84 protein-coding genes, 1 tRNA gene, 2 rRNA genes, 1 other RNA gene, 2 pseudogenes and 2 riboswitches (2 of these 92 running past the window's edge) are annotated in these 90,000 nt (G+C 54.4%); of the genes and pseudogenes, 64 read left to right on the plus strand and 26 right to left on the minus strand.

Features of this window, described 5'->3' with window-relative positions:
* Both NNL35_RS03025 and rrf read left to right on the plus strand, forming a co-directional pair.
* Positions 1-1,427: ribosomal RNA gene (locus tag NNL35_RS03025) — 23S ribosomal RNA — on the plus strand; it begins 1,501 nt to the left of the window's first position.
* Between the two features lie 60 nt (positions 1,428-1,487).
* Positions 1,488-1,604, plus strand: a 5S ribosomal RNA gene (gene rrf / locus NNL35_RS03030).
* Between the two features lie 379 nt (positions 1,605-1,983).
* On the opposite strand, the gene NNL35_RS03035 is transcribed toward rrf, so the two are convergent.
* Complete coding sequence (locus tag NNL35_RS03035; protein ID WP_254552920.1) at positions 1,984-2,178, minus strand: hypothetical protein; 195 nt, start codon at positions 2,176-2,178, stop codon at positions 1,984-1,986.
* Positions 2,179-2,784: 606 nt separating this feature from the next.
* Here NNL35_RS03035 and guaB point away from each other — a divergent pair.
* The 14 genes from guaB (at position 2,785) to NNL35_RS03105 (ending at position 14,341) form a co-directional block, all read left to right on the plus strand.
* Positions 2,785-4,248 carry an IMP dehydrogenase gene (gene guaB, locus NNL35_RS03040; protein ID WP_006677255.1) on the plus strand — a complete coding sequence of 488 codons (1,464 nt, stop codon included), beginning with the start codon at positions 2,785-2,787 and terminating at the stop codon, positions 4,246-4,248.
* Between the two features lie 110 nt (positions 4,249-4,358).
* Positions 4,359-5,768 (plus strand): D-alanyl-D-alanine carboxypeptidase family protein, encoded by a 1,410-nt coding sequence (locus NNL35_RS03045; RefSeq protein ID WP_040731492.1) that lies wholly within the window; start codon positions 4,359-4,361, stop codon positions 5,766-5,768.
* Positions 5,769-5,941: 173 nt separating this feature from the next.
* On the plus strand, positions 5,942-6,826 hold the full coding sequence (gene pdxS, locus NNL35_RS03050; RefSeq protein ID WP_202947081.1) for a pyridoxal 5'-phosphate synthase lyase subunit PdxS: 885 nt from the start codon (positions 5,942-5,944) through the stop codon (positions 6,824-6,826).
* Between the two features lie 17 nt (positions 6,827-6,843).
* Positions 6,844-7,437 (plus strand): pyridoxal 5'-phosphate synthase glutaminase subunit PdxT, encoded by a 594-nt coding sequence (pdxT, locus tag NNL35_RS03055; protein WP_006677252.1) that lies wholly within the window; start codon positions 6,844-6,846, stop codon positions 7,435-7,437.
* 154 nt (positions 7,438-7,591) lie between these two features.
* Complete coding sequence (gene serS / locus NNL35_RS03060) at positions 7,592-8,869, plus strand: serine--tRNA ligase (protein WP_006677251.1); 1,278 nt, start codon at positions 7,592-7,594, stop codon at positions 8,867-8,869.
* A gap of 79 nt (positions 8,870-8,948) precedes the next feature.
* A tRNA-Ser gene (locus NNL35_RS03065) sits at positions 8,949-9,037 on the plus strand.
* A 147-nt stretch (positions 9,038-9,184) separates the two neighbouring features.
* Positions 9,185-9,556, plus strand: a complete 372-nt coding sequence (locus NNL35_RS03070; RefSeq protein WP_006677250.1) for a hypothetical protein — start codon at positions 9,185-9,187, stop codon at positions 9,554-9,556.
* Positions 9,557-9,558: 2 nt separating this feature from the next.
* A complete protein-coding gene (locus NNL35_RS03075; protein ID WP_167539905.1) occupies positions 9,559-9,723 on the plus strand; it encodes a hypothetical protein in 165 nt (54 codons plus the stop codon).
* 27 nt (positions 9,724-9,750) lie between these two features.
* A complete protein-coding gene (locus tag NNL35_RS03080; RefSeq protein ID WP_006677248.1) occupies positions 9,751-9,903 on the plus strand; it encodes a small acid-soluble spore protein P in 153 nt (50 codons plus the stop codon).
* A gap of 180 nt (positions 9,904-10,083) precedes the next feature.
* Positions 10,084-11,100 (plus strand): YitT family protein, encoded by a 1,017-nt coding sequence (locus tag NNL35_RS03085; protein ID WP_006677247.1) that lies wholly within the window; start codon positions 10,084-10,086, stop codon positions 11,098-11,100.
* 148 nt (positions 11,101-11,248) lie between these two features.
* Positions 11,249-12,304: a DUF6612 family protein gene (locus NNL35_RS03090; protein WP_006677246.1), complete on the plus strand. Its 1,056-nt coding sequence runs from the start codon at positions 11,249-11,251 to the stop codon at positions 12,302-12,304.
* Between the two features lie 170 nt (positions 12,305-12,474).
* A complete protein-coding gene (locus NNL35_RS03095; RefSeq protein ID WP_006677245.1) occupies positions 12,475-12,858 on the plus strand; it encodes a GntR family transcriptional regulator in 384 nt (127 codons plus the stop codon).
* Positions 12,855-13,727, plus strand: a complete 873-nt coding sequence (locus tag NNL35_RS03100; RefSeq protein ID WP_006677244.1) for an ABC transporter ATP-binding protein — start codon at positions 12,855-12,857, stop codon at positions 13,725-13,727. The genes NNL35_RS03095 and NNL35_RS03100 overlap by 4 nt, the downstream gene beginning before the upstream one ends.
* A complete protein-coding gene (locus NNL35_RS03105) occupies positions 13,727-14,341 on the plus strand; it encodes an ABC-2 transporter permease (protein WP_276540148.1) in 615 nt (204 codons plus the stop codon). Before NNL35_RS03100 ends, NNL35_RS03105 begins: the two co-directional genes overlap by 1 nt.
* A gap of 122 nt (positions 14,342-14,463) precedes the next feature.
* Here NNL35_RS03105 and tadA read toward each other — a convergent pair whose 3' ends face one another.
* Positions 14,464-14,934, minus strand: a complete 471-nt coding sequence (tadA, locus tag NNL35_RS03110) for a tRNA adenosine(34) deaminase TadA (RefSeq protein WP_006677242.1) — start codon at positions 14,932-14,934, stop codon at positions 14,464-14,466.
* Between the two features lie 330 nt (positions 14,935-15,264).
* On the opposite strand from tadA, the gene NNL35_RS03115 reads away from it, so the two are divergent.
* Positions 15,265-17,619 (plus strand): sensor histidine kinase, encoded by a 2,355-nt coding sequence (locus NNL35_RS03115; protein WP_006677241.1) that lies wholly within the window; start codon positions 15,265-15,267, stop codon positions 17,617-17,619.
* Positions 17,620-17,701: 82 nt separating this feature from the next.
* Here NNL35_RS03115 and NNL35_RS03120 read toward each other — a convergent pair whose 3' ends face one another.
* Positions 17,702-18,535, minus strand: a complete 834-nt coding sequence (locus tag NNL35_RS03120; protein WP_006677240.1) for a flagellar motor protein MotB — start codon at positions 18,533-18,535, stop codon at positions 17,702-17,704.
* A complete protein-coding gene (gene motA / locus NNL35_RS03125; RefSeq protein ID WP_006677239.1) occupies positions 18,532-19,320 on the minus strand; it encodes a flagellar motor stator protein MotA in 789 nt (262 codons plus the stop codon). Before motA ends, NNL35_RS03120 begins: the two co-directional genes overlap by 4 nt.
* A 601-nt stretch (positions 19,321-19,921) precedes the next feature.
* Here motA and NNL35_RS03130 point away from each other — a divergent pair.
* From NNL35_RS03130 to NNL35_RS03150, 5 genes are all read left to right on the plus strand, one after another.
* Positions 19,922-20,518 (plus strand): ECF transporter S component, encoded by a 597-nt coding sequence (locus tag NNL35_RS03130; RefSeq protein ID WP_006677238.1) that lies wholly within the window; start codon positions 19,922-19,924, stop codon positions 20,516-20,518.
* 35 nt (positions 20,519-20,553) lie between these two features.
* Entirely contained in the window at positions 20,554-21,321 is a 768-nt protein-coding gene (locus NNL35_RS03135; protein ID WP_006677237.1) for an energy-coupling factor transporter transmembrane component T family protein, read from the plus strand.
* Positions 21,318-22,217 carry an energy-coupling factor ABC transporter ATP-binding protein gene (locus tag NNL35_RS03140; protein ID WP_006677236.1) on the plus strand — a complete coding sequence of 300 codons (900 nt, stop codon included), beginning with the start codon at positions 21,318-21,320 and terminating at the stop codon, positions 22,215-22,217. The genes NNL35_RS03135 and NNL35_RS03140 overlap by 4 nt, the downstream gene beginning before the upstream one ends.
* Position 22,218: 1 nt before the next feature.
* Positions 22,219-23,016 (plus strand): energy-coupling factor ABC transporter ATP-binding protein, encoded by a 798-nt coding sequence (locus NNL35_RS03145; protein WP_040731503.1) that lies wholly within the window; start codon positions 22,219-22,221, stop codon positions 23,014-23,016.
* A 153-nt stretch (positions 23,017-23,169) separates the two neighbouring features.
* Entirely contained in the window at positions 23,170-23,469 is a 300-nt protein-coding gene (locus NNL35_RS03150; protein ID WP_006677234.1) for a hypothetical protein, read from the plus strand.
* A gap of 33 nt (positions 23,470-23,502) precedes the next feature.
* Here NNL35_RS03150 and NNL35_RS03155 read toward each other — a convergent pair whose 3' ends face one another.
* Positions 23,503-23,952, minus strand: a complete 450-nt coding sequence (locus tag NNL35_RS03155) for a GNAT family N-acetyltransferase (RefSeq protein WP_050979419.1) — start codon at positions 23,950-23,952, stop codon at positions 23,503-23,505.
* A gap of 317 nt (positions 23,953-24,269) precedes the next feature.
* Between NNL35_RS03155 and NNL35_RS03160 the strand changes: the two genes are divergently transcribed.
* The 3 genes from NNL35_RS03160 to NNL35_RS03170 all read left to right on the plus strand — a co-directional run bounded on the left by NNL35_RS03160 (position 24,270) and on the right by NNL35_RS03170 (position 27,605).
* Positions 24,270-25,124, plus strand: coding sequence for a sulfurtransferase (locus NNL35_RS03160; protein WP_006677232.1), 855 nt, complete (start codon positions 24,270-24,272; stop codon positions 25,122-25,124).
* Between the two features lie 366 nt (positions 25,125-25,490).
* Entirely contained in the window at positions 25,491-27,026 is a 1,536-nt protein-coding gene (locus NNL35_RS03165) for an RNA-directed DNA polymerase (RefSeq protein ID WP_006677231.1), read from the plus strand.
* 339 nt (positions 27,027-27,365) lie between these two features.
* Entirely contained in the window at positions 27,366-27,605 is a 240-nt protein-coding gene (locus tag NNL35_RS03170; protein WP_006677230.1) for a hypothetical protein, read from the plus strand.
* 52 nt (positions 27,606-27,657) lie between these two features.
* Here the strand turns inward: NNL35_RS03170 and NNL35_RS30600 are convergent.
* Positions 27,658-27,775 (minus strand): annotated as a pseudogene (locus tag NNL35_RS30600) (MerR family transcriptional regulator); the annotation flags it as partial.
* Positions 27,776-28,054: 279 nt separating this feature from the next.
* On the opposite strand from NNL35_RS30600, the pseudogene NNL35_RS03175 reads away from it, so the two are divergent.
* Positions 28,055-29,108, plus strand: a pseudogene (locus NNL35_RS03175) (alpha/beta fold hydrolase).
* A 130-nt stretch (positions 29,109-29,238) separates the two neighbouring features.
* On the opposite strand, the gene NNL35_RS03180 reads toward NNL35_RS03175, so the two are convergent.
* The 4 genes from NNL35_RS03180 to NNL35_RS03195 form a co-directional block, all read right to left on the minus strand.
* Positions 29,239-30,054 carry a DUF1266 domain-containing protein gene (locus tag NNL35_RS03180; protein WP_083835557.1) on the minus strand — a complete coding sequence of 272 codons (816 nt, stop codon included), beginning with the start codon at positions 30,052-30,054 and terminating at the stop codon, positions 29,239-29,241.
* Positions 30,055-30,190: 136 nt separating this feature from the next.
* Positions 30,191-31,573 (minus strand): ADP-ribosylglycohydrolase family protein, encoded by a 1,383-nt coding sequence (locus tag NNL35_RS03185; RefSeq protein ID WP_006677226.1) that lies wholly within the window; start codon positions 31,571-31,573, stop codon positions 30,191-30,193.
* A gap of 65 nt (positions 31,574-31,638) precedes the next feature.
* Positions 31,639-32,508 (minus strand): AraC family transcriptional regulator, encoded by an 870-nt coding sequence (locus NNL35_RS03190; RefSeq protein WP_006677225.1) that lies wholly within the window; start codon positions 32,506-32,508, stop codon positions 31,639-31,641.
* A 309-nt stretch (positions 32,509-32,817) separates the two neighbouring features.
* Complete coding sequence (locus tag NNL35_RS03195; RefSeq protein WP_006677224.1) at positions 32,818-33,411, minus strand: TetR/AcrR family transcriptional regulator; 594 nt, start codon at positions 33,409-33,411, stop codon at positions 32,818-32,820.
* A 165-nt stretch (positions 33,412-33,576) separates the two neighbouring features.
* On the opposite strand from NNL35_RS03195, the gene NNL35_RS03200 reads away from it, so the two are divergent.
* On the plus strand, positions 33,577-34,233 hold the full coding sequence (locus NNL35_RS03200; RefSeq protein WP_006677223.1) for a DUF2306 domain-containing protein: 657 nt from the start codon (positions 33,577-33,579) through the stop codon (positions 34,231-34,233).
* Between the two features lie 154 nt (positions 34,234-34,387).
* Here NNL35_RS03200 and NNL35_RS03205 read toward each other — a convergent pair whose 3' ends face one another.
* Entirely contained in the window at positions 34,388-35,422 is a 1,035-nt protein-coding gene (locus tag NNL35_RS03205) for an ABC transporter substrate-binding protein (protein ID WP_006677222.1), read from the minus strand.
* Positions 35,423-35,501: 79 nt separating this feature from the next.
* Positions 35,502-37,145 (minus strand): helix-turn-helix domain-containing protein, encoded by a 1,644-nt coding sequence (locus NNL35_RS03210; RefSeq protein ID WP_006677221.1) that lies wholly within the window; start codon positions 37,143-37,145, stop codon positions 35,502-35,504.
* Positions 37,146-37,397: 252 nt separating this feature from the next.
* Between NNL35_RS03210 and ytxJ the strand changes: the two genes are divergently transcribed.
* Complete coding sequence (gene ytxJ / locus NNL35_RS03215; protein ID WP_006677220.1) at positions 37,398-37,736, plus strand: bacillithiol system redox-active protein YtxJ; 339 nt, start codon at positions 37,398-37,400, stop codon at positions 37,734-37,736.
* Positions 37,737-37,822: 86 nt separating this feature from the next.
* Here the strand turns inward: ytxJ and NNL35_RS03220 are convergent, their stop codons facing one another.
* Entirely contained in the window at positions 37,823-38,419 is a 597-nt protein-coding gene (locus NNL35_RS03220) for a hypothetical protein (RefSeq protein WP_006677219.1), read from the minus strand.
* Positions 38,420-38,630: 211 nt separating this feature from the next.
* Here NNL35_RS03220 and NNL35_RS03225 point away from each other — a divergent pair, with 211 nt between their 5' ends.
* The gene (locus NNL35_RS03225) at positions 38,631-39,737 is read left to right on the plus strand and encodes a PsbP-related protein (RefSeq protein ID WP_006677218.1); all 1,107 of its coding nucleotides are present in this window, start codon (positions 38,631-38,633) and stop codon (positions 39,735-39,737) included.
* Positions 39,738-39,942: 205 nt separating this feature from the next.
* Positions 39,943-40,998, plus strand: coding sequence for a PsbP-related protein (locus NNL35_RS03230; RefSeq protein ID WP_006677217.1), 1,056 nt, complete (start codon positions 39,943-39,945; stop codon positions 40,996-40,998).
* Between the two features lie 83 nt (positions 40,999-41,081).
* Here the strand turns inward: NNL35_RS03230 and NNL35_RS03235 are convergent, their stop codons facing one another.
* Positions 41,082-41,879: an alpha/beta fold hydrolase gene (locus NNL35_RS03235; protein ID WP_006677216.1), complete on the minus strand. Its 798-nt coding sequence runs from the start codon at positions 41,877-41,879 to the stop codon at positions 41,082-41,084.
* A 238-nt stretch (positions 41,880-42,117) separates the two neighbouring features.
* Between NNL35_RS03235 and NNL35_RS03240 the strand changes: the two genes are divergently transcribed.
* The 3 genes from NNL35_RS03240 to NNL35_RS03250 all read left to right on the plus strand — a co-directional run bounded on the left by NNL35_RS03240 (position 42,118) and on the right by NNL35_RS03250 (position 44,324).
* Positions 42,118-42,912 (plus strand): exodeoxyribonuclease III, encoded by a 795-nt coding sequence (locus tag NNL35_RS03240; protein ID WP_006677215.1) that lies wholly within the window; start codon positions 42,118-42,120, stop codon positions 42,910-42,912.
* A gap of 10 nt (positions 42,913-42,922) precedes the next feature.
* Positions 42,923-43,237, plus strand: coding sequence for a hypothetical protein (locus NNL35_RS03245; RefSeq protein WP_138985632.1), 315 nt, complete (start codon positions 42,923-42,925; stop codon positions 43,235-43,237).
* 193 nt (positions 43,238-43,430) lie between these two features.
* The gene (locus tag NNL35_RS03250) at positions 43,431-44,324 is read left to right on the plus strand and encodes an effector binding domain-containing protein (protein ID WP_006677214.1); all 894 of its coding nucleotides are present in this window, start codon (positions 43,431-43,433) and stop codon (positions 44,322-44,324) included.
* Positions 44,325-44,520: 196 nt separating this feature from the next.
* Here NNL35_RS03250 and NNL35_RS03255 read toward each other — a convergent pair whose 3' ends face one another.
* Positions 44,521-44,673, minus strand: coding sequence for a hypothetical protein (locus tag NNL35_RS03255; RefSeq protein WP_158000450.1), 153 nt, complete (start codon positions 44,671-44,673; stop codon positions 44,521-44,523).
* Positions 44,674-44,806: 133 nt separating this feature from the next.
* Between NNL35_RS03255 and NNL35_RS03260 the strand changes: the two genes are divergently transcribed.
* The gene (locus NNL35_RS03260; RefSeq protein WP_006677213.1) at positions 44,807-45,853 is read left to right on the plus strand and encodes a DUF4097 family beta strand repeat-containing protein; all 1,047 of its coding nucleotides are present in this window, start codon (positions 44,807-44,809) and stop codon (positions 45,851-45,853) included.
* Between the two features lie 103 nt (positions 45,854-45,956).
* Positions 45,957-46,364, plus strand: a complete 408-nt coding sequence (locus NNL35_RS03265; protein WP_006677212.1) for a hypothetical protein — start codon at positions 45,957-45,959, stop codon at positions 46,362-46,364.
* Positions 46,365-46,689: 325 nt separating this feature from the next.
* Here the strand turns inward: NNL35_RS03265 and NNL35_RS03270 are convergent, their stop codons facing one another.
* The 3 genes from NNL35_RS03270 to NNL35_RS03280 form a co-directional block, all read right to left on the minus strand.
* Positions 46,690-47,163, minus strand: a complete 474-nt coding sequence (locus NNL35_RS03270; protein ID WP_006677211.1) for a C40 family peptidase — start codon at positions 47,161-47,163, stop codon at positions 46,690-46,692.
* A gap of 3 nt (positions 47,164-47,166) precedes the next feature.
* Positions 47,167-47,313, minus strand: a riboswitch (cyclic di-AMP (ydaO/yuaA leader).
* A gap of 238 nt (positions 47,314-47,551) precedes the next feature.
* Entirely contained in the window at positions 47,552-48,373 is an 822-nt protein-coding gene (locus tag NNL35_RS03275; RefSeq protein WP_006677210.1) for a hypothetical protein, read from the minus strand.
* 5 nt (positions 48,374-48,378) lie between these two features.
* On the minus strand, positions 48,379-50,355 hold the full coding sequence (locus NNL35_RS03280; RefSeq protein ID WP_006677209.1) for a M1 family metallopeptidase: 1,977 nt from the start codon (positions 50,353-50,355) through the stop codon (positions 48,379-48,381).
* 138 nt (positions 50,356-50,493) lie between these two features.
* Between NNL35_RS03280 and NNL35_RS03285 the strand changes: the two genes are divergently transcribed.
* The gene (locus NNL35_RS03285) at positions 50,494-50,994 is read left to right on the plus strand and encodes a YwhD family protein (RefSeq protein WP_006677208.1); all 501 of its coding nucleotides are present in this window, start codon (positions 50,494-50,496) and stop codon (positions 50,992-50,994) included.
* A gap of 507 nt (positions 50,995-51,501) precedes the next feature.
* Here NNL35_RS03285 and NNL35_RS03290 read toward each other — a convergent pair.
* The gene (locus NNL35_RS03290) at positions 51,502-52,704 is read right to left on the minus strand and encodes an IS256 family transposase (RefSeq protein WP_111155816.1); all 1,203 of its coding nucleotides are present in this window, start codon (positions 52,702-52,704) and stop codon (positions 51,502-51,504) included.
* Between the two features lie 887 nt (positions 52,705-53,591).
* Between NNL35_RS03290 and NNL35_RS03295 the strand changes: the two genes are divergently transcribed.
* Together NNL35_RS03295 and NNL35_RS03300 are read left to right on the plus strand one after the other, a co-directional pair.
* Positions 53,592-54,269 carry a FadR/GntR family transcriptional regulator gene (locus tag NNL35_RS03295; protein ID WP_006678671.1) on the plus strand — a complete coding sequence of 226 codons (678 nt, stop codon included), beginning with the start codon at positions 53,592-53,594 and terminating at the stop codon, positions 54,267-54,269.
* A 174-nt stretch (positions 54,270-54,443) separates the two neighbouring features.
* Entirely contained in the window at positions 54,444-55,601 is a 1,158-nt protein-coding gene (locus NNL35_RS03300; protein ID WP_006678672.1) for a CynX/NimT family MFS transporter, read from the plus strand.
* Between the two features lie 154 nt (positions 55,602-55,755).
* On the opposite strand, the gene NNL35_RS03305 is transcribed toward NNL35_RS03300, so the two are convergent.
* On the minus strand, positions 55,756-57,810 hold the full coding sequence (locus NNL35_RS03305; protein ID WP_006678673.1) for a transglycosylase domain-containing protein: 2,055 nt from the start codon (positions 57,808-57,810) through the stop codon (positions 55,756-55,758).
* Positions 57,811-58,211: 401 nt separating this feature from the next.
* On the opposite strand from NNL35_RS03305, the gene speE reads away from it, so the two are divergent.
* Complete coding sequence (gene speE / locus NNL35_RS03310; RefSeq protein ID WP_006678674.1) at positions 58,212-59,039, plus strand: polyamine aminopropyltransferase; 828 nt, start codon at positions 58,212-58,214, stop codon at positions 59,037-59,039.
* 36 nt (positions 59,040-59,075) lie between these two features.
* Positions 59,076-59,945, plus strand: a complete 870-nt coding sequence (gene speB, locus NNL35_RS03315; RefSeq protein ID WP_006678675.1) for an agmatinase — start codon at positions 59,076-59,078, stop codon at positions 59,943-59,945.
* 161 nt (positions 59,946-60,106) lie between these two features.
* Here speB and NNL35_RS03320 read toward each other — a convergent pair whose 3' ends face one another.
* From NNL35_RS03320 to NNL35_RS03340, 5 genes are all read right to left on the minus strand, one after another.
* The gene (locus NNL35_RS03320) at positions 60,107-60,970 is read right to left on the minus strand and encodes a LysR family transcriptional regulator (protein ID WP_006678676.1); all 864 of its coding nucleotides are present in this window, start codon (positions 60,968-60,970) and stop codon (positions 60,107-60,109) included.
* A gap of 18 nt (positions 60,971-60,988) precedes the next feature.
* Complete coding sequence (locus NNL35_RS03325) at positions 60,989-61,498, minus strand: nucleoside deaminase (RefSeq protein WP_006678677.1); 510 nt, start codon at positions 61,496-61,498, stop codon at positions 60,989-60,991.
* Positions 61,495-62,715 carry an amidohydrolase gene (locus NNL35_RS03330; RefSeq protein ID WP_006678678.1) on the minus strand — a complete coding sequence of 407 codons (1,221 nt, stop codon included), beginning with the start codon at positions 62,713-62,715 and terminating at the stop codon, positions 61,495-61,497. The genes NNL35_RS03325 and NNL35_RS03330 overlap by 4 nt, the downstream gene beginning before the upstream one ends.
* A 72-nt stretch (positions 62,716-62,787) precedes the next feature.
* The gene (locus NNL35_RS03335) at positions 62,788-63,408 is read right to left on the minus strand and encodes an ankyrin repeat domain-containing protein (RefSeq protein ID WP_006678679.1); all 621 of its coding nucleotides are present in this window, start codon (positions 63,406-63,408) and stop codon (positions 62,788-62,790) included.
* Positions 63,409-63,733: 325 nt separating this feature from the next.
* Positions 63,734-64,093, minus strand: coding sequence for a KGG domain-containing protein (locus NNL35_RS03340; protein ID WP_254552924.1), 360 nt, complete (start codon positions 64,091-64,093; stop codon positions 63,734-63,736).
* Positions 64,094-64,532: 439 nt separating this feature from the next.
* Between NNL35_RS03340 and NNL35_RS03345 the strand changes: the two genes are divergently transcribed.
* The 7 genes from NNL35_RS03345 to NNL35_RS03375 all read left to right on the plus strand — a co-directional run bounded on the left by NNL35_RS03345 (position 64,533) and on the right by NNL35_RS03375 (position 73,072).
* A complete protein-coding gene (locus NNL35_RS03345) occupies positions 64,533-65,024 on the plus strand; it encodes a YwiB family protein (RefSeq protein ID WP_006678681.1) in 492 nt (163 codons plus the stop codon).
* A 22-nt stretch (positions 65,025-65,046) separates the two neighbouring features.
* Positions 65,047-66,726 (plus strand): arginine--tRNA ligase, encoded by a 1,680-nt coding sequence (argS, locus tag NNL35_RS03350; RefSeq protein WP_040733206.1) that lies wholly within the window; start codon positions 65,047-65,049, stop codon positions 66,724-66,726.
* Positions 66,727-66,884: 158 nt separating this feature from the next.
* A complete protein-coding gene (locus tag NNL35_RS03355; protein WP_006678683.1) occupies positions 66,885-68,654 on the plus strand; it encodes a sensor histidine kinase in 1,770 nt (589 codons plus the stop codon).
* Complete coding sequence (locus NNL35_RS03360; protein WP_006678684.1) at positions 68,648-69,403, plus strand: LytR/AlgR family response regulator transcription factor; 756 nt, start codon at positions 68,648-68,650, stop codon at positions 69,401-69,403. Before NNL35_RS03355 ends, NNL35_RS03360 begins: the two co-directional genes overlap by 7 nt.
* A 195-nt stretch (positions 69,404-69,598) precedes the next feature.
* A complete protein-coding gene (gene cstA, locus NNL35_RS03365; protein ID WP_006678685.1) occupies positions 69,599-71,395 on the plus strand; it encodes a carbon starvation protein CstA in 1,797 nt (598 codons plus the stop codon).
* A gap of 117 nt (positions 71,396-71,512) precedes the next feature.
* Positions 71,513-71,617, plus strand: a riboswitch (TPP riboswitch).
* A gap of 128 nt (positions 71,618-71,745) precedes the next feature.
* Positions 71,746-72,444: a thiaminase II gene (tenA, locus tag NNL35_RS03370; RefSeq protein WP_040733231.1), complete on the plus strand. Its 699-nt coding sequence runs from the start codon at positions 71,746-71,748 to the stop codon at positions 72,442-72,444.
* Positions 72,445-72,895: 451 nt separating this feature from the next.
* Positions 72,896-73,072: a hypothetical protein gene (locus NNL35_RS03375; RefSeq protein ID WP_254552926.1), complete on the plus strand. Its 177-nt coding sequence runs from the start codon at positions 72,896-72,898 to the stop codon at positions 73,070-73,072.
* Positions 73,073-73,569: 497 nt separating this feature from the next.
* Here NNL35_RS03375 and NNL35_RS03380 read toward each other — a convergent pair whose 3' ends face one another.
* Positions 73,570-74,700 carry a S8 family peptidase gene (locus tag NNL35_RS03380; protein ID WP_254552928.1) on the minus strand — a complete coding sequence of 377 codons (1,131 nt, stop codon included), beginning with the start codon at positions 74,698-74,700 and terminating at the stop codon, positions 73,570-73,572.
* Between the two features lie 411 nt (positions 74,701-75,111).
* On the opposite strand from NNL35_RS03380, the gene rpoE reads away from it, so the two are divergent.
* From rpoE to NNL35_RS03460, 17 genes are all read left to right on the plus strand, one after another.
* Complete coding sequence (rpoE, locus tag NNL35_RS03385) at positions 75,112-75,657, plus strand: DNA-directed RNA polymerase subunit delta (RefSeq protein WP_006679004.1); 546 nt, start codon at positions 75,112-75,114, stop codon at positions 75,655-75,657.
* 125 nt (positions 75,658-75,782) lie between these two features.
* Complete coding sequence (locus tag NNL35_RS30310; RefSeq protein ID WP_276540118.1) at positions 75,783-75,911, plus strand: hypothetical protein; 129 nt, start codon at positions 75,783-75,785, stop codon at positions 75,909-75,911.
* Between the two features lie 281 nt (positions 75,912-76,192).
* Complete coding sequence (locus NNL35_RS03390; RefSeq protein WP_006679005.1) at positions 76,193-77,794, plus strand: CTP synthase; 1,602 nt, start codon at positions 76,193-76,195, stop codon at positions 77,792-77,794.
* A gap of 216 nt (positions 77,795-78,010) precedes the next feature.
* The gene (locus tag NNL35_RS03395) at positions 78,011-78,412 is read left to right on the plus strand and encodes a response regulator (RefSeq protein ID WP_006679006.1); all 402 of its coding nucleotides are present in this window, start codon (positions 78,011-78,013) and stop codon (positions 78,410-78,412) included.
* 238 nt (positions 78,413-78,650) lie between these two features.
* Entirely contained in the window at positions 78,651-79,505 is an 855-nt protein-coding gene (gene fba, locus NNL35_RS03400; protein WP_006679007.1) for a class II fructose-1,6-bisphosphate aldolase, read from the plus strand.
* A gap of 156 nt (positions 79,506-79,661) precedes the next feature.
* A complete protein-coding gene (locus NNL35_RS03405; RefSeq protein ID WP_006679008.1) occupies positions 79,662-80,915 on the plus strand; it encodes a UDP-N-acetylglucosamine 1-carboxyvinyltransferase in 1,254 nt (417 codons plus the stop codon).
* A 289-nt stretch (positions 80,916-81,204) separates the two neighbouring features.
* A complete protein-coding gene (gene rho, locus NNL35_RS03410) occupies positions 81,205-82,497 on the plus strand; it encodes a transcription termination factor Rho (RefSeq protein WP_006679009.1) in 1,293 nt (430 codons plus the stop codon).
* Positions 82,498-82,664: 167 nt separating this feature from the next.
* Positions 82,665-82,862 (plus strand): 50S ribosomal protein L31, encoded by a 198-nt coding sequence (gene rpmE, locus NNL35_RS03415; RefSeq protein ID WP_006679010.1) that lies wholly within the window; start codon positions 82,665-82,667, stop codon positions 82,860-82,862.
* Between the two features lie 152 nt (positions 82,863-83,014).
* Complete coding sequence (locus tag NNL35_RS03420; protein ID WP_006679011.1) at positions 83,015-83,980, plus strand: helix-turn-helix transcriptional regulator; 966 nt, start codon at positions 83,015-83,017, stop codon at positions 83,978-83,980.
* A 4-nt stretch (positions 83,981-83,984) separates the two neighbouring features.
* The gene (locus NNL35_RS03425) at positions 83,985-84,620 is read left to right on the plus strand and encodes a hypothetical protein (protein WP_006679012.1); all 636 of its coding nucleotides are present in this window, start codon (positions 83,985-83,987) and stop codon (positions 84,618-84,620) included.
* A 43-nt stretch (positions 84,621-84,663) separates the two neighbouring features.
* An RNA gene (ffs, locus tag NNL35_RS03430) (signal recognition particle sRNA large type) lies at positions 84,664-84,931 on the plus strand.
* A 182-nt stretch (positions 84,932-85,113) separates the two neighbouring features.
* Complete coding sequence (locus NNL35_RS03435) at positions 85,114-86,262, plus strand: ATP-binding protein (RefSeq protein ID WP_006679013.1); 1,149 nt, start codon at positions 85,114-85,116, stop codon at positions 86,260-86,262.
* A gap of 126 nt (positions 86,263-86,388) precedes the next feature.
* On the plus strand, positions 86,389-88,158 hold the full coding sequence (gene dnaX / locus NNL35_RS03440; protein ID WP_040733772.1) for a DNA polymerase III subunit gamma/tau: 1,770 nt from the start codon (positions 86,389-86,391) through the stop codon (positions 88,156-88,158).
* A gap of 37 nt (positions 88,159-88,195) precedes the next feature.
* On the plus strand, positions 88,196-88,507 hold the full coding sequence (locus NNL35_RS03445; protein WP_006679015.1) for a YbaB/EbfC family nucleoid-associated protein: 312 nt from the start codon (positions 88,196-88,198) through the stop codon (positions 88,505-88,507).
* 229 nt (positions 88,508-88,736) lie between these two features.
* Positions 88,737-89,336, plus strand: a complete 600-nt coding sequence (gene recR / locus NNL35_RS03450; protein ID WP_006679016.1) for a recombination mediator RecR — start codon at positions 88,737-88,739, stop codon at positions 89,334-89,336.
* A gap of 157 nt (positions 89,337-89,493) precedes the next feature.
* The gene (locus NNL35_RS03455) at positions 89,494-89,766 is read left to right on the plus strand and encodes a DUF2508 family protein (protein ID WP_006679017.1); all 273 of its coding nucleotides are present in this window, start codon (positions 89,494-89,496) and stop codon (positions 89,764-89,766) included.
* Positions 89,767-90,000: the 5' portion of a pro-sigmaK processing inhibitor BofA family protein gene (locus NNL35_RS03460; protein ID WP_006679018.1), read on the plus strand. 30 nt of this gene lie beyond the right edge of the window; only the first 234 of its 264 coding nucleotides appear in the window; its start codon is at positions 89,767-89,769; its stop codon lies beyond the right edge, outside the window.

Here is a 90,000-nt window from a genome sequence, read left to right on the forward strand (position 1 = left end):
TGATGGATGCTCGTCCAAGCAGTGAGGCTGGTCAGTAGGCAAATCCGCTGACCGTAAGGCTGGGCTGTGACGGGGAGGGAAAATTACAGTACCGAAGGTCTTGATTTCATGCTGCCAAGAAAAGCCTCTAGCCAGGTAAAGGTGCCCGTACCGCAAACCGACACAGGTAGGCGAGAAGAGAATTCTAAGGCGCGCGGAAGAACTCTCGTTAAGGAACTCGGCAAAATGACCCCGTAACTTTGGGAGAAGGGGTGCCCCGGTAGGGTTTATAGCCCGAGGGGGCCGCAGTGAATAGGCCCGAGCGACTGTTTAGCAAAAACACAGGTCTGTGCGAAGCCGTAAGGCGAAGTATACGGGCTGACGCCTGCCCGGTGCTGGAAGGTTAAGGGGAGTGGTTAGCCGTAAGGCGAAGCTATGAACCGAAGCCCCAGTAAACGGCGGCCGTAACTATAACGGTCCTAAGGTAGCGAAATTCCTTGTCAGGTAAATTCTGACCCGCACGAATGGCGTAACGACTTGGGCGCTGTCTCAACGAGAGATCCGGTGAAATTTTAATACCTGTGAAGATGCAGGTTACCCGCGACAAGACGGAAAGACCCCATGGAGCTTTACTGCAGCTTGATATTGGACTTTGGTACGGTCTGTACAGGATAGGTGGGAGCCTGGGAAGCCGGAGCGCCAGCTTCGGTGGAGGCGCCGTTGGGATACCACCCTGATCGTATCGGAGTTCTAACCTGGGACCGTGGAACCGGTTCGGGGACAGTGTCAGGCGGGCAGTTTGACTGGGGCGGTCGCCTCCTAAAGAGTAACGGAGGCGCCCCAAGGTTCCCTCAGAATGGTTGGAAATCATTCGAAGAGTGCAAAGGCAGAAGGGAGCTTGACTGCGAGACCTACAAGTCGAGCAGGGACGAAAGTCGGGCTTAGTGATCCGGTGGTACCGCATGGAAGGGCCATCGCTCAACGGATAAAAGCTACCCTGGGGATAACAGGCTTATCTCCCCCAAGAGTCCACATCGACGGGGAGGTTTGGCACCTCGATGTCGGCTCATCGCATCCTGGGGCTGAAGTAGGTCCCAAGGGTTGGGCTGTTCGCCCATTAAAGCGGTACGCGAGCTGGGTTCAGAACGTCGTGAGACAGTTCGGTCCCTATCTGTCGCGGGCGTAGGAAATTTGAGAGGAGCTGTCCTTAGTACGAGAGGACCGGGATGGACGTACCGCTGGTGTACCAGTTGTCTCGCCAGAGGCATAGCTGGGTAGCCAAGTACGGAAGGGATAAGCGCTGAAAGCATCTAAGCGTGAAGCCCCCCTCAAGATGAGATTTCCCACATTGGTAAGACCCCTTGAAGACGACGAGGTAGATAGGTTGGAGGTGGAAGTGCAGCAATGCATGGAGCTGACCAATACTAATCGGTCGAGGGCTTATCCTAACGAAGATGATTTGATGATTTGCTTTCGCATTCAGTTTTTAAGGTACAATACCTTATCTGTTTGGTGGCGATAGCGGAGGGGTTCCACGCGTACCCATCCCGAACACGACCGTTAAGCCCTCCAGCGCCGATGGTACTTGGACCGCAGGGTCCTGGGAGAGTAGGACGCTGCCAAGCAGACAAAGACCACTGACTTCTGTCGGTGGTTTTTTTCTATATCTGCGAAGGAATACAGGGAATGCGGCGAACCGGACGGACGGCGAACCAGACTGACATGACATCGCATCCTGAGGCATCTTCGCACCCTGAGGGATCATCACATCCTGAGGGATCATCGCATCCTGAGGCGTTATCGTATCCTAGAGGTATCGTTGCATTCTGATGCGTCATTGGAGAGGCGTTATCTTTTCCTGGAGCATCATCAGAGAGCATCATCGCATTCTGGAGGCGTCATTGCCTCCTGGGGCTGCGCGTGTGGAGGGAATTGCTGCGTTTTTACAGGAATTTCAGCCCTAAAAGCCAACATGCAGAGAAATTCCTGCAAATCTACATCATTTTACTCTCTTTTGCACCCAAGCCAAGCGAAACGGGGGAAATTGCTGCAGTTTTGCAGGATTCCTTTTTTGGTGAAGCCGTGCATGTCGAATTGCTGTACTTTTACAGGATTTTCTTTGGTGAAGCCGTGCATTTCTAATTGCTGTACTTTTACAGGATTTTCTTTGGTGATGTCGTGCATTTCTAATTGCTTCACTTTTGCAGGATTCCACTATGGGTAGTGTATAACGGGGGAATGAGCGTGTATCCAAATACTTCAGTTTTGCAGGATTCCAAAACGGGGTAGTGCATAACGGGGTAATGAGCGCGTATCCCAATACTGTAGTATTGCAGGAATTTTTTTGGACAAGCCAATCAAATCCGTGTCAAGATGGAAACGAGATTGAGGCCGGTGTAAATTCACATGCGGCTAAAGCCCGAAAAACGTCGCTGAATGCGACGGGACCGAGCGGCGTGTCTTATTGAAAAAATCAATCCAGCCACATCTAAATGCGTTCCTGCGCATAGAATCGGCTGGGAAGGGTCACCTTATGTGACAGGTTACCCGATCGAGCGCTTCATCGGTCAGGCTTGTCCTTTTGTCGAATGTATTTGTGGAGTGGACATTCATTTGTCTGTAAAATTACTGAAATTAATTGAAAACAATGTGCATATTCCTGCAACCTATCCTTGACAGGGGTAAGGCGCTTTGCTAAGATTGCAATTAATATATTGAGAGAGAGTATTTCAATCAGCGGACAAGCCCGTCATTACAAGGGTTTGTCCGCTGAGTGCAACTTTACATTAAGGGAGGAACTTACTGGTGTGGGAGTCTAAGTTTGCAAAAGAAGGGTTAACGTTTGACGATGTGCTATTGGTGCCTCGCAAATCGAATGTATTGCCACGGGAAACAGATGTATCTACGCAGTTGAGCAGCAAAGTAAAGTTGAACATTCCGATGATTAGTGCAGGGATGGATACCGTTACGGAAGCGCCGCTGGCGATCGCGATTGCGCGGGAAGGCGGAATTGGCATCATTCACAAAAACATGTCGATCGAACGCCAAGCCGAAGAGGTTGACCGCGTGAAGCGCTCCGAGAGTGGGGTTATCACGAATCCGTTCTCGCTGTCTCCCGAGCATACGGTAGAAGAAGCGGATCAACTGATGGCCAAATACCGGATCAGCGGCGTTCCGATTGTGGACGAGCAGCATAAGCTGGTCGGGATTTTGACGAACCGTGACCTGCGCTTCGTCCATGACTACAATATTAAAATCAAAGAAGTCATGACTCATGAGAATCTGGTGACCGCACCCGTCGGCACAACCCTTCAAGAAGCAGAAGTCATTCTTCAGCAGCACAAGATCGAGAAGCTGCCTCTGGTGGACGAGACGAACACGCTGAAAGGCCTCATTACGATAAAAGATATCGAGAAAGCAATCCAATACCCGCAAGCCGCCAAGGATGAGCAGGGACGCCTGCTCTGCGGCGCCGCAATCGGCATCTCCCAGGATAGCTTCGATCGGGCGGCAGCGCTCGTGCAAGCTGGCGTAGACGTCATCGTCGTCGACTCGGCGCATGGCCATCACATCAATATTATTGAAGCGGTGCGGAAGCTGCGAGAGCTGTATCCGGAGCTGACAATTGTCGCGGGCAACGTGGCAACGGGCGAAGCGACGCGCGACCTGATCGAAGCAGGCGCTTCGGTGGTCAAGGTCGGCATCGGGCCGGGCTCCATCTGTACGACCCGGGTTATCGCCGGTATCGGCGTTCCGCAGATTACGGCGGTGTATGACTGTGCCACGGTCGCACGCGAGTATGGCATCCCGGTCATCGCCGATGGCGGCATCAAGTACTCCGGCGACATTACGAAGGCGATCGCGGCAGGGGCATCGGCCGTCATGTTGGGAAGCCTCCTGGCCGGTACGGAAGAGAGCCCAGGCGAATCGGAGATTTACCAGGGCCGCCGCTTCAAGGTATACCGTGGCATGGGCTCCTTGGGCGCGATGAAGCGAGGCAGCAAGGACCGTTATTTCCAAGACAGCAGCAACGAGAAGAAGCTCGTGCCGGAAGGCATCGAAGGCCGCGTCGCATACAAAGGTCCGCTGGCTGATACGATTCATCAATTGATGGGCGGATTGAAGGCAGGCATGGGGTATTGCGGCACGCATAATCTGACAGAGCTGCAGAACGATACGCATTTTGTCAAAATATCAGGTGCCGGCCTTCGTGAAAGCCATCCGCATGACGTGCAAATTACGAAGGAAGCGCCAAATTATTCCTTGTAAAATATTAATATCCCGTTTTATCGACAAAAGAAGGCAGGGTGCGGCACCCTTGCCTTTTTTTTGTCTGTCCCGCTGTGATAGAATAACATATGGATTCACTGGGAGAGGAGATGACGATAGTGGTAAAACAACAAGACGCGACAAGAAAAGGTAAGTGGAAGCGCATCGTCGCTTTTGCAACAGCTTGCCAGATACTTACATTCACGCTGCTTCCTTCGGCTGGCATGGTTGCTGCCGAAGCTGCTGCACAGACGGCAGAGAAAGGGGAAGCCGCAGCGAATAAGGGCGGGTCGGCGTCTGCGGTGAAGGCGACCAAGGAGTCGCTCAAATTGGAAGTAACATCGGCTATTCTGATGGAAGCTAGCACAGGACAAGTGCTTGTAAATATTGATTCGAATACCCCTAAGCCTCCGGCCAGCATGACCAAGATGATGACGGAGTACATCGTCATGGATAAGGTGAAGAATGGGGAATTGTCATGGGACGAAGAGGTCACGACGTCCGAGCATGCTTCTCTGACGCGGGGCTCGCGCATCTTCCTCGCGCAAGGGGACAAGCATACGGTTCGGGATCTCTATATCGCGATGGCGATCGGATCGGCGAACGATGCGACGGTAGCGCTTGCGGAGCGCATTGCGGGAACCGAGAAGGAGTTCGTCAACCTGATGAACGAGACCGCGAAGAAGCTGGGCATGACGACGGCACACTTCATTAATTCGACCGGATTAGGCCGGGAGGATATGCCGGAGAAGTTCCGTCCGGAAGGCACGGATGAGACCGTCATGTCTGCCATGGACGTGGCGAAGCTCGTTCGTGCGATTGTCATCAAGCATCCGGAATTCCGGGACTTCACGACGATCCAGGAATACAAGTTCCGTGAGCGTGACGAGACGCCGATTCAAAATCTGAACTGGATGCTGGAAGCGAACAAAAATATTCCGAACTTCAAGCGGTATGCATATCCGGGCCTGGACGGGATGAAGACGGGGTTCACGAACGAAGCGGGCAATTGCTTCGCCGGCACGGCGGAACGGGACGGCATGCGTCTTATCTCGGTCGTCATGGGCACGGATATTAACGATAAAGGAAAGCGGTTCGTAGAAACCGCCAAGCTGCTCGACCACGGGTTTAACAACTATGATGTCCAGACCGTCGTGGCTCCGAAGCAGGCGGTGGACGGAGTCGCAGCGGCTCCGATTAAGAAGGGCGTCTCAACCGAGGTGCCTGTTGTGCCTGAGACCGGAGTAAATTTCGTTGTACCTAAGGGCGCCAGCACGGAAGGCAAAATTACGCATGAAGTGAAGCTCACTCCGGCCAACGAGTTGATTGCCCCAATTAAGAATGGGCAGAAGATCGGGACGATTACGTTTACGTACAAAGATAACGGCTTGGAACAGAAGAAGACCGTAAATCTGATTGCTTCCGAAGAGGTGGAAAAAGGCAGCTGGTGGCGCTTATTTTTCCGAGCTATCGGGGAATTTTTCGTTGATTTGTTCCAATCCATCAAAAATTTGTTCTAAAGAACGGTTTTGGCCGTTCCGGCCAGGCAATTCCGACAAAATCGGTTGTGTATTCCCTGTTCTATCATGTACAATAGGGGGATAGACCATTACGGTTCGCCCGATAGGCTGCAGCACGGGATGCTGAAGAATCCTCCGGGCATCATTACGATAGTAAATGGCGGGAGGCAGGCATAATGGAAACAGGTACAGCTCGTGTTAAACGTGGTATGGCAGAAATGCAAAAAGGCGGCGTTATTATGGACGTCATGAACGCCGAGCAAGCGAAGATTGCGGAAGCGGCCGGCGCTACGGCAGTCATGGCGCTGGAGCGCGTTCCATCGGACATCCGCGCCGCAGGCGGCGTCGCACGGATGGCGGATCCTACGATTGTAGAGGAAGTCATGAAGGTTGTCTCCATCCCTGTTATGGCGAAGGCCCGCATTGGCCATTACGTAGAAGCCAAAGTGTTGGAATCGCTTGGCGTTGACTATATTGACGAATCCGAGGTATTGACTCCAGCGGATGAAGTGTATCACATTGACAAGCAAGCGTTCACGGTGCCTTTCGTCTGCGGAGCGAAGGATCTGGGCGAAGCGCTGCGCCGCATCGGCGAAGGGGCGGCCATGATTCGCACGAAGGGTGAACCAGGAACGGGGAACATCGTAGAAGCCGTGCGTCATATGCGCTTTATTAACAGCCAGATTCGCAAAGTTCAAAATTTGTCGAAGGACGAGTTGTATGCGGAAGCGAAAAATCTGGGCGTGTCCTACGAGCTCCTGCTTGAGGTGCATGAGAACGGCAAGCTGCCGGTCGTGAACTTCGCTGCGGGCGGCGTCGCTACGCCGGCTGACGCGGCTCTGATGATGCATTTGGGCGCAGACGGCGTATTCGTAGGCTCCGGCATTTTCAAATCCGACAGCCCGGAGAAATTCGCGCGCGCTATCGTGGAAGCGACAACCCACTTCGAAGACTTCGCGCTGATCGCGGAAGTATCCAAGAACCTGGGCACGCCGATGAAGGGGATTGAGATCTCCAAGCTGGCGCCTTCCGAGCGCATGCAGGATCGCGGCTGGTAAGAAGGAAGGGAACAAGTATGAATATCGGGGTGTTGGCCCTGCAAGGGGCCGTCAGGGAGCATATGCGAAGCCTGGAAGCCATCGGAGTCACCGCGTTAGCCATCAAGCATCCCGAACAGCTGCATGAAGTGGACGGGTTGATTATTCCCGGCGGAGAGAGCACGACGATCGGGAAGCTGATGCGCAAATACGGCTTTCTGGAAGCAATCGGGGCTTTTGCCGCTCAAGGGAAGCCGCTCTTCGGCACATGCGCCGGACTCATCGTGCTCGCGAAGCGCATCATCGGCCAGGGCGGGGCTGAAGAGCCGCATCTGGCGCTGATGGACATCACGGTGCGCCGCAATGCGTTCGGACGGCAGCGCGAGAGCTTCGAGACCGACCTGGACGTTAGCGGGGTGGATGAGCCCGTACGGGCCGTATTTATCCGCGCTCCCCTTATTACGGAAGCCGGCCCCGGCGTGGACGTGCTGTGCAAAGTCAACGAGGAGATTGTCATCGCCAGACAAGGCCATTTGCTGGCCTGCTCTTTCCATCCGGAGCTGACGGATGATGTTAATCTTCATCGGTATTTTGCCGATATGGTTAAACAGAGCGGAATTGCAGCAGGATAAAGATAGAACGCAATGAAAAAAACACCTTGACTTGCGATTCCTTCAAGGGACAGGTTAAGGTGTTTTTAATGAATCAGTCATAGAGGCAGAATCGGTGCTCCTTGCTTCGAGGAAGGGGCAAGCGCCCTTTCTGCATGCGTAGGAGGAATCGGAATTGTTAGATACCAAAGTATTGCGAAATGAGTTTGCGCGGGTAGAGCAAGCGCTGGAGCAGCGAGGCAAAGCGAAAGAGATGATCGGGGAGTTCCCTGAGCTGGATGCCCGCCGCAGAGAGATGCTGCAGGAGACGGAGCAACTTAAGAACCGCCGCAATGTCGTCTCTCAAGAGGTGGCGAAGAAGAAAAAAGCGGGCGAATCCGCCGATGATCTCATTACCGAAATGCGCGAGGTCGGGGACCGCATCAAGGAATTGGATGAGGAAATCCGGAACATCGACGCCCAGATCGTCGAGATGACGCTGGCTATCCCGAACGTGCCGCATGAGAGCGTTCCTGTCGGCCTGAAGGAAGAGGAGAATGTGGAGATTCGCCGCTGGAGCGAGGCGACGTCCTTCTCCTTCGAGCCGAAGGCGCATTGGGATGTGGCTCAAGACTTGGGTATTCTTGATTTTGAAGCCGCCGCCAAGGTAACGGGTTCGCGCTTCGTCTTCTATAAGAAGGCCGGCGCGCGTCTGGAGCGGGCGCTCATCAGCTTCATGCTGGATGTACATACGATGCAGAATGGGTATGAAGAGATTTTGCCGCCGCTCATCGTCAATCGGGACAGCCTCATCGGAACGGGACAGCTTCCGAAGTTCGAAGAGGATCTGTTCAAGCTGGAAGGGACGGACTATTTCCTGATCCCGACGGCGGAAGTGCCCGTCACGAATCTGCATCGGGACGAGATTCTGAACGTGGAGGATCTGCCGCGGTACTATACTGCCTACAGCGCTTGCTTCCGCTCTGAAGCCGGAGCGGCAGGACGCGATACGCGCGGGCTTATCCGTCAGCATCAGTTCAATAAGGTCGAAATGGTGAAGCTCGTGAAGCCGGAAGACTCGTATGAAGAGCTGGAATCGCTCACCCGTCATGCCGAGAGCATTTTGCAGCAGCTTAAGCTGCCTTATCGCGTCATGGCGCTGTGCACGGGCGACCTGGGCTTCAGCTCGGCGAAGACGTACGATCTGGAAGTCTGGCTGCCGAGCAGCGGCACCTACCGTGAAATCTCCTCCTGCTCGAACTTCGAAGATTTCCAGGCACGGCGGGCGAACATCCGCTTCCGCCGCGATGCGAAGTCGAAGCCGGAGTTCGTTCATACGCTGAACGGTTCGGGGCTCGCGATCGGCCGTACGGTCGCCGCGATATTGGAAAATTATCAGCAGGCAGACGGCAGTGTCGTCATTCCGGATGCGCTGCGTCCGTATATGGGAGGATTGGAGCGTCTGACTCCATAACCAAATATATACAGTTGCGTGATAAATTCAAACATGCTAAAATATAGACTGTCCGACTTGAATCGGGCAGTCAACCAATGGAGAGGTACCGAAGCGGTCATAACGGGGCGGTCTTGAAAACCGTTAGGGTGCAAGCCCACGTGGGTTCGAATCCCACCCTCTCCGCCATTATAGCGACGATAACGAAGCCTTTGCCGGTACCGGCAAAGGTTTTTTTGCATATACCGCGGCAATCGACGAATTCGGGACAACTCCGCCATAGTATAAAATCGGGGTCCGCGCCACACACTGTAAAGGAATAGTGGAGGTGTGGTCATGAACGACAATGATATCGTACAAGTGGATCAGCATCAGCTTGTGGCTGCATGGCAGCAAACGTTGACGAACAAATTAGAGCCGGGCAATAAAGCGACCGTTCTCCCGGATGCCGCGAATCCGCACGCATTTCTCATTCACATCGACACCGATGGGCGTCAGAGTTATACATTCGATTTCCACTGCAGCTATGTCGACTCAAGGGAGGTTGATCTGAAGCTAATCGATGTCGAGCGCGACGGCGTGCATATTGACGAACGGACGCAACCGGTGCAGGAGATGGCGCAGGATTACATGAGACATATTCATGAATGCGCCCAGCATCTTCATGATCTGACCCATCATGGCGATACGACGGTGAACGGAGGGTAATGATGGAGACACGAAATAAGGATAAAAATTTGCGCAACGTGATTGAAGATCTCGAGAATGCCCCGGTTAATTCGCATCATGCGCAGCAGATCCAGCAGGATCGCAACGACCGGAGGCATCAGGATGCGTTGAATCATGACAAGCCTACCGATCTGGAGCATTTGTAAATTCTGTGGAAAGGAACGTGGTGTTCAATGAGCAAGCCGAAGTCTGTACCTGTTCCCGCCGCGGAGCAGCCGGTCCGTCATCATGAGGCGGAAGGCCGAAAAGGAATTCAAGAGCCGCTGTCGGGCTCGAAGAAGGTCAAGACCGCCAATCATGTAAGCCATAATAACCCGGAAGGCTGACCTAATCATCGCATCGCAAGCCTTCATACGTAAGTGATTTCACGGCTTTCTTCCCCCCTCGGGAGGAGGCCGTTTTTTTGATCCAAGAACAAAGAGATTGAAAAATTTTTACCAACCCCAACCTAACCATGCTCTATTCCGATATAATAATAGGTACGACATAATAGAGAGGTGAATGCGATGACAGACTCCCCGAAGGAACGATCCGGATTTGCAGAGCAATCGCAGCGCACTTGCGATGAGCAAGCCGGCGCAGAACATAATAACAACGCCATGTTGGCAGCGTCCATTCCGGGAATAGACCCTGCGGCAGCCGTTGCGGCGCTGCAGCCGTCTTACCAGCATACGAAGATGGGCTTTGCCAAGATGCTGCGCCAGATTATATTCATTGCGCTCGGCTCGATCATGATGGGCGTTGGGTTGGAATTATTCCTCGTACCCAACCAGATTACCGATGGAGGGGTGACCGGGATATCCATTATTTTGTCCCATGTCACATCCGTGCCCCTTGGTGTGTTTCTCTTTCTTCTCAATCTTCCGTTTCTGATCATCGGATACAAGCAGATCGGCAAAACGTTTGCGTTATCGACCTTGCTTGGCGTCGCTGTCATGTCGTTCAGCACCGCTTTGCTGCATCCTGTGCAGCCGTTCACGGAGAATACGTTTCTGGCAGCGGTATTCGGCGGCATCATTTTAGGGATTGGCGTAGGCTTGGTGATCCGCTTCGGCGGCTCGTTGGACGGTACGGAAATCGTGGCCATTTTGCTGAATAAAAAGACGCCTTTTTCTGTCGGCGAAATCGTCATGTTTTTCAACCTGTTCATTCTATCGAGCGCAGGCTTCGTATTCGGCTGGGATCGGGCGATGTATTCGCTGATTGCCTATTACATTGCGTTCAAAATGATTGATATTACCGTAGAAGGCTTGAACGATTCCAAAGCGGTATGGATTATTAGCGAGAATTATAAGGCCATCGGTGATGCGCTCCTGAGCCGGCTGGGCCGCGGGGTGACGTATATGAACGGGGAAGGCGGCTTCTCCGGCGACGAGAAGAAGATTATTTTCACGGTCATTACCCGGCTGGAGGAAGCGAAGCTGAAATCCATCGTCGAAGAGCAGGATCCGCAAGCGTTCCTGGCGATCGGCAATATCCATGACGTGAAGGGCGGACGCTTCAAAAAGAAAGATATTCACTAGGCAGCGAGGGAGTAGGACATTTTTCGCATGTCTATGCTGCAAGTCACGATATTTAAATCTTTGGAACTCTTTTCAAAATCATTCGTATAGGGTAATATGGATTGGGTTATCCAGATACGACAAAATGGGACAGGGAGCTGAACGTAACATGAAAAGATGGTACAAGGGCGCGCTGGCGATCTTCTTCGTCTTCGCTCTCATCATCACGGGGTGCGGGGCCAAAGCGGCTGCTCCAAGAGCGGCGGTTGAAGGCGCATTTGAAAAGGCGCTTGAATTGAAATCATACGGATTCGAAACATCTATTGTTATCGATGATTTGCAAATTAATGCAGCGAGCGCGACTGATCCGAACGCGCAGATGGTCATGAGCATGCTGAAGAACGCGGAGCTGAAAATCTCCGGCGCCGTACAGCAGGAGCCATTGCAGCTTGAAGCGAACCTGGAAGTGAAGCTCCAGGGCGATATGGCAATGACGTTCACGCTTCCAATGGTGATGACGGAAGATAAAATGTGGATTAAAGTGCCGAACATTCCGATGCTTCCAATGCCGACCGAAATCGTTGGCAAGTTCATCGAGTTCGACCTGAAGCAGCTGGCAGAAGAATCCGGCGAACCAATGCCTACGGCAGCAGACATGAAGACGATGCAAAATGCATCCAACGATCTGGTGAAGGCCGTGCTTGGCAAGTTCGACGAGAAGTCGTTCTTCGTTAATGTCGACAAAAAGGACGCAGCTCTGCCGGAAGGCGTAGATGTGAATCAAGTCGTGAAATTCAACGTAACCAATGACAACTTCGATCAATTCGTGACGACCTTGGTGAAGGACGCGCTTCCTGCCGCACTTGACGCGCTGAACAAGGATGAGTATCTCAAGCTGTTCGAGCTGGAGAATGCCGACATCGAAGAAGCGAAGAAGGAAATCGCTACGGATGAGAACGAATTGAAGAAGGGTATCGCAGAGATTAAAGAAACGATGAAAATCAATGAATTCAGCCTGTTGACAGCCATCAACAAAGATCAATTCCCGACGTATCAACGTGCTGTAGCGAACCTTGAGTTCACAGAAGATGGCGATAAAGTGAAAATCGCCGCGAAGATGACGAACCAATATACGAACATCAACAAGCCGGTTGAATTCAAAATCGGCAAGCCAGCGGATGCCATTACGATGGACCAATTAGAGGAAATGTTTGCTGGATATTAATAACATAGCGAGAAGAGAACCGGCTCTCATGTACGAGAGCCGGTTTTTTGTTATAGAGGTACGCCGTTTAATTTGATCGTCCTGGCTATCAACCAGCAGATGACGTTGACTTTCTTCATGACAAATGTATATAATGTCTATATACAATATATAAGGTGAGTGGAGGCCCAATGATTCATATTCGCATCGTATCAACTACGGACGAACCGATTTATGCGCAGATTGCGAGGCAGATTCGTACGGGGATATTCAATGGCGACCTGCCGCCGGGATTCCCGCTGCCGTCGATACGTCAACTGGCGAAGGATCTGCAGATTAGCGCCATTACGACGAAGCGCGCATACGAGGAGTTGGAACGGGAAGGATTCATCGATAGCATGGTTGGGCGGGGATCGTTCGTATCCGGCGAGAATCCGGAGCTGGTGCGGGAGCAGCGGCTTCATCAGATGGAGTTGAGGCTGGAGGAGGCCGTGAAGGAGGCCAAGGCGCTGAACGTATCCTGTGCCGACCTGATGGAACATATCCGCTTGCTGTATGAGGAGGAAGAGGAATGAAGGCAATTGAAGTCCAAGGGATAACGAAGCAGTATCCGACCCGACGCATGGACGATATCAGCTTCACGGTGGAGCAGGGGTATATAACCGGGCTTATCGGGCCCAATGGAGCCGGCAAGTCGACGCTGCTTCGCATGCTCCTTCATATCGTCAAGCCCCAGCAAGGCACTGTGAAGCTGCTTGGGATGGCGATGCCGGATCAGGAGCGGGACATCAAGCGACAGGTCGGCTTTATTTCAGATGAGAGCCATTTCTATCAACAGCTCCGCATGGAAGAGATGAAGCGCATCATGGCACCGTTCTATCCCAACTGGGATGAGGCGCTGTATAACCGGCTGATGGAGCGTTTCGGCCTGTCCGGGAAGCAAAAGATAGGCCAAGCCTCCAAAGGGATGAAGATGAAATTTTCTATCGTGATGGCTTTGTCCCATCATCCGCGGCTTCTGCTGATGGATGAGCCGACGGCGGGTCTTGATCCGGTATTTCGAAGGGAGCTGCTTGAGATGCTGCTGGAGTGGATGGAGCAGGGGGACCGGACGATTCTGTACTCGACCCATGTGACGACAGATCTCGATCGGGCGGCAGACTATGTGCTTTTTCTGCATGAGGGGCAGGTTCTGTTCCATCGGGAGAAGGACGAACTGTTCGATGCGTACGCGATCGTGAAGGGTGATTCGCAGCTATTGGACGCCGATGTCCGCCGGATGTTCATTGGCATTCGGGAGACTGGGGTCGGGTTCGAGGGCCTCGTGCGGGATCGGGCGGAGGCAATGGAAGCCTTCGGCAAAGAAGCGGCTTTTGAACGGCCTACGCTGGAGGACATTATGTTCTATTCGACGCGCACTCAGACAGGAGGGATATTCTCATGATGCTGCTTATTCGGAAGGAACTGATTCTTACCATCCGATCCTTGCCTTTTTTGCTGATTTTCATTGCTATTTTTTCCATTTCTACCTATTCGCTGGTTCACAATCTGTTGTTCGCCGGGATGCTGGGAACGGTCATGACTTTTATTAATAATCTGTCCGTTGACAAAAGGAATGAGGGATTCCGCTTTATTTACAGCTTGCCAGTCAATCGAACCGAGATGGTTAAAGCCAAATATGTTACCGGCTTGCTGTATGCAGCGGCGGGTCTTGTGATCGGAATTGTCCTAACCGCAGGAGTGAAGCTTCTGGGCGGTCTGTATGATCTTCAGCCGGCCAGTATCGCTTGGACACTCGCGTTGATTATCATCCTCTTGAGCGTCAACATTCCGGTCTATCTGCTGCTGGGCGACAAGGAGAGCATGGTAGCCATGGTTCTTATGATGCTTGTTCTGTTTGGTTCTTCCGGTATTTTGAGTCAGCTTGCGAAAGACTTGAGCATGGGAGATGGGATGTCATTGGGCGTGATTTCCGCGCTGAGCGTGGGGATAGCTTTCCTCTTGTATGGCATTTCCTATGCTGTTTCAGCGTTCTGGTTCGCGAAGAAGGATTTGTAGCCGAAGGAGGAGGCCTGGCCTGGCTCCTTGGCCGGCAAGTAACCGGGCTATAAGGCGCCAGGCCGCCCGTGATATTCGCAGTTTTGGCAGATTCCTCCGGGCCTCGCCAACAGAGGCGGAAGCTACGATTTCTTCTTCCGCAGACGGCGGAAGAAATCGGTCAGCATCGCAGCGCACTCCTCCTGCAGCACGCCTTCGATAATGTCCACCCGATGATTGAAGCGGGGCTCCTGCAGCAGGTTCATGAGCGTTCCGGCACAGCCGGCCTTCGGATCGGCCGTCCCGTAGACGACACGCGGCAAGCGGGATTGAACGAGCGCCCCCGCGCACATCGGACACGGCTCCAGCGTGACGTATAAGGTACAATCCAGCAGTCGCCACGCTCCGAGAGCGCTGCTTGCTTCCCGGATGGCGATCATCTCCGCATGAGCGGTTGAATCGAGCGTCGTCTCGCGCAGATTGTGGCCGCGGCCGATAATCTGCCCGTCCCGAACGACGACGGCACCGATTGGCACCTCGCCGATAGCCTCTGCCTTCTTCGCTTCCTCCATGGCTGCACGCATCCATTGTTCATGTACCATCATGTCTTCCATTGTTGATTCCCCCGTTATTCCTCGAACAGACATTCGGATTGTTAACACACTGTGTATAAGTCTGTGGATAAACAAATTTGCGCACATAATTATCCACATATTATCCATAGATGTTCACATTTTGTGTATAACTATGCTTGCATTGATTTTGTACCCGTCAACCGACGCTTTCAATTATACTCTTTATTCTTCGTTATCTCCAAAAAACATGGACAAAATGCTATATAGTAAGATATGATTCGAATGTAAAGATCCAGTGGAATACTACATTTGTCAGGAAAAGTCGCCCCAGTTATCCACAGCTTGGGAGACGCCTGATAGAGGTGAAGCATGAAACTTTCGATTAAAGCCAAGTTATCCATCTCGATATCTTGCATTGTGCTCGTCGTGCTCTTACTTCATATGACCCTCACCTATAATATCACCAAGGATAAACTCATCGAGGAAATGCAGCAGCGCATGAATGTGATTGCGCAGCAGATTAATATCTCCTACAAGCAATCTCTGCAGACCTCCCAAGCATTTGAGATCCAATTGGCTGAGAAATTATATATTGCCTCCATTTATGCGGCGGACAAGCTTCCTGCCAAGGTGGAAGAGGTGACGAATGAACAGCTCGAGAAGCTGTGCAAGGAATTGGGAATCGCCCATATTTCCTTGCTTCATCGTTCCCCTGACGGGGAGGATATTATTGTCGAGAAGTCATCCGACCTCAAGGAAATCGGCCTGTCCACCCGCACTTGGGGCTACTGGTACAAAGCCTTTGAACAGATGCTGAACGGGGAGCCGGTAACGGTGCAGGAAGGACAGACCATGAACCATTTCTGGTCCGGCCCGTTCGATGTCTCGACGTCCAGCCCGGAATTCATGGACAAGTGGGGGTATTACTACGACGGGAAGCGGAATTATATTATTAATCCGTATATTCGCGATGGGAATGTGGATGTGTATTCCGAGCTGAATAAGCCGGATCTGCTCATCCGTCAGACGATTCGCACCCAAGCGAATGTGGTAGAGATTAGCGCGTTGAATCCGCGGGCGATGGAGCAGATTCCGAAGATTACGCTGCGCAGCGACGGCGTCCAATATATTCGGCAGGAGGACAGCCGGGTGCTGTACGGGATTTATAATATCCGCGACAACCGTGACATCGGCTATGTCCGGGAAGCGCTGGCCGAGAACAAGCCGCTATTCTATGAGAGCAACTATCAACAGCGCCCTATCATTAAGGGCTTTATTCCGATTCAGGGAACGCAGAGCCAGGAGCCTTACGTATTGAGCGTGGTCATGGATTTTGAATCGCTGAATGCGGCGCTGCACGATCAATTGATGCGGAATATCGCAATCGGAGTCCTGCTGCTGGAAGCGGTGCTTATATGCAGCTATCTGTTCGCAGGCATGATTATCAAGCCGATCAAGTCGATATTGAACAAGGTCAATATGATATCCGCCGGCCAGTTCGACACCCAGTTGAACATCGAGCGCAAGGATGAGCTTGGGCTGCTGGCCCATCGCATTAATACGATGGCCCGCAATCTTCAGCTCTCTACCGGACGGTTAACCGCGCTCTATGAAGAGAACCGGGAGATGAAGGAGCATCTGGAATCGTTCATCAACCAGTCGAATGATGCCATTCATGTAACCGATCTGCAAGGCCAGGTGAAGCGGGTGAATCAGGCCTTCGTCGATATGTTCGGATGGACGGAGGAGGAAGTGGTAGGCCGCCCGCTGCCCACATTGCCTGAATCGGCCATGGAGGAGGAGCGAAGGTCGGAAGCGGCGCTTGTCGACGGCCAATCCGTCAGCAACCGGGAGACGACGCGGCTGACGAAGGATGGACGGCTGCTCGACGTCAGCGTGAGCACCTCGCCGATCTATGACGAGAACGGGCAGCGTATCGCCTGGGCGAGCATTACCCGGGATATGACGAGCCGCAAGCGGATGGAGGAGCTGCTCCGGAGATCGGAGAAGCTGACGACCGTTGGCCAACTGGCTGCCGGCGTCGCCCATGAAATCCGCAATCCCCTGACGACGCTCCGCGGCTTCCTGCAATTGCAGCAGCAGACCAAGCGTGTCAATACGAGCCATGTCGAGCTGATGCTGTCCGAGCTGGAGCGGATTAACCTGATTGTCAGCGAATTTCTCATTCTGGCGAAGCCGCAGGCGGTGCGGTTCCAGCCGAAGGATGTGCGCCTCATTATGAACAGCGTGCTCTCCTTATTGGACAGTCAGGCCAATCTGCACAACATTGAATTCGTCAAGCGATTCGATGAGGATGTGCCACTGGTGGACTGTGAGGAGAATCAGCTGAAGCAAGTCTTTATCAATATTATGAAAAATGCGATGGAAGCGATGCCCGGCGGCGGCGAGATCGAATTGATCGTGGAGGCGCGCGGGGCTGCCAGCGTCATCGTCATCATCAAGGATTATGGGATTGGCATCCCGGCGGAAGATTTGTCCCGCTTAGGGGATCCGTTCTTCACCAACAAGGAGAAGGGAACCGGGTTGGGGCTGATGGTGAGCCAACGGATTATTCACAGCCATCGGGGCTGTATCGATATTACGAGCGAATTGAACCGGGGAACGCAGGTTATGGTGACGCTGCCGGCTGTGGACCCGTCTGCGCCGGCAGGAACGGCGTCTGACAGGCTGCCTGTCCCGGCCGGGGAGAATAGGCCGACCTAGAGACACGAAGAGGGTGCTGCGGCAGGAAGCATGAAGCTTCCGGCTGCAGACCCTCTTCTGTTCTCGTTCTGGCGTGATCTGCTTATGGGGCGTCTGTCTTGGCATCCAGCTCGGACGCCGGATCCGATGGCGTGTCCTTGTCTACGAATCTGCGGAGGATCGAGACTTCGACCCGGCGATTCTGGGCCTGCCCTTCGACCGTGCCATTATCGGCTACCGGGTGATATTCCCCCATGCCGACGGCCTTGAAGTGCTTCGGATCGATACCGGAACGCTCAAGCACGACCTTCATGAAGCTGAGTGCCCGGGCCGAGCTCAGATCCCAGTTCGATTCGAAGTTGCTGTTGCGAATCGGGCGGTTGTCGGTATGCCCGCTGATGACAATATCATAGTCCTTGTACTGCTTCAGCATATCTCCGATCGTGACGGCCAACTGCTTGGCGTCGGACTTGAGGCTTGCTTTCCCGGAGTCGAACAGCGCGCTGTCTTTAATCGTTATTTTCAGCTCCGAATGATTGAGCTCGGTGTTCAGCTGGTTGGATAAGCCGCCATTGGCAATATATTCGTTCATCTTGTCCCGCAGCGTCTCCAGCTCTGCCTGCTCTTGCTTGGCCTTCACCATATATTCATAGCGTTCCCGGTTGCGGGAGGCCGCGCTCGGGTCCGTATCCTTCATGCCATTCTTGGCATTGTTCGGCGGAATGATAGCTTGCTGATCCAGAATCCCCGCGCCGCCTCCGCTATCGAAGGCGATGTTGAAGGCTTGGCTCATCTCTTGGAACTTCTTCGCATCCACCGTGCTCATCCCATACAAGACAATGAACAGGGCCAGCAGCAGCGTCAAAATATCGGCATACGGGATCAGCCAAGATTCATCGACATGTTCATCGTGAGACTGGCGGCGCTTGTTGCTCATTCTCCAGCCTCTCCCTTCGCATTCAGCTGTGCGCGCTCGCTTGGCGTCAGGAAGACGGACAGCTTCTGGTTGATGGCAATCGTCGATACGCCGGATTGAATGGACAGCAAGCCTTCCACCATCATCAACCGAATCTGAATTTCACTGTACGACAGCCGTTTTAATTTATTGGCAATCGGGTGCCAGAGCACATAACCGGAGAAAATCCCCATCAGCGTCGCGACGAAGGCCGCCGCGATCGCGTGGGCCAGCTGCTCCATATCAGCCATCTGCCCCAGAGCGGCGATCAAGCCGATAACGGCCCCCAATACCCCGAGCGTCGGCGCGTAGGTTCCTGCCTGGGAAAAGATAAGCGCGCCTGCACGGTGGCGCTCCTCGGTCGAATGAATATCTTCCATTAGCACATCGCGCACGAAGTCTTGATCATTCCCGTCGATGATCATTCGCATTCCGTTGCGAAGGAAGTCATCCTGAATGTCGTCAATCTTCGATTCGAGCGCCAGCAAGCCTTCGCGGCGGGTAATGCTGGCCCATTCCATGAACAGCTGGATCAACTGCACCCGGTCAACCAGCTGCTGAGGCTTGAATATCATACCCAACAGTTTGGGGAATTTCTTCAATTCCTTCATCGGGAAGGCGATAAACAGCGAGGCTGCCGTACCGACAAAAATGATCATGATGGCAGCAGGGTTGGCCAAATTCGAAAGCGGCGCGCCTTTAAAGTACATCCCTAGCGTAATCGCAACGACGCCGAGGATAAGACCGATCAATGTTGATTTTTCCATGATTCCATACACACCTCATCCATGAGTTAATGGTGCTTCCTGCGTCCCGCATTCGACAGCGTTCAACGGAATGCGTGAAAGTTTTGATACGTTACCTTTTTTATCGGCAGAACCGGACCTTTTTTTAATGGCAGCGACAAGACAGGGTAGGCGGGAGGCCGGGCAAATGGGGCATCCATACCGCCTTTCCGGAGGCGTTCAAGCCCGTCGCGGCCAGGGATGAAGCCCTTACAAATTCCTTCCGGAACGAGCCGGCAAAAGACCTGTTCTTTTGCCCGGGAACAAGATATAGTTGAGAAGAAAGAGACGGGAGTGCAAGCGCCGGAACCAGTTCTGCAGCAGTATGCCGGCCGTATGGAGAGACATGGCCTGTCTTGAATATGAAAGCGATTGCATGTCATCGCATGATTCGGCATTCAGAGGGAACACTTCATGATTATGATGACGGCGCGCCGTTGCTGCCGAGTCCGGCAGCGTCCCCGAACGGCCGCACGATTGGCGGAACGGCGCATAAGGAAGGAGGAGTTCAGGGGTGGATATGTTGTAGCGGAGCCGAGGATCTAGAGGAACAGAAGGATGAATTTTTTCAGGAGGGATTACGATGTCCAAAAGAAGCATATGGTCGTTCTCAACCGCGGCGCTTGTGCTGATCCCGGTCGCGGTCGGCATTAACTACATCGGCAAATTGTTCGCCGGCGTGCTCAAGCTGCCGCTGTGGCTTGATGCGATCGGGACCGTCCTCGCCAGTATGCTGGCGGGTCCGGTAATCGGCGGGCTGTCCGGACTCATCAACAATATCATTTACGGCCTCACGATGGATCCGATCTCGTTCGTCTACGCTCTGACAAGCGTCTTTATCGGCCTGGTAGCCGGGATTATGGCATACAAGGGCTGGATCTCGAGCTGGGGCAAGGCGGCCGTCATCGGTCTGGCCGTAGGGTTAACGGCGGTCGTCATCTCCACCCCGCTCAATGTGGCGTTCTGGGGCGGCCAGACGGGCAATGTCTGGGGCGATATCGTATTCGGTTATGTGCTGCAAGGCACCCAATCGGTCTGGCTCGCTTCCTTCCTGGATGAGCTGGTCGTCGATCTGCCGGATAAGCTCATTACCGTTCTTGTCGCTTACGGGATATACCGCGTGATGCCGAACAGTCTAATGAATATGTACAAGAATAGCGGAGATATCGAGAAGCTGTAAACCGTCCGCAAGCGGTTGACAAAGGTGGGATATGCATGAAATCTATGAGCTTGTACGTGGAAAAAGACTCGGCCATCCATCGCGTCGATCCGATAACGAAGCTGGCCTATATCGCGACGGCCATCGCGATTCCCATCATAGTCCCCTCCCTCCATGCCGCCTGGGTCTGCATGCTGATCAGCTTCGGGCTTCTTGCCGCAGGGAGGGTGTTCCGGCGGGGGCTGGCGGTGATTGGCTTCGTCGGCTTCGTGCTGGTGACGGTGGTCATTATCCAGGGGTTTTTCCATGTCGGCAATGAGACGGTGCTGTTCACGGTCGGGACATGGCCGTTCTATAAGGAAGGCTTGCTGTTCGCCCTCGGCATCAGCTTCCGCGCCTTGAACATTGTCGGGGCCTTCCTCATCCTCGTCCTGACGACGAAGCCGGCCGATCTGGTGGAAGCCCTCGTCCGCAGAGGCTTGTCGCCCCGCATTGGTTACGTGCTGAACTCCGTGTTCCAGATCATTCCGCAGATGATGGCGACCGTCGGCACGATCACCGACGCGCAGTGTTCGCGGGGCGTGGAGACGGAAGGAAGCTTGATGACGCGCATCAAGGCGTTCCTTCCGCTTCTTGGCCCGGTTGTGCTCAGCTCGCTGCTCGATACGAGGGAGCGCACGCTGGCACTGCAGGCGAGGGGCTTCAATGTGCCCGGGCGCAAAACATTTCTGAACAAAGAGAAGCGGTATCGGCATGCCGGCATTCTGCGGCTGGCAATGCTCGTCATCGTCGCAGCCGCTCTTCTATGGAGGATCTTCGCATGAAGCTGATTGAAGTGGAGCATCTCAAGTACCGTTATCCGTCCACGGAGAAGCTGGCGCTGAATGATATCTCGCTGACGGTGGAGGCCGGGGAGTTCATCGGGATTATCGGGGCCAATGGAGCGGGCAAGACGACCTTCTGCCAAGCGCTCACCGGCCTGGTTCCGCATTTCTATAAGGGCGCATACGGAGGCAGCGTAACCATCGCAGGCGCCGATGTCGCGGAGAGCGGCGTCGATGAGATGATACGCCATGTCGGCATCGTGTTCCAGAATCCGTTCACGCAGGTGACGGGAGCGAAGCTGACCGTGTACGAGGAGGTCGCCTTCGGCTTGGAGCAGCTGGGCGTGGAGCGGGGCGAGATGATCGAGCGCATCGATCATGCGCTTCATCTGCTTGATATGTACGAGTACAAGGATCGGCAGCCTTTCGACCTGTCCGGAGGCCAGATGCAGCGGATGGCCATCGCCTGCGTCATAGCGATGCGGCCGCAGGTCATCGTGCTGGATGAGCCGACCTCGCAACTCGATCCGCAGGGCTCGGAGGAAGTGTTCCGGGCCATCCAGAGCCTGAGCCGGGAGGGAATGACGGTCATTCTGGCGGAGCATAAGATGGAGAAGCTCGCCGCGTACGCGGACCGGATCGCTCTTCTGCACGAAGGGAGCCTAATCGGCATCGATACGCCGTCCCGCCTGTTCTCCCGAGCCGATCTGACAGAATACGGGGTAAAGCCGCCTGTCTATACGCAGGTATGCCGCGAGATCGGGCTGCGCTCCCCGGGCAAAGATACGTATCCGGTGACCCTGGAAGAGGCGGCCGAGGCTTATGCGGCGGCGTACGGCGGGAAGAGCGGCAATGGCCGAGCGGCAGGCGCGGAAGAGGGGGAGCGGGATGAGTGAGATGATTCGCATCCGGAATGTGCAATTCGAATATGCTCCGGGACAGCCGGTGCTGCATGATGTCACGCTGGACTTCGCTACGCGGGCGACGGCGATCATCGGGCAGAACGGCGCTGGCAAGACGACGCTGGTCAAGCTGCTCAAAGGGCTGCTCAAGCCGACGGCCGGCGAAATAACGGTGTGCGGGATACGGACGAAGGAAGCGACGGTCGCCGGATTGGCCGGCCGAATCGGGCTTGTCTTCCAGAATCCGAACGATCAGATTTGCAAGCGCACCGTCCTGGATGAGATCATGTTCGGGCCGCTTAACCTGAAGCGAAGCCCGGCCGAGGCGAAGGAGCGGGCCATGGCGGCGCTGGACATGGTTGGTCTGACCGGGCGCGGGGAGCTGAATCCCCACGATCTCGGCTTGTCCGAGAAGAAGCTGGTGAGCATCGCCTCGATTGTCGCCATGGATACGGATATTCTTATTCTGGACGAGCCGACCATCGCGCAGGACGATGCGGGCAAGCGCCGGATTGGCGGCATTATCGAGCAGTTAAAGCGGCAGGGCAAGCTCGTGCTGGCGATCTTGCATGATATGGACTTCGCCGCGGCCCATTTCGAACGGGCCGTTGTCATGAACCGGGGGCGGGTGCTGATGGACGGCGAGACGCGTCACGTGTTCTCCCGGCAGGAGATTCTTCGCGAAGCCGGTCTCGACACGCCATATGCGGCGCAGCTCGGGAAGCGGTGGGGGCTTCCCGGTACGGTCTTGACGGCAGAGGAACTTATCGCAGCCATGACCGCTAAGCGTTGATTTCGATGTCGGCCTGGATGCATTTGAAGTGAAGAGGCCTGTGCACGCCCGGATGGTTGCACAGGCCTTTTGGCTGCAGCCGGGTTCGAGAAAGCCGGTTCACCTGTGCTACAATACGAGGTAAACAGACAAGCGTGGGCAGAAAGGGGCAGCATGAATATGGGCGTTGCTTACGGAAGACCGTATAAAGATATTTTGGAGGATCTCGTTGCGGCGGTTGCGTTAATCCCGGACGGTTATCATTTCTTCGACATGGGGCAGGAGGAATGGGAAGCATTAGGGGAGCAGGAGCGGCACGAAGTGCTGGAGGCGCTTGCGGATGATGTGTTTTACGGACTCGGCCAGGAGCGGCTGCTGTTCATCGGCAGCGGAAGCGTGCAGTATGACCCCGAATTCCATCTGATCGAGGTCGTCGTCGACAGTGCGACGGTGGCCAACATCGCGTTGACCTGATTCGGCCCGCACTCGAATGAGCGCAGGCCGCGGTCACGGGTGATAGACCATGCAGTGGAATTCGCCCGGCCCGGTCGGCGTCTGCCGCGTGTACGTATCGGTGATGCGGAATCCGGCGCGCCGGTACGTGCGGATGGCTCGTTCATTCCAAGTCAGCACTTCCAGATCGATCATATCGACGGGATGGCGCTGCCGGGCTTCTTCGACGATCGCCTGGACGAAGGATACGCCATATCCTTGCCCAAGTCGATCGGGGCGCATCCCCAGGCCGAGACGGGTCACGCCGAGCAGAGGGAAGAACTGCGCGAAGCCGAACAGCTCCCCCTCGGCATCCGTAACTGATACATACTGCTCGCTTCGGATGCGGGCATCGCCGAACTCGACTTCGAGGGCCTTCATTTGCTCCCACGGGAGGAATCCATACAGTTGATAAGGCGGCTCATATGTCCATGAGCAGATATGGGCGCCGTCCTCTTCGGTCATCGGGCGCACCCGGAAGGGCAGCCTCGGCGAGCGGGACGGAGAATGGCGGTAAGAAGCCGGCAATGCAATCACTTCCTCAACAGGAGATACCGAACGATGCGGCGTCGGTTCCAGAATCGTGCATTCTATCGCTTGATTTTTCTTAGTTGCTATTTTCGCATGTTTGCATCGGCTTGACAATGACGGATGCAGAGCAATGGTCAGTCAGTGGTCCGGCGGGCCATGTGTACAACGGTACGGCGGGAAACAGATAACCGGCGGTCCGGTCTCTGTGATACACTATACACATAAGTAGTACACGACTAAGGAGGCGCTATATGAGTGGACAAATTCTCGTATCCAAGCAATGGCTGTTAGCCCGCATGTATGAGCCCGATATCGTGATCGTCGATTGCCGCTTCGACCTTGGGCGGCCCGAGGCCGGGAGAGAAGACTATATTTCCTCCCATATCCCGGGCGCCATCTATCTTGATCTGAATACGGACCTGTCGGCGACGGTGGAATCCCATGGCGGCCGCCATCCGCTGCCTGATCCGGCCGTACTGGCGGAACGGCTCGGCCGTGCCGGCATCAGCAATGCCAGCCGGGTCGTCGCCTATGATGATCAGGGCGGGATGTATGCCTCGCGGCTGTGGTGGATGCTGCGCTGGCTCGGCCATGACGCCGTCCATGTGATGGAGGAGGGCTTCACGGCCTGGAAGGACGCTGGGTACCCGGTTACCGACGCGCAGCAGGTTGTCGTGCCGGCTGCCTTCGTGCCGGAGGTTCGCACAGAGATGCTGGCGCGCATGGAGGAGGTTCGGGAGAAGCTGGGCCGGCCGGAAGTGCTGCTCGTCGATTCGCGCGACGCGGCGCGCTATCGGGGCGAGACCGAGCCAATCGATGCGAAGGCGGGACATATTCCAGGGGCGATCCATCAGTTCTGGAAGGATAATGTCGATGAGCGCGGCGCCTGGAAGCCGGAAGCACAGCGCCGGGAGCAGCTCGCTTCTATTGTGGAAGCGCTGGAAGCGGGGCGCGAGGTCATCGTCTACTGCGGCTCCGGGGTCAGCGCCTGTCCGAATGTGCTGGCGCTGCATGAGCTTGGCTACCCGCAGGTCCGCTTGTATGCCGGGAGCTGGAGCGACTGGAGCTCGTATCCGGAAAACGAGATTGCGACTGGAGAAGAATAAGAACGGAAGACATACAGAGTATTAGGGATGAGGTACATCGCCTCAAGCTATGGTAGCTTGGGCGGTGTATTTTTTTATGATCTAAATCAACAGGGAGTCAACGAATATGGGGGAAAGAGCTAAAGTATTATGCGACTGACACTGAAGGAATCGTAACTATGAACCGTGCCTCTGCTGAATTTTTAAAGTTTTAAAAGTATCCTTTTTAGGTAGGGGCATGACGAGATGGGTAAAGTCAACAAGTAAAATGGGCAGTCAACAATTCGCTCTCTATACAATGGGTTTATTGGAATGATATAGTGGATTTAAGTTTTTAATGCTATCTGTGATTGTTGAAGTAAAATTTTGGAGGGGATAATTGGTATAATGTTGACTAAAGACTCTATAAGTTGGGCAATAAACTTTATTCAAAATCACTCAGATGGAGACTTGTTTCCTGCAATTCTAGAGATTAACGCAATATCCAGCTATATTGATGATTTTGTAGCGCTGATCGAAGGCAAAGACTTAACACAGTTTACTCCCGGAGCCTGTAGAAGATTTATTGTTCCCAAAGACGAGATTTCTTACCGACAAGCCACACAATTAGATCCACAAGATAGCATTCTACTTACCTCGATAATTCATCAATTTGGAGCTGGGATCGAAGCTAGGAGATTACATAATAATATTGTATATAGCTATAGATTTTCACCAGATATAAACCATGGTCTATACTCATCAAAAACGGCATGGAATGATTTTTGGAAAACTGCATATGAAAAGAGCCGCACATATGAATTTGTATTATACTGCGACATTGCAGACTATTATAATCAAATATACCATCATATTGTTGAAAATCAGTTACGTGAATCCGGATTTCCAAATCAGGAGACAAAGTGGATTATTAAGTTGCTTAACTCTACTACAGCGAATGTATCCAGAGGTATTCCAATTGGCCCTCATGCTGTTCATCTTTTAGCTGAAGCGGCAATGATACCAATAGACAATAGCCTACATACGCAAGGAATAGATTTTCTCAGGTATGCTGATGATATTTTAGTGTTCTGTGACTCATCACAATCCGCAAAAATTGCTCTTGCTAAAATAGCATCCATTTTGGACAAACAGCAACGATTGATGTTGCAACGACACAAGACCAAAGTATATAGTTCTAATCATTTTAGAGATTTATGTAATGAAATGATTGAGGATCGACCGATCAATAAAGATGAAGATAAAATTCTCAAATTAATAAGAAAATACTCTAATGGCGATCCTTATAGAACTATTACATATAGCGAGATCTCAAAAGAAGACTGGGAATCGCTTACTGAACAAATAATTAGTAAGATTATTCAGGAATACATCGATCAAAAAGAAGTAGATTACATACGACTTAGGTGGTTTTATAGAAGGTTGGCTCAAATTGGTCATCCAGGTGCAATTGAAATTTCACTTAGTAATATATCGCAACTGAGTCCATGTTTTGCAAATATATGTGCATATCTTGCTTCCGTTCAATCCATCAGTGCAGAACAATGGGTTTATATTGGAGAACAACTATTGAAACTTCTTGATTCTCAGGAAGTAGTGCATAATGAATTTTTCCGGTTATCTATATTAAGTTTGTTTACGAAGAATGAATACATTAATCATTTTTCGTATCTAGTTAATAAATTCCCTGTAAGTGAGCCTTTTGCTAGAAGAGAAATATTACTTGCGGCACATCAAAACTCTGCTTATGATTGGTTGCGTGAGCAAAAAGAAAATTATCAAAGCATGGATCCCTGGCAAAAGATGGCGTTTATATATGGAGTTTCTGGACTTCCTAAAGATGAAAAAAGGTTCTTTTTGAATAGTTTAACTCATCAAAGGCCTTTTGATAGTGTACTTATAAAGTGGGCTAAAAATATATAAATCAGTGTATATAAATATTATCCTTGTCACAAATTCAGAACACTTGTGAACTTCTGGTAGTTCGATAGCGGGAGCGAGCGAGACCACATTCAACGGGAGAATAACCGAATAGCGGTTCTGTCGGTATAAAAAAGAAATGGCAGGCTTCAAGTGTCGTAAAGCGCGTTACAGGCGCGTGTATAATACGAGGAGTCTGCTTTTTTGTGTTTCCCGCCAATCTGCTCGGATACGGTCTGACACTCGGATGGAATGAAAAGTAAGGCTTGAATGTCCCCATACAGTAGGTTCTATCGTTGGAATCAGCCCACAGCAAGCTGTACATGAGGAGGTTCCATTCTTATGAGATCTTTTGAAATGTTATCGGTCGTCTTTAACATTCTATTGGTCGTATGGTTGCTACTTTTCAAGAACAAGCCGCAGCACGGGCTGCTTATTGGTTTCGTCATTTACGCCATATTCGTGCTGCTGCACGGGATGGCAAATGATTCTGTCTTACGTGATGACGTTCATCCCGCTCGTGATCTGGGCTATCAAGCACTTCTCCAAGTGCTTTTTCAACCGGTATTCCTCCGGAGATGATCTGGCTGATTTCATCAATTCCAAAATCCAGGTAGCGCAAGGTTGTCACCAGTTCTAATCGCCATAAATCTTCCGTCGTATATAATCGATGCCCCCTCTGTATAGCTAGTAGGCTTTACTAATCCGATTTCATCGTAGTAACGGACGGTTTTGATTGTGGATCCAATCATTTTGGACACTTCCCCGATCGAATAGGTTCCCTTTTAAGTTATAGAATCAGAAACATGCAAATCGATACACCTCCGGCCCTCCTGTAACGGGAGATTCAAGATGTTCATAGATCGTACAACGTCTCCTACATACTCTTCCTTTAGACATAAGCAGTGGACGAAAAATACTTATATTGCTAAGCTTACAAAAGCTGGCTTCTGAATTCATCGGGAGTCATCTTCTTTATTTCTATGGAAAGCGTTCCGCTTGATATCAAATTGGATAAAAGGAATGTTGGGATGAAAAGAAAAATTATAAAAATAGGCAAGATTATTAGCTTGTTGTTGGCGCTGCTTATTATAGCAGGTCTCATCTTTCCGACGTGGACACCTCGCATTGATAGTGAAAACAGCATAACCACATTAGAGCAGGTTGAAATTAATGGTGCCGGCCATGAAGTCATGATTAGAGGGACAGATCGGCGCAATCCGATTATCATTTTTGTTCATGGGGGGCCAGGGTGTTCCGAAATTCCTTATGTCGGCAAGTATCAAGAAGCTCTCGAAGACAATTTTACGGTCGTACACTATGATCAACGCAGCAGCGGGAAATCCTATCATTTTTTTTGAGGACTATTCCCATCTATCAATCGATGTATTAGTCGATGATTTATTGGCTTTGACAGATTATGTTCTGGAGACATTGGAACAAGAAAAAGCAATTCTCATTGGCCATTCATTCGGTACATATATTGGAATGAAGTCCGCAGCCAAAGCGCCGCAAAAGTTTCATGCTTATATTGGAATCGGTCAGGTGGCCGATACGGTAGCAAGTGAATTGGATAGCTTGGACTATACAATAGAACAGGCGAGGCTGGCAGGAAATACGAAAGATGCGGAAAAATTAGAACTTGCGCGGGGGCTGATCGAAAAAGGAGAGGCCATCACTCCAAGAAATTTGGTCCGCAAATATGGCGGCGCAGCCAGATTAATTGATGATAACATGGATTATTATACTGGGTTCCTCCTCCGTCCCGAGTATAACTTGCTTGATGTGATTCGGTTTTTACAAGGGGTTTCCGCGACACAGGATATTTTAATGGCGGAGGAAGCACGAACGAATATTGTTCAAATCGTACAAAAGCTTGAGATTCCTGTTTATTTTGTTATGGGGAAATATGATTATATGACATCGGCGAGAGCAGCCAAAGAATACTTCGATGCCTTGGAAGCTCCGGTAAAGGATTTTGTGCTGTTCCAACAATCTGCCCACTATCCGCAGTTCGAGGAGAAAGACCTATTTTCAACCTGGCTCAATACAACATGGAAACAGCCTCAGCCAACAACCATCTGAATAATCATTAATGCGAATTAACATATTGGCACTTACTCCAAAAGCGATAAAGCTCTGCCTGGCGCCGGCAGGAACTCTATTGCTTTTCCTATTACTGGCTGCGCATTCGTGCTGAATGGTATGGTGCGGCCTATTTATTAGCTGGCATGCTCAGCGGCGTGTTCCAATGTATACTGTAAGGGTTGTCGGGGCTTTTCAACAGATCCGCATAAATTTTCTGTCTTCTCACAAGATTGGAGTTCGGGTCGTTTGGACTGTCCTCGGACCAGTATTGATAGCCAAGGAGATAATTGCCTATCAGGTCTTCCCATGAACCGAATCGTTCACGCATTTTCTCCGCCGCCTCTATGCTTAACTCTACAGCATGTTCATACGGGATATACCCAGCAATGTAGGACCAGCTTGCGATTTGAGTCGCCCGGCATAAATCCCAAGCAGCGATGCCGTATTCCGGGGATGTAGTATGTACCTTTGCGAATAATTCGACGCCTTCCGTAAATTTGATTTCTTCGGGCGTTGGATTCGAGGATGTTTTCATTTCAGCGATTATGTCATTAAATTCATCCTTGCGTGCAAGATACTCATCCATATACGCCATAAATTCGGCATTATGCCCTTCCGTAAGCAGCCATTGAATTGTCGACTCCGCACTCGCGGCATCGGTGATGCTCCATGAATCTTGGAGAACCTCCTTCATCATCTCTGCATTCGCCGAGGAGGGCTCCACTCCGCCGAATAGCTTCGGATCGACTCCGTTATCTACCGTAATTAAAGCATACGTAGCATTGATGAACGTAATCGTACCGTTAGGCTTGGCCTCCTCCTTCGTCGGCGATGGGGAGCAGCCTGACAAACTAATAACGCTGATGCATAACGCGATGAAAAAAATGCGTGTTTTTCTCAAGATGATGTCTCCTCCTGTTCTCTTCCTATCCTTGCTTGACATGGAATGAATCACCTATCTTATCACACTTTTGTGTCAGTTTCTGTATGAAATATTCCACAATATGCAAAACGGCCAAGCCGCCTGACAGCCAGGCGGCTTGGTTTTAATTGGACAGGGAGTTAACTTTCCGTCGCGTTCAACTCAGCACTTGCCCGCTAATCTTCCGGAACACCTCGTAGCTGCGCCGGGCGCATTCCGAGATCGCGATCGGATGGAAGCCGCTCACTTCCGCATACAGCGTATCGTTCAGCTTCGCCGTCCACTGTTCCGGCAGCCGCTTCGCACCGAGCATTGCCCCCATAATCGAGCCGACCGTCGCGCCGTTGCAATCGGTGTCCCAGCCGCCCAGCACCGCCGTCGTAATCGCCAGCTCATAGTCGCCGCGGGCGAAGACGAGTGCCGCCGCGCACAGGGCGGCATTGTTGATCGTGTGGACGGGATGGTAATGCTTGAAAGCTTCCCAGATTTGTTCCGCCAGCTCCACCTGATCGGCGGCCATCCGGGCAATGGCAACGGCCTTGCGGACATCATGCGCCAGCCGGCAATTGGCCGGAATTTCGCTTAGCCCGATCTCGACGATCCGCTCCGCATCCGTCTCCGCAAACGCGGCCGCAATCATCGCCGCTACGAACATCTCGCCGTAGATGCCGTTCTTCACATGGGAGAACGAAGCATCACGCCAGGCGAACTCTGCGGCCAGCTCCGGGTGGGCTGCCGCACCGTAGGCAAGGCCGTCGGCGCGGATCTGGGCCCCGATCCATTCGCGGAACGGATTCAAATGCATTCGCACCCACTCGATTTTTTCCTTCCAATCATCCGGCTTATCGTATTCGGTCACATGCGCAAAATTGAGATAAGCCTGCGTCTCGGCTGTGCACACTTGTCCGTACGTCAACCGTGCATGCCACAGCTTGCCCATATCCCACGAGTCCCAATCGATCCCTTTCTCCTCCAGCATAAGCAGGCCAATGACCGTATAGCGGATATCGTCGTCCGTTTCCATGAAGCCGATCGTATCCCGCACGCTCTTGCTGCCATACGGAGCGAGCCCCAGGCCGTGTTCCTTCTCCGCCCGGGAATGGGCTGGCGTGTAGTCACGGATGGGCCAAGCATCCGCACCTTCGAACCAGAGCCGGATGTTGGCCCAACCGGGCTTGTCGTCGGTGCCGTACATGTAAGGCCCGATCTCCAACGGCTTGCCGAGCGCGCAGCCGGCACATCGGCCAAGCCACGCCCCGTGGAATTTGTCCTGCCATTCGGCCTCGGTCCAATTGGCCTGCAGCTTGCGCGGGCCCTCCGGCCGCTCGGCACGGATCTCGGCCAAGCCGTTCGGCTCCGTATAAGGGAAATCGGCAGCCGGTTCCAGCGCCGAGAGCTCTGCATATACGGCCATCAGCTTCCCTTCATCCCCGGCAGCCGCCTCCAGCTTGGCATGAAAGCCTTCGACAGGGCAGCCCTCCTCCTCGCGCTGCTTGATTTCCTCCCGTACCCATCCGTATAACACATCCACAGACGCCATCGTTCCACTCTCCGTTTCGCATCTTATTATGCTTTAACCGTTGCAGTATCATTGTAAGCCGGGCTCTATTCGATCGTCCTCCCAAGAACAGCTGGATTATTATCAAAAAGGGCTAACTTTGCTGCATTCGCCCGGTAGTCGTACGGCGTCGCCCCAACCAACTGCTTGAACGTCCGATAGAACGGGGCCTGGCTCTGGAACCCGCTGGCATGGATGATGTCGGCGATCGGCAAGTCGGTGGCCACAAGCAGCCGCTTCGCTTCATTGACGCGCAGTTGAAGCAAATACTCCTTGAACCCCTGACCGAGCTTTTCTGTGAACAGGTGGCGGGTGCGGGACGGGCTCAACGACAGTACGCGGGCCGCGTCGGATAGGGTCAGCGGTTCCCGGAAACGCTCCTTCATATAATCCAAAGCCGGCTTGATGCGGTAATACGATGCAATCGCCCGGCTCCGGTCCTCAAGCGGCGTGAACTCCCCATAGTGGCGCAGCAGCAAGGCGCATATCTCGATAATTTTGCTTCGCATCATCCCTTTATAGCCGCTTTGCTTCTGCCGATCCTCCTCCCATATTTGCCGGAACAACGCGCCGATACTGGCGGCGACAGGCAACTGTCCGGCAATGCGGTTGTGGAACTGCTGCGGATAATAGACGAACGGAAGCAGAAGCTCCGGATCCGCCTGCTCGATAATCATGGCGTCGAAATAGATAAAAAAGTAATTGCTTGGGTTGCACGGATCCGAGGACGCGGCATGCCGCTCCGTATTGTTGACGACAAACACGTCCCCCGGCTGAGCCGTATACCTCTTTTCTCCAAAATAAAACGTGCCTGTTCCCGACAAGCAGTACCCGATTTCCAGATGATCATGCGTATGGAACGGGTCGATATGCGTTCTCGGCGACCATTCGAAAATATAGACAGACCGATCCTTCAACGCCGTCGCTTCCTTTCATGTCCCAGATAAGAAAATAACGGTTGCTTATGTTGATTGCGCTTTCAGTTTATCATAAATGTCTGGAATGGAACGATGGGCATAAGGGCTCGCACGATCGCAGTTGGCGTTTGCATAACCGAAGGGAGTAGAGTAGTATAAAAAAAGAGACCGAACCGTCCGGTCTCAAAAGGGCAGGCATGAGAGGAGGGAAAAGGTTCTGGCAGATCCCGGAATGGCCGAGCACAGCTGGGGATTATTCCCAACCATTCGAGGTGTCTGCGCTGGGCTTGCTTCCAGAGGAATCGGCGCCTACGCAGGCTTAAATGTCGCCAGCCATCTCTCGATCTGTGCCGAGGCATGATGAACATGCCGATTGTCCCGGGTTAGGCGGCTTGCCATAATCCCCCCTTCAATCGATGAGAAAATAAAGGAGGCGGCCGCTTCGGTATCCATGTCCGGCTGGAATTCCCCGTCGGCTATTCCCTGCTGGAGGATGCCCTGAATGAAGGACAGCATCTGGCCGTAAGCTTCCAGTGCCTGATCTCGAAGGATAGGGAAGGAATGATCGCTTTCGATGGCGGTATTCAGGAACGGGCATCCCCCTTTCATCGGAGGATTGTGCGCGGCATCACTATATACTTCGCACATGGCCCGGATCTTGTCCGTTGCCGTCCGGCAATTCTCCAGCGCGGCGGAAAAATGGCTCCAGAGCACTTCGCCAGCATATTTGAACGCTTCGATCGCAATATCGTCCTTGCTCGGGAAGCTCCGGTACAGCCCGCCTTTGGTCAAGCCGGTGGCGTCCATAATCTCTTGCATCGTCGTGGCGGCGTATCCCTTCTGATTGAAGAGCTCCGCCGATTTCATGATGATATGAAGCTTTGTTTTTTCTCCTTTGCGCATGATCCTGGTCCTTTCGGGAATCCGTTCATTACCGTTCAATGGCTGTCATTCGTATACCAATCATAGCATAACTTCTCTGGCAAATGGTAAGGTGGACAAGATGGAACGATCCTGTCAGCACCCCGCTATTGCCGTCCTATTTTGATCCGAGCGAGGTATCAACCTATGTCCAAACGAAAACTATCCACTTGGTCTCTGCTTGCTGTCATTGCCGGTTACATCATATACGTCCTGTATATCAATTACCTTCACGATCCGCAGGCCGCTGCATTTTTGGGCCGTAAATCCAATGCCGCCCGTCCCATTAACGCCCAGGTGTGGCTGCCGGTAATGCAGATACATGTGGCATTCGCCTGCCTGGCGATCCTGTCGGGAGCGGTTAACTTTTTACATACGCTGCTGAGAAAATACCGCCTCTTCCATCGAATCAACGGCTATCTGTATGTGATCTCCGTTTTCGCCGTGGTGCTGACTTCAGGCTATATGGCTCCGTATGCAACGGGAGGGAAGCCAGCGAGCATTGCATTCAATCTGTTGAACATGATCTGGATGTTCATCACGGTGATGGCAATCGTGAAAATAAAAAAGAAGCAGCTGATCCGGCACCGGGCATGGATGATTCGCAGCTACGTCTTTTGCTTCACGAACCTAACCATTCATCTCCTCGCCTTTGCGCTCCATGACGGATTGGGCTTGCCGTATCCGGCCAGCTACACGGCTGCCGTCTATGCTGCGATCCTGCTGCTCTTCGGGTTGGCGGAGATCGTGATACGCCGGATTGGCCGATCTCCTATTGACTTCAATCGCTCTGAAGCGGCATAAGCGAGCAGGGGCGGGGCCTGGAAGTTCGTCCTTAGCACGGCATTGGCCACGACAGGAAGATCAAGCGAACGAATTCACCTGAATAGCAAGCCGAACAGCCCGGGGGACCCCGGGCTGCGGTATTTACCGAGATGCGGTTCGATGCCCGCCTGCACTAATGAGCAGCTTGATTGGCCAGCCAGCCGGCCAGTTCTTCGGTCTGGGCCAGCACGGCGAGCGGATCGTAGTACCAGGAGCGCTCTTCGGGCCATATGTAGAGTTGGTTCTTCTTCACCGCCGGAAGATTGCCCCATATCGGATCGGCACGGAAATCATACACCGTCCGCACGTTGGAGGTCATAATGATATAATCGCCCGCATACTGCTCCAGCACTTCGTCCGATATTTCGGCCCACTGCTTGTCCATAAGTTCCTCCGCGATGCCGGCTGGAGGCTTGCGTCCCAATGCCTGGTACACCGGCTGGCCGCCGCGCCCGAAGTTATCCCCGTATACCCAGGTCGTCTTGTCCGCATACTCCATGATGGAAAAGGTGGCATCTGGCGGAATGGCGGCATCAACGGCCGCTTTCGCTGCGGCTATGCGCCGGTCATATGCGTCGAGCCAGGCTTTGGCCTCGGCTTCCTTCCCGAACAGCTTACCGAAATAGGACAGCTCCTCATGTGCATTTTTCAATTCACCGTAGGGAATGACCACCGTCGGCGCAATCTTGCTGAGCAGCTCGTAGTTCTCGCCGTTGCCGCTAATGATGAGATCCGGCTGGAGAGCGAGGATATGCTCGGCGGACGGCTTCCCGTATACCCCGGTATCGGCGACTCCGGTCAGCGCTTCCTTGAAATAATAATTCTGTAGCGTCAAGCCGGGCGCTCCCACAGGGATGATATCGAGAGCAATCAGGCTGCCCAAATATTCCTCGGCTACGATACGCTTCGGGTGAACCGGAATATCAATCTCCCCATTGACGGTTGAAATGGTCTTCCTTGCTTCCGCTTCCGGCGAAGCCTCGCCATCGCCGGCCGCTGGGGCGCCGGAACTTCCAGCAGCAGTCTGTGCTGCTTCACCGCCGCTCGAAGCGGCGCCGAAGTTGGCTGACTCTGCGCCTCCGCAGGCAGAGAGAACGGCAGCCATCAGAAGCAGAAGCGCGAAGAAGCAAGTGAGTGGACGCTTATTGGATTGGTGATGAGAACACAAAGTTATATCCCCCTTATGTGACAACGATAATCATTATCAATAGTGTCAACAACACTATACATCGAGGGAAGGGGGATGGCTATGCCTTGAAATGATGCCCGGTCATGCATTTTTGTGATGTCAGCGCCCTAAGCAGCTCGCTCAGCTGAGCCTGCGACGAGATCGGATCATAGCCGAAGAACAATTCCGGCTGGTTCATTACATATACCCGATGATTCCGGACGGAATCCATATCCAGCCATTCTGAGGATTGGAATAAGCGCCGGATGCGCTGACGGGAACCTGGGGCGGAAGGCAGCGCGACAATGAAAATATAATCGGCCGTAAAGGACGGGATCGATTCGATATCGGCTTCTATATATCCTCGTGTCGCGATGTCCAGCTCCAGCAGCCGGGAGGGAGGACGGAAGCCGAGATCCTCGTAGAGGATGTGGCATCCTCGTCCGAAGCTGCTGCCGAAGCAGTACGCGGCCTGGGAACCGATCTCCCAGACGATCGCGGTTCCCCGGCTGCCCAGCGCCCGATCAAGCAGAAGATTGCCCCTGCCAATCCGTTCATCATAATGGGCCAGCCAGCGCTCGGCTTGGAGCCTCTTGTCTGCAATGTCGGCGATAAGGCAGAACTGCTCGCGCCAGTTCATCGTCTTGAACGGCAGTCCGAGGACCGGCGCTACCGGAAGGAGGCTTCCGTTCTCCTCCGCCGTGCTGTAGTTGATGATCACATCCGGCTTCGCGGCGGCGATCGCTTCGCAGTAAGCGGCTCGAGTATGTCCATAAGGATTCAGCCTTGGCCCGATAGCCTGGTTGCTTCCGAGCTGCATCTGTTCGAGCCACGAGGAGTAGACGCCCAGCTCGGGCATGACATCGAGCGCCAGCAGGCTGGCGGTATGGTTGAGGTTCAGCGCGGCAATTCGTCTGCGCTTCCGTTGATAGGCGGTGGGGGATATCCCGACCGCCTGTTTGAATTTGCGGCTCAAATAAAAGCTGTCCTTGTAGCCTACCTCCTGGGCCAGCGTGGTCAAATCCGGCGCACCGGTCAAGAGGCGGCGTTGGGCGCTGCGAATTCGAAGCAGGGTCAGATGGGCATTGAAGGTTCGTCCGGTACGCTTGCGGAACGTGCGTGAAAAATGCTCCGGGCTGACATGGGCCAGCGCAGCCATATGCTCCCGCGTCAGGTCGTCGCTGTAGCGGCTCTCCATATAATGCAGGGCTTGCTCCACCCAGTCGCTGGCCGGCTCCAGCCGACTCTCCAATTCGCTGTACAGCTCTGCGAGCAGCTCGATGAACAGCTGTTGAGCCCGCAATGGCTTGTCTGGCTGAGGCTCTCGCCAGGCACGTTCCAACTCGCACGCCAATTGGATGACTTTGGCTGGACAACGGTGCAGCGGCACCGGGTGCTTCAAGCCGTTCGCAGCGGAACCGCCGGCGGTCAAGCCGCGGTAATCGATCAAGATTCCCCGCAGCGGAGAATCCGGGTTCGGCTGCAGCTCCAGCGAGGGCCCGGCGTCGCACAGCACCGCGCTTCCCCGGGACAGCTCATGCTGAACCCCGTTGATGCGGAGCATTCCGTTCCCGCCGCTTACGATGAGGATGCGGAATAGCGGTGCTGCTGCCTCCAGGGCATCGTCCCCAGTTGGTTCGCCCCATTCGGTTACGCGAACAGGAATATAGAAGGAGTCAAGGGCTAGTGTCAACCCAATGCGAGCAGAGGGGGATTTTTGCATCATGCTCTCTCCTGATTATTGATAATCATTCTCATTGTGTATTATACCAGATGCTTCGATTGCTTGGCGAGGCGCTCTGAGCAAGTTGCTTTCCCCCATTGGATCACCCATGCCATGCATGTGGGGTGGCTCAGTCGGACTGCCTCCCATACGGTGAGTCTTGCGAATATCTGCAATTTGTGATAAAAGGTCTATAACACATAAAACCAGTCGCTAGTGGCAGCAAGACTACGGTAAAGGAGCGATCGAACGATGGAATGGAAAGAGATTACGACAGCTGACGAGTGGGCAGACCTGTTGGAACAATCGGCGGAGCGCGGGGTTGTCGTGCTGAAGCATAGCACCACTTGTCCCGTAAGCTCGAATGCGCTGAACGAGTACGAGCAGTATTTGCAGGGCAATCCGAACCGCGATATCGATTATGTTCTCGTCAAGGTGATCGAGTCCCGCCCCGTCTCCAATCAGATTGCCGAGGATCTCGATGTGAAGCATGAGTCGCCGCAAATCATTTATGTCAAAGACAAGCAAAAATACTGGACGGCCTCCCATTGGGCGGTAACGACCGAGCATATGGCGGCGGTATTGGATTAAAGCGGCCATGAAAAAAAATGGAGCCCGTTCCGGATGACCGGGCGGGCTTCTTGTCTATCATGGGTGAACACGAACCATGCCGCAACCTAGTACTTTTTCTCGAATAGAACTTCTCCATTGTCGGAGACGGCTGTAACCGAAGCGGGATAACCTTCCATACCTATTGCGATTTCTGTATAGATGGTTTGATTTGCTCCTACCTTAATTCCAGAAACCTCTCCATTAGGATAGCTAATATAGATTGTATTGACACGATGATCATTGATGCTTCCCGTTACGATATGAATTCTTTTTTTTATGTTGTCAGATATCGTTTCGCTAACCATATTATATATGCTAATCGGGTCATGATTCGTTAGCTTCGTTCCATCCAGAAAGCCTAGCTCATAGTTATCATCGGGCATTTTTTCAGCATACATAACAGCATGCCAGTTCACACTGTCTTTTTCAAAAAGAAAGGTCACAAACCAGGATTTCTCCAAGACATTCACATCTACGACGCGAAAATTTTCTACATTACTTCCATATTTCGTATTTGTGGATGTTGTCAAAAGCTCTTCTAAGCTATCCTCTAGTACATGTATGCTCTTCTCTTCCGTTTCTTTTTCCCTGTTATCAGTACAGCCAGCAATCATACTCACAAGAAAAGCGAAAAGAACAATGATGATTTTAAACTTTTTCATCGTACATCACCTTTGATTTACTATTTAACCCATTTCTTACGTCGTGGCGGCATTTTTAATATTTATATGTATGAGAACCAGCCGAAAAAAAACCTTGCTCCTAAAGAAATCTGGGGGAGTCGCCGATGATATTCAAGGAAGGGAAATTGTGGATGATCATTCCATCCTAGTATAGCACTCGTATAGAGAGAAAGAGGGTAAAAGAGAAACGATGAAATGGCAGTGGCACAAGATCGCAATGGCAGTAGTCATCGGGTCCATGCTGGTCACCGGATGTGGCAACGGTAGCGGGTCACAGAACAGCTCGGACAGCAAGCAGGAAGGAGCCGATAGTACGTCCTCTCAACCCACCGCGGAGAAATCCGCGCCGAAGAAGAAAACGTTCACCAGCCTCGACGGCACGATGCAATTGACCTTGCCAAGCACCTGGAGACAGGATGATGAGATCAACAATATCGTGCCCTTTGCTGCCTACCATAGGAGCCAGAGCAGGTTGGCCGTCGCGAGCAAGGTGCCGAAGGCTGATTTGGAGGACGCGGCGACGTTGGACGATATTATCGAGTGGATAATCACGAACTTCGATGATGTGAAGATAGATGAGATGGAAGTTATTGAAATCCGGGATGCCACCGTTGGGCCTGACGCAGCCAAGCAGCTGGAATTCCGCGGCCTCGCCAAAAACGGCACGAAAAAGAAAAACCGTTATCTCGTTACAGCCTTGGAGAAGGGGGACTATTTCTACCAGATCACATTCTGGACGGAAGACATCAAGTTCGACAAATATAAGGAGGAATTTGAACAGGCCACACAGACATTCAAGGTGCTGAAAGCGAGCGATTCGGAAGCGGCGGCCACAGCCCCGGCAAAGCCGAAAGTGTTCAAAAGCGCCGACAGCCGGATGGAGCTGACGCTGACGGCCAATTGGTTGGCGTACCCGTTAAACGAAGATGCCGAGATATCCGCCTTCTATCCTGCGGGCAATGAATTCGTCATCGTCGTCTCTGACGCGCGCGAGGAGATGGGAGATATCCAGACCCTCGAAGACTACTATGACCTGCTGTATGAGCGGAGCTATAGCGAGCTTGCGCCAGAGGGGTCTGTCGAGCCGAAGAGCGTGGCAATCAACGGCTTGCCTGCATTGCAGTTCGAGATCCAATGGGTCTCAGAGGACAAAACTAAAATCGCGATGCTCATTACGCTGATCGAATCGCCGGAGCAGTTCACGCAGGTGGTTTTCTGGACAATTCAGTCGAAAATCGAGCAGAAGCGCGAGCGCTTCATCGAGGCCGCGGCTTCCTATAAGGAGCACGCCCAGTAATCCATACATGATGACAGTTACGAACATCAAGGCTGGGAGTTCCCGTGAGGAGAGACCTGGTCTTCTTGCTTCTGATGCCTCGGTGGAGATTTCCCCCCGTTCCCGGTGGCTGGGTGAACTCCTGGCCCGATGTTCGTGCCAAGGTCCTAGTTATTTGTGGGTATGCGTTCGCTAGAGAGACAGAAAGAAGGGTAAAAGGGAAACGATGAGTAGACAATGGTATAAGGCCGCAGCGGCGGTCATGATCGCGGCCGTGCTGGCGGCCGGATGCGGCGGCGGCTCGCAGAACGAGGCGGAGACATCTGCGCCAAAGGGCACAACATTCACCAGCCTCGATGGCAACATGCAGCTGACCTTGCCGGACAGCTGGAGGCAGGATGAGGAGTCCAGTCAAAGGGCGCGGATCGCCGCTAACCACAAGAGCAAGGACAGGTTCGTCATCGTAAAGAGGACGGCGAAGGCCGATCTGGAAGACGGGACAACCGTGGATGATATCGTTAATCGGACCATCAACATCTTCGATACGATTACAATGGATGATATGGAAATGCTCGAGATCCGGGATGTCACCGTCGGCTCTGACGCAGCCAAGCAGATCGAAGTCCGCGGCATTGACAAAAATGCTACGAAGGAAAAACTCCGTTTCCTTGTTACGACATTGGAGAAGGGGGATTATTTCTACCAACTCGTATTCTGTGCGAAGGAATACAAGTTCGACAGATATAAAGATGAATTCGAGAAAGGCATTCAGTCGTTCAAGGCTATCTCACCAAGCGCCGCTGAGGCAGAAGCCAGCGATCCGGAAAAACCGAGCGTGTTCCAGAGCGCCGATAAGAGGATGGAGCTGACGCTTACGTCCAACTGGATGGTATATCCAATGAATCCGGATGCTGAGATCTCCGCTTACTATCCTGCGGAGAAGGAATTCGTCATCGTCATCCCGGACGCACGCGAGGAGATGGGGGAGATAGAGACGCTCGAAGATTACTATGACCTGGTGTACGAGCTTAACTTTAGCGAGTTCATGCCGGGAGGGCCAGTAGAAGAGCCAAGAAACGTGGAAATTAACGGCCTGTCAGCCCTGCAGTTCGAGATTCAGGGCGTCTCGGAGGACAAAGAAAAAATCGCGATGCTCATTACGCTGATTGAATCGCCGCAGCAGTTCACACAGGCGATCTTCTGGACAACCCAGTCGAACATCGAGAAGAAGCGCGAGAGCTTCATCGAGGCCGCGGCTTCCTATAAGGAGCATGATTCCTAACAGCTGCCTGTAAGAGTGCCAGCGAATCGGTTGGCCGGGTTTCTCCGTGAGGAGATTCCCGGCCTTCATGCATCAACATTTCCCTATGTCTCATCCAAAAAATCCATCACGATACTCGTAAATTCAGCCGGCGACTCCAAATGCGGATAATGGCCGCAGTTGTCCATTTTGACGAGGCGTGCACCTTCGATTCGGTCATATAGAATATGGCATACCCGTTTATTGAACGGCAGATCGAACTCGGCCTCGATAATGAGCGTCGGGGTGCGAATCTCTTCCAGGCGGCGAATCGCATGCGGGAGAAGCGGCCGGTGAAGGGAGGGCTTGCTGCGGTAGAATCCAGCGTTGCCGATGTACAGCCGTTTGAACTGCTGCTTCCGGCTTTCCTCGCGCGGCACCAAGTAGCTCCAGAATTTTTTGTTCATAAAAATTTCCCCAGCCGCTTCGATGCCCAGCCGCCGGACCCGCAAAAAATCCATCAGGCCTTCCCAAGTCAGGCGGAACGGATAGGATGCGCCATGAACGGATGGCCCGACGAGAATCAGCTTATTGACGCGGTCCGGATATTGCAGCGTGAAGTCGATGGCCGCCGCGCCTCCGAACGAAGAGGCGACGATATGGGCGGAGAATACCCCGCAATAGTCTAGTACGGCTCGAATGTCCTCATAATACGAGAACGGCCCGGTTGGTTCATCGCTCATGCCGTAGCCGCGCTGGTCATAGCGAATAACCTTGTACTGTGCCGCGAACGCTTCCGTGTGGTCATCCCAGACGGACAGATTGCTGTAGCCGCCGTGCAGCAGCAGGACGGGCTCTCCTTCCCCTTCAACGCCAAGACGAAAAGCAACCCCATCGATGACACGCTGGTCAGCAAGTCTCATTGATTTTCCCCTCCTTCTCTTCATGCGAGCATCTGCGTAACGTTCCCTCGTACCCTTGCCATCCCGCCCTAGTGGAGCGCCGAGAACACCTTTCACCAGCAGATTATAATAGGGGTAAACGCCACGGCAAACAAATTTTTCAAAATCGCGAATGTCTGTGGAGCTCTCTCCCTTCGAGCCGGACAACTATGATACACTAGCAGTAACAAAACGAGGCTATAGTAAGGAGAACAAGAGGATGAAGCTGATTTCGTGGAACGTCAACGGTCTGCGGGCCTGCGTCAATAAAGGGTTTATCGATTATTTCAAGGCAAGCGATGCCGATATTTTTTGCGTGCAGGAGACGAAGCTGCAGGAGGGGCAGATCTGCCTGGAGCTGGGCGAGTCGTACCGGCAGTATTGGAATTATGCGGAGAAAAAAGGGTACTCCGGCACCGCCGTCTTTACGAGAATCGAGCCTCTCTCGGTACGCTACGGCATGGAGGAGGACAGAGAACCGGAGGGACGGATGATTACGCTGGAATTCGAGTCCTTCTATCTCGTTACGGTGTATACGCCCAACGCGAAGCGCGATCTGTCCCGGCTGGAATACCGGCTGGAGTGGGAGGAGCGCTTCCGCCGCTACTTGCAGGAGCTGGATGCCCGCAAGCCGGTTATCGTGTGCGGCGATTTGAACGTGGCTCATCAGGAGATGGATCTGAAGAATGCGAAGTCGAACCATGGCAACTCCGGCTTCACTCCGGAAGAGCGGGACAAGATGACCCGGCTGCTGGATGCCGGATTTACCGATACGTTCCGGCATCGCTATCCGGACCGTACGGACGCTTATACATGGTGGTCGTTCATGCCGAAGGTACGGGAACGGAATATTGGCTGGCGGATTGATTATTTCCTTGTCTCCGCCCGCTTGAAGGAATATATCAAGGATGCGGAGATTGATGCGGCTATTACCGGCAGCGATCACTGCCCCGTCATTCTGGAGATGGAGGATCTCCCGGTGGAGTCGCCGAAGCGAGGCGAACATAATTCTTGATGATACAGATGTGCCGCAGCTTGAAAGCTGCGGTTTTTTTCATGCTGGTGTGATTGCGATGCTGCCGCTGTTCTGTGGAGTATGTCGAGCAGCCGTATTCGGTATGCGGATCACGAGCCTCGCATTATCTGCGACTCGATTCCTGCGAATTTACAGCAATTTCTCGCTTTGGCTGGCGCATGCGATAGAATTCCTGCACAACGGCAGCTTTCATCCGTCAGTCTTACAATTTGAACAGAAATGGCCCAAAATTGATGTCGATTTGCAGGCTTCTCTTCTTCGTTACGATGTCGGTAAAAAGCTGCGTTTTTGCCGGATTTTTTGACATTTGATCGAAAAGGGCGTGCTCCCGGGCCACACTAGCCGCAACGCCTGCACAAAAAGCCGAACAAGGCAGCCTCAATCCAACATACGAACTCCTTTTTGAGCCCTCGGATATCCCGCACGGATTATCAAGAAATCGGCACCGAAATACGGCATAATGACAGTAGAAAAACGAACAGAGGGTAGAGGATGAGATGAACGACTATCGAAGAATTCAAGCGGCGATCGAGTATATTGAAGGCCATCTCCAAGAAGAGCTGCACATTGCCGACATCGCCGCCCAAGCGTGGTACTCGCCGTTTCATTTCCAGCGCATGTTCCGGGCCATCTCCGGCTTCACGGTTCAGGAGTACATCCGCAAGCGGAGATTGTCTGAAGCGGCCCAGGTGCTGAGAAGCAACGGCCAGAGCATTCTCGAGATTGCTCTTGCCTATCAGTACAAGTCTCAGGAGTCATTTACCCGCGCCTTCGAGAACTGTTTCGGTATATCGCCGGGGAAGTACCGTAAGGCGGATCTGGCCTGTTCGCGCCAGGAAAAAATAAATTTCATTGACGATCCGTCAAGCCGAAAGGGGAATGATGCTTTGATGAAGCCGACCATTGCAGACTTGCCTGCCAAGGAGATTGTAGGATATGCATACCGGACGACCTTGAATGATGACCGGCACTATGTGGAGATTCCGGACTTCTACCGGGAGTTCGGAGAATGTCAGCGCTATGCGCGTATTCCCGACCCGGCGGCGCCCAACATGGCGTATGGCGTTTCCTGCGAGTTCGGGGACAGCGGCGAGTTTACATTCGTAGTCGGGGAGGAGGTCCAGCCCGGCATCGATGCCGGCCAATTGGAGCCTGGTTATGTTCATATGCAGCTTCCGGCAGGGACCTATGCGGAGTTCAAGGCATATGGGCCGGCGCATACGGTACAGGAGATTCGGGATTATATTTACGGCACCTGGCTTCCCCAGTCGAACTATGACCGCAGGGAGGGGCCCGATTTCGAGGTGACGGATGTGATGAAGTCTTCCTATCCGGACGAGATGAGAATCAAAATCTATATACCGATATGCAGCGGGGAGGATCGGAAGTAACCGGGATATGAAGCAGCGGCGGAGCAGGGAGCTCCGCCGCTGAACGTATCGGGACCGCGCCGCCGGGGGCGGCGCTTCTTATTTGAGAGATGACAAATCACACCTCATTCGTAAACCCTCCCGGTACTTGGCGGGTATAGGGATCGGCCAGACGAAGCTGACAGACGGTTATCGTGAACAGGGGAGTAGGGCTCGATTAGGTCTTGTCGGACATGGCAGTGCCGTCCTCCGCCGGAGCGGCTGCAGCCTCTTCTTGCTTCTCTTCTTTTCTTCTCCAGCCCATAATGACCGGTCCTAGCAGGAGAATGCCGAACTTGACGGCGTTTATCGGCGGCCCATCTGTTTCCATGAACTGGACCTAAGTCGGGTTTCGTTTACTTCGTCGGACCGGAGATGGATGCGGCTCAGCGTGATATACTGAAGCAGACCAATCAGGCGGACTGGGTGTTCATCTAAAAACGGGCGATTATAGGAGAAGAGATATGAGAAAAGTTATCGGGGTATTGTTAATCATTGCCGGGATCATCGGAGTCGTGTTCATGTTCAATCCTGCTATGGCGGGTAAGCCTGGCGAATGGCTCTCACAGGCGGGAGACAGTCTGCTCAACACGGCGACCAAGGAGGTACATATCGAGAAGTCGGTTGATGCGGCCGGGATTAAAAATGTAGCCGTCGAGACCGGAAGCGTGGATGTGCAGCTGATGCCCGGCAGCGCGGACGATATTGCCGTGCGGCTTCATGGCAGGGTCAGCAGCAATGATGCGGACAGCATCAGCTTGCAGGTGACTCCTCAGGGAGAAACGCTCCAAGTGAGCGTTCAGCTGCCCGACGGCGTGAATTTCGGCGTTCATATTTTCGATGTCCAACTGACGGTTGAACTGCCTGAACGGCAATGGAACGGGCTTCAAGTCGCGGTAGGGAGCGGCAATGTCGATGCGGAACGTCTCAACAGCGCCTTAATAGAGGTAAATACGGGAAGCGGAAATATCCGCATGAACGGGATCGAGGCGCGGACCGCCGCGCTGCAGGCCGGATCGGGAGATATTACGACGGGGGACATCCATGCCGAATCCTTCACGGTTCAGACGAAGAGCGGCAATATCCGCATCCAAGATATCGAAGCGGTTGAGATGGAAGCCATCGCTTCCTCCGGCAACCTTCGAGTGGAGAAGTATGAGTCCAACGTGTTGAACTTCCGTACGATCAGCGGAAATGCGAGATTGTCGGACGGACATGCAAAGCTGAACGGCGAATCGGGCTCCGGCAACATTACGATTGAAGCGGATGAGCTGCGGTACGATGCGGATCTGAAGGCGTCCAGCGGCAATGTAACAGTCAACCTGGCCAAGGCGCCTTCAGATTTGGCGGTGGACTTCAGTGGAGGCTCGGGCAGCGGCCGCATCCGTTGGGACGGCATGCGCTATGAGGAACAGGACAAGAATGACCATACGGTACGGGGCGCATTCGGCAATGGTGGAACCATGCTGAAGGTCCGGACTCGTTCCGGAGAATTTACACTGGGCAACTAGCCGCTTCCTATTCGACCTGAACAAAGTTTTAGTTTGTTTTCAGTTTTGTTTCAGGTTGGATGAACATACTAGTACCAACTTCGGCATAAGGAGGTGGATACTTATGAAGCGGACTCCAGCCGTAGCAGCATGGACGACCCTCATGCTTCTGCTGCTCGCCTCTCCGGCCGCGGCAGAAGCGGGAAGCGCCAATGAAGCGGCCCAATGGCAGCCTTCCGGACAGGTCGTGTCGGATACCGAACAGCCGGCGAACGCGGCGGACAAGGGCACTTCCCGGGAAGCGGCCGATACGGATAAGGAATTGGAGCAGATTAAGACACAGATGCAAGAATTGCGGCAGCAGATGAAATCGCTGCACGAGAAAAAAATACAGTTGCTTGCAAAGAAGCATGGCATTGCGACGGAAGGAAAGACCAGCAAGCAGATTCGACAAGAGTTGAGGGAAAAGTTGGGTAAAGAAGGCAGACTGTTCCACGAGAAACATCGCAATATGGAACGTCATGGCGAATGATTGCCGGTTATGCTGAAGATAGACGAGCAGGAGAGTAACCAAGAGCTCTGTTCGGCCCGAGCAGACTGCCTTGCTTGACAAGGCAGTCTGTATCCTTTCTTGAAGGAGCGGGCGCCTGGTCTCATCCTTATTCAAGATCGAGTTCCTGTTGCGGTTAAAACGGGGTAAATCTTTGATAGGTTTCATTTTCTATTGACAAATAACCAGAACGCGTCCGGGGCCGTGAGCATATGATTTATAGTCCGGGCAATGTAAAAACCCGATAAGCAGCGAAGATTCGCTTCCCATCGGGTTAGGTAACCAACATATAAAAATGATTGCGATCCTATTGTTCTGTAGCGTAGGAGGTGTATTGCTTCTCGCTCATGACGCGGCGGGCACCAACATAACGCTTCTCATAATAGTCCATGCTCAACTCATCAATGCGCGTGCCTTTGTTCGTAGAAGCATGGGCGAACTTGCCGTCGCCAACGTAAATGCCGACATGCGATACGCCATTGCCTCCGCTTGTGTCAAAAAAGACCAAGTCGCCAGGACGAAGATCGCTCTTGCTAACCTTCTCGCCGACTTCGAATTGGGAAGAGGATGAGCGCGGCAGATCGATGCTGAATTTTTCGAATACGTAACTAGTGAAGCCAGAACAGTCGAAGCCATCGGTTGTCGTTCCGCCATACTTGTAAGAAATACCCATCAAATCGTCAATCGTAGAATCCATCTTCGTGGCTGCAAAAGCGCTTCCTGCACTGAAAGAGAACAGGAGGCCAAGCCCCAATGCAGCAGTTACCAGCTTCTTCTTCAAATGATAAAGCCCCTTCCTTGCCTGCGAGGTTAGCTGAAGGGTTCGGTTGAAGGTCCCCTATGATCTCTGATCGTAGCGAATGAGATCAATTCACCCAAAAAACTGGTTCCCCCGCTTTCCGGGCATCCGGAAATTCGGCATTCTTTGTCTAAGATTCAGGTTCAATGATATGTAACAAAAATGCAAGAGATATTGCCGCTTTCATGACAAAGTTGTAATAAATCTACGACTTATTGTAACAGACCTTTTTCGCTTTGACAAATACTTTTTGTCCATAAATACCAAAAAAACTTGCCCGGATCGCCACGGCGTGACGAAATGGACAAGTTTTGTGGAATTCAGGGCAAGGATGAACCTCTATCGGACAGAAATAGCCTCTTTTCCCGCCTTATTTGTCTTCCGTTCCCGATTGCTGCCATACCGAATAACGAGAGGACAACCCCCATAATTGGAGCAGCGTGCGGACAGCAGGGAACGCCTGCTGCAGTATGAGCGCCGTCAGCCCCGTCCACAACATGGCCGCTGCGGTGAATAGAAGACCGGACAGCAGGGCGATGCCGGCGAAAATGGCAGACAAGCCCAGCAGCGGAGCCATGCGTCGAATCCCTTGCAGGAGGGCATGCAGGATAGAGAGCTCCGAGGCGGCCCCGAACTGCATCGACAGGAACAACTGGCGGACAACCCACGCGCCAAGCAGCCACAAGGCAGCGTATGGCACGATGTCGGTCATCACGGCCGCCAGCGTCGGACGGTCTGCGAACTGACGCACGGCATGCGGGATGAACCAGTAGGCAGGAAGCGCGATAAGCACGGTCTCAACCCAGTAGAGGAGCAGCATAGGCTTCCAGATCGATTTGATTCCTTCGAAAAAAGCCAGCCCCGACCCGGATTGCCGGGCCATAGAATAGAATACGCCGGCTCGAATAAATGGCGTCAGCAGCAGACGGATGAAGATAAAGGCGGCCAACGTCCACAGAAAGGGCATGTAATCGTTCGTCTTCATCAGATGGAACTGGCTCTCCGCCAGGAACAGCCGTGCCGTCATCTCGGTCGGCGCGGGATCGGGGTACCGCTGCAGGACGGGGAGCACCGTGCCGTCAATGAAGCGATAGACGAAGAAGCCCCATAATAATTGATATAAGAAGAGGATGACTGCGATATAGATATGCTCCTTCACCCAGGACAGACCATGGCTCATATAGGCTTTCATTCGATTCACCACCCCACTGCGCTCGAGATCATTTCAAGCAATTTGACGATGGACAGATTGACGCGGGTGCGGACGGGCTCCTCCACATGCGCCTTCATATAATTGTTGATATGCTTATTCTCCACGACAATCGTATAGAGCGGGTCGATCATGACCCAGTCCAGCGGCGCCGTATGGTTGATCCGGTATTGCATCCGTTCGCCGTCTCCGTTCCACACCTTGCGGGTGCTGGTGCCGTCCGCGAAGTGGAATACAATCGGCACGCTCGGATAATCGGCGCCCTTTTTCACGATGTGAACCGTGGCCTCGTAGCGGGGGGCTCCCTCGCTGTCCACGAGGCGGGTGTCGATCCCCTCGACAGCGAAGTCCGCCATCTGGTTCCCGTAAACATATTGATTGAAGAAATCGGTCCACTTCCGCTCGGTGACCTGCTCGACGACACGCTGGAAATCTGAGGTCGTCGGATGCTTGAAGCGGTATTTCTGCGTGTACGTCCGCATGATGCGGCGCATCGTCTTTTCGCCGACCTGCTTCTCGATGGCGAGCAGGACTAGCTTGGAACGCATGTACACATTCTCGGCATAATGTCTGTGGCCTTTGTATTCCCACGCCGCCAGCTTGAGCGGAGCCGGATCCGTAATATAGCTCCCTTCTATGGCCAGATTCGGCGCGACCCCGAATTCATGCTCCATCAGCTTGTCTTCGGCATAGGAGGTGAAGCCCTCGTCCAGCCACGCTTCCTCGAATTCATTGGAGGCGAGCAGCCCGTAGAAATATTGGTGGCCGATCTCATGAACGACGGTTCGTTCCAGATTGTAGCCTGGACTGTCGTCTTCCGCTCCGAAGGCAGTGACAAGCGTAGGATATTCCATACCGCCTGCGCCGTTGGCCGCCTTGGGCGGCACGACAATGGACAGGGTCGAATACGGATACGAGCCGTACCATTCGCTGAACTTGGAGAGCGCCGCCTTCGCTGCATACAGATATCGTTCTTTTAAATTTTCATGCTTCGGATCGAGATAGAGCTTGATGCGCACGCCCGGTACATTCGGCGATGAGAACGGCTCCTCTACATAGATGAAGTTCGGCGAGGCGGCCCACGCGAAGTCATGAACATCATCCGCGTAGAACTGATACGTCTTGCGGCCGTTCTCCAGCACCGGCGTCTTCGTAGGGAAGCCGGTCGCTGCGACGGTATACGTGTCGGGAACCTGAATCTTGACGCTGTAAATGCCATAATTGGCGTAAAACTCGGAGTTGCCGTGGTATTGGTGCAGATTCCAGCCTTCTGCCGAACGGCCCCTTACCCCGACCTTCTCATAAGCTGCCAGCTTGGGGAACCATTGGCCGGCCATGACGAAATCCTCCGCATACCCCATGCGGGCGAATACTTTGGGCAGCTTCACTTCGAATTTCATGGTGAGCGTAATCCTTTCGTAGCTCTTGACCGGCTGAGGAAGCCGAATTTTCATAAGCGTCTTGTCCTTGGCATTGCCGTCATCGGGCTGGACATATTCAATTCGGTTCATTAAGGACAATCCGTCGGTCGTCTCCAGCGCCGTCAAGCTTATGCCGCCATATCCGTCCGCCGGCATGGGGTCTTCCCGCAGCCTGCCGCCCGACTCCCGCATGAAGGTCGTATCCTGGGACTCGAATGCATTCGGATACAGATGGAAGTAGAGCTCGTTCACCGTTTTTTTGCCCGGGTTGAGCCACGATACGGTCTGGGCGCCTTGCAGCAGATGAGCGGACTCGTCCAATCTGACATTGATATGATATTCAGCGATACGTTCACTGAGCACTTCTGCAGCTGGAGACTCGACGTTCTGTGGAGTAACGGGCTCCATAGCGATGTTCTTCGGCATGTCCGAACCGAGGGAAGGGACCGACTCAGAAGGCCAGAAGCGGACATACAAGACGGAGCTTACGATGAGAAGTGCGGCGATCCAGAGCAGTGGGCGATAATTTTTGCGTCGGGTCATACGATTCTTACCTCCCGTTGACAAGCATCTATGGCATGTATATGTTGGCTTTTTGCGGAATATTAGCTAAAATGAAAATGATTTTGATACCCGGCCTCTCCGCAGTCAGGAGCATCGGGTGAGGAAGGAGTGTGCGGAATGGAATCTTCCGATAAGAAGATGAAGAAGCCCCTCGCGCTCAATGTCGTGAGCGGTACTAAGCATAAAGGATTTGGCGCCGGCAGCATCGATTTGAACAATGTCTCTCCGGTCATTATTGACGAAGGCCGGGCATACATCGATATGGGGGCCATGCATGCGAAGAGCAAGGTGGAGCGGGGCATCAAGTTTTCCCCGAACCGCGAGGATGTGCCGAATGGCCGCCGCTGCTGGATCGTGTGGGTCGCAGTCGATCGGACGGCGGAAGGAACATCCTATGGAGGAGTCACGGCCTGCGAGATGCTCATCGATACGGAGGCAAGACGTGGCTGGAAGATTCTCGCCGACCATGTGAACAATATGGATTACGCGATGAAGCGCCGCATCATTGTGGATGGACTTGCCGCGGAAGAGAAGGCGGCGCTGCGCGAGCTGCTGATGACGCATAATGCGGAATGGTGGGAGCGTTCATCCGAGGAATTGAAGTCGAAGCTGGCATAAATGAGAAGAAGACCTGTATCCCTGCATGCTTGAGGGAACAGGTCTTTTTGTGTGCTGCGGGGAAGGAGAAGCGTTGCCCTGCTTGCCTGAAGCACCTCCGCAGATCCTGCATGACTGCACCATTTTTCCTCTGTATCTCTCCGTTAGGCAAAGAATCCTGCAATTATCAGGCCGTTGGAAAACCCCCGTTTTTTACGAAGGGGTGGAGATGTCCATGAACACAATCAAAACTTGGCAATCAGAATGTTTTCTACTGAGAGTCGAGCTCCACTCTATAAAAATGAAGTGGCTAAAATTCCCATAGACTTCTCAACGGCCTGATTTTACGGGATCCAAGAGACCGCGTTGGATCCTGGGGGCATCATCGCCTTCAGGAAGCATCATTGCCTCCTGGGGCTTGAACGTGTGGAGGGAATTGCTGCTATTTTACAGGAATTTCGGCTCAATGAGGTCAAGTCCAAATTTATGTGTAAATTCCTCAATGAGATTGCCAGAGCAAAAAGATGCCTAAGCTGCAGGCTTGTTTAGCTTCTTCCTCCACTCATGGTACTCTTTCATCTCGATATACTTTTTCCCAGCAGACCACTTTTCGTCCTGCTCAATCAACAAGGCTCCAAAAAGACGAAGGACAGAGGCTCGGTTGGGAAAAATGCGAATGACGCGTTCTCGCCGCCGCAACTCGCCATTTAGACGTTCTACGGCATTTGTGGTGCGCGTACGTATCCGACAGGCAGCCGGAAGTGCCAAGATCGCTGTCGCATCGTCAAAGCCCTCTTCCAAGACCCTCATGGCTTTTGGAGCTTTATCTTCAAATGCTTCTTGTGTCCGTTTTAGCAGTGTACGGGCACTGGTCTCGTCCGCAGCTTCGTAGATGGCCCTTACATGGGCCTTTAATTCATCACGGCATGATTTAGGAGCAGCGTCCAGAATATTACGCATAAAGTGGGTTTGACACCGTTGCCAGGTTACGCCTTGGAAATGTTGCCGAATCGCACTAACCAAACCACCGTGATGGTCGCTTGTAATGACATCAACACCGTGCAACCCGCGACTTTTGAGGTGCGTAAAGAAAGCCCCCCACGTTGCTGCTGACTCGGTATCATCTACGGTAAGTCCAAGCAGTTCCCGATAGCCCTCCGCATTAATCCCTGTGGCAATCATCACTCCACGTGAGCGCACACGGCCGTCTTCCCGGACTTTGACGTACAGGGCGTCGACAATAAGAAAAGGGTAGGCCTTGTCCAGTTTTCGGTTATTCCACTCTTCTACGAGGGGATCCAACTGTTTGCAGAGCTCACTAACTGTTGATTTGGAGAACTCTGTCCCGCATAGTTCTTCGGTGATATTGCTTACTTTTCGCGTTGACACACCATTAAGTACCATCTCCATCATGGCTAAGACAAGGGCCTGCTCGCTTCGTTGGTAACGAGCAAAGAGTTCCGTAGAGAACTGACCGTTGCGGAAACGCGGTACTTGCAGGGTTAATTGACCCACCCGTGTTGTCAGCCGATGAGGGTACGTTCCATTACGGTAACCTGCACGCTCTTCTGAGCGCTCGTAGTGTCCTGCCTTCAACTGTTCCGTTGCCTGCGCCTGCAAAACTTGATTCAAGATAGATTCTAATAAGGTCGCTATCCCCTCATCTCTTGATTCGGATAAAAACAGTTGATGCAAAAGTTGTGAATCTAGGGTAATCTGGTATTGAGTCATAGCTAGATCCTCCTTTGGAATGTTGTCTCGACAACCTCATTCTATACGAGGATCCTTGCTATGGCTCTACTTTTTTGCCATTTTCTTTTTACACAATTATATGGACTTAGCTCTCAATGAGTCCACATCCCGAGGAATTGCTGCAAATCTACATCATTTTAGGCCCTTTTGCTTCAAGCCGAAGCGAAACGGGTGAAATTCCTGCAGTTGTGCAGGATTCCCCTTCTGGTAAAGTCGTCCATATCGAATTGCTGTATTTGCGCAGGATTAGGATTTCGCTTGCCGAATAGGTGTTGAAATCGTGCAGTTTTGCAGACTTCGCTTACCGAATAGGTGCGTGTCTGGAGAAATCGTGCAGTTTGGCGGATTTCGCCTACCGGATAGACGTGTCTAGGGAAATCGTGCAGTTTTCAGGCAATTGGAAAACCCCTGTTTTTTACGAAGGGGTGAAGATTGTCCACTTTCCTACTCAAAACTTGGCCCCCATAGCGTTTTAAATCGATTTTTCTACGGAGAGACGAGGTCCACCACACAAAAAAATGGAGTGCCACAAAATCCCTCAGACTTTCTCAACAGCCCGATATTCGCAGGGTTTTCTTTTCATTCAAGGGAGTTCAGTGAATTGCAGCTTTTTTCCGGACCGCAGCGCATAAGCTGTATGTTTACACTCACATGGCTCAAGCGGCCAAACGCTAGTGAGCTGGCAAGGCACAAGCATCCCTTAATCTCATCGGCGTTCTTCTGCCACGCGGTGGATGAGGCCGACCGGAAGCACAGTGATGTAGAACCGGAACACTTAAAATTTGATTGACAATCGTTCTCGGACACCTGTATGATTACAAACAAACATCCAATCATCCTATGTTTGCGATCTGAGGAGGAGTAACGTGGAGCTTCGTCCGGTTAAGAAACAAACACTAGTAGAGCAGGTCATCGAACAGATCGAGCAATTGATTCAATCGGATTCGTGGCCACTGGGGAGCCGCATCCCCCCTGAGCCCGAGCTGATGCAAGTCTTCAATGTGAGCCGCAACAGCATTCGGGAAGCGGTGAAGTCGCTTATTCATGTCGGCGTGCTGGAGGCGCGGCAGGGCGACGGAACGTATGTCTGCTCCAAGAGCAGCTTGAATGCGATCCTCCATCATCAATTGATGAAGGCGGATCGAAGGGAGGCGGCCGAGGTCCGCTTCTGTCTGGAGCGGGAGATCGCGCGGCTGGCTACGGAGAGGCGCACGGATACGGATCTGGAAGCGATGCGCCGCTGGCTCGGCCTGATGAGCGAATCGTTCCGCATCGGGGACGATGACGCTTATGTCCGCCATGATTATCAGTTTCACCTGGCTTTGGCGACGGCGACGCATAACCAGCTCCTAGTCAACCTATACAGCAGCATCGCGGATGCGGTGCGGCAATCGGTGGATCTGTTCATCAAGCGCAGCCCGCAGCGGGAGAAGATGGCCTGCTTCCACGAGGAACTGGTCGACGCGATCGAGCGGCAGGACGGGAACGCGGCGCAGCAGCTCGTACGCCAATTGCTGGAGCTGAACTTCGATATATCCGAATGAATGGCCATCCGGCAGATAGATGCCTGTGGATGCCTATTCGGCTTACACATAACGTACACATGGAGAGAAGACAGATAGAAACAGATAAATGTAGAGATAAAGAAGAGGGAGAGATGCATATTGAGACCCGCACTGCAGGCAGAACAACCGGTTCCGTCAAATAAAACGTTAGTGATGCTCTTATTGGGGATTTTGCTTGTAGGCGCGAACATGCGCGCCGCCATCGCTTCGGTGGGGCCACTCATCGGCTTCATTCGCGATGATACCGGATTGTCGAACGGGGCCGTCGGCTGGCTTACGACGATACCGCTGATCGGCTTCGCCGTGCTGTCCCCGTTCGCGCCTTCGCTGGCGCGCCGCTACGGGACAGAGCGCACGCTGGTCGCGACGCTGGCGCTCATGACGATTGGGATCGGGCTTCGCGCCTTCGATTCCGTTCCGCTGCTCTTCGTCGGAACCGCAGGCGTCGGCATCGGGATCGCCGTGTGCAACGTCCTGCTGCCGAGCATCGTGAAGCAGAACTTCATCAACCGGGTCGGCTTCATGACCGGCCTGTACAGCATGACGATGAGCATCTTCGCCTCGATTGCCGCGGGCATCAGTGTGCCGCTGTCTCAGGGCGCAGGCTGGGGCTGGCGGAACACGCTCCTGATGTGGGCCGCGCTGTCGCTGCTCGGCCTGCTGGTCTGGCTGCCGATGGCCCGGTCTGCCCAGGCACGGAGCGGCGGCAGCGCGAAGCGTGCCGCCTCCGGCAAGACCGCGAATGTATGGAAGTCCGGTCTCGCCTGGCAGGTTACGATTTATATGGGCTTCCAATCCTTCAATTATTATGTGTCCGTTGCCTGGCTGCCGGAGATTCTGCTCAGTCACGGCTGGTCTCCCGTCAACGCTGGCTGGATGCTGTCGGTCATGCAGTTGACCGGCATTCCGTTCAACTTCCTTATTCCGGCGATTGCGGAACGGCTGAAGGATCAACGGCTCGTGGCCGCCGCTGGGGCGCTTATCGGGATGGCCGGCTATGCCGGACTGCTGATCGATAACGCCGCCATTGCGACCGTTGCCGTCCTCTTGATGGGAATCGGGCAGAGCATCTGCATCAGCCTGGCGCTGACCTTCATCGCGCTTCGCGCCAGAAATGCGACGCAAGCCGCGGCGCTGTCCGGCATGTCCCAATCCATGGGCTACGCGCTGGCGGCGCTCGGCCCGATATGCCTCGGGGCGCTGCATGATGTGACGGCGGCCTGGACGTGGCCGGTCATCGCCTTGCTCGGCACATCCTCCATCATGGTCGTCGCTGGTCTGGGAGCGGGGCGGAATCGGTATATCGACTAAGTCGAAGCCGCTTCCCGGGCCGATCCCGCTGCGGACAATACAGCCAAACAGCCGGACGACGGCGCAACTCCTCACAAGGAGCGGCACCGGCGGTCCGGCTGTTCTTCATCCTGCGTATTCGGCATGAGCGCCTGATCGTCTCATGCTCGATGCCTCATCCGGTCCACCAGCGCTTGAAGTGCTGCCACCACGAGCGCTTATCCGGCTCCTTCTCGATCGGCTTGTCCGGTACGGCTTCCGGCTTCGCTGAACTATGCAGGCCGCACCATTCTGTCGGCTCCGTTCCTTTGACGAACGTCTCCAGCCGCTTGCCCGGACAATCCTCACCGGCGAGCTGTCCGGAATCCGGATCAATATAGAGGCTGACCACATCATCCGGCACCGTGAAAATTTTGGGCGGCACGCTGTGCAGCGCCTTCTCCATGAACTCGGCGAAGATCGGCGCGGCCTTGTGCGATTCGGTCAGCGAGATGTTCTTGCCCCGGTCGTAGCCGACCCAGACCGCGGTCGACAGCTCCGGGGTATAGCCGACGATCCAGGCGTCGGCATCGGTCGTGCCCGTCTTCCCGGCTACGGGCCGCTTGATGACCGGCGAGACGCGGTTGCCGGTCCCGCCCGCTTCGAATACGCTCTCCATCAGACTGGTGAGCACATAAGCTTCCGCCGGGTTCACGACCTGCTCCGCCTCCACTGGCGGTGCTTCGTACAATATTCGGCCCGCCTGATCCGTAATCTTCAGGATCGCACGCGGGATGACCCGCTTGCCCTCATTGCTGAAGACGCCGTAGGCGGCGGCCATGTCGAACGGACTGACCGGATAGGTGCCGAGCGCCAGGGACGGGAGCGGCTTCATCGCTCCGTCGATGCCGAGCCGCCGCGCCAGCGAGATGACCTTGTCCGGGCCGATCTGCATCAGCGTATGCACCGCATAGATGTTGTCGGAGGCGGCCATCGCCTGGCGAAGATCGATGTCGCCATGATACTTGCCGCCATAGTTGCTCGGCCGGTACACCTGCCGCCCGTCGTCATAAGGAAAAGCCGTCGGCTCGCTCACGAAGTGGGTGGCCGCCGTGATCGCCTTCTCCTCCAGGGCGGCCAGATAGACAATCGGCTTGAAGGCCGAGCCTGGCTGGCGCGTGTCGGCGAAGACGCGGTTGTATTGATTGAGGCGGTAGTTTTTGCCGCCGACCATCGACTTGATGTACCCGTTGCGCGGATTGATGGCGATAAGGGCTGCCTGCAGATCCCCTTCCGCTGGTATTTGCTTCGCCACTGCTTCCTCCGCCGCCTGCTGCGCCCGGGCATCAAGCGTCGTATAGACGAGCAGGCCGCCGCCGTCGACCGTCACTTCCGGGATGCCCAGATCGGTCAACTCCCGCCGCACATAGTCGCGGAAGTAGGGGGCGACGAGCGTATCCGGGCGTTCCGTCTGCGGCCGGAAGGTCAGCATCTCGTGGTAGGCTTTGTCGGCCGCCTCCTGCGAGATATATCCGGTCTCGACCATGCCGTTCAGCACGGTCTTCTGCCGATCCTTCGCATTTTTCATTTGCAGGAAGGGAGAATAATAGACGGGGCCGCGCGGAATGCCCGCCAGCATGGCGCTCTCGGCCAAGGTCAGTTCGCGGGCCGATTTGTCGAAGTAGAGCTGCGCCGCCGCTTCGATCCCATAGGCGCCGTGCCCGTAATAGATTTGATTCAGATACATCTCGAGAATCTCGTCCTTGGTGTACTTCATCTCCAGCTGCATGGCATACAGCGCTTCCTTCACCTTCCGCTTCCATGTCCGTTCATGGCTCAAATACAGATTGCGCGCCAGCTGTTGGGTCAACGTGCTGGCTCCTTGTCGCGCGGACATGTTCTCCAGATTGACGAGCACTGCCCGTGCGACGCCCTTCACGTCGATCCCGGGATGATGATAGAACTGGCGATCCTCCGTAGCCAGCGTCGCGTGCACCAGATCCTCGGCGATATCCTTCAAGGGGACGTGCACCTGCTGCTTCTGGCCCGGAGACAGTGTCGTCAGCAACTGGCCTTGGCCATCGAGAATCCGCGAGGCCTGATCCGTCGCGGTGACGGGCAGGTCGCTTACATAGAGGTAGCCGAGCACGGAGGCAGCCACGCCGATCGCCATGACGAAGGCGGCGCTGGAGCTGATCAGCAGCAAGCGAAGCCGCTTGCGCTTCTTGGTTGTTGTGCGGCGTCGATCCATTATGACTCCTCCTTATCCCCGATTTCCCGTTCGTTCGACATCCATTCACGTTATTTCTCAGTATGGAAAAGAATAGAATCGCTTATTCCTGGCAAGCTAAAAAATCGGATGCCGGAGCACATTGCAAGCGGGTCTTCATCTGTATCCGGGATACAGGAAACAGGGGCAAAATGAGGAGAAACGGAAGCCTGATTGGGCGCCGCGACAGGATTCGCTGCCGGCTGTTTTTTTATTTTGCTAAGACGGGGTGACTCGCGTATAATACAATTGGTCTATTTATACACTGAGCAGCTTGGTGTGATATGTAGATGAAGTGTTACGAATGTACACATGGGAACCATTACGAGCATTTCGGCAGGGACCAACGATACCATTACCGATAAGAAAGAAGGTTGATTCCTATGGAATTGTGGTTTACAGAGAAGCAGACGGACAGCTTTGGCATTACGGCGAAGATTCGCGAGACCTACGTGAATGAACAGACGCCGTTTCAGCATTTGGTCATGCTGGAGACCGAAGAATTCGGACGAATGCTCGTATTGGACGGCATGGTCATGACTACGGTGAAGGATGAATTCGTCTACCATGAAATGGTGGCGCACCCGGCTCTCGTAACCCATCCAAATCCGAAGAAAGTGCTTGTCGTCGGCGGAGGAGACGGGGGAGTCATGCGCGAGATTATGAAGCATCCTTCGGTCGAGAAGGCCGTTCTTGTCGATATCGACGGCAAAGTAATCGAATATTCGAAAAAATACCTTCCGGAAATCGCCTGCGAGTTGGACAACCCGCGGGTTGAAGTGCAGGTGAATGACGGATATATGCATATATTGAACAGCAAGAACGAGTACGACGTCATTATGGTCGACTCTACCGAGCCGGTGGGCCCTGCAGCTCCATTGTTCGAGCGCGGCTTCTATCAAGGCATCTACGATGCGTTGAAGGATGACGGCCTGTTCGTCGCACAGACGGACAATCCTTGGTTCAAGGCAGATCTGATTCAGAAGGTGAACCGCGACGTGAAGGAGATCTTCCCGATCGTCCGTGTCTACGCGGCGAACATTCCGACCTATCCGAGCGGCATGTGGACGTTCACGATGGGCAGCAAGAAGCATGATCCGCTGAAGGTCGAGGAAGCGAGCATTCCGGAGATGGAGACGAAGTACTACTCGCCGCGTCTGCATCACGCCGCCTTCGTATTACCGAAATTCGTCGAGGATCTCTGCAAGTAAGCCGTAAGGCAGGCTGCAGCGAGGAGGAGCATACCTATGAAATTGGATCAAAAATATTCGGGCAACGTGTTCATCTACAGTTCGGAAGATTATGAGAGCGCCAAGGCGGTCATTTACGGCATGCCGATGGATTATACGGTCTCGTTCCGTCCGGGTTCGCGCTTCGGCCCGGCCCGCATCCGCGAGGTTTCGATCGGACTGGAGGAATACAGCCCTTATCTCGACAAGAGCATTGAGGAGCTGAACTACTTCGATGCCGGGGATCTGCTGCTGCCGTTCGGCAACGCGGCGAAGAGCCTGGACATCATCGGGGAGTTCGTGAGCAAGCTGCTCGCTGACGGCAAGTTCCCGGTCGGCCTGGGCGGCGAGCATCTCGTCTCTTGGCCGGTCATTCAGGAAGTATATAAGAAGTATCCGGATCTGGCGATTATCCACATCGATGCGCATGCCGACCTGCGCGAGCAGTATGAAGGCGAGCCGCTGTCGCACTCGACGCCGATCCGCAAGGCGGCGGAATTAATGGGCGGCAAGAACATCTATCAATTCGGCATCCGTTCCGGCTCCCGCGAGGAGTGGGCCTATGCCCGCGAGAACATCAACTTCCATCCGTTCGATGTGGCTGCGCCGCTGAAGAGCGTGCTGCCGGAGCTGGCAGGACGTCCGGTCTATGTCACGATCGACATCGACGTGCTCGATCCGAGCTGCGCGCCGGGCACCGGCACGGCGGAAGCGGGCGGCATTACGTCCAAGGAGCTGCTCGAAGCGGTGCATCTCATTGCTCGTTCCGAGGCGAACGTCGTCGGCTGCGACCTCGTGGAAGTCGCGCCGATCTATGACCCGACCGAGCAGACGCCGATTACGGCCAGCAAGATTATCCGCGAGATGCTGCTTGGCTTCGTGAAGTAACATCGAACGCATCACGTTAATACCCCTTCATCATCTTCTGCCGCCATGCTGCGGGGAGGCGAATGAAGGGGTTTTTACAATAATCCAGACCCAAAACCCTTCACATCGCATTCCGCAACGCCTTTCGGCGCAAGGAGATGAGTGTGAAGGGTTTCTTTATTTTATGGCGACACGATCTCGATGAACTGCAGCGCCGCTTGGGACAAATGATGCTCCTTCAGCCAGATTAGAGCCGAAGCGCCGCTAATCTCCGGAAGAGGGAACGCTTGAATGTTCTCCTCCGCCCAGCGGCCCTGCACGGTCAACGGTACGATGCTCATGCCGAAGCCGGTGGAGACGAGCTCCATCAATAGCGAAATGTCGGAGCATTCCCCCAGGATATGGGCTTCGAGGCGGCGCCGGCGGAACGCGTCCATAATCACCTGGTAGACACCGAGCCCTTCCGTGCTGGGCAGCAGGAGCGGAGCGGAAGCAATGTCCTGGAGCGTCAGTTCCGGATGCGGGGGCTGGAAGGTGCGGCCGGCCAGGAAGTAGAACGGCTCGGCGGGGAAGGAGTGAACGCAGAACTCTGACAGATCGAGCGGAAGCCGGATCAGGGCGAGTTCAATATCCCGTTCCTTCACCAGCTTGCACAGCTGGCGCGAGTCGTTCTGGTGAATCTTGTATCTCATCTCGGGACGGGACGCCCGGAAGGCGCGGAGCCAGTCCGGCAGGCGGCGATCGGACAGCGTGTTCACGCCGATTTTAAGCGTTCCTTGCGTGCCGCCTCCGATATCCCGCACAATCTGCTCGGCTTCCTCCATTTGCTTGAGCAGCATTGCCGCGTGCCGATAGAGGGCTTGGCCCGCCTCGGTCAGCTCCAGCCCTTTGCGGCTGCGGCAGATCAATTGCACCCCGAGCTCCCGTTCCAGCGCCTTCAGCTGCTGGCTGAGCGGCGGCTGGGCGATATGAAGCCTCCGGGCCGCCGCCGTAATCGTCCGTTCCTCCGCGATGGCGATGAAATATCGAAGCTGCCTTACATCCATATCCGCTCCCCCTTGTGATTATCCGCTGTTCTGGTCGGTCTGGCGGCGCATCCAGGCTGCATACGGCGAGTCCGCTTCAGCGTCCGCCCGCTGGGCCATGAGCCGGAGCGTTCTCGCCTCCGCTGGCAGGGCGATCTGCTTGTACAGCCAGCTCGTGCCCAGCCCGGCCGCCTCGGCTTCCGCCTGCCCGTAGGCGTGATAGATGACGGGCAGCTTGGCCAGATAGGCCGCGCTCAGGCACATCGGGCACGGTTCGCCGCTGGCGTACAGCACGCAGCCGGACAGATCGGGGGTGCCCAGCTGCCGGCAGGCGGCGCGGATGGCGCGCATTTCCGCATGATCGGTCGGGTCATGGCTCGTCAGCACTTCATTTACGGCTGTGGCGATGACCTGGCCTTCACGGACGAGGACCGCCCCGAACGGCTTGCCTCCCCGGCGGGCCGTATGCTCGTAAGCCAGGCGGATAGCCTGTTCCATGAACGCCTGATGACTCATCGTCTGCCGGTCCTGTCCGTGCGGGCCGGTCATAGCGACCCCGCCACGATCCGGCCCTGATGCAGCACGGCTTGCCGCATGCTCTTGCGGGCCACCGCCTCGGCGGAGCAGCTCGCATGAACGAGCACGCCTCCCGCTGGAACGCCCGGCGCCGGCCAGACTTGCTGCCCGTCCGGATTCAGCGGGGTAACTCCCCCGGTAATGTAGCCGAGCGCCTGAGACAGTCCATGCTCATGCGAGTAACCGTACAGCTCCGCCAGCCGTCCCGCCTTCTCCAGCATGTCGCCCGTGCCGAACGGCGACCAATGATCAGTCAAGCTGTCCGTGCCGAGCCCGACAGGCACGCCTCGTTCCTTCAGCATCGGCAGCGGCATGACGCGCCGCCCGATCGGCACGGTTGAATGGACCGCGATGCCGAGCGCGGCGAACCGGTCTGCCAGCTCGGCGGCCTCTTCCGGGGAGGCGCTGGCGAAGGCGAAGGAATGGCTCACGGCGACGCGGCCCTGCCAGCCGGCATCCTCGGTCAGATCCGCCAGATAATGCAGAGTGGCCAAGCCGTGCTCCCCGGCGTCGTGGACATGGATGTCGATGCCCGTATTCGTCTCGACGGCAATGTCCATCAGCGTAGCGAGCGACTGCTTCATATCGCCGTCCACCGAATGCGGATCGACCGAGCCGATGAAGCCTGCGCCGCTGCGGGCCGCCTGCCGGAGCAGCCCGGACACGTTGGAGCGGAGCAGCCCGTGCTGGGTGAAGCCGACGATCTCATACGTAAGCATGTCGCGGTAGGCTTCCAGGACCTCCAGACACTTCTCCAGATTACGAAGCTCGGAGACCGGGTCGATATTGACGTGAGCCCGGAGATGAGTGGAGCCGTTGCGCAGAATCAGGTCGAGAATATGCGCCGCCCGCTCTTTGACATAGGGAGCTTGTTCCACCAGCAGGCGGCGTTCCTCTTCGATTCGCTCGAAGATGCTCGAGACCGGCCGGACCGCTTTCCACGGTCCGCCGTAATAGGTTTTGTCCAGATGAATATGCATCTCGCGGAAGGGCGGCAGCAGGAGCAGACCCTGCGCGTCGATCCGCGGCAGCGGGTCGGCCGGAAGAGAGGCCGCCGGACGAATCTCCTCCATGATCCCCTCCTTGATGCGGATATGGAACAACGATGTCGAGGTGCCCGTAATGCGGCCCTCTTCCTTCGTGTAGCCGGTCTCCAGCCGGACATGCGTCAGCCAGTATTCGCTATACATTAAATCCCTTCCTTTCATGTTGATGATATGGGATGAACAAGATGCCGCAGGCTCCGGCAGCTGGCAGGACCGTTATCGTGACCGCCGCTCCGTCTCGCCGGCCTGCGCGATCGCTTCAGCAAGAAGCTTCTCGATCTCGCGATAGCGCCGCTTCGCGGCATGTTCCAGCGGGGTCAAGCCATCCTTGTCCGCAATGCGGGGATCGGCTCCATGATCGAGCAGCAGCTTGACGATGCGCTGGTGGGTGCTCCCGCCGTCGCTAAGAATAATGGCTTCCAGCAGCGCGGTCCAACCCAGGTTATTGATATGATTGACATCGACATCCGAATGGGTCAGCAGCTCTTCAACGACAGCGATATGGCCGCGTTCCGCAGCCGGAATGAGCGCGGTGCCGCCGAACCGGTTCGTCCGGCGGGTGTCGGCCCCCGCCCCCAGCAGTAGGCGGACCATGTCGAGCAGCCCTTCGGCGCCTGCATGCAAGAGCGGGTTGTCGCGGCGCTGATCCTGCTTGTTCACTTCAGCTCCGAGTTCGATCAGCGCGCGGACCGTGCCCGCATGCCGCCCGTGCACGGCAGCCAGAATGGCAGTGCAGCCGGAAGCATTCGTGGCGTTGATGTCTGCCCCTTCCCGGATAAGCGCGAGGACGGTGTCCGTCTGTCCACGCCCGGCCGCTTCAATCAATCGGTTATTCATCGAGATCACACTCCTGTCGGATCAATTCCGGCGGCGCATCATCCGGTGAGGAAGCGTCCAGCCGGTCGATAAGTCAGCCCAATCCCAAGATGCACGGCAGGGGCGCTTGGCTCCTCTGCCTCGATTATCGTATTGATGTCATCGTATCATTGGCTCGTCCATATGAAAAATATATATTTTATTCATTTTCGATATGTTTTCCATATATATATAGGGTGTGCAAATCCAGCCCGCACAACGCAAAAAAAGGAGCCGCCCATGGAGGCAGCTCCCTCTTCGTTATCGAAGCCGGCGTCCCTGCCGGAATCCGTCATACCTTCAGCAACTAGCGTTCATTCCGCTGCCGGGCGCGGGCCTCTCCGCCCTTCCGCCCCGCTTCCTCGCGGCTCATCTTCCCGTCATTGCCATTGGACCGGTTATTCCCGTTATCATCGTTATCCGAATAGCCGCGGGCTTCGCCGCCCTTTTGGCCGATCTCCTGATAGAACTCCTTGTCGTGGGTACGGGAAGTCGCTTCGCCGCCTTTCCGCCCAATTTCCTCGTAGAAATCTTTATCGTGGGACCGGGAGGTTGATTCGCCGCCCTTTTGTCCAATCTCCTGATAAAATTCCTTGCTATGACTTTGGGATGTCGCCTCTCCACCTAACCGTCCTGCTTCTTCACGGCTCATGTTCTTCTGTGCCATTCTGAATCACTCCTTGTAGGTTGTTGAGTTGATTGTGTGAAGCTATTATTGTTTTACCCGCTCACCCGATTGTGAAACAAAAGGAATAAAAACCAATATAAAGAAAAAAACCGCATCTCCTTGATGGGAGATCCGGCGAGGTAGTCTATATATAACGCCTGTATCGAGAGATGAATCAGGAATGAAGTTCCCGCATCAGTCCTTATTCGTTCCTGCTGGCAAGCCTGCAGTTTAGCGGCCAATCCAGGTCCATCTGTCCATCACTTCTTAGGAATCGCACAGAATACGCGGGAACAGACCAGACTGGGCTGATACCGGCTTGAGCGGCCTTGCTGCGATTGATTGAGCCGCCTCATTCCATGTTGCAAAAGAAGCACGCATACCGGATAATGAAGTGATAAGATAAGAGGATGCACATCAGGGATTGAGGTTGAATCAGATGAGCAATGATCACACAGGAGCCGAGCGCGTCCGCATCGCCATAGAGAGCCGGCAGGATGGCGAGGTTACCGTTCTCTATGCGGATGGCGAGCTGTACCGGAAAGGCAGCAGCTTCTATCTGCTGTACAAGGAATCGGCTTCCGATACAGAGCGTCCGGTCGGGCCCGGGGCAGCTGGAGTTGCCGGGGAAGATCCGCTGGAGACCTCCGTCACCTTCAAGGCGGGCGAGCATGGCGGCAAGCTGATGCGCCGGGGCAGCGTGAACTCGGAGCTGTCCTTCGTCAAGGACGGGCGGGGCGGCGGCTACTATCAAGTAAGCGGCATGCGGTTCTCCGTCGTCACGGAGACATCGGACTGGAAGCCGCCCGTATATGAGCAGGATGAAGCCGGAAGGCTGCGCGCCTGGACGGCGTCATGGTCCTATACGCTATATATGGAAGAAGAGCGAGCCGGTTATTTTCAACTACAGATACGGGCCGAGGCCCGCTGAAGCATTAGGAGGAGCAGGTTACATGAGCATGAGTGTAATGGAAAAAATGAACGAGTCTGTCAAAGCGGCGATCGAACAAGCCGTCGTCAAGGCCGGACTGGCGGAGCAATCGGAGCTTCCGGCCTTCGTCATCGAGGTGCCTAAGGATAAGTCGCACGGCGACCTGGCGACGAATGCGGCTATGCAGCTGACCCGCATTGCCAAGCGCAATCCGCGCCAGATCGCGGAGGCTATCGTGGAGCATCTGGATCTGTCGGCGGCTTCGATCCAGAGCGCGGAGATTGCAGGTCCGGGCTTCATCAACTTCCGGATGGACCGGTCCTATCTCTATGATGTGATCCGCGAAGTCAGCGAGCAGGGCGACAATTACGGGCGAATCGGCATGGGCGCCGGACAGCGCATCCAGGTGGAGTTCGTGAGCGCCAATCCGACGGGGAGCCTTCACCTGGGCCATGCTCGCGGAGCGGCCGTCGGCGACGCGCTCTGCAATCTGCTTGATTTCGCCGGCTATGAGATGACGCGCGAGTATTACATTAATGATGCAGGCAATCAGGTCAACAATCTGGCGAAGTCGATCGAGTGCCGGTACAAGCAGGCACTGGGGCAGGATGCGGAGATGCCGGAGGACGGCTATTACGGCGAAGATATCAAGGGCTTCGCGCAGGAACTGATCGAGAAGGAAGGAGATCGGCTGCTGAACCTGCCGGATGCCGAGCGGCTGGTGTTCTTCCGCAGCTATGGCCTGGAGAAGGAGCTGGATAAGATCAAGCGCGATCTGGGACGCTTCGGCGTGCCGTTCGACGTCTGGTTCAGCGAGACCTCGCTGTATGAGAACGGCGAAGTGATCAAGGCGCTGGATGCGTTGAAGGCGCGCGGCAAGGTGTATGAGCATGAAGGCGCGACCTGGCTGCGCACGACCGAATTCGGCGATGACAAAGATCGCGTGCTGATCAAAAATGACGGCTCATACACGTATTTGACGCCGGATGTGGCCTATCATATGGATAAGTATGATCGCGGGTACGATCAGATCATCAACATTTGGGGAGCGGACCATCACGGTTATATTCCGCGGATGAAGGCCGCCATGGAAGCGCTGGGCAACGATCCGGACAAGCTGATCGTGCTGATCGCCCAGATGGTCAGCCTGTATCAGGACGGCGAGAAGGTGAAGATGTCCAAGCGCACGGGCAAGGCCGTGACAATGCAGGATCTGATGGATGAAGTCGGCGTCGACGCCATTCGCTATTTCTTCACGATGCGTTCCATGGACTCGCATCTTGATTTCGACATGGATCTGGCGATCTCGACCTCCAATGAGAATCCGGTCTACTATGTGCAATATGCGCACGCGCGGATTTGCAGCATCTTCCGCCAGGCGGAGGAGCAGGGAATCGCACGGAAGCCGCTGGCGGAGATTCATCTGGCGAAGCTGACCGCAGAGCATGAGTACGACCTGCTTCGCAAAATGGGCGAGCTGCCGGAAGAGATTGCGGTCGCCGCGCGCGATTATGCACCGCACCGCCTCATCCGCTATGTCTATGAATTGGCGTCTCTCTTCCACAGCTACTACAAGGCGGAGCGCGTCATTACCGAGGATGCGGAGCAGACCCAGGCCCGCCTGGCCTTGTTGGGCGCAGTGCGCACCGTGCTGGCCAATGTGCTCCGTCTGGTCGGCGTATCCGCTCCGGAACGGATGTAAGGCAGCGGCGAAGACGAGAATATGAACACGCTATTGAGCCGGTTTCCGCCTGTCGGGGCCGGCTTTTTGCTATGCTTGGAATGGCATGTTTCTCCATCGTCTATTTCCGGTTCTCAGGTATAATAGAAGCACAATCATCATAAGAGAAGGTGAGGCCCATGGTTCACCTGCTTCCGTTAATGCTGGAGCGGGTCGGTATATTGCTGATTATCGCGTTTGTGCTGTCGCGGATGAAGTCGTTCCGGCAGATCATTCAGAACGAGCATGGCATTGCCGAGAAGCTGATGCTGATCGTCGTCTTCGGCGCATTCGGAATTGTAAGCAATTACACCGCCGTCCAGATTCATGACAATCTCATCTCGACCCAGGCGTGGAGCGCCGGCGTCGATAGCGGCAGCGCGCTCGCCAACACGCGCATTATGGGGGTGGCCATCGGCGGGCTGCTCGGCGGGCCTCTGGTCGGGACAGGCGTCGGCCTGCTCGCGGGCATTCACCGGCTGACGCTTGGCGGATACACCGCCTTCGCCTGCGGCATCTCGACGATACTGGCCGGGATGTTCACTGGCCTTATCGGTAAGCGCTTCCGCATTCAGAACCGTTATGCGGCTTGGCATGCGGCCCTCATCGGCATATTGATGGAGGGCGCGCAGATGGGCATCATTTTGCTGGCGGCCGAGCCTTGGAGCCATGCGCTGGAGCTGGTCAAAATGATCAGTGTGCCCATGATTGTCGTGAACGGCTTCGGCACGCTGCTCTTCATGCTGATTATCCAGTCGATATTCCAGGAGGAGGAACGGACCCGTGCCTTGCAGACCCATCAGGCCCTCTACATCGCGGATCAGACGCTTCCCTATTTCCGCCAAGGGTTGAACGCCCATTCCTGCCGGGAGGCGGCCCTTATTATATTGAAGGAGACCAATGCCGACGCCATCTCGATCACGAATGAGCATCAGATACTGGCCCATGTCGGAGCAGGGTCCGATCATCATGTGCCGCTTCAGCCGATCTCAACCCAGTTGACGCATACCGTGCTGAAGGAAGGGCGGATTCATACGGCAAGAGCACGAGAGGAGATCCATTGCCTCAATCCCGACTGTGTCCTGCAGGCGGCCCTCGTGCTGCCGCTCAAGGCGCATCACCGGACAGTAGGCACCTTGAAGCTGTATTTCGCCCGCTCCACGCAGCTCGATCAGGTTGAGCAGGAGCTGGGGGAAGGGCTGAGCAAGCTCTTCTCCACCCAATTGGAGCTCGCCGAGGCGGAACTGCAGAGCAAGCTGCTCCGCGATGCGGAGATTAAGGCGCTGCAGGCCCAGATTCATCCGCATTTCCTCTTCAATGCATTCAACACAATCTCGGTGCTATGCCGGACCGATCCGGAGAAGGCCCGCGATCTGCTGCAGCAGCTCAGCATCTTTTTCCGCAGCAATCTGCAGGGCGCACGGACGATGCTCATTCCGCTGCACAAAGAATTGGAGCATGTGGAAGCGTATTTGTCCTTGGAGCAGGCGCGCTTCCCGGACAAGTATACCGTCTCGACGGATATCGATCCGGAGCTGGAGGATGTGCTCGTGCCGCCGTTCACGCTGCAGCCTCTCGTCGAGAACGCGGTGCGGCATGCCTTCCCCCGCGGCGCGGCCCCGCCCTGCGGGAGCGTCACCTTGCAAGCGTACCGGGAAGGCGACCGGATGATTCTGTTGACCCGGGACAACGGACAAGGCATCTCGAAGGACATCCAGGGGGCGCTCGGCAACCAGGCCGTCGATTCGGCGGAGGGCACCGGAACGGCGCTGTACAACATCCGGCAGCGGATGGCCGAGATATACGGGAAGCAGGCCTCCTTCCGAATAGACAGCGAGCCCGGACACGGGACGACGGTGATGATCGCCGTGCCGATTCAGTTCCATGAATGGAGGGAAGCATCATGCTGAAGGCCTTTGTCGTCGATGACGAGCCATTGGCAAGAGATGAGCTGATTTATTTGCTGAGAAGGACGAGGCAGGTGGAGGTCGTCGGCGAAGCGGACGCGGTGGAGGACGCCTTGGCGGGAATCGCTGCGGCGCAGCCGGATGTGGTCTTCCTCGATATTGAGCTGCAGGAAGAGAGCGGGCTCGATATCGCCGGCCGGCTCCGGGAGCTGGAAGCGCCGCCTGATGTCGTGTTCGCTACCGCGTATGATGAATTTGCGCTGAAGGCGTTCGAGTTGAACGCAGCCGACTATATATTGAAGCCGTTCGACGAGCAGCGGGTCCAGCAGACGATCCGCAAGCTGCTGCGCCTCCACGAGCGGGAGAGCTATCCGGCTTCGGCATCGCCCGCCGCCCGGGCCGGGTTGGCGGAGCGGGAGCGGCAGGAGCGCCTGGCGATCACGGTCGACGAACGGATTATCGTACTGCATGTCGGCGATATCGTATACCTCGGATTCGAAGAGGGGAAGACGGTCATTGCGACGACCGAACGGAAATATAAGGTCGGCGAATCACTGACCCAGCTGGAGCGAAAGCTGAATCATCCTTCTATCGTCCGCGTGCACCGGGCCTTCCTCGTCCATCTGGATCGCATCGTAGAGATTCAGCCATGGTTCCATTCGACCTGCCATCTTCAGATGCAGGATGGATCCCGCATTCCGGTCAGCCGCACCTATATGAAGGAATTGAAGCAGCTGCTCGGGATGTCATGAGGCGTGATTCGGACGAAGCCGGCTCGGGAATTCTCGGTGGCGGTGGCGACGTCCGGGCGAGGGTTGTAATCGCTTGCATTTCGAAGGTTCCTTTTTGCAGTTGAATCAGCATCTATCGCATTCTGTCATGAAAACGAAGCAGGGAAGCTTTCATATTGTATGATGACTCCAATACGATTGCAGGGAGTGGTACACATGAATGCGGTAACGATTGTAATCGGATCGATATGCATCCTGATGATCGCGTACCGGCTGTACGGAACGTTCATGGCGGCCAAAGTGCTGAAGCTGGACGATTCCAAGCCGACCCCGGCCCATGAACTGAATGACGGCAAAGATTATGTCCCTACCAACAAGTGGGTTACCTTCGGGCATCATTTCGCCGCGATCGCGGCGGCCGGGCCGCTCGTCGGCCCGATCCTGGCGGCGCAGTTCGGATATCTGCCCGGCCTGCTGTGGCTGCTTATCGGCGCGGTCATCGGCGGCGCGGTGCATGACGCCGTCGTCTTGTTCGCCTCGATGCGCAAGCAGGGCAAGTCGCTCTCCGAGGTAGCGAAGGACGAACTCGGTCCGGTAGCCGGCTTCTGCACCGGCCTGGCGATGCTCTTCATCATTACGATTACGATGGCCGGGCTCTCGATGGTCGTGCTCCACGCGTTGGAGCATAACCCATGGGGCACCTTCGCCGTCGGGATTACGATTCCGATCGCGATGGGCGTCGGCTTGTTCTACAAGAAGACGGGGAATCTGAAGCTTGCGTCCACCATCGGCTTCATTCTGCTCATGGCCGGCGTCTTCCTTGGGCCCTCCATTCAGGGCACCGTCCTGGGCGACTGGCTGACGCTGGATACGAAGACGCTGGCCATCCTGCTTCCCGTCTATGCGTTCTTCGCGGCAGCCCTGCCCGTCTGGCTGCTGCTGGCGCCGCGGGACTACTTGAGCAGCTTCATGAAAATCGGCGTATTCATCGCCCTCATCGTCGGGGTCTTCATCATCAACCCCGCGATCCCGTTCCCGGCCTTCACGGAGTTCGTGAACGGAGGCGGCCCGATACTGGCCGGTCCGGTCTGGCCGTTCATCTCAATCACGATCGCCTGCGGAGCCATCTCCGGCTTCCACGCCTTCGTCGGCTCGGGCACGACGCCGAAGATGATTAACCGCTGGAGCGACATCAAGGTGGTCGGCTTCGGCGCGATGCTTGTCGAATCGCTGGTCGGAATTATGGCGCTTATTGCGGCGGCGGCGCTTCAGCCGGCCGATTATTTCGCGATTAATTCGGCGCCGGAAGTATTCAAGACGCTCGGGATGTCGACCGTGCATCTGCCGGAGCTGGCACAGCAGATCGGCCTCGATCTGGAAGGACGGACCGGCGGAGCCGTCACCTTGGCCGTCGGCATGACGTACATTTTCACCAAAATTCCGTGGTTCAGCCATTTGTCGTCCTACTTTTTCCAGTTCGTCATTATGTTCGAGGCGGTCTTCATTCTGACGGCAATCGATGCCGGCACACGGGTGGCCCGCTATCTGATTCAAGACTTCTTCGGTGACATCTACAAGCCGCTGAAGCAGGTCGATTGGGTGCCCGGCTCCATCTTCGCCAGCGCCTTGGCCTGTCTGATGTGGGGGTATTTGCTCTATTCGGGCGATATCGGCTCCGTCTGGGCGCTCTTCGGCGTCTCCAACCAGCTGATGGCATCGATCGGGCTTATTATCGGCGCGACGGTCATTCTGAACATCGCGGATAAGCGGAGGTACATGCTCACCTGCCTCATTCCGCTCGCGTATTTGTTCGTCACGGTCAATTATGCCGGCTACTGGATGGTCAAGAACGTGTATCTCAACCCGTCTGCTTCGGGGTACAGCGTATTGAACGCTGCGCTGTCCATCATTATGCTGGTGCTCGGCATCGTCATTATGGTATCTGCCATCAAGAAGTGGATTGAATTGTGGAACGGGCCGCGGGCGAATCTCGAACCGCTCAGCGTCACATGAACGGTGCAGGATCGCTTGTCCGGCAGGCGCTGCGGCGCGCGGGCAATGAAGCAGGAAGAATAGTTTGACAAGATTGGCAATCACAGCTAAAGTAGGACGTGATAAAGAACTTTATACGAAATCCGCTAGGGGAGCCGCGCAAGGCGGCTGAGACAAGAGACGCTTGGACCCTTTGAACCTGATCCGGTTAATACCGGCGTAGGGAAGTGGAGACGGCCTTCACAGGTTCGAGTTCATGCTCTTTTGATGAAGACTTGGCGAAGCCGCTCCATTTCGGGGCGGCTTTTTTGTATGGCCGGGCTGGCGCCCCCTGTTTGGATTTCATCGAAAATGAGGCGGAGGTGCTGAGTATGGCTTGTTTTACCGAAGAACTGCGGCGTACGGCGGATCCGATTTTTACGGCGATTTTTGCTCATCCGTTCGTTCGGGGCATTGCGGAAGGAACGTTGGCGAAGGAACAGCTCATTCACTATGTCAAGCAGGATTTTGAATACTTGAACGCCTTTATCCGGGTATACGGGATCGCGATCTCCAAATGCGAACACCGCGACGCGATGGCTCTTTTTAACGAGCAAATCTCGTTTATTCTGGACAGCGAGACGCATCCGCATCAAAATTTTTGCGATGTCGCCGGCGTGACGTATGAAGAACTGCAAGGCTTCTCCCTGGCCCCTTCAGCCAATCACTATGTCAACCATATGCTGACGGTCGCTCATGAGGGAACGCGGGAAGATATCGTGGCGGCATTGCTGCCCTGCCCTTGGACGTATACGGAAATTGGCCGCAGGCTGCTGGAGGAAGTGAAGCCGGAACCATCCCATCCGTTCTATGAGTGGATGCATTTTTATGGAGATCGGGAGAGCGGGATTACGATGCAGCTGCGCCGACTGCTTGATGAGTGGGCGGAGCCTTTGCCTGCGGCGCACAAGCAGCGGCTGGCGGAGCATTTTGTGACCAGCTGCCAGCTGGAATATATGTTCTGGGACATGGCCTATAAGCTGGAGGATTGGCCGGCGCCTGTCACGGAAGCGGAAGCGGTGCGGGCGTGAATCCAAGATGGGCAGCCGCTTCCCCGCAACACCATGGGAACGATGGCAGAGCCGGCCAATGGATAAGGCAAGCTCGGCCATAGCGCGGGGGACAGCCCCTCGCGCGTAATATGACGAATACGGTCGTCACCAACGGGAAGAGGATTCATGTAATGGCCGCGATGTAGCGCCCAATTCCTGCTATGATGCAGGATTTTTCCCCAGTTAAAGGTTTGGTGGGTAAATTCCTGCAAATGTACATCCTTTTTCCGCCAGAATCCGAGTTTGAGCAGGAATTCCCGGTAATTGCTGTATATTTCAGGCTGTTGGAAAACCCCTGTTTTTTTCGGACGGGTGATTACCTAATCGAAACGTGGCATTCAGAGCGTCATCGCCTTCTGGAGACATCATAATCTCCTGGGGTTTTAACGTGTGGAGGGAATTGCTGCTATTTTACAGGAATTTCGGTTCAATGAGTCCACATTTCGAGGAATTGCTGCACAGCTACATCATTTTAGGCCCTTTTGAGCTAAGTCGAAGAGAAACGGGTGAAATTGCTTCAGTTTTACAGGATTCCCTTTCTGGTGAAGTCGTCCCTATCGAATTGCTGTATGCAGGATTTTGCCTACCGAATCAACGTGTCTTGTGAAACCGTGCAGTTTTGAGGACCTTGCCTATCGGATAGACATTTCATTGTGCAGTTTTCAGGCACTTCGATCAGAGCGTTTGAAATCAAAATTTTTCTATTGAGAGACAAGTCCTAATGAAATGCCCAAAAATCCTTTGGACTTTCTCAACAGCCTGATATTTGCAGGTTTCTCTATTGGAACTCGCACTAACGGGGGACAAAGCTGTAGTGTTGCATCATTGTATGGAAAAGCACGAACTTCAGCACCCGTTCCCGCGAAATGTTGCAGCGTCCCGCAGGAGCAGAAGCGCTGCATCCCGGCAGGCCTGCAAGGAACGTCCCCCGCCTGGAACAGGAATGCCCCTCCGGGAGCAGCTGCGCGGCGCGCGCTTTATCTCCAGGGAGCGGCACACGTCTCCTTGGCAGCCCATCGTTCCGGAGGGAGACGATTGCATGCGCATGGCCCATCCAAGGCCGCTCGCTTCTCGCAGCGGACAGGGATAGGCATAGGCGATGGGCTACAGCCGCTCGGCTTCCTTCAGCAGCCGGACAACGTCTACCTCCCCCGGCACCTTGGCCTGGACGTTCCGGCTCTTGCGGCTGCGGATCGGATTGGCCGTCCGCCGGAGCAAGGCCTTGATCTCGCCCGGCTTCAAGCGCGGCCGCATGGCAAGCAGCAGCGCGATCGCACCGCTGATGTGCGAGGTGGCCATCGAGGTGCCGCTCATCTCGTGGTATTTGCCCTTAATCCAGGAGGACACGATCTTCTCGCCGGGGGCGTAAATATCGACGAATTGCCCCCGGTTGCTGAACGGCGCAATCCGCCGCATGCGATCGGTCGCCCCGACGGAGATCGTCTGGGGATAGCGGGCCGGGTAATCGATGGACTTGCGCTTCGCGTCGTTCCCGGATGAAGCGACGACGGTGACCCCGGATTGATAGGCCTGGGTCACCGCTTGCAGCAGCGACTTGCTGCGGGATTTCATGCCGAAGCTCATATTGATGATGTGCATCCCGTTGCGGACGCACCATTCAATGCCGTTGATAATATCAGACACATAAGCAGCCCCGTTCTCATCAAATGATTTTACGGGATGGATCAAGGCGCGGGGAGCCACGCCGATAATGCCGTACATTTGATTGGCCGCAGCTATCGTGCCCGCAATATGGGTGCCATGACCGTTATCATCATACGGCGGCATGCCGCGGTGAACGAAGTTGACTCCGCGCATGAGCGACTGGCGGAGATCGGGATGGCGGTAATCGGCGCCGGTATCGATCACGCCGATATGCACGCGGTGGCCGGTGGTCGTTCCCCATGCCTGCGGAGCCTTGATCTGCCGCACGCCCCACGGAATGCCCCGCTCCCAGGAGACCGGCCTGTGGGAGGCGGCTTGAATCGCGATCAACGCGTCGTCCTCTATCGTGAACTCGTTCGGATACCGTGACAGCAGCTGTGCAACCGATTCGGGAACCGGACAGCTCCAGGCGCGGATGAGCGGAAGTTCGCGGATATGCTGGAGCTCGGGCCGATCCCGGCGAAGCGTGTGGAGCGCCTCGCCGAATGCGGCGAACCGCTCCGGCCGATGGAAGCGAATCAACTGCTTCGCCGCAGGCCGTCCGCTGAAGGACATCTCTTGAAGCAACATGTGCAATAAGGCCGTCATATCCAATGTCGAGTCCCTCCCGACAATTCCTTGTGGGGTATCGTATGCCAAGGGGAAGAGGGTGGACTGGGGTAGCTGCCTTTTTTGCGAAAGTTAGGCCTTCTTCCGTGTCAAAAGGCGGCTGCGGACATAGGATGAAGAAGAGCCGGCGAAGGGCTTTGCACACGGTAGACGAGGTGTAAACCAGTCTGTGGTGCGGATACAGTCGAACGCGAAGGGATGCCCTTCGCGTTTCTTTTTTTCATCTGTGGCAGGGAAAGCAGACATACATGTGGCATTTTTTTGTCCGCGTCGGATAAACTTGCTTTTTCATGGAAAATCGGTTTTACTTAGGTGTGAAACTGGATATGATCGTAGTTATCCGTTTGAACCTTTGAGAGAGGATGTGTCCTTATGAGCACCCCGTTGGAATTGAAGTTAGATCCCGACAAAGTGCAAGAAATGCCGATGGTGGATATTGCTTTCCTCGTACTGAAAGCAGCCAACACGCCTTTCTACTACCGTGATCTGATGAATGAAGTTGCGAAGCTTCGCGGACTCAGCGAAGAGCAAATTAATGATGTCATTGCACAGTTATATACGGAAATCAACATTGATGGCCGCTTCGCGTGCGTAGGGAACAATCTCTGGGGCTTGAAGCGCTGGTATCCTGTCGATCGCTCCGAAGAGTCGATGGGCACGAAGCGTCCTCGCATCATTAACGATGACGACGATGATCTGGAAGATGACGATATTTTCGTCGAAGAGGACGACAGCTACAACAATGAGGAAGACTTCGACTTCGTGGACGAAGACAGCGAAGACGATGAAGAAATGTATGTGGATGAAGAAGAAGATACGGAAGTAGAAGAGGAAGTCATTATCGATGAGGAAGAGATCGATGAAGACAACCCCGACGAGGAAGAAGAGCCGGAAATGGAAGAGGATGCCGATCGGTAATCGGAATCCGCGCCTGCGGCTGTGATGGACCGTTTGCTTATGATTCCCGAGCGATCTCCCTGGGGGCGCTTCGGCGGGAAGATAAGCAAACGGTTTTTTATCGGAACCGCTGCTCTGCTCGCGGCTTGTCATGCCCCTTGTCCCGCTTGCCGGGGCTGGGCCGCTGCCGCCTGGAAGCGGCGGAAATCCCCTCCTTCCGCTGGGTCTATCTGGATCCTGGCGAAGCCTCGATCAATTGCCTGGAAAATCCGTAAACGTTCCCTTGACACGGCATGTCCTACAGAGTAAACTAGCATATGGGCTTTTGATTTGTTTGTAATTGAATAGGTTGATTGACGCTAAAAGATGAAAGTGCCCCGTGACACTACGGGAGTCACTTTTTTATTTTTTTATTGACATTTTTTCATCAATTTTTCTCGTGCAAATGGGTTACGATAACATCAGGCAGCATGTGATTTCTTCGAACCCTGACTCAAGAGTCAAAGCCTCCCGAGAACATGTCTTGTATGCATTTGATCATAGGAGGGTTTCACCAGTGGCAAAGTATATTTTTGTGACGGGCGGCGTTGTATCTTCTCTAGGCAAAGGGATCACCGCAGCGTCCCTGGGAAGATTGCTGAAGAATCGGGGGCTGAAGGTTACGATCCAAAAGTTCGACCCCTATATTAACGTAGATCCGGGTACGATGAGCCCGTATCAGCATGGCGAAGTGTTCGTTACCGACGACGGAGCAGAGACCGATCTCGATCTCGGGCACTACGAGCGCTTCATCGACATCAACCTGTCGAAGAACAGCAATGTTACGACCGGCAAGGTTTATTCTTCGGTTATCTCCAAAGAACGCCGCGGTGAGTACCTGGGCGGCACCGTTCAAGTGATTCCGCATATTACGAATGAGATCAAGGAGCGCGTCTTCCGTGCCGGCAAGGAAGCCGGTTCCGACGTGGTTATTACCGAGATCGGCGGCACCGTCGGCGACATCGAGAGCCTTCCGTTCCTGGAAGCCATCCGCCAGATTAAGAGCGATGTCGGCCGCGACAACGTCATGTACATCCATGTCACTCTGATTCCATACATCAAGGCTGCCGGCGAAGTGAAGACGAAGCCGACACAACACAGCGTGAAGGAACTGCGGAGCATCGGGATTCAGCCGAACATGCTCGTATGCCGGACGGAGCACGCTTTGTCCGAGGATTTGAAGCGCAAGATCGCGCTCTTCTGCGATATTGATGCCAATGCCGTCGTGGAATGCCGCGATGCCTCGACTTTGTATGAAGTGCCGCTGATGCTTCGCGATCAAGGCATGGATGACATTGTCGTCAATCATTTGAAGCTGGAGACGCAGCAACCGGATATGACCGAGTGGATCAAGCTCGTCGATCGCGTGAAGCAGCTCCAGGGACAAGTCGAGATTGCGATCGTGGGCAAATATGTCGCTCTGCACGATGCGTACCTGTCAGTCGTCGAAGCATTGGCGCACGCAGGGTTCGATGCGAATACGGAAGTGAACATCCGTTGGGTTAACGCAGAGGAGATTACGGACGACAATGCACGGGAGCGTCTCGAAGGCGTCCACGGCATTCTGGTGCCGGGCGGCTTCGGGGACCGGGGCATTGAAGGCAAAGTATCCGCGATCCGCTATGCGCGCGAGCAGAAGATTCCGTTCTTCGGCATTTGCCTCGGCATGCAGGTGGCGGTGATCGAATATGCCCGTTCCGTGCTGGGCATGACGGGAGCGAACAGCTCGGAGATCAATCCGTCGACCGATTACCCGGTTATCGACCTGCTTCCGGAACAGAAGGACATCGAGGATCTGGGCGGAACGATGCGTTTGGGACTATATCCGTGCAAGCTTCAGGAAGATTCGCTTGCGATGGCAAGCTATCAGGACGAGCTGGTGTATGAGCGCCATCGTCACCGTTATGAATTCAACAATGAATACCGCGAAGCGATGGAGCGCGCCGGGCTGAAGTTCAGCGGCACGTCTCCGGACGGGCGGCTGGTCGAGATCGTGGAGCTGGCTGACCATCCATGGTTCCTGGCGGTGCAATTCCATCCGGAATTCACCTCCCGTCCGAACCGCCCGCAGCCGCTGTTCCGGGAGTTTGTCCGGGCGGCCGTGGCGCACCGCGGATAATGATCCAGGCGGAAATTCCCATTATGGGGATTTCCGCCTATTTTTTGCACTTCGTAAGGGGAAGTTCATGTTTTTCCGTATTTCAAGCAGGATTTTAATATATCAAGGCGAATAAGTACCATTATTCTTGCTTTGGAAAAAAAAGCATGTTCATACGAGGCGACGCCTGTCTTAGCGGATGCACTCGCTCTTGTTACACGATGGGAGGGGTACCAGTTGGATAAGAAGAAAGTATTGATAGTCGATGATCAAAACGGTATTCGAGTTCTTCTGATGGAAGTATTCAGCAGTGAAGGGTACTCGACTTACCAAGCTTCCAACGGGAAGATTGCATTGAACATCGTGCGTGAGGAATCTCCGGATATTGTCTTGCTGGACATGAAGATTCCGGGCATGGACGGCTTGGAAATTTTGAAGCAAATTAAGAAGATGGAGCCGCAGATGAAAGTGATTATGATGACAGCCTACGGAGAGCTGGATATGATCAAGGAAGCGACCGATCTCGGCGCGATCATGCATTTTACGAAGCCGTTCGACATTGATGAGATGAGAGTGGCGGTGAACATGACGCTTCAACAGGACCATTCGGCGGCGAACCCGGCGAATATGACGACATGACCCGATAGACAAGGCAATGACATAGGTTTGAACGATGCTGGGCGCTGACACCCGGCTTCTTTGTTTTGCGGGCACGAATGAATGGCAAATGGCGGTTTGGCGGCAGTCTTGAAGCGGCAGGGTTTGTCAAGAGGTTGTTTACTTTTTTACGGTCAAATGTGATATAATAACACCGTACTGGATGTCGGCTAACTACAAGAAATACAGACAAAGACAACTTCTTAGGAGGATGGAGACCATGCCATTAGTTTCGATGAACGAATTCCTGCCAAAAGCAAAAGCGGGCAAATTTGCGGTGGGCCAATTCAACATTAACAACCTAGAATTCACTCAAGCGATTACGGAAGCAGCCATGGAAGAAAATGCGCCAATTATTTTCGGTGTATCCGAAGGGGCATTGCGTTACATGGGAATGGAATATACGGTTGCCATGGCGCAAGCGGCTGCGAAGAAATCCGGCTTGCCAATCGCTTTGCATCTTGACCACGGCAGCACTTTTGAAGTCGCTATGGCTTGTATCCGTGCAGGATTCTCTTCCGTCATGTTCGACGGATCCCATCATGCATACGAAGACAACATTCGCTTGACCAAGGAAGTCGTCAAAGCGGCTCATGCGATGGGCGTATCCGTCGAGGGCGAATTGGGAACTATCGGCGGGGTCGAAGACGACCTGGAAGTGGATGAAGCATCCGCACAGCTGGCTAAGCCGGAAGAAGCGATCCGTTTCTACGAAGAAACGGGCGTAGACGCACTGGCGATTGCGGTAGGTACAGCTCACGGCATGTACAAAGGCGAGCCAAAACTTCATTATGATATCATTGAAGCGGTAGCTTCCAAAATCCCTGTGCCGGTTGTGCTTCATGGCGGTTCCGGGGTGCCTGATGAATCCATCCGCAAGGCAATCGCGGCAGGTGCCGGCAAAATCAACGTGAACACCGAGAACCAAGTTGCTTGTACGGCAGCGATTCGCGAAGCATTGGCGAAGGATGCCGATGTTATCGACCCTCGTAAATATTTGACTCCGGCTCGTAAAGCCATGGTCGAAGTCGTTCGCGGCAAAATTCGCTTGTTCGGCAGCAACAACCAAGCGTAACAAGCGCAATTCCATAGTTAATACTTACGTTTACGAATGCGGGAATAGCACCGGTTCGCCGGTGTTCTTCCCTTTTTGCATTATGGGGAGCCGATATTGGCCGGATGTCGCCGGCTATCGGGGTTGTCAGCAACGCATGGGAGGAACTGGCTTGTCATGGAGAAGTTAATGATTAGCGGCGGTCGGCCGCTTCGAGGCGCCGTGCAGATCAGCGGTGCCAAAAATAGCGCGGTAGCGCTTATTCCTGCAGCAATCCTTGCGGAGACGGAAGTCGTACTGGATAATTTGCCCGAACTGAGCGATGTCGCCACTTATATGGAGATCTTGACGGAGCTTGGCGGACAGGTTAGCTGGGAAGGTTCCTGTCTGCGCATCGATCCGTCGCGGATGATTTCGGTACCGATGCACAATGGACCCGTTAAAAAACTGCGGGCCTCCTACTATATGATGGGCGCGCTTCTGGGCCGGTTCGGCGAAGCGACCATCGGCATGCCGGGCGGCTGCAATTTCGAGCCTCGCCCAATCGATCAGCACATCAAAGGTTTTGAAGCTCTCGGCGCGACGGTGACGAACGATCACGGATCCGTCCATATTTACGCGCGGGAACTTCGCGGCGCCAAGATCTATTTGGATGTCGTCAGTGTTGGGGCGACCATTAATATTATGCTTGCGGCCTCACGCGCCAAGGGCACTACAATTATTGAAAATGCGGCCAAAGAGCCTGAAATTATAGATGTTGCCACACTGCTTAATGCGATGGGCGCCCGCATCAAGGGAGCGGGCACGGAGACGATCCGCATTGAAGGCGTGGACAGCCTGCGCGGCTGCACGCACTCGATTATTCCGGACCGCATTCAGGCGGGAACGTATATGATTGCGGCTGCGGCCACCTGCGGCGATATTCTGATCGATAATGTTATTCCTAAACATCTGGAAGCCCTTACGGCGAAGCTGGAGGAAATGGGCGTGCGCGTTATCGAGGGCGATGAGTCGCTCCGCGTTATCGGCCAGCCCGAATACAACAGCATCGATGTGAAGGCGCTTGTCTATCCCGGATTTCCGACAGATCTCCAATCCCCGATGACCAGCTTGCTGACGCAAGCCAAAGGGGTGAGCATGCTGACGGATCTCGTATACAGCAGCCGCTTCAAGCATGTCCCGGAATTGGCCCGCATGGGAGCCAAAATACGGGTTGAAGGGCGAACCGCCGTCATCGAAGGCACGAAGCTGAATGCGGCGAAGGTGAGAGCTTCCGATCTGCGTGCCGGTGCCGCGCTCGTCATTGCCGGTTTAACGGTAGATACCGATGTCACGGAGATTTCAGGAGTGGAATTTATCGACCGCGGGTATGATCATCTTGTGTCCAATTTGCGCAATCTTGGCGCTGATGTATGGCGTCAGGTGGAATAAATCGATTCTGTTGGGGTAAAGATAGGTTAATAATAGATTGATATGGGCACAATCCATACAGAAGAAGATTTCTATTTCTACGTTATATCAACCTATGACGAAGAATTGGCTGCCTCTGGCCCACCATCTTCTCATCTTCATTCCGTCCACGATTTCTTTCCGGTGAAACAGCCCATCAATACAATGACATAGATAAAAGAGCAATTGCTGTATTCCCGTGTTGAATAAGGGAAATGGACTTCTTGATACGACATTGTCCGCATTTTATAACAGAATAGGAGTTGTATTCATGGATTTACAAATTTCCGATTTGGAAACGAAGAAATTGACCGAATTATACAAGCTGGCGAAGGAGTTCCAAATTCCGGGCTACGGTCAATTGAAGAAAAAAGAATTGATTTTCGCGATTTTGCGCGCGCAAGCGGAGCAGGGCGGCTACATGTTCATGGAGGGCGTCCTTGACATTTTGCCGGAAGGCTTCGGCTTCCTCCGGCCGATCAACTATTTGCCGAGCGCGGAAGATATTTATATCTCGCAGTCGCAAATTCGTAGATTCGATCTGAGAACGGGGGATGTCGTCTCAGGCAAGTGCCGTCCTCCGAAAGAGAACGAGCGCTACTTCGGTCTGTTGCAGATCAATGCCGTGAATGGCGAAAATCCAGAAGATGCCGCGCAACGGCTGCACTTCCCTGCATTAACTCCTCTTTACCCGCAGAAGAAGCTGGTGCTCGAAACTTCCCCATCCCGCATTTCAACACGGATTATGGATTTGATTGCTCCTGTCGGCTTGGGACAGCGCGGCTTGATCGTCGCACCGCCTAAGGCCGGGAAGACGCTTCTCTTAAAAGAAATCGCGAACAGCATCTCGGAGAACAATCCTGAAATTGAGCTGTTCGTGCTTCTGATCGACGAGCGCCCGGAAGAAGTCACCGACATGCAGCGTTCTGTCAAGGGAGAAGTTGTGGCATCCACATTCGATGAAGTGCCTGAAAATCATATCAAGGTCGCCGAGCTGGTGCTTGAGCGTGCGCTTCGCCTTGTGGAGCACAAGAAGGACGTAGTCATCCTGCTGGACAGCATCACCCGGCTGGCACGGGCCTATAACCTGGTCATTCCGCCATCGGGCCGGACGCTGTCGGGCGGTATCGATCCGGCTTCCTTCCATCGTCCGAAGCGATTCTTCGGTTCGGCGCGCAATATCGAGGAAGGCGGCAGCCTGACCATTCTGGCGACGGCACTGATTGAGACTGGGTCGCGCATGGATGATATCATCTACGAGGAATTCAAAGGCACAGGCAACATGGAGCTCCATCTGGATCGCAAATTGGCGGAACGCCGTATTTTCCCGGCCATCGATATCCGACGCTCCGGCACGCGCCGCGAGGAGATGCTGCTGTCGAAGGAAGAGCTCGACAAGCTGTGGATGATTCGGAAAAATATGAACGAAACGCCGGAATTCATCGATCAGTTCCTGAAGAAGCTGCGTGATACGAAAACGAACACGGAATTCCTGGCTACCTTGGATACGAACGGCAATACGCCGACGCCGACGCGCCGTACCCGAAGCACTTCAGTCAGCTGATAGAGTTCAGCGGAGATAGCTTCGTCGAGCTGCTCGGCAGACGCGATGGCTCTTCCCGATGCGCTACTTTCCGGTTGCGCTGGTGGGCGGGCCGTGCTATAATTCATTATTGTTCTATATAACTCTGGGAACGCAAAGGGCTCAGGGCGGAAAGAAGGTGAATTCGAATGAATGAAGCGATTCAACCAAAATACCACATTACAACGGTAACTTGCGCATGCGGTAATACGTTCGAAACAGGTTCGGTTAAGGAAAACCTGAAGGTAGAGGTATGCTCGGCTTGCCATCCGTTCTTCACAGGCAAACAGAAGTTTGTTGATGCAGGCGGTCGTGTGGATAGATTTAAGAAGAAATATGGCATGTAATACGTTAAATATAGACTCTCTTGCTGGTAACAGCGAGGGGGTTTATTTTTTTATGCAGACTCGCCGCTGAGCACAAAATGTCAAAACCGCATCCGGTTCGGCCGGGTATGATAGAGAGGAAAGCCGGGATGTCAGAAAGGAGGCACGGTCATATGGAAGGAACGGAGCATGAGCGGTGGATACGCCGCGCGGTGGCTTATATTGAACGGCATCTGACCGATGACGTGAATTTTGATGATGTAGCCCGCCATACGGCAGTGTCCCGCTTTCATCTGCATCGCGTATTCCAGCGGCAGCTGGGTTACAGCGCGGCTTTCTATTTGCGGGAGCGCCGTCTCGCCCGCGCCGCGGCCGATCTGCTCCGGACGAACAAGCGGATTCTGGATATCGCGCTCGAATACCGCTTCGCCGGGCAGGACTCCTTCACGCGCGCGTTCAAGCGCGCATACGGCATGACGCCGCACCAATACCGGAGCGGCTTCCGGATATTCCATCGAACGGAGGAGAGATTGACGTTGAGTGATGTATTTCATGATGATGCGCAGCCGTCCAACCCGCTGCGTGCTCCGCAGACCGCGCCCCCGGGATGGCTCATTACCGGACTCTACCCCCATGAATACACGGCAGGCATTGATCGGGTTCAGGTGCATCGTGGCAAGGCGTCCGGCACGCTGCGGGGAGACGCGGCGGCCAAGCCGGACGGCTTCGGCACCCTGATGCAGATGTTCGATGCCGGGCAATATAGAGGACGGAGAATCCGGCTCAACGGATTTATGAAGTCGGAACAGGTGAAGAAGCATGCTGGGATGTGGATGCGCGTGGACGGGCCGGAGGAGCTGGTGCTTGCCTTCGACAATATGACCGCCCGTCCGATACAGGGAACGACCGGTTGGGCGCTGTATACGATCGTGCTGGACGTGTCCGAACAGGCGGAGGCGATTGCGTTCGGGGTGCTGCTCAGCGGACCGGGGCAGATTTGGATAGACGGACTGCGCTTCGAGGAGGTCGACGAGACCGTCCCGGTTACCGACATGCTGCCGGACATGGGGCAGTCTCTGCCTGCCGCTCCGGTCAATCTTGACTTCGAGGCGGAGCTCTCCGCTCCGGGGCAGGAGTGACATCATGGCCGAGAAGCTGTTCGGATTCGGCTTAGGATATCTGCTCCGGCTCGTGCGGGGCGACCAGTCCCTCACGCTGTTCATCGCAGCGGGGGCGATGATGCTGCTGGCCGCCGCCGTAGAGGTGTGGGGGAAGCGGCGCTATCAAGCTTGGTTACATGCGGAACGAGGCGGGCATCCCCCGCATGAGGCGAAGCTGTCCAGCCTCGCAGCCGATAGCCTGCTGTCGATGGCGGGAGCGCTCGTCGCGTGGGGCGTCATCTATGGACTGCTGGCCCTGGCCAAGGGGGCAATTCCGGCATGGGACTGGCCGGAGCAGACGGATGCGAATCCGGCCCTGGCATGGCTAAGCCTGCTTGTCGCGTACAGCATCATTATCGGCCTCGGCTGGCTCCATCTGCTGTTCGTCGGCCGCAAGCTCAGCCTTCGTCCATTCTGGATCAGCTTCGGAACGATCTGGCTGCTGCTGGCAGCCTATACACTGAAGCTGGTCTATCCGCTGGAAGGCCTTCATCCGGGCATATATGTGCTGTGCGGCTCCATAAGCACAGCCGGCACGCTGTTGCTGTGGGGCTTGAGAGACGCCGAAGCCGACGCAGAGGATCAGGCGGCGGAGGACCGGGGAGCTGTAAACAATTGACTTCGGTTGCACTTTCGGCACAGATCGTCTATACTAAGTTATGCCGTGCTAGACGGGGAGGTAGCGGTGCCCTGTAACTCGCAATCCGCTGTAGCGAGGTTGAATTCCTGTTAGAGGTTTTGTTGATGTGAGGCTTGGTATTCGTCTTTGGTGTTGACGGCCGGGTCCTCCGCAATGGATACCTATGAATCTGGTCAGGTCCGGAAGGAAGCAGCCATAAGTAGGGTTTTTCATGTGCCGGAGGGAAGCCTGGCCTGAGCTGTAAGGCGAAGGTGCCGCTCGGATCACAATTATCAATAACAGGTGCACGGTTCCATATCGAATGTCCAACACCGAGCGAATCGGTGTTTTTTGTTCTCTATTTATGAAGATATGCTCAAATATTGAAGATGATAAGGCAGGATTCTTTTTGCGTTTACGGAATACTATAGGTATCTCCCAGCATCAAGAGGGAGCGGTAGAGATGGGCGCAATAATACGATGAGGTGAGCCTATGACGGAATTGAATCGGCCTCTTGGTTCTCAGCAAGCGTGTACCCTCTCCTCTGCCGAATCGACAGAGGGCCAGAATCAGGAGCAAGGAAAGCTGAGTTTGCTGCAGCAGTTTGCGGGTGCTTTTTTGCAGGACGTCAATCTGGGCATCCTGCTCCTCGATGTCCAGTTCCGCCTGGTGGACATTAGCGACATGGCGTGCCGGATTCTCGGATGGGCCAAGTCCGAAGTGCTGCATCGCCGGGTCAATGACCTGTTCGGCGAGATGCCGACGGAGTATCATCTTGTGCAGCGGTCGCTGCTGGAAGGCGTCGTCACACATAATCATGCCGTCTCCTGGACCAACGGATCGGATCGCTATGATCTGCTGATGGACTCGAACGTGCTCCGGGATGAACAGGATCGGATTGTTGGCGCTTACGTGCTGTTCAAGGATGTGTCCAATCTGCGCTCGCTCGAAGAGCAAGTGCAGCGGAGCGACAGGCTGGCCATGATCGGCCAGATCGCAGCCGGAACGGCTCATGAGATACGGAACCCGCTAACCTCGATCAAGGGCTTCTTGCAAATGTTCAAGAAGAAGCTCGACGAGCATGGCATGATCAAGGAAGTGCATTACACCGATATTATGCTGACCGAGATTAACCGGATCAACGAGCTGGTCGGCGAGTTTCTGCTGCTGAGCAAGCCGAAGCATCTTACGATAGAGCGGGTGAATCTCCACCAGGTGTTGGGCGAGATTCTGCCTATCATTCAGAATGAGGCGGTTCTGCATGCGGTTCAGGTCAACTACAAGGCGGATGAGCCGCTGCCCCTGGTCATCGGCGACCGCGAGCTGCTCAAGCAGGTGTTCATTAATATTGCCAAAAACGGTATCGAGGCGATGAGCGAAGGCGGCGTGCTGAACGTGACCGCGAGACGGGATGACGAGAGCAAGCGGGTGCTGATCGACATTCAGGATTCGGGTCCGGGAATCCCTTCCTACATTATCGACAAAATATTCGATCCGTTCTTCACGACCAAAGCGAATGGCACAGGTCTAGGATTGTCTGTCTGTCAGCGCATTATTCATGATCTGGGCGGTTCGATACGGGTATCGACCAAAGGCTATGGCACGACATTCACCCTTTATTTCCCGTTTCCTTCGCCGTAAACGTTGGATTTCTCGCATAATAGGAGTCAAGAACAGCCGTTTTCCTGATTGCCAAAGAGAGGGAATGGCTGTTTTTTTACAATTTGTGATATAGTATAATAAGAAAAACGCTCTCGAGGTTACAGCATGGGACATATTGCATTGTATCGCGCTTGGCGGCCACAGTCATTCGGTGACATGGTCGGACAACAGCATATTATTCAGACATTGCAAAACTCGCTGCGTGAGCGGCGATTTTCGCATGCCTACCTTTTCAGCGGTCCCCGGGGAACCGGCAAGACCACTGCTGCGAAGATCATGGCCAAAGCGGTCAACTGCGAACAGGGACCCGGTCCGGAGCCCTGCAATGAATGCGAAGCCTGCCGGCGCATCACTGCCGGGGCGGTGATGGATGTCGTCGAGATCGACGCCGCATCCAACCGGGGCGTGGAAGAAATTCGCGATCTTCGGGACAAGGTCAAATACGCGCCTTCCGAAGTCCGCCACAAAGTGTATATTATTGATGAGGTTCACATGCTCACGACGGAGGCTTTCAACGCGCTGCTCAAGACGTTGGAGGAACCTCCTGCCCATGTCATGTTCATTCTGGCCACGACGGAGCCTCACCGCCTGCCGGCGACTATCATCTCCCGGTGCCAGCGGTTTGATTTCCGCAGGGTGACGCTGGAGGAACAGGTTGCCCGACTGGAGCAAGTGTGCAGGGATGAGGGGATTGAGGCAGACCGGGATAGTCTGACCTATATCGCGAAGCTGTCGGATGGCGGCATGCGCGATGCGATCAGCCTGCTTGATCAGGCGGCATCCTTCACCGACGGCCGTCTTGACTACCGGCAAGTCCTGGACATCACCGGCGGCATACCGGAGGAACAGTTCGCCGACATCGCCCGTGCCGTTCAGGCGGGGGATGTAGGCTCCGTGCTGGCCACGGTGGAGTCGATGATGCAGGAAGGGAAGAGCGCGGACAAGTGTATGGAGAGTCTGCTCTACTTTTTCCGGGATCTGTTGATGATGAAGATGGTGCCGGACGGAGAAGGGCTGACGGATCGGCTGACGCGTGTGGAAGCGTTCCGGGAGCTGGCCGATGCTTTTGAAGCAGCGAGCCTGTTCCGGATTATCGACACATTGAACCGGTATCAGACAGACATGAAATATGCGGTGCAACCGCAAACGTTATTCGAGGTAGCCTTGCTCCAATTAGCCGTGCAGAATCAACCGGGGGCGCTGAGCAGCCAACCGGAGGCGGGAACGGATGAACGGCAGGCCGTTCGTTCCGATGCAGTGGGATCTTCTTCCGTTGTGCAACAATTGCAGCGTCAAGTTGCGTCATTAGAAGCGAAGCTGAATGAATTGGCGAAGGCGAGAATACCGGACGGGCGGTCAGACGGCCGACAGGCCGAACGTGCCCCGGCGGCCACCAGAGCGCCTGCGCGGGTATCGCGGATGGCGAAGCAGCCGCCTCACTTCGAACGCTATACTGCCTCGAAGGATTCCTCTGACTCGAACCGCATCCGCTCCAATTGGGGGCAGGTGCTGCAGCGGGTGAAGGAAGCCGGTGTCACGATTCACGCTTGGCTTGTCAATGGGGAGCCGGTATCGGCACTGGAAGATCGGGTGCTGGTCGCCTTCAAAAATACGATTCACCGGGATACGACCGAGAAGCCCAACAACAAGCAGGTGATTGAGCGTGTCCTGTCCGAAGTGTTCGGCAAGCCGTATCAGCTCGATACGATGATGCTGAAGGATTGGGAAGAGGCGGCGGAGAAGTCTGCCGGAGAGAAGGAAGAGCCGGCGTTCCGGCTGGAGCCGGAAGGCTCCGAAGCGGAACCGGCGCAAGAACCTTGGATTGACGAGGCGCTCCACATGTTCGGTGAAGACCTCGTTGTCATAAAAGAGTAATTATATTATTCTATGTAAAAAAGGAGAAATTACAGCGATGAACAATATGAATCAAATGATGAAGCAGGTTAAAAAAATGCAAGAGCAAATGCTGAAGGCCCAGGAGCAGCTGGCTGACAAGAAGATAACAGGGACTTCCGGCGGCGGCGCAGTCACCGTTGAAGTGAACGGCCACAAGAAAGTGCTCAGCATTACGCTTAAGCCTGAAGTCGTTGATCCGGAAGATATCGAAATGCTTCAAGATCTCGTAATTACCGCGGTTAATGACGCGCTGACCAAAGCAGAAGATATGGCAAATGACGATATGGCCAAATTTACAGGCGGCATGAAAATTCCTGGCTTGTTCTAATAAGGCGACATGTTCGGCATATACCATTCGGTATATGCCCTTCTGTTATTGTAGAGGAAGTTCCAAAAGTCGGCTTCGAGTTCTTGCAGCCTTTTCGGTGCAGAAAACCGGTCTTTTTGAACACGCCTTATGGGAGCGGAGATTTCGATCTTGCGGAGTCTGTCGCGCGGATCGCCGGTTCGCGAGAAGCGGCGTCTGCATCCTATGCCATTGAAAAGGAGAGGCAGCCTTGTATTATCCAGAACCGATCGCGAAGTTGATCGAGGCATTTTCCCGCTTGCCGGGCATTGGGCCCAAGACGGCTGCCCGCCTTGCGTTCCATGTCATCCGCATGCCCGAAGATGATGTTATCGACTTCGCCAAAGCATTGGTCAACGTGAAGCGTAATCTGCAATATTGCTCGGTATGCTGCAATATAACCGATTCGGATCCGTGCCGCATCTGTCAGGATAAGACCCGGGATCCGTCCGTAATCTGCGTCGTGCAGGAGACGAAGGATCTGGTGGCCATGGAACGTACGAAGGAGTTCCAGGGGTATTATCATGTGCTCCAGGGCGCAATCTCTCCGATGGAGGGGATTGGGCCGGAGGATATCCGTCTTGCCGAGTTGCTGAAGCGGCTGAGCGATGAGCGGGTCAAGGAATTGATCTTGGCCACGAATCCGAATATCGAAGGGGAGGCGACGGCGATGTACATTTCTCGCCTGGTGAAGCCTTTTGGTATCCGAGTGACGCGCATTGCCCACGGCTTGCCGGTTGGCGGCGACCTGGAGTATGCCGACGAAGTGACGCTGTCCAAAGCGCTCGAGGGACGGCGGGAAATTCAATAGAATTATGCGTTGAACATTCTTCGCAGCGCATAACCATAGCATGAGCCGTCTCGGCCCCTGGCATTCAGCCAGGGGTTTTTTGTCCGCATTTTTCGGTTCTAGCCTTGTCCAGACTCCCATAACCATAGTTATACAAAGGAGCGGGGAGGGACGGAACGTGCGATGGCTGACGATCAAGCGTTGGTTCTCCAGGGTTGAAAAGCAGTATGCCGCGGAGGCAATCGAACATGAGCAGCTGATGGATGATATTAGACAGGCGCTTCGGGAATGGGAACGGGCCCATGCCCGATTCCAGTATGCCGTAGGCGAAGACGAGGTCGACTATGCGATCTTTACGCTGGAGGCTGCCGAGAAGCGAGTGGCGATGCTCATCAAAAAAGCAAAACGGAACGAGCTGCATGCACTAGAGCTGGGGAAAGGGTGGACGTAAATGAAATGGATGATGATAGCCGTGCTCATCGTATCGGCGGCAGCGCTGCTGTTCGTCTTGCTGCGCCAACGGTTGGCCTGGCGGGGAATCTTGAGCTTCCTCCTCCATGGCACAGCGGCCTTCGTGCTCCTGTATATCGTGAATACGACCGGCTTGGCTGCTGACGTATACGTGCCTGTCAACCCGGTTACGTTATCAACGGTCGGGTTCCTTGGAGTGCCCGGTTTGGCGGCG

It is taken from the genome of Paenibacillus dendritiformis, from assembly GCF_945605565.1.
Taxonomy (GTDB): domain Bacteria; phylum Bacillota; class Bacilli; order Paenibacillales; family Paenibacillaceae; genus Paenibacillus_B; species Paenibacillus_B dendritiformis_A.

Coding starts and splice junctions, on each gene's coding strand:
- NNL35_RS03420 (WP_006679011.1), top strand. CDS start 83,015: ATGGAAGGAACGGAGCATGAGCGGTGGATACGCCGCGCGGTGGCTTAT.
- rho (WP_006679009.1), top strand. CDS start 81,205: ATGGATTTACAAATTTCCGATTTGGAAACGAAGAAATTGACCGAATTA.
- NNL35_RS03355 (WP_006678683.1), top strand. CDS start 66,885: ATGGTTCACCTGCTTCCGTTAATGCTGGAGCGGGTCGGTATATTGCTG.
- NNL35_RS03335 (WP_006678679.1), bottom strand. CDS start 63,408: ATGAATAACCGATTGATTGAAGCGGCCGGGCGTGGACAGACGGACACC.
- NNL35_RS03080 (WP_006677248.1), top strand. CDS start 9,751: ATGAGCAAGCCGAAGTCTGTACCTGTTCCCGCCGCGGAGCAGCCGGTC.
- speE (WP_006678674.1), top strand. CDS start 58,212: ATGGAATTGTGGTTTACAGAGAAGCAGACGGACAGCTTTGGCATTACG.
- NNL35_RS03445 (WP_006679015.1), top strand. CDS start 88,196: ATGAACAATATGAATCAAATGATGAAGCAGGTTAAAAAAATGCAAGAG.
- NNL35_RS03180 (WP_083835557.1), bottom strand. CDS start 30,054: ATGTCAAGCAAGGATAGGAAGAGAACAGGAGGAGACATCATCTTGAGA.
- NNL35_RS03300 (WP_006678672.1), top strand. CDS start 54,444: ATGCTCTTATTGGGGATTTTGCTTGTAGGCGCGAACATGCGCGCCGCC.
- tadA (WP_006677242.1), bottom strand. CDS start 14,934: ATGGAAGACATGATGGTACATGAACAATGGATGCGTGCAGCCATGGAG.
- NNL35_RS03290 (WP_111155816.1), bottom strand. CDS start 52,704: ATGACTCAATACCAGATTACCCTAGATTCACAACTTTTGCATCAACTG.
- NNL35_RS03200 (WP_006677223.1), top strand. CDS start 33,577: ATGTCCAAACGAAAACTATCCACTTGGTCTCTGCTTGCTGTCATTGCC.
- dnaX (WP_040733772.1), top strand. CDS start 86,389: ATGGGACATATTGCATTGTATCGCGCTTGGCGGCCACAGTCATTCGGT.
- NNL35_RS03220 (WP_006677219.1), bottom strand. CDS start 38,419: ATGAAAAAGTTTAAAATCATCATTGTTCTTTTCGCTTTTCTTGTGAGT.
- NNL35_RS03100 (WP_006677244.1), top strand. CDS start 12,855: ATGAAGGCAATTGAAGTCCAAGGGATAACGAAGCAGTATCCGACCCGA.
- NNL35_RS03375 (WP_254552926.1), top strand. CDS start 72,896: ATGAGTCCACATTTCGAGGAATTGCTGCACAGCTACATCATTTTAGGC.
- NNL35_RS03090 (WP_006677246.1), top strand. CDS start 11,249: ATGAAAAGATGGTACAAGGGCGCGCTGGCGATCTTCTTCGTCTTCGCT.
- NNL35_RS03095 (WP_006677245.1), top strand. CDS start 12,475: ATGATTCATATTCGCATCGTATCAACTACGGACGAACCGATTTATGCG.
- NNL35_RS03185 (WP_006677226.1), bottom strand. CDS start 31,573: ATGGCGTCTGTGGATGTGTTATACGGATGGGTACGGGAGGAAATCAAG.
- NNL35_RS03345 (WP_006678681.1), top strand. CDS start 64,533: ATGAGCAATGATCACACAGGAGCCGAGCGCGTCCGCATCGCCATAGAG.
- NNL35_RS03045 (WP_040731492.1), top strand. CDS start 4,359: ATGACGATAGTGGTAAAACAACAAGACGCGACAAGAAAAGGTAAGTGG.
- NNL35_RS03155 (WP_050979419.1), bottom strand. CDS start 23,952: ATGACCGAAGAGGACGGCGCCCATATCTGCTCATGGACATATGAGCCG.
- pdxT (WP_006677252.1), top strand. CDS start 6,844: ATGAATATCGGGGTGTTGGCCCTGCAAGGGGCCGTCAGGGAGCATATG.
- argS (WP_040733206.1), top strand. CDS start 65,047: ATGAGCATGAGTGTAATGGAAAAAATGAACGAGTCTGTCAAAGCGGCG.
- NNL35_RS03225 (WP_006677218.1), top strand. CDS start 38,631: ATGAAATGGCAGTGGCACAAGATCGCAATGGCAGTAGTCATCGGGTCC.
- rpoE (WP_006679004.1), top strand. CDS start 75,112: ATGAGCACCCCGTTGGAATTGAAGTTAGATCCCGACAAAGTGCAAGAA.
- NNL35_RS03195 (WP_006677224.1), bottom strand. CDS start 33,411: ATGCGCAAAGGAGAAAAAACAAAGCTTCATATCATCATGAAATCGGCG.
- NNL35_RS03435 (WP_006679013.1), top strand. CDS start 85,114: ATGACGGAATTGAATCGGCCTCTTGGTTCTCAGCAAGCGTGTACCCTC.
- NNL35_RS03325 (WP_006678677.1), bottom strand. CDS start 61,498: ATGACCGGCCCGCACGGACAGGACCGGCAGACGATGAGTCATCAGGCG.
- NNL35_RS03275 (WP_006677210.1), bottom strand. CDS start 48,373: ATGAAAGCCTATATGAGCCATGGTCTGTCCTGGGTGAAGGAGCATATC.
- NNL35_RS03305 (WP_006678673.1), bottom strand. CDS start 57,810: ATGGATCGACGCCGCACAACAACCAAGAAGCGCAAGCGGCTTCGCTTG.
- NNL35_RS03105 (WP_276540148.1), top strand. CDS start 13,727: ATGCTGCTTATTCGGAAGGAACTGATTCTTACCATCCGATCCTTGCCT.
- NNL35_RS03265 (WP_006677212.1), top strand. CDS start 45,957: ATGAAGCGGACTCCAGCCGTAGCAGCATGGACGACCCTCATGCTTCTG.
- cstA (WP_006678685.1), top strand. CDS start 69,599: ATGAATGCGGTAACGATTGTAATCGGATCGATATGCATCCTGATGATC.
- NNL35_RS03340 (WP_254552924.1), bottom strand. CDS start 64,093: ATGGCACAGAAGAACATGAGCCGTGAAGAAGCAGGACGGTTAGGTGGA.
- NNL35_RS03405 (WP_006679008.1), top strand. CDS start 79,662: ATGGAGAAGTTAATGATTAGCGGCGGTCGGCCGCTTCGAGGCGCCGTG.
- NNL35_RS03145 (WP_040731503.1), top strand. CDS start 22,219: ATGATTCGCATCCGGAATGTGCAATTCGAATATGCTCCGGGACAGCCG.
- NNL35_RS03210 (WP_006677221.1), bottom strand. CDS start 37,145: ATGCAAAAATCCCCCTCTGCTCGCATTGGGTTGACACTAGCCCTTGAC.
- speB (WP_006678675.1), top strand. CDS start 59,076: ATGAAATTGGATCAAAAATATTCGGGCAACGTGTTCATCTACAGTTCG.
- ytxJ (WP_006677220.1), top strand. CDS start 37,398: ATGGAATGGAAAGAGATTACGACAGCTGACGAGTGGGCAGACCTGTTG.
- NNL35_RS03135 (WP_006677237.1), top strand. CDS start 20,554: ATGAAATCTATGAGCTTGTACGTGGAAAAAGACTCGGCCATCCATCGC.
- fba (WP_006679007.1), top strand. CDS start 78,651: ATGCCATTAGTTTCGATGAACGAATTCCTGCCAAAAGCAAAAGCGGGC.
- NNL35_RS03075 (WP_167539905.1), top strand. CDS start 9,559: ATGGAGACACGAAATAAGGATAAAAATTTGCGCAACGTGATTGAAGAT.
- NNL35_RS03380 (WP_254552928.1), bottom strand. CDS start 74,700: ATGTTGCTTCAAGAGATGTCCTTCAGCGGACGGCCTGCGGCGAAGCAG.
- NNL35_RS03150 (WP_006677234.1), top strand. CDS start 23,170: ATGAATATGGGCGTTGCTTACGGAAGACCGTATAAAGATATTTTGGAG.
- NNL35_RS03115 (WP_006677241.1), top strand. CDS start 15,265: ATGAAACTTTCGATTAAAGCCAAGTTATCCATCTCGATATCTTGCATT.
- NNL35_RS03250 (WP_006677214.1), top strand. CDS start 43,431: ATGAACGACTATCGAAGAATTCAAGCGGCGATCGAGTATATTGAAGGC.
- NNL35_RS03280 (WP_006677209.1), bottom strand. CDS start 50,355: ATGACCCGACGCAAAAATTATCGCCCACTGCTCTGGATCGCCGCACTT.
- NNL35_RS03260 (WP_006677213.1), top strand. CDS start 44,807: ATGAGAAAAGTTATCGGGGTATTGTTAATCATTGCCGGGATCATCGGA.
- NNL35_RS03130 (WP_006677238.1), top strand. CDS start 19,922: ATGTCCAAAAGAAGCATATGGTCGTTCTCAACCGCGGCGCTTGTGCTG.
- NNL35_RS03230 (WP_006677217.1), top strand. CDS start 39,943: ATGAGTAGACAATGGTATAAGGCCGCAGCGGCGGTCATGATCGCGGCC.
- rpmE (WP_006679010.1), top strand. CDS start 82,665: ATGAATGAAGCGATTCAACCAAAATACCACATTACAACGGTAACTTGC.
- NNL35_RS03330 (WP_006678678.1), bottom strand. CDS start 62,715: ATGTATAGCGAATACTGGCTGACGCATGTCCGGCTGGAGACCGGCTAC.
- NNL35_RS03140 (WP_006677236.1), top strand. CDS start 21,318: ATGAAGCTGATTGAAGTGGAGCATCTCAAGTACCGTTATCCGTCCACG.
- motA (WP_006677239.1), bottom strand. CDS start 19,320: ATGGAAAAATCAACATTGATCGGTCTTATCCTCGGCGTCGTTGCGATT.
- NNL35_RS03165 (WP_006677231.1), top strand. CDS start 25,491: ATGTTGACTAAAGACTCTATAAGTTGGGCAATAAACTTTATTCAAAAT.
- NNL35_RS03285 (WP_006677208.1), top strand. CDS start 50,494: ATGGAATCTTCCGATAAGAAGATGAAGAAGCCCCTCGCGCTCAATGTC.
- NNL35_RS03360 (WP_006678684.1), top strand. CDS start 68,648: ATGCTGAAGGCCTTTGTCGTCGATGACGAGCCATTGGCAAGAGATGAG.
- NNL35_RS03240 (WP_006677215.1), top strand. CDS start 42,118: ATGAAGCTGATTTCGTGGAACGTCAACGGTCTGCGGGCCTGCGTCAAT.
- NNL35_RS03120 (WP_006677240.1), bottom strand. CDS start 18,535: ATGAGCAACAAGCGCCGCCAGTCTCACGATGAACATGTCGATGAATCT.
- NNL35_RS03160 (WP_006677232.1), top strand. CDS start 24,270: ATGAGTGGACAAATTCTCGTATCCAAGCAATGGCTGTTAGCCCGCATG.
- NNL35_RS03255 (WP_158000450.1), bottom strand. CDS start 44,673: ATGGAAACAGATGGGCCGCCGATAAACGCCGTCAAGTTCGGCATTCTC.
- NNL35_RS03235 (WP_006677216.1), bottom strand. CDS start 41,879: ATGAGACTTGCTGACCAGCGTGTCATCGATGGGGTTGCTTTTCGTCTT.
- tenA (WP_040733231.1), top strand. CDS start 71,746: ATGGCTTGTTTTACCGAAGAACTGCGGCGTACGGCGGATCCGATTTTT.
- NNL35_RS03320 (WP_006678676.1), bottom strand. CDS start 60,970: ATGGATGTAAGGCAGCTTCGATATTTCATCGCCATCGCGGAGGAACGG.
- NNL35_RS03070 (WP_006677250.1), top strand. CDS start 9,185: ATGAACGACAATGATATCGTACAAGTGGATCAGCATCAGCTTGTGGCT.
- NNL35_RS03085 (WP_006677247.1), top strand. CDS start 10,084: ATGACAGACTCCCCGAAGGAACGATCCGGATTTGCAGAGCAATCGCAG.
- NNL35_RS03170 (WP_006677230.1), top strand. CDS start 27,366: ATGAGATCTTTTGAAATGTTATCGGTCGTCTTTAACATTCTATTGGTC.
- NNL35_RS03425 (WP_006679012.1), top strand. CDS start 83,985: ATGGCCGAGAAGCTGTTCGGATTCGGCTTAGGATATCTGCTCCGGCTC.